Consider the following 115,343-nt stretch of genomic DNA (forward strand, 5'->3'; position numbering starts at 1 on the left):
GCGCCGGAGGCCGTTCCCTCGCCAGTGTTGCCCTCCGGTTCCGCTTCGCTCCACCTACGGCCAACACTGGCGAGGGAGGCGTCAATGCACTAACAATCCACCCGGACCACTCGGTGGGGGCCGGTCAGGTCTCGTGGCAAGCTGCGACATCATCGTCGCCTCGGAAGCCGCTGTCTTCGGCCTTCCCGAAATTGACGTCGGCCTGATGGGCGGCGGCAAGCATACCGCACGCATCATCCCGCATTCGCTTGCGCGGCGCATGATGCTGACCGGCTACCGCGCTCCCGCCGAGGAGTTGTATCGTCGCGGTATCATCGAGGCCTGTCTGCCCGCAGATGAGTTGCTGCCCTATTGCCTGGACATGGCGGCGGTCATCGCGTCGAAAAGCCCGCTCGCGACGCGCCTCTCGAAAGACAGCATGCGGACGATCGAGAATATGACGCTGCGCGACGGCTATATCTATGAGCAGGGCAACACCGCAAAGCTGTCGACTTCGCACGACGCGCAAGAGGCCGTCGCGGCTTTCGTCGAAAAGCGCGCGCCCCTCTTCCTCGGACGCTGAGGACACGGCGATGGACTGGAATTTCGGCGACCTGCTGGACGCGACCGCGGCGCATGTGCCGGGCGATCGGCCGGCAATCATCCGCGGCGATCATGTCACGACCTGGGCGGATTTCGATGCGCGGACGAACCGGCTGGCGCGCGCGATGCTGGCAGCCGGACTGCCCGCAGGCGCGCGCATCGCGATCCTCGCGCGCAACATCCCGGAATTTATCGAAATCGCTGCGGCGGCGTTCAAGGCACGGCTGACGCACGTCAATCTCAACTATCGCTACACGACGTCCGAAATCGAATATGTGCTGCGCGATTGTCAGGCGGCGGGGCTTTTCTATCAGGATGAATTCGCGTCCGTCGTCGCACCGCTGATTGGCGGCGCGATCGACCATTTGAGCTATGCGGTGCAGATCGGCAGCGATGGGGCCTATGAAGCGATCGTCGCCGAGGGGGACGCCGCGCCGCTCGATATCCTGCGCTCGCCCGACGACGGCTATCTTCTCTACACGGGCGGCACCACGGGGCGGCCGAAGGGCGTGATGTGGCGGTCGGCCGACGCGCGGTGCTCGCAGCTTGAATCTCCGGTTGCGGGAACTGCGCCCGCCAGCATGGACGATCATGTCGCGCATGTTTTGAAGGGCACGGCGGGGCGCGTCATGCCTGCCTGCCCGTTGATGCACGGCGCCGGATTGAACAGCTCGCTGGCCGAGCTGCTCATCGGCGGCACGGCGGTGCTGCTGCCTTCGGATCGCTTCAGCGCCGAAGAGTTGTGGAACGAGGCCGCGCGCCACCGTGTCACGCGCATCCTGATCGTCGGCGACGCCTTTGCCCGCCCCATGGCCGATACGCTGCTGGCGAACCCGGGGCGGTGGGATTTGTCCGCGTTGCGCCTGATCTCGTCGGCCGGGTTGATGTGGTCCGAGCAAGTGAAGGCCGCCCTGTTGGAAGCTTTGCCGCAGCTGACCCTGCTCGACATTCTCGGTGCATCCGAAGCGTCGGGTTTCGGCTTTGCGATCACCAACAAGGATCGCGCCACCCCGACGGGCTTGTTCGAACCCGGACAGCAGACGGTGATCATCGATCAGGAAAGCGGCCGCGTGCTCGCCGATGACGAGGTCGGACAAGGCTGGCTGGCGCGCCGCGCGCCCTTTGGCGCGGGTTATCATGGCGATCCCGAAAAGACTGCCAGCGTCTATCGCACGATCGACGGCACGGCCTATGCGATCCCCGGCGACATGGCCGAACGCCTGCCCGACGGGCGGTTCCGCCTGCTCGGCCGTGGCAGCATGTGCATCAACACCGGCGGCGAAAAAGTGTTCGTCGAAGAGGTTGAGGAAGCACTGAAGCGCGTCGACGGCGTCGCCGATGCGATGGTGTTCGGGCTTCCCGATCCCAAATGGGGCGCGGTCGTCACCGCTTTGATCGAGGCGGGTGACACCCCCGATGATCAGGCACTGCGCACCGCGCTGTCGCTGGATCTTGCTGCCTATAAACAGCCGCGCACGATTATCCGCGTCGCCCTCATGCCGCGCCACGCCAGCGGCAAGAGCGACTATCGCAGCGGGATGGACATCGCGCGCGCCCAAATTGCAGCCCAGACGTCCACGGGCTGATCGCGTCCGGCTCGCGAGGCCCCGGGCGGGCGCGCGGGCCGGACGCTTTCCCGCCCCATCGACCCAAATCACGCACACGCCCCAAGGACATCGCATGCAACAGGCCAATCCCTCTTCCGACAAAGCCCCCCGCCGGCTCGATGCGCTGATCATCGGCGCCGGGTTTGGTGGCATGTATGCCTTGCACCGGGTGCGCGGCATGGGGCTCGACGTCCATCTGATCGAGGCGGGCGACGATGTTGGCGGCACCTGGTACTGGAACCGTTATCCGGGCGCCCGCTGCGACGTGATGAGCATCGACTATAGCTATTCCTTCTCCGACGAGATCCAGCAGGAGTGGACGTGGAGCGAGCAGTTCGCGGCGCAGCCCGAAATCCTGTCCTACGCGCGCTTCGTCGCCGACAAGCTCGATCTGAAGCGCGACATCAGCTTCGAAACGCGCGCCACGTCGGTTCATTATGATGAAGACGCCGCGCTGTGGCGGATCGAGACCGACCGCGGCGATTTGTTCGAGGCGAATTATTGCCTGATGGCGACCGGCCCGCTTTCGGTGCCGAAGCAGGTCGATATCCCGGGGGCGGACCGTTTCAAGGGCGACCTCTATCTCTCAGGCAAATGGCCGCATCATGACGTTGATCTGAAGGGCAAGCGCGTCGCCGTGATCGGGACCGGATCGTCGGGCATCCAGATCGTCCCCGTCGTCGCCGAGCAGGCCGAACATCTGTATGTCTATCAGCGGACGCCCAGCTTCACCTTGCCGATGCGCAACCGCAAGCTCGACGAGGATTATGTCGCACATATCAAGGCGCATTATCCGGGGCTCCGCGCAGTCGCGCGCCACTCGCTGACCGGCGGCGTTCGGCCGATCACCAGCCGCCCGGTGTTCAGCGTCACCCCCGCCGAGTGCGAAAAATTGCTGGAAGATGCGTGGCAGCACAGCGGGCTCGCCTTCCTCGGCCTCTTTTCCGACCTGCTCACAAATCGTGACGCGAATGAGGTGGTGGCCGAGTTCGTGCGCGGCAAGATCGCCGAAACGGTGAACGATCCCGACACCGCGCGCCGGCTGACGCCGCGCGGCTATCCGATCTTCGCGCGGCGGCCATGCCTCGATACCGGCTATTACGAAGCCTATAACCGCGACAATGTGACGCTGAAGGATTGCCTGGAACATCCGATCCTCGAGATCACCGAAACGGGCATCCGAACGGCCGAAGGCGAGGTCGAGGTCGATATCATCATCGCGGCGATCGGCTATGACGCGCTGACCGGCGCGATGCTGTCGATCGATATCGAGGGCCGGGATGGCCGTCGCCTGAAGGACAAATGGGCCGATGGCGGGCGTTCGCATCTCGGCCTGATGATCGAGGGCTTTCCCAATCTGTTCGTCATCGCGGGGCCGAACGGACCGTCGGCGCTCGCGAACTTCATCCTGCTCAATGAACAGAATGTCGACTGGGTCTGCGACTGCATCGAACATATGCGCGCCGGTGGCCTGCGGTCGATCGAAGCGAATGCCGATGCCGAGGACCGCTGGATGGACAAGGTGACGACGCTCGGGTCGCACTCGCTCTATCCGACCGCGAACACTTGGTACACGGGCGCCAACGTCCCTGGAAAGCCGCGCACTTTTCCGGTGTATATCGGCGGGTTTGGCCGGTATCGCGAGATTTGCGCGGACGCGGCGGCTGAAGGCTATCGCGGCTTCACCTTGCGATAGTCATCCGGGCGGCTGCGTCCCGATCTGGAGAAAATCCGATGTCATCCGACAGGCTGTTTGAGCCGCTTCCGCTTGCTCGCGGCCCGGCGATGAAAAACCGTTTCATGCTGGCACCCCTGACCAACCGTCAGAGCCATGCCGACGGCACGCTGTCGGACGTCGAGCGCAACTGGCTGGAAATGCGCGCGGCGGGGGGCTTTGCGCTGACGATGACGGCTGCGGCGCATGTCCAGCCGGTCGGGCAGGGCTTTACCGGGCAATTGGGTGCTTTCGACGACGCGCATATCGACGGCCTTGCATCGCTGGCCACGCGGATCAGAGCGAAAGGTTCGCTCTCGTCGCTGCAATTGCACCATGCCGGTAGCCGTGCGGAACCGGCGTTGATCGAGGCACCGGTCGCGCCCTCGGATGTTGCGGACCGAAATATACGCGGCCTGTCGGAGCATGAGGTTGAGGCGCTGCGCGACGATTTCATTGAGGCAGCCCGGCGCGCTGAGCGGGCAGGCTTTGACGGCGTCGAGATTCACGGCGCGCATGGATATATTCTCGCCGAATTCCTGTCGGCGGCGACCAATATGCGGACGGATCGTTACGGCGGGAGCCTCGAAAACCGGGCGAGGCTCCTCTTCGAGATCATCGACGGCATTCGCGCTGCGACGCGGCCCGCGTTTCAGATCGGGCTCCGCCTTTCGCCGGAACGCTTCGGCCTCATTCTCGAAGAAATCCGCGATGTGGCAGCGGAGGCCATGCGTCAGGGAAAGATCGACTTCCTCGATATGTCTTTGTGGGACGTCAAAAAGGAACCGGAGGACGAAAAGCGCAAGGGACGTTCGCTGCTGAGCTTTTTTACCGAATTGCCAAGAGGTGATGTTCGTCTCGGCGCTGCGGGCAAGGTGATGAACGCCGATGATGCGCGCGCGGTTCTCGATGCCGGCTGCGATTTTGTCGTGATCGGGCGCGCCGCTATTTTGCGCCACGATTTTCCCGAACGCGTCCGCCACGACCCGGCATATCGTTCGCCAGCCCTTCCCATAGAGGTGCAGCATCTGCTCGATGAAGGGCTTAGCAGCGAGTTTGTGCACTATATGCGCCGTTGGCCGGGATTTGTGGCAGGGGGTCTGGCAGAATAGCCGATCCACCACACGGCAGGAGCCAATTCTGACGGAGGCACGGGCTATCCAGGCTCGCGGGCGATGCGGAGGGTCTCCCTGGCTAGACCATGCCGAGACGATTGAGGCTGGCCGCACAGCTCGCTCGGGAGATAAGAGGCAGTTCCATCGCCAGTGTAGCCGTCCCGTCCCGCTTTGCTTCACCTAATGCCAAAACCAGCCTTGTGCTCCGAGCCGGAACACCGCTTGAGCTCGTAGCGACGGTATCGCGAGTTGCGAATGCAACAAATTCGATAAACTGACGAAATTCCGAGAGTTTTGTGCGACCAAAGATGTCGCAGACTCTCGATGCGCCAATCTGGGAAAAACCCAGTAAAATCAATACTCATGGTGCGGTCGAGAAGACTCGAACTTCCACGGCCTTTCGGCCACAACGACCTCAACGTTGCGCGTCTACCAGTTCCGCCACGACCGCACATCATGATGGGCCGGACGGGTCCGGCTCCAGGTAGGAGCGGGCGCCTAGCAAAGCTTTTCGGGCGATGCAAGCGAGCTTCGACGCTTTTCTTTTTTTGATGGGCAAAGGCGCGGCCCGCCGGGGCTGTGACTGTCACCAAATCGACTCCAAAGAGTCATCCAACTGTCATGGCTCTGGCGTCAGACCGTCATCGAATCACCCTAGTGGCGTCCTCACCGGGGGCGAGGCGACGATGATCCTCTCTCGTTCGCCGGTGGTATTTCATCAGCGCCCCGGGGCGCGCACCGGGAACGGAGAATTTCATGGCGGCTTTCGCACGCATTCGTTTGGTCATGCTCAGCGGCGTGGCCTGTTCCATCCTTGCAGCCTGCGGCGCCGACGGCGTTGCTTCGCCCGGCGAAGGTGTGATCGTCGTTCCGACGCCAACGCCGACACCCACGCCGACCCCGACCCCCACGCCGACCCCCGGCGTCGTGACCCCGGCCGATGCGTGCCCGAATATTGCGGGCGCCGTTAAACTGGCCGATCGCGGCACGATCACTGGGCCGCAGGGCACATGGCGCAACTGCGAATTCCCCGCGCGCTTCACCGCTTCGACCGCGATCCCGAAGGTTCCGGGCGTCATCTATTCGCTGGGCGGCCGCGTCGATGTCGGCACCGACCAGGGTGCGGCGAGCACCAACACCGACGTCACGCTGACCATCGACCCCGGCGTAATCATTTTCGGCGCAACGGGCGTATCCTGGCTCGCGGTCAATCGCGGCAACCGCATCCATGCTGTCGGCACCGCGACCCAGCCGATCATCTTCACTGGTCGCGCCAACGTGGTCGGTGAAAATGGGAACACTCCGATCAATGACGACACATCGCAGCTCTGGGGCGGCGTGGTTTTGCTCGGCCGCGCGCCGGTCACCGATTGCGAAGCGGCGGGTGCCGTCGAAGGTACGGTCGATTGCCAGCGCGAAACCGAGGGCGCGACGGGCGCTAGATATGGCGGCGCGCAGGTCGCCGACAACTCGGGCCGCATGTCCTATGTCCAGATCCGCTATTCGGGCTTCACGCTCGCACCCGACAAAGAGCTTCAGGGTCTGACGCCGTCGGGCACCGGCACGGGCACCCAGCTCGACCATATCCAGATTCACAACAGCTCGGACGACGGTATCGAAGTGTTCGGTGGCCGGGTGAACATGAAGCATCTTGTGATCACCGGCGCCGAGGATGACAATCTCGACACCGACGTCGGTTACAAGGGCAATATCCAATATGTGATCGCGGTGCAGCGTGCCGGCGGCGCGATTGGCGATTCGATCCTCGAGGTCGATTCGAACGGCAATGAAAACGCCGCCCCACGCCAGTTCGTCCAGCTTGCGAACTTCACCTTCATCCAGCGCAACGCGGCGGCGGGCAACACTGCGGCCATGCTGATCCGCGGCGGCGCTGACTATACGATGGCCAACGGCCTGGTCGTTTCGCCGGGTGTCGGCTGTCTGCGTCTGAACAGCGCGACGACGACGCAGGCCGCGGGGACCGACGAGCAGGGGCCGCCGAAATTCTTCTCGGTCTCGATGCAGTGCGGCGGCGCTTCGCCGTTTATCGGTACCAGCGGCGTGACCAATGCCGAAGTGCAGACAATCTTCGGCGCGGGCACCAACAACAGCGCGGCTTACACGCATAGCCTGACGAACCTGTTCGTCAACGGGGCGACCGAAACCGCGCTGACGCCCTATAATGCGAAGCTGCTGAACGCCTTCTTTGACACCACCGCCTATGTCGGTGCCGTCCGCGACGCCAGCGACACCTGGTATCAGGGTTGGACCTGCAATTCGGCGACCGCCTCGTTCGGCACCAGCAGCGGCAGCTGCACCGCGCTGCCGACGACCTGACCGTTCAACAACCAATCGGGGGAGCGGGCAGGTCCATGCCGGACTGGCCCGCTCCTTTCTCACATTATCTTCGGGGACATTCGACCATGACCAAGCGGCCGATCTTCGCCAGCCTGCTTCTCCTCAGTTCCGCCCTTGTCGCGCCAGCGGCGCTCGCCCAGGACGCGGCCGTCGACGCGCCCGCCGATGCGGCGGCGCAACCGGATGAGGAAGACGGCGATGTCTCTATCCCCGGCGGCGCCGACGCCGAAATCGTCGTCACCGGCCGCTTCACCCCCAATATTGTCCGCGCGACCCCCGAAGTCGTGTCGGCGCTGTCGTCCGCCGACATTGCGCGGACGGGCGAGGGCGATATTTCGGGCGCGCTGCAGCGCGTCACCGGTCTCAGCGTCGTCGGCGGCGGCTATGTCTATGTCCGCGGGCTTGGCGATCGCTACTCGCTCGCGTTGCTCAACGGCTCGCCGTTGCCGAGCCCCGAGCCGCTGAAGCGCGTCGTCCCGCTCGACATCTTCCCGTCGAACGTCATCGATTCGACGCTGATCCAGAAAAGCTATTCGGCGAACTTCCCCGGCGAGTTCGGCGGCGGCGTGATCAACCTCACGACCAAGGCGATCCCGCGCGAACCCTTCCTGACCTTCAGCGGCGGGATCGGCTGGGACAGCGAGACGACCAATCAGCTTGGCTATACCTATTATGGCAGCGACACCGACTGGACCGGTTTCGACGACGGCACCCGCGACGTGCCGCCGCTGCTCAAGGCCGCGTTCGCCAGCGGCAAGCCGATCCTTGAAGGCGCTGATTTCAGCCAGAATGATCTGAAGGCGATGGCGATGGAGCTTTCCAACTCGCCGACCTCGCTGCTTCAGCAGAATGATCATATCCCGATCAACTGGTCGGCGGGCGTCACCGGCGGCACCACCATCGCGCTTGGCGATGGCGAACTCGGCATCATCGCGACCGCGGGGATCAGCAACAAGTGGCGCACCCGCGACACTCTGCAACAAACCTCGGTCGAGCGTGACCTGTCGGGCGATCCGCAGACCAGCTACAACCGCGTCGTCACCGACAATCGTGTCGTCGTCAACGGCCTCCTCGGCTTCGGGCTGGAGATTGGCGAGCACAAGCTGCGCTGGACCAACCTCTATATCCGCGACACGCTGAAACAGGCCCGCCTTGCGCTCGGAACCGACGCGAACCAGCAGGGCCGCGACATCATGAAGCAGGATACGGCCTGGTATGAGCGGCAGCTGATCAACACCCAGTTCGTCGGCGAATTCCACTTCGACCAGCTCAAGCTCGACCTGCGCGGCGCCTATGCCAATTCGCAGCGCGAGGCGCCCTATGAGCGCAGCTTCACCTATGTCCGCACCAATTTGCCGACCGCGCAGGACCCGCTCGGCGACAAGTTCGTCAACGACCTCGGCGGCAGCCGCGGCGACGCGAGCATCGCCTTTTCGGACCTGAACGAGGATCTGTGGTCGGGCGGCGTCGATCTGTCCTACGAACTCGCCCCGCGCATCACCGCGACGGTCGGCTATGCCTATAGCGATACCCACCGCACCTCGGCGCGCCGCTCGTTCCAGTTCCGCGCATCGAACCTGCCGCTCGCAGTGCAGCAGCTGCGCCCCGATTATCTCCTCTCCGATGCGACGATCCAGCTGTATGACATCACGCTGCTCGAAACCTCGGCGCAGGACGGCACCGCGGCCTTTGCCGCCGACCTCACGACCCACGCCGGCTATGCGCAGGTGCAGGCCGAACTGACGGCGGGCGTCAACATCAACGCGGGTGTGCGCTATGAGACGGCGAAGCAGACGGTCGCGCCGATCGACCTGTTCAACACCGGGTCGTCGGCGATCGTGGAAACCAACCTCAACAACAATTACTGGCTCCCCGCGGTCACCCTGACCTGGGAAGTCGCCCCCGACATGCAGTTGCGCGCCAGCGGGTCGAAGACCATCGCCCGCCCGCAGTTCCGCGAACTGGTGGCGCAAGTCTATCAGGATCCCGAATCGAACCGCCTCTACCGCGGCAACCCCTCGCTGACCGACAGCGAGCTGTGGAATGCCGAGGCGCGCTATGAATGGTATTTCGACAAGGACCAGCGCCTGTCGGTCGCCGGCTTCTACAAGTCGATCGACAATCCGATCGAAGCCTTCACCTCGCTGTCGGATTCGTCGGTCAGCACCGGCTTTGCCAATGCGCCGAAGGCGACGCTCTATGGCGCCGAGGTCGAGGTGCAGAAATATGTGCCGCTCGATACGCTCTCGGACGCGCCCTTCTGGCAGAGCCGCCGTCTCGTCCTGATCGGCAACTATACCTACACCCAGTCGGACATTTCGGTGCGCGAAGGCGACACCACGGTGATCAATGGGGTGACCGAGGCCGCGAGCAATTATTTCTTCGACGGTGCGCCTATGACCGGCCAGTCCGATCATCTGGTGAACCTCCAGATCGGCCTCGAGGATCAGGACAAGCTGTCGCAACAGACTTTGTTGCTGACCTACGCGAGCCCTCGCGTCACCAGCCGCGGTCCGTCGCGCCAGCCTGACCTGCTCGAAAAGCCGGGCATCCAGCTAGACTTCGTCGCGCGGCAGGGACTGAACATGCTCGGCAAAGAGGTCGAGCTGAAGTTCGAGGCACGCAACCTGACCGGCCGCAAATATCAGGAAGTCCAGACCTCGGGCGACAATAAGATCTACTTCAACCGCTACAAGCTGGGCCGCACTTTCTCGCTCAGCGCGTCGCTGAAATTCTAGGCGCGAAAATCCTCCCTGTCGTGAAGCGATGGGGAGGGGGACCGTCGGCGTAGCCGATGGTGGAGGGGTAGGGACACTGCCCCTCCGTCAGTCCCTGCGGGACTGCCACCTCCCCATGCCTTCGGCACAGGGAGGATAGAGCCAAGGCGGTGCCACCAGACTCGCCCGGCTGTAAAAAAACTGTCATCTTTGCGTCAACTGCCTGTCATTAATTCCGCCTAGGCGATTCGGGACGGCATTTTTACGTGGGGGACCGGGGAATTTCATGGCGACGCTGATGTCTGGATCAGCCGTGCGACTGCCACGCGGATTGCCCGCCTGGATCCGCAGCGGCGTGCGCACGCCGCGTCAGCTCTGGCCGCTGCTGCTCGCCGGGCTTCTGGGTGCCTTGCTCGTCTGGCAACTCGTGCGTCTGCTCTGGGTGCTGATCGTTCCGCTGTCGCCGCTCGGCGCATGGCAGCCGCAGGCGGCGGTGATCGCTTCGCCCGCCGAACGTCGCGCGCTGTTCACCAGTCTCGATCCCTTTTTCCGCGGCGCTGCGCAGGGCCCCGCCAGCGCGACCGTCACCGCGCTCGGACTGACGCTGTTTGGCATCAATCTCAACGAAGCGACCGGCGGCGGCTCGGCGATCATTGCGGGCGAGGATGGGGTGCAGAACAGCTATGCCGTTGGCGACGAAATCGCCCCGGGCGTGAAGCTCGCCGGGGTCGCTTTCGACCATGTGACGCTCGATCGCGGCGGCGCGCGCGAAAGCCTGTTCCTCGACCAGAGCGGTGAAGCTCCGGTCGCCGGCGCCGCGACCCCATTGCCCGCACCGACCCCCGAAATCGGCAGCGCGGCCGCTGGCGGCGTCAGCGCCAATGGCGAAATGTCGCCCGCCGCGCTCAAGGCCGGGGTCGCTTTTGCTCCGCGCACCGAAAATGGCCGCGTCACGGGTATGGTCGTTCAGCCGCAGGGCGACGGTGCCGCGTTCCGCGCTGCGGGCTTGCGTCCGGGCGATGTTATCCGCTCGGTCGGTGGCCGTCCGATCGGCTCGGCAGCCGACGCGGCGGCACTTGCCAATCAACTTACTCCGGGCGCTCGCCTGTCCTTTGAAGTCGAACGCGGCGCCAGCGTCGTCCCGGTTGCCATTTTTCTTGCAAAGCCCTGATCCACATGCGTTTTAAACTGTCCCTCATGCTTGCAGCGGCGCTGATCTCGGCGACCCCTGCGTCGGCGCAATATACGCTCAACGTTCGCGACGCCGATATTCGCGCCTTCATTCAGGATGCCGCCCGGATCACCGGGCGCACCTTTGTCATCGACGGCCGCGTCAACGGCAAGGTGTCGGTCGTCACCGACCGGCCGTTGTCGCGCAGCGAATATTTCGAGATTTTCCTCTCAACCCTGCGCTCGAATGGCCTCGTCGCGGTTCCCGGCCCCAACGGCGCCTACCGCGTCCAGCCGATCGACGGCGCCGCGGCGCAGCCCGGCCGGATCGGCAGCAGCGGTGCGGCGCAGAACCAGTTCGTCACGGAGATCATCCGCCTGCGCCATATCGATGCCGTCGCGGCGGTCGAAACGCTGCGCCCGCTTGTCAGCGCGCAGGGTTCGCTCACCGCGAACCGCAATGCCAACAGCCTTGTCGTCGCCGATTTCGCCGACAATATCCGCCGCATCCGCGCGCTCGCTTCGAGCATCGACCGCGACAGTTCGACCAGCCAGATCGTCACACTCAAAAACGCCGGCGCGCGCGAAATCGCCGCGGCACTCACCGCGCTGGTTCCGGCGGCGGGCGAGGGGGCTAAGTCGCCCATCGCGATCGTGCCGATCGACAGCAGCAACGCGATTGCGCTGCGCGGCGACCAGGCGATGGTCGCGCGCTTTGTCTCGATGGCGAACGAGCTTGACCAAAAGGCTGCAGGTGGCACCGAATTGCGCGTCTATTGGCTCGAGCACGCCAATGCCGAAACGCTGCTGCCGACGCTGCAGCAGCTGATCGGTGGCGGCAGCGACCCGGCGCAGAAAGCGGGTCTGTCGCCCGCCACCACGTCATCCTCGTCGGGCGGCAACAGCACGCCGGCGCCAGCGCCAGCAGCGACCACTGCGGTTTCGACCGGCGGCGGAGGCAGCGGCAGCATCTCGACCCGCGGCCCCGCGATCGTAACGCGCTACGAAGGCGCGAACGCGATCATCGTCGCGGCCAACAGCGAAGTGCAGCGCATGCTCGGCGAGCTGATCCGCCAGCTCGACAGCCGCCGCCAACAGGTGCTGGTCGAAGCGATCGTTGTCGAAATCGGCGACGATGCCGCGAAACGGCTCGGCGTCCAGTTTCTGCTCGGCGGCAAGAATATTCCCTTCGTCGCGACGAGCTACAGCAATGCGTCGCCGAACATTTTGACCCTCGGCGGCGCTTATGCGGCAAATCAGTTGGGGCAGCAGACGACGACGGTGAACGGCACCACGACGGTAACCCAAACGAACAGCTCGCTCGGCAACAGCCTGCAGGAAGCTGCGGCGGCGTCGTTGCTCGCGGCGACCGGCGGTTTTGCGGGTTTTGCGGGCGATATCGGCAAAAATACGATCTTCGGCGCGATCATCAATGCGGTGAAGTCAGACACGACGTCGAACCTGCTCGCGACGCCGCACATCGTCACCCTCGACAATCAGGCGGCAAAATTCCTCGTCGGGCAGGATGTTCCGATCACGACTGGCGAAAAGCTGGGCGACAATTTCGAAAACGCCTTCCGCACCGTCCAGCGCGAAGAGGTCGGGATCAAGCTGGAAGTGACCCCCCAGGTCAATGGTGCGGGCGAAGTGAAGATGTTCCTCCGCCAGGAAGTGTCGAGCGTCGCTGGCCCGGTCTCGTCGCGCAACAGCGACCTCATCCTCAACAAGCGCTCGTTCGAAACGGTGCTGACCGTCGACGATGGCGAAATCCTTGCGATCGGCGGGCTCCTCAACGATGACGAGCGCAAGACGATCGAGCGCATCCCGCTACTCAGCGATATTCCGCTGCTCGGCGAACTGTTCAAATCGCGCAGCCGCACCCGGTCGAAGACGAACCTAATGGTCTTCATCCGCCCGACGATTCTTCGTAACCGCGAGGACAACGCCGCGCTCACCGCGCGCCGTTACGGATATATCCGCGACTTCCAGCTCCGCCGGAATCCCGACGAAGAGCCCGCGATCGACACGCTGGTGCGCGATTATCTGGGCGCGGTGCCGCCGGTGCCGACCGCGGCGACCGCCGCCGACATCACCGTCGGTCCGGTGGATTTGCCTGCGTTGCGTGGCCCCGAGGGCAGCGTTACGACGACCGATGTTCCGCCGTCGATTTCGAAGGCGCCTGCACCTCCGGCCGGAGACTTTCCGTGACCGACATCGAACCGGCGGTGCCTGCTTCGGCGCCGGTTGATATTCCCTATGGTTTCGCGCGGGCGCATGGCGTCGTGATCGCACAGGGCGAGGGCGCCGCGTGGCTCGCGACTTTGCGCGAAGGTGCTGACCCGGCGGTGCTGATCGAGGTGAAGCGCTATCTCTCGCAGCCGATCCGCGTCGTGACGGCCAGCGTCGCCGATTTCGACCGGCTGCTCTCTGATCATTATGCCGTCGACAGTTCAGCCGCCGCGATGGCGGGGTCGCTCGACGGCAGCGACATCGACTTCAGCCTGCCGAGCGCCGAAGATCTGCTCGACAGCGCCGACGACGCCCCCGCGATCCGCCTGATCAATGCGATCATCGCCGAAGCGGTACGGCAGGGTGTCAGCGACATTCACATTGAGCCCTATGAAAGCGGCCTCGTCGTGCGGATGCGCACGGACGGGGTGCTGCGCGAGCATCTGCGCATGCCGCCGCACGTCGCGCCCGTCGTCGTCAGCCGCATCAAGGTGATGGCGCGCCTCGACATCGCCGAGCGCCGCGTCCCGCAGGACGGCCGCATCGGGCTGACCCTCGCGGGCAAGGCGGTCGACGTTCGCGTCTCGACGCTCCCCAGCCGCGCTGGCGAGCGCGTCGTGATGCGTATCCTCGACAAAGACGCCGCTGGAATCGACTTCGACGTCCTTGGCCTGTCGGGAGCCGCCGACCAGATTTTGCGCGAGGCGCTGGCCGAACCCAATGGCATCATCCTTGTCACCGGGCCGACGGGTTCGGGCAAGACTACGTCGCTCTATGCCGCGCTCAAGCAGCTGAACGATGGTCAGCGCAATATTCTGACGGTCGAGGATCCGGTCGAATATGCCGTCGATGGCGTCGGCCAGACGCAGGTGAACAGCAAGGTCGGGCTCGACTTCGCCGCGGGGCTTCGCGCGATCCTGCGTCAGGATCCCGATGTCGTGATGGTCGGCGAAATTCGCGACCGCGAAACCGCCGATATTGCGGTGCAGGCGTCGCTGACGGGGCACCTCGTTCTCTCGACCGTCCACACCAATGATGCCGTGGGAGCGATCACGCGCCTGAAAGATTTGAAGGTCGAACCCTTCTTGCTCGCCTCGACTCTTCGCGCAGTGATCGCGCAGCGGCTGGTTCGCAAACTTTGCGATCATTGCCGTGAACCGGTGCAGGCGGACAATAGTGTCGCGGCGATCCTCGGGCTCGACATCGGCACCGTGATTTGGCGCCCAAAGGGCTGCGAGCATTGCAACGGCACCGGCTACAAAGGCCGCATCGGGGTGTTCGAGGCGATCAAGGTCGACGAAACCGTGCGCCGCTACATCTATAACGGCGGCGACGAAGCGATGATCGCGCGCCACGCTTTCCTGAAATCGCCGACGCTCGCCTCGGCGGCGCGGACGATGGTCTCCAAGGGGCTGACCACCGCCGAAGAGGCGATCCGTGTCGCGCGGCGCGAGGAAATCGATGCCTGATTATCGCTATGTGGCGATCGATCCGCAGGGGCGCGAGCGCAAGGGGCGGCTGACCGCCGCGAACGACGATGCGGCGCGCGCCGACCTGATCCGCCGGAAATTCCATATCGTCGCGGTCGAAGCCGCCGGGGCGAAGCCGGCCGGCGGACGTTCGCTGCTGGTGTTCCGCCGCAACAAGCTGTCGAGCAAGGATCTCGCGCTCTTCACCCGCCAACTCGCGACGCTCGCCGAAGTCGCGCCGCTCGAAGAGGCGCTGCGCACGCTGACCCGCCAGAGCGAGGCCGAAAGCGCGCGCGCGGTGGTTGGCGATGTCCATGCTGGTCTGCTCGAAGGGCGCCGCCTCGCCGACGCGATGGCGCGCCAGCCGGCGAGCTTCCCGCCGCTCTATCGCGCGATGGTCGCGGCGGGTGAGACGACGGGCAGCCTCACGACCATTCTCGCGCGCCTCGCCGACCTGCTCGAACGCCAGGCTGAAGTGCGCGGCAAGCTGATCGCCGCGCTTGCTTACCCGATCGTCCTCGCGGTGGTCGCGGTCGGCGTCGTCGCCGCGCTGATGATCTTCGTCGTCCCGCGCGTCGTCGAACAATTCACCGACGTCGGTCAGCAACTGCCCTTCCTGACCCGCGCGGTGATTGCGATCTCCAGCTTCGCCGCGAACTGGTGGTGGCTGATCGCGCTCTTGCTCGCCGCCGCAACCTTCGGCTGGGTTCAGGCGATGCGCCGCCCGGCGTTCAAGGCGCGCGTAGATGCGCGGCTGCTCCGCCTGCCTTTGCTCGGCCGCCTGCTGCGCGATCTCTACGCCGCGCGTTTTGCCCGCACGCTGTCGACGATGGTGTCGAGCCGCCTGCCGCTCGTCGACGGTCTGCGCCTGACGCTGCCGACGATCCGCAACGCGGCGCTTGCCAGCGCCACCGCGACGATCGTCGATCAGGTCCGCGCGGGCGGCAGCCTGTCGGCGGCGCTGCGCGATGCCGGGGTCTTTCCGCCCTTGCTCGTTTACATGACCGCGAGCGGCGAAAGCGCGGGCCGCCTCGAGCAAATGCTCGAGCGCGCCGCCGATTATCTCGAGCGCGAATTCGACCGTTTCACGGCGGCGTCGATGGCGTTACTCGAGCCTGTCATAATTGTCGTTATGGGGTCGTGCGTTGCCCTTATCATCCTCGCCATCCTGCTTCCGATCCTTCAGTTGCAGAACCTTGCAGGTCTATAGCCCATGTCCCTGATGAAGCTTTTCCTTCGCCTGATGCTCGACCCCACCCGCCAGCCCGTCAAACGGCAACGCAAGAAGGACGAGCGTGGCTTTACGCTGACCGAGTTGATGGTCGTGATCTTCATCATCGGCCTGCTCGCAACCGTGGTGATGATCAACGTCCTGCCCAGCCAGGACAAGGCGATGGTGACCAAGGCGAAGGCCGATATCGCGACGCTGGAGACGGCGCTCGAACAATATCGGCTCGACAATCTGGCCTATCCGGCCTCGACCGACGGGCTGAATGCGCTCATCACCGCGCCACCGGCGCTCGCGCAGCCCGAACGCTATCGCCGCGGCGGCTATATCAAGAAATTGCCCGCTGATCCGTGGGGCCGACCCTATAATTACCAGACGCCCGGCCCGAACGGGGCCGCCTTCGACGTATGGTCATTGGGCGCCGATGGGGCACCGGGCGGGACCGACGACAATGCCGATATTCGCGGAGACAGCTGAGGGCGCAGCTCCCGACCGTCGCAAGGCAGCGACCCGCGGCTTCACGCTGGTCGAACTGATGGTCGTGCTCGCGATTCTCGGACTCGCCGCGACGGCGGTGGTGCTGACCATCCCCGGCGAAGAACGCAGCGTGCGCAGCGAGGCCGACCGGCTCGCCGCGCGGCTGGCCGGCGCGCGCGACGTCGCGGTGATCGAGGGGCGCAGCGTGTCGGTCAACTTCGCGCCCTCGGGCTATGGTTTCGAACGGCGCATCGGTGGCGAATGGCAGCCTTTGCCCGGCCGTGCCTTTGCGCAGCGCAACTGGCCCGCCGACATCCGCTTTGCCGCGGGCGACGGGCAGGGCGCGGCGCGTGTCCTGTTCGACCGCGTCGGCACCAGCCCGACCCCGCAGGTCGTTGTGCTGTCGGGCGGCGACGCGCGCGAGATCGTGCGCGTTTCGGCGACGGGGGAGGTCAGCCGTGGGCAGTGATCGCGAAAGCGGATTCACCCTGCTCGAAATGCTGGTCGCGCTCAGCATCATCAGCATCGCCGCGCTGACGCTGGTGCGGCTCGATGCCTATGCGGTGCGCACCGCGGGCGACCTCGACGAAAGCACGATGGCCGGTATCGTCGCGCAGAACCGCGCGGTCGAATTGTGGACCGACCCCGCGCCGCCGACGATCGGCAACAGCGCATCCTTGGTCGCCAATGCCGGGCGCAACTGGCGGATCGAACAGCGGGTCAAGCGGACCGCTGACGACAGCCTGTTGCAAATCGACCTGATCGTTCGGCCCGAAGCCGGGCGCGGGCAGTCGGTGCTGACGATCATCCGGCCGTCGCGATGAAAATTCAGCGCGTCATCTCTGGTTGTTCCCCGGCGAAAGCCGGGGCCCAGTGCGTGGGCATGCGACGTTCCCTATGGGCGCACGAGGCCCCGGCTTTCGCCGGACCGCGTTCATCTGGCGATGAACGCGGTTTCACCCTCGTCGAAATGCTGATCTCGCTGTCGCTGTTCGCCGCGATCGCCGCGATGGGCGTCGGCTTGCTGCGCAGCAGCGTCGATACGCAGGATGCGGTGCAGGGACGGCTGAAGGCGATGGGCGGGGTCAACCGGCTGCGCGCGGTGATGGCGAATGATCTGGCCCAGGCGGTCCAGCGCTCGACGCGCGGGAGCGCTGGAGAGAGCGTGCCGGCCTTCATCGGATCGGAAAGCGGCTTCGCCTTTGTCCATGGCGGCGCGGGGGCACTCGACGGCGGGCCGCGCCCGGCGGTCGAGCGCGTCGGCTATGCGCGCGTCGGCAACGAATGGCGCCGCGCCGTCCAGCCGATGCTCGACGGCACGGCCATGGGGGAGGGCGACCGGCTGATCGGTGAGGTGAGTGCGGTTGTCGTGCGATACCGCGACGAAAAGGGCGCGTGGGGCAGCATCTGGACGTCGGAGCCCGGCGACCGCCTGCCGCACGCGGTAGAAGTACGGCTGACCCGCGAAGGCCGTGCGCCGCTGGTCCTGCTTTTCCTGACCGCGCCGACGCCGCTCCCGGCACCTGTCCCGGTGCCTGCGCCATGATGCCGGGCGCAAAGGATGAACGCGGCGCCGCGCTGCTCAGCGTGTTGCTGCTCGTCGCGGTGATGGCGGTGATCGCCGCTACCGCGCTCGACCGGCTGACGCTCGCGACGCGCATCGCGGGCAGCGCGGCGGCGGTCGATCAGGGCCGCGCCTACAGCTTTGCCGCCGAAGAAATTGCACTGCGCCGCGTCGGCGATCTGGTCGGGCGCGATCCCGCCAAGCTGACGCTCGCGGGCGACTGGTTGGCGCGCGATTTCATCCTGCCTCTACCCGGCGGCGAGGGGAAGGCGCGGCTTGCCGATGCCAATAACTGCTTCAACCTCAACAGTCTGGTCGCCGAAACCACGCCGGGGCTGTTCAGCCAGCGGTCGGGTTCGATGCGCCAGTTCGGCGCGCTGATGACCTTGCTCGGCGTCGATCCGGGTGAGGCGCAGTCGATCGCCGGGGCGGCCGCCGACTGGATCGACAGCGACAGCAATGACGGGCCGCTGGGCGCCGAGGACGGCGTCTATCGATCGATGGCGAATTCCTATCTGCCCGCCAACCGCAAGATGGCGGACATCAGCGAGCTGCGCGCAGTGCGCGGGGTTTCGCCCAAAATCTATGCGCGGCTGAAGCCCTGGATTTGTGTGTTGCCGGTTGCAGAACCGGTTCGGCTCAACGTCAACACGCTGGCGCCCGAACAGGCGCCGCTGGTTGCGATGCTGATGCCCGATCAAATCACCATCGCCGATGCGCGGGCGGCGCTGGCGGCGCGGCCTGCGGACGGCTATGGCAGCAGCGAACGATTCTGGAAGGCGCGCTCGCTCGAACGGCTTGCGCCGGGTGATATAGGCGAACAGGCCGGAGTGACGAGCCGCTGGCTGACGCTGACGACGAATGTGACGATGGGGGACGGGTTTTTGACGGCAGTTTCGCTCATCGATGCCAATGGCGGCGCACCAAGCGCCGGGCAGGCATCGCCCGTCATCGTCCGCCGCGATTGGGGCGAGAGCGACTGATATGACGCGCACGCTGGTCCTTTGGCTGCCCCCCGTGGCGGCGCTCGCCGACAAAGATATTCCGCAGCCCGCTTGGCTCTGCGTCGACGACGGCGTGGTCGTCGATTCGGGGCAGGACGACGGCTGGGTCGAGGCGTGGGAAAAGCCGCAGGATGATGGCGCCGACGCCCGGCTGATCGCGCTCGCGCCCGTCGCCGACGTGCCCCTGCTCTGGCATCATTATCCCGACGCCGCGCCCGCGCAGGCCGCCGCCGCGGCGCGCATCGACACGCTGAAGGCCAGCCTTGGCGACGCGTCGGCGCTGCATGTCGTCGCCGGCCAGCCCGCCGAAGCGGGGCAGGCGGCGCCAGTTGCGGTCACGACCCACGCTGCGATGACCGCATGGACCGACTGGCTGCAGACGCGCGGGCTGACGCCTGCGGCGATCATTCCGGCGGGCGCTGCGGTGCCGCCGCCCGAACCCGATCATTTGTGGTTGGCCGAACTCGGCGGCGAACAGATCATTCGCACCGCGACCCGTGCCTATGCCTCCGACCCCGAACTCGACCCATTGATTGCGAGCGGTCATGACATCGCGCCGCTGGACGCCGACCGGATGCGCGACGCGCTGATCCTGACGCTTGCCGCGCCGCCGCTCGATTTGCTCAGCGGAGGATGGAAGCCCAAACGCAGCTGGTCGGTCGATCCGGCGATGCTGCGGCTGGCGAAGTTTCTGGCGATCGCGCTGCTTGTCGTCAGCCTCCTTATCCCGATCATCCATGCGGTGCGGCTCGCCGGCGACACAAGCCGCGCCGACCGCGCGGTGATCGATACAGCGACGAAGGCGGGGGTCAAGGCGTCCGACGCCGCTGCGGCAGAGAGTGAACTCGACCGGCGCCTCGCTGCGGCGGGGGGCGGCCCGCTCGCTTTCTCGGTGCCCGCATCGGCGCTTTATGATGCGATGGCCGATACGCCGGGGGTGACTCTGAAGACTCTGTCGCACCGCACCGATGGCACGCTGTCGACGACGCTCGCGGCCCCGCGCGTCGAGGATATCAACACGGTCCTGCTCGCGCTGCAGGCGCGCGGCTATCGCATCACCGCGCAGCCGATGGCGGGCACCGATGGTCAGCAAATGGCCAATGTCACGATCCGGGCGGTGCCATGACCGAGAAATTGCAAAATTGGTGGATCGCCCTGTCGCCGCGCGAGCGCTGGCTGGTCGGCATCGCGGGCGTACTGGCGCTCGGCGTTATTATCTGGGGCCTCGGGCGTCCGGCCTATGCCGCCTTCACCGACCTGGAGGCGGAGCATCGCGCGGCGATCGAACGCGAAGGGCGGGTGACGGCGAAGGCGCAATTGCTGGCGCAGCGTCCCGCGAAATCGCTCGCGGCGGCGCTCGATGCCGTCGCCATCGATCAATATCTGACGCAATCGGCGGGCGAAATTGGGCTGGCCCTCGACCGCAACGAGGCGCGGGGTTCGGGGCAGGCGACGATCGCCATCGCGACGGCGAAGGCGCCGGTGCTGACCGACTGGCTCGCTTCGCTGGAAGCGCAGGGCTTTGTCGTCGATCAGCTGACGATTACTCCCGCCGCCGACGGCACCGTCGGCATGACCGCCGAACTCAGGAAAGGCGGACAATGATGCCGCGCCGTCGTTGGATTGTCGCGGCGCTGTTGCTCGCGCTGCTGCTGATTGTCGCAACCTTCCCCATGCGGCTCGCGCTGGGGCTTTCGGGGGCTTCCGACGCTGGAATTACCGCGCGTGAAGTGCGCGGGTCGGTGTGGTCGGGTGAGCTTGTCGAGGCGCGCCTCGGGGCGCTGCCGCTCGGCACCCTGCGCGCCAGCCTGTCGCCGCTCGCGCTGCTGACAGGCAGGGTCGAAATGGCGTTTACGCGCGCCGACGACCGGCTTGGAGCGTTGGCGGGACGCCTGCACGGCAGCAATCCGCGCGGCGTGTCCGATGTGAACGGCGTCACCTCGATGTCGGGCGGGCTCGGCATGATCCCGGTCGATACGATCCGCTTTGAAGGCGCCACCGTGCAATTCGATGACGCCGGGAAATGTGCGGCGGCGAACGGACGGCTCCAACTGTCGGTCACGGCGCCGATCGCCGGGCTCGACCTGTCGCGCGGCCTGTCTGGGTCGCTGGCGTGCGCGAAGGGCCGCGCGCAGGCGGCGCTCGCAAGCCAATCGGGGATGGAGCGGCTGACGCTCTCGTTCGACGGCAGCGGCGCCTATCGCGCGCAATTCGCGATCAATGTCGATCGCGATCCCACGATGGCGGCGGCGCTTTCGCTACTTGGGTTCAAGGCGGGACCAGGCGGGTTCGTGCTGGCGACTTCGGGTCGCTTCTAGAATATGATGCCGTGAAGCCACGCCGTTCGATGCCCCAATGTCGGTCCTAAACGCCTTACCCTATGGCTGGGGCGTCGGTTTCGCCGCGCTGGTGGGCCTGATCCTCGGCAGCTTCATTGCGACCATGGTGCTGCGCTGGCCCGCCGGGCGTTCGGTGCTCGGGCGGTCGCGCTGCGATGGGTGTCAGAAGCCGCTTGCGCCATGGGATCTTGTCCCGTTGCTGTCGGCGCTCCTGTCGTGCGGGCGCTGCCGCCAATGTGGCGCGCGCATCGATCCATTTCACAGCCGGGTCGAGATCACGTCGGCGCTGATCGGAGCGCTGGCGCTTGCCATCATGCCCGGTCTGTCGGGTTGGCTCTGGGCGTTGCTCGGCTGGCTGTTGCTGCCGCTTGCGTTGCTCGACGCGCGCCACCTCTGGTTGCCCGATCGTCTCAATGCCGTGCTGGCGGCGGCTGGGTTGCTGCTCGCGGGTCCGTTGATGGGAACGCTGTTGCTCGACCGATGGATCGGCGCCGTTGCGGGCGGGATCGCGCTGGCGCTGGTCGCATGGGCCTATCGTCGCGCGCGCGGCGCCCACGGCATGGGCGGCGGCGATCCAAAGCTGGTCGCGGCGATAGGCGCCTGGCTGGGTTGGCAGGCGCTGCCGCTGGTGCTGATGCTCGCCAGCCTCGGGGGGCTGGCATGGGCACTTGTCACCCAAGGAAAAGGGGACCAGCCGCTGGTTCAGCGGCGGATCCCCTTTGGTCTGTTCGCGAGCATCGCGGCCTTTGCCGCAGTGCCGCTGTGGCTGCTGATCAGCGGCCGATAATGACAGTCACCGCGCGGCGGTTCTTCGCATAGGCTTCCTCGGTCGAACCGAGTTCCGCCGGGCGTTCCTTGCCATAGCTGATGACCTGAATGCGGTTCGGATCGATGCCGATCGACGAGAGGTAATTTTTCGCGGCATTGGCGCGGCGTTCGCCGAGTGCGATGTTGTAATCGCGCGTGCCGCGTTCGTCGGCATGGCCTTCGAGCGTGACGCGGACTGCGGGATTGCGCTGCAGCCATTGGGCCTGACTCTGCAGCGTCGCCTGATCTTCGGCATCGACATTATACTGGTCGAAACCGAAGAAGACGCGATCTGCCGCCACATTTGCGACGAAATCTTCCTGCGATCCGGGGACGACCCCCGTGCCAGTGTCAGTGCCGGTGTCGCTTCCTGTACCTTCGGGAGCCGGTGGCAGCACCTCGGGCGCCTTTTTTGCGCAGGCGCCAACAGCAAACATGGTGATCGCCGCGATCATCGCGGTGGTTTTGCGTATCGTCATGATTTCTGTCCTTTTATTGTTGCGTACGTCGTTAAGTGCCGACGGGATGAACGCATGTTGAACGCGATGTTCCAATCCCGCAGATTTCCTTTGGTTCCCGGCTTTCTCTGGCCTCAGGGCAGCACCGGGCCCCAGCTCGGATCCGACCCGTCCTGGGGGGTCGGCAGGCGGCGGAGGTTCACGCCCGTCAGGTCGACCTGCCACAGGCTGGATTTGCCCTCGCGGCCGGGCGAGGTGCGGAAGAATTGCAGGACGCGGCCATTCGGCGACCAGGTCGGCGCCTCATCCTGCCAGCTGTTGGTGAGCATGCGCGCGCCGCCGCCTGACGGGGTCATGACCCCGATACGGAATTCGCCGCCGCCCAGCCGGGTGAAGGCGATCAAGTCGCCGCGCGGCGACCATTCGGGGGTCGCATAGCGCCCACCGCCAAAGCTGATCCGCTGCTGGTTCGATCCGTCGATGTTCATCGTATAGATTTGCTGGCTGCCCGACCGGTCGCTTTCGAACACGATCTTCTTGCCATCGGGTGAGAAGCTGCCGCCGACGTCAATCCCCGGGGTGCTGGTCAGCCGCACCGGAGTGCCGCCGTTGGCCGAGATGCGATAAATGTCGGTGTTGCCGCCGACCGCCATCGAATAGAGGATCTGCGATCCATCGGGCGACCAGCGCGGGGCAAAGGTGGTGTTTCCGCTTTCGGTCACCAGCTTCTGCGATCCGGTGGCGACGTCGTAAATGAACACGCGAACGCGGTTGTTCAAATAGCTGACATAAACGATCTTCTTGTAATCGGGCGAGAAACGCGGGCTGATTGCCAGCGCCTGACCGTTGGTGACGAAGCGGTGGTTGCCGCCGTCGCTGTCCATGATCGCGAGGCGCTTGATCCGATTCCCCTTGGGCCCGCTCTCGGCGATATAGGCGACGCGGCTGTCAAAGAAGGGCGCTTCACCCGATAGGCGCGAATAAATGGCGTCGGCGCATTTATGTGCGGCGCGGCGCCAGTCGCCGGGCTGAATCTCAAAACCCTGACGGACCAGCTCGCTGCCCAACGCGGTATCATAGAGATAGCAGCCGACGACGAGCCCGCCGGTACCGCTTGCCTGAACAAAGCCATGGACGACATTCTCGGCGCCCCGCGATTGCCAGTCGGCGAATTGCGGCGCGCGGACTTCGGCCATGCTGATCGCGCGAACGCTGCCGGGGCCGAGCGGGGCGTAAAGCCCGCTGCGTTCAAGATCGGCGGCGATGACTTCGGCGATCTGGCGGCCGAGGCTGTCGGTGCGCAGCCCGGCGACGGTCATCACCGCCGGGGTCGCCAGTGCGGGAACGGCGATGACGGTGCGGTCCTGCGACAGCGTGCCAGTGATCGATTCACGAGGCCCTTCCGGTTGTAGCTGGGCAGAGCTCTGATCTTGGGCAACCGCAGGGACGGCCGTTGCCGCGAAAATGCCCGCGATTAAATATCTCGTAAGAGTCATGCTCATCTCGCTTTGTCAAAATCCAACGTATAATTCTGCCAGTAGCTGTAGTTTTCCTCTGGCAGATCGAACGGAGCGGCCACTTCTATGGCCTTTTTGGCGCATTCCTGATGTCGTGCGACTTGAAATTTGTTGCTGTCATTCTGACCAGTAGTGGTGACGCTTGAGAAACCCGCAAGCGCACCCGTTTGAGTGAGCCGGAACTTAACGATAGTTTTCAGTTGTTCTACGTCGACGCCACTTACATTGCACCGGTCCCAGCGTGGGCCAACCTTTGCCTTGATGCTGACGTCGATCGACCGCCGAACCTCGGCAGCGGTCGCTGCTGCGGGTGCGCCTTTTTTTGAGGGCGACTTAGTCAGGTCACGGCCAATTTCCTCGAGATTGCCAGTCGGGCGTCCCGTCGGCCGCGCCGGGTTCTTTTTCGCGGGCGGCGCTTGGGTGGCCGCTTTGGGAGGTGCCTTCTTGGCCGCCGGTGGCAGCTTTTTTGGTGGCGTTGGGATTGATCGCGCGACCGGCTTGGGCGTCGGGGCCGGGGTCGGCCGCACCACAGGTTCGGGCTCAGGCGGCGCGGGCATCGGTTCGGGCGCGGCGATGTCGACCGCATCCTCTTCGCCCAGCCGCGCAGCGGGCGGGGTGTCGCTGATCACCGGCGCGGTTGAAGTCGCCGCGGTTTCGGCGATCAGGTCGACTTCCATCGGCGGATTGTCGAAACGGCGTTCGCCTGCGGTCCATTGCACCGAAAGCAGGCCGATGATGGCGATATGCGCCGCCACCGCGATGGCGATGCCGCGTTTCTCATTTCCCCCCGCTGCCCGTGTTTCGGTCATCGTCCTTGCCTATTGCCCGCTGTCTGAACCCGCGGTGACCGCTGGCTCAGCGATCGCCGCTGCGGTCTCGGACCCGGTCGTAACCAGCGCGATCCGCGACAGACCCGCGTGGTTGAGTTCGCCCATCACGCGCATTACGCGGCCATAGTCGAGCCCCTTGTCGGCGCGCAGCATGATCTGGGGCGGCTTGCCGCCTTCCTTCGCCTCGCGCGCAATCGCTTCGAGCCGGGCAGGCAAATCGGCCTCGGGCACCACCTCTTCACCGATATAGAGCGTGTCATCGGCGTTGATCGACAGCTGGACCGGCTCCTGCTCTTCGGTCTCCACCGGCTTCGCGCGGCTTTCGGGCAGGTCGACCGGCACCGCGGAGGCGAGCAAGGGGGCGGTGATCATGAAGATGATCAACAGCACGAGCATCACGTCGACCAGCGGGGTGACGTTGATTTCGGACATCGGTGCGCGATGCCGCCCGCGACCGCGCCGCGCACTGGCGCCGCCGGAAGGGCCCGACATCGCCATCAGGCTTCAACCTCCAACTCGCGGCTAAAGGTCGCGTGCAGCCCGTCGGCAAAACGGCCGAGCCGCGATTCGAGCCGGTTCAGGCGCTGCGAGAAGCTGTTGTAGGCGATCACGGCAGGGATGGCGGCGAACAGGCCGATTGCGGTCGCGAACAGCGCTTCGGCGATGCCGGGGGCGACGACGGCAAGGCTGCTGTTATTTTCCGCCGCAATAGCGGTGAAGCTGCGCATGATGCCCCATACGGTGCCGAACAGTCCAACGAAGGGCGCGACCGACCCGATCGTCGCGAGCGTCCCGATCTTGTCGGCCAGCCGGTCGACTTCGCCCGCAATCGCCGAATTCATCGCAATGCCCAGCCGTTCGCGGGTGCCGTCGCGATCGACGGCCTTGCCCACCGTCGACCGGCGCCATTCCGAAATGCCGGCGCCGAGGATCTTGGCGCTCGGCAATTCTTCGCGGCCATTTTCCTCGTAAAATTTGTCGATATTGCCAGCGCGCCAGAAATCGCGCTCGAAGCGTTCGGACGAACTCATCATCTTGCCGACGCTGCGACCATGGCCGATGATCACCGCCCAGACATAGATGGAGGCGCCGAGAAGCCCGATCATCACCGCCTTCACGATGATATCGGCTTGCAGGAACAGCGCTACGGGCGACAGGGTCGCCGCATCGGCGGCCAGCGAGATATTGTCTAGCAAGGGATGGTCTCTCCATTCATGATGGCGGTAAATCGGTCGGCCCAGCCCGCGGGCTGGCGGCGCGGCCGACCTTCGGGTGACAGGAATGCGGCGGTCACGCGTCCGTCTGTAAGCGTTTCGTCGCTTAACGTGTCATGACCGCGAAGGATGCGCTGCGCGATAATGACGCTTGCGCCGCGCACCGCCTCGACCGTGCTGACGACGAGCAGATCGTCGTCGAGCTTCGCCGGACTGCGATATTTTATGGTGAGGTCGGTGACCGCCCATGCGCCTTCGCCGCCCTCCATCGCCGCACGCTGGTCGATTCCGGCGAGGCGCAGCATGTCGGACCGGGCGCGTTCCATATAGCGCAGATAATTGGCGTGATAGACGATCCCCGACAGGTCGGTGTCTTCGAAATAGACCCGCGCCCGATAGTGATGCGCGGCCCCGACGAAGGCGCCGGGGACGAAGGGGGGAGGAACGTCAACCATTGTTCTGACCGATAGCCGGTGGGGGACTCGCCGCAAAGCCCTCTTCAACGGTTCGTCGCACCTTCGTGCCGCTTGGCAGAAGAAAACGGCTCTATTCCGCCTTACTTGCTCTGATCGAACAATCCGTCCTGCGAACCGGCGGGCGGATTGAGCCCCAGATGCTTCCACGCGCTGGCGTTGAGCATGCGCCCGCGCGCGGTGCGCGCGATCAATCCGACCTGCAGCAAATAGGGTTCGATGACATCTTCGACCGTGTCGCGTGGTTCGGACAAGCCCGCCGCAAGCGTTTCGACCCCGACCGGCCCGCCGCGATAAATATCGGCGATCATGGTGAGGTAACGGCGATCCATCGCGTCGAGTCCGAGCGCGTCGACCTCCAGCCGGTTGAGCGCGGAGTCTGCGGCCTTGCGGTCGACGATCGCGTGCCCTGCAACCGTCGCAAAATCGCGCACGCGGCGCAGCAGCCGTCCGGCAATGCGCGGCGTTCCGCGCGCGCGCCTCGCAATCTCCAGCGCGCCGTCGGGTGCGATCGGCAACGACAACAGATTCGCCGCGCGGGTGATCACCTGCTGCAACTCGGCATGCGTATAGAAATTGAGCCGCACAGGAATCCCGAAGCGGTCGCGCAGCGGCGTCGTCAGCAATCCTTGCCGCGTCGTCGCGCCAACGAGGGTGAATTTGGGCAAGTCGATCCGTACCGACCGCGCCGACGGCCCTTCGCCGATCATGATGTCGAGCGCGCGATCCTCCATCGCCGGATAGAGGATTTCCTCGACAGCGGGCGACAGCCGGTGGATTTCGTCGATGAAGAGGACGTCTCCATCCTCGAGATTGGTGAGCAAGGCGGCGAGGTCGCCCGCCTTGGCGATCACCGGACCGCTGGTCGAGCGAAAGCCGACGCCCAGTTCACGCGCAACGATCTGCGCGAGCGTCGTTTTGCCGAGACCCGGTGGTCCAAAAAACAGCACATGGTCGAGCGCATCGCCGCGCGATTTTGCCGCTTCGACAAAGATGCGCAGATTTTCGCGCGCCGCCGCCTGCCCGACGAATTCGGCAAGCGTCTTCGGGCGCAGCGCGGCGTCGGCGTCCTCGGGGGTGCGGATAGGGGTGGTCAGGTCGGTCACGGTGTCGAGATACCTATAAACTGCGTCATGCTGAACTTGTTTCAGCATCCATGGTCTGCCCAATCGGCCCCGCACCAATGTCGAAGGCAAGATCACGCCATTCGGGATTGTCGGCTTCGATCAAATTGATCTTCCATTGGCGATGCCAGTTTTTAAGCTGCTTTTCGCGGGTGATTGCTAGTTCCATTGTACCGAGCAGTTCGAAGTGGACGAGGCGATAGGCGCGGTAATGCTTGGAAAACCCCTCTGCGATGCCGTTGCGATGCTGCCATATGCGCTGGATCAGATTGGAGGTGACGCCGACGTAAAGCGTGCCGTTGCGTTGGCTTGCGAGGATGTAGGTGCAGGGTTGAAAGACGTCGCGCATGGTCTCACTCTAAGGCCATGGACCCTGAAACAAGTTCAGGGTGACGAAGAGAGTAAACATGGTCTCACACTCGCCATGCTGAACTTGTTTCAGCATCCATGGTCCGACCGTGCGAAATCTAACACCGTCACCGGCGAACGCGCCGCAGCGCCTACACATGATGCTCGACCTCGCCGCCGCTGATCGAAACCCAAGGCTCCATGCGTTCTTCATAGACCGAATAGTCGGGCACGAAGCCGTGACCGGGCTCGAAATTGCCGAGCGGTACCGCATAGGCCTCGTGATAGGGCCGCGCCCGGTACCAGACGCCTGAGCCGCAGGTGCCGCAAAAGAAAAAGTCGGCGGTGTTGCCGCTCTCGCCGGTGCACTGCCACATTTTCGCTTCGCCCTCGGTGCGGACTTGCTCGGCGGGGAAACGAACCTGCGCGGCAAAGGCGCTGCCGCTGCGCGCCTTGCAGTTGCGGCAGTGGCAGACCGAGACGCGGGTCGGTTCGCCGGTGCAGGCGATGCGGAGTTGGCCGCAGCGGCACGCGGCGTTGCGGATGCGGTCGGTCACTTGGCCGCCTTCTTGAGCGCCACCCGTACCAGCGCGTCGAGGCTGGCGTCGGCGCCGAGTTCTTCGCTGGCGGCGGCAACTGCGGTGCTCGCTTCGCCGGGTTTGAAGCCGAGGCCGGTGAGGGCGGTGACGGCGTCGCCGAGCGGACCGGGGGTTACGGACGACGTATAACTCCCGCCACCCGATATTCCGCCGAGCGCGCCGGCCTTGTCTTTTAGTTCATGCGTGATCCGCTGCGCGAGCTTCGGCCCGACGCCGTTCGCGCGCGCGATCATGGCGCTGTCGCCGCTTGCGAGCGCGCGCTGGAGGTCGCCGATTTCGAGTGCCGAAAGGATCGCGAGCGCGACCTTCGTGCCGACGCCCTGGACGTGGGTGAGCAGGCGGAACCAGTCGCGCTCTTCGGCGCGGGCGAAGCCGAGCAGGCGGAGGAAATCTTCGCCGACTAGCATTTCGGTATGGATGGTCACGTCGCTGCCGGTCGCGCCGAGTGCGTCCAAAGTGCGTGCCGAGGCCTCGACCAGATAACCGACGCCGCCGACGTCGATCACTGCATGGCCCGCGCCGCTGCTGTCCAACCGTCCGGTGAGTTTTGCGATCATGGGCTTTGCCTAGCGTGACAGGAATGAAAAGGGAACAAATTTCCCTTTCCTTGTCATACCATGTCCTATCTTCGTCATGCCGGACTTGATCCGGCATCCATGACCGCATGGACCCCGGATCAAGTCCTGGGTGACGAACTGTTAGTAGCGCGGCCGGTGGTTTGCATGGCAAATCGCGACGGCCAGCGCATCTGCGGCGTCCGCCCCGACGACCTTCGCGCCGGGCAGGAGGACGCGGAGCATCGCCTGCACCTGTTCCTTCGCCGCGCCGCCAGTGCCGACGATCGCCTTTTTGACGAGGCGCGGGGCATATTCGCCGACCGTGAGCCCCGCGCGCGCGCAGCCAAGCAGCACGACGCCGCGCGCGTGCGCGAGTTTCAGCGTCGATTGCGGATTGTCGTTGACGAAGATTTCTTCGACCGCGGCGCATTGCGGGCCATGGTCGGCGATCACCGCCGCCAGCACGGTGTCGAGATAGGCGAGCCGGTCGGGCAGGGGGGCCTTGGTGTCGGTTTTCACCTGCCCGTTGGCGACATGGCTGATCCGGCTGCCCTCGACGCGGATCACGCCCCAGCCGGTGCAGGTGAGCGAGGGGTCGAGGCCGAGGATGATCATAAGAAAAGCCCCTCCCGCTTGCGGGAGGGGTTTGGGGTGGGCAAGTGGCGCTGCCCTTGAAGGGCCCACCCCCGGCCCCTCCCGCAAGCGGGAGGGGTGGTGAGCATCAGCCCAATTTTTCCATCACCGCGTCGGGGATTTCATAATTGCCCCACACGGTCTGGACATCATCGTCATCGTCGAGTGTATCGATCAGCTTGAACAAAGTCTGCGCCATCGCCTCTTCGGTGATTTCGCTCTTCAGCGTCGGGCGCCATGCGAGCTTGACGCCTTCGGCTTCGCCGATCTTGGCCTCGAGCGCTTTCGCGACTTCATGCAGGCTATCGACATTGGTCCAGATTTCATGGCCGTCCTCGGACGATTCGACGTCGTTGGCGCCAGCGTCGAGCGCGGCTTCGAAAACCGTGTCGGCGTCGCCGGCCTTTGCGGGATAGCTGATCAGGCCGAGCCGGTCGAAGCCATGGCTGACGCTGCCCGAGGTGCCGAGGTTGCCGCCATTTTTGCTGAACGCGGTGCGAACGTTGGTCGCGGTACGATTGCGGTTGTCGGTCAGCGCCTCGACGATCAGCGAAACGCCGCCGGGGCCATAGCCTTCGTAGCGGATTTCTTCGTAATTATCGCCTTCGCCGCCCGATGCCTTGTCGATCGCGCGCTGGATATTATCCTTGGGCACCGATTGCGCCTTGGCGGCGTTGATCGCTGCGCGCAGGCGCGCATTCGCGTCGGGGTCGGGCAGGCCCATCTTCGCCGCGACGGTTATTTCCCGCGAAAGCTTGGAAAACAGCGAGCTGCGCTTTTTGTCCTGCGCACCCTTGCGGTGCATGATGTTCTTGAATTTACTATGGCCGGCCAAACCACCCTCCATCGGTGTTTTTGAAATGTGTCGCCGCCCTAGCGCGGCGACGGCAATCAGACAATCACGGCGGTTCCCGACGCGCTCACCATCAGCATCGATCCATTCTGGCCCAGCACTTCATAATCGAGGTCGACGCCGACCACCGCAGTGCCACCCAGCCGCGCGGCTTCGGCTTCCATCTCGGCGATGGCTTCCTTGCGCGCGCGGGCCAGGACATCCTCATATTTGCCCGACCGCCCACCGACGATGTCGGTGATGCTGGCGAACAAGTCGCGGAAAAGATTGGCGCCGACGATCACTTCGCCGGTGACGATGCCCAGATATTCGCGGACCGGACGGCCCTCAAGCGTGTTGGTGGTGGTGCTGAACATCGTCTTTCTCCCTGATTGGACGGCGGGTGTCAGTCGATCCCGAGTGCCGATTTATACACGTCGAGAATCGCTTCCATTTCCTTGCGGTCGTGCGGCGGCAATTTGCGCAGGCGGACGATCTGACGCATGATTTTGGGGTCGTAACCCTGTGATTTCGACTCATTATAGGTGTCGCGAATATCGTCGGCGATGCCCTTTTTCTCTTCTTCCAGCCGCTCGATGCGTTCGATGAAAAGACGCAGTTGCTGGTCGGACACGGTGGCTTCGCTCATTTTTAACTCCGCTAGGTCTGGATTGGGTGGCGCGAGAATCGCCTCGGCGTCGCAGTAGCGAGGTCAGGGATTCTTGGCCATGCTTTCTTCCATCCGCGCGAGCTGTTCGGGTGTCGCGGCGGTGTGGTGGAGGTTTTTCCACGCCGCCGTCGGCATGCCGTGGACGATCGCGCGGCCCGCTTCCTTGTCCATATCGCCCGCCTCGGCGATCCAGTCGCCCAGGCAGTTGCGGCAAAATCCGGCGAGCCCCATCAGGTCGATGTTCGCGGCGTCGCTGCGATGCTGGAGCAGGCGGACGAGGCGGCGAAAGGCCGCAGCGACGACGGCATCGTCCAAAGTGTCGAGCGCGTCGTTCGGTGCGGTCTGGTCGTCGCTGCAGGACATGGGTCTTCTCCGTTCGTCGGCTGGGGTGGATGAATAGCTATACGGCGGTTGCGCTCACGCGATCAACGCGTCATGCCACCCGGACGTAACGGCAGTTCAACCAGCGGAGCAAATGTGGTCCAACAATTTACCCCCCGCCAGCGCAAGGTGCGCATCCTGGCGACGCTTGGCCCCGCGAGCGCAACCCCCGAGATGATCGCCGCGCTGCACCGCGCCGGCGCCGACGCTTTTCGCGTTAATATGAGCCACGGCGATCATGCCGGCCATGCCAAGGTGATCGCCGCGATCCGCGCCCTCGAAAAGGACACGGGCCGCCCGACGGCGATCCTCGTCGACCTGCAGGGGCCGAAGCTGCGTGTCGGCGCGTTCAAGGATGGTCCTGTCGAGCTGGTAAAGGGCGCGCTCTTCACGCTTGATACTGATATAGCGCCGGGCGATGTCACGCGCGTTCACCTGCCGCATCCCGAACTCTTTGCGGCGGCTGAAGCAGGCACGCGCCTGTTGATCGATGATGGCAAGCTGGTGCTGCGCGTCCAGAGCGTCGGTGCCGACAGGATCGAGACGATGGTCGAGGTCGGCGGCAAGATTTCGGACCGCAAGGGCGTCAACGTCCCCGACGTCGTCGTGCCGCTCGCCGCGCTCACGGAGAAGGACCGCAAGGACCTGACCTTCGCGCTCGAACAGCATGTCGACTGGGTCGCGCTGTCGTTCGTGCAGCGCCCCGAGGATGTCGCCGAGGCGCGGCGCCTGATCGGCGGCAAGGCGGCGCTGCTCGTTAAGTTCGAAAAGCCCGCGGGCGTCCAGCGGCTCGAGGAGATTTTGGAGCTCGCCGACGCGGCGATGGTCGCGCGCGGCGACCTGGGGGTCGAACTGCCCCCCGAAGCGGTGCCGCCGCTGCAAAAGCGGATCGTTGCCACTGCGCGGCGGATGGGCAAGCCTGTCGTCGTTGCCACCCAGATGCTCGAATCGATGATCGTCTCGCCTTCGCCGACGCGCGCCGAAGTGTCCGACGTCGCGACCGCCATTTATGACGGCGCCGACGCGATCATGCTGTCGGCCGAAACCGCGGCGGGCGCTTGGCCGGTCGAGGCGGTGACGATGATGGACAGCATTGCGCGCTCGGTCGAAAGCGACCCCGACTATTATCGCCGACTGCATTTCACCGAAACCCTGCCCGATGCGACGACCGCCGATGCGCTTGCTGAGGCTGCGGGCGGCATTATCATGACGATTGATGCCGACGCGATCATCTGTTTCACCGCATCGGGATCGACCGCGCGCCGCGTCGCACGCGAACGGCCGAATGCGCCGCTGTTGGTGCTGACACCAAAACGTGAGGCCGCACGGCGGCTCGGCCTGCTGTGGGGCGCACATGCCGTACCGACCAAGGATGTCGGCAGCTTCGAAGAAATGATCGCCAAGGGCAAGCGCATGGCGCTGCGCCACGGCATCGGCCGCGCGGGTGCCAAGCTGGTGATGATGGCGGGGGTTCCGTTCGGTACGCCGGGGTCGACCAACGTGCTCCACGTCGCGACGCTGACCGGAGACGAACTGCGCGACTACGCTGATTGACTCAGTCTGGCACAAGAGTTTCCGGCCGATTCAGAAAATTTCCGAGGTGATTCAGAACGGGACGTTCAAAAATGGTAAATGCTCTTTGCACCATTGACGCGGGGCGGCATAGTTGGTGGATGTAGTGCGTCGGACCCGTATGGGGGGATCGGCATTGCAAGTCCGGAGGTCCAGCCCGCGTGTCCGCACCGTTTCGTTTCCCGCGCTTCTTCGTGACCAGCCCCGCGCCTTGCCCCTATCTGGCGGGCAAGACCGAGCGGAAGGTGTTCACCGAACTCAGCGGCAACAATGCGAACGAGCTCAACGATGCGTTGGGCCGTATCGGGTTCCGGCGCAGCCAGTCGGTTGCCTATCGCCCGAGCTGCGCCGATTGCTCGGCCTGCGTGTCAGTGCGCGTCTGTGCGAGTGAATATGCGCCGAGCAATTCGCAGAAACGCAACATGCGCCGCAATGGCGATCTCGTCGCAACGGCGTGCAAGCCCTGGGCGACCGAGGAACAATATGCGCTGCTGCGCTCCTATCTCGGATCGCGCCATCCCAATGGCGGTATGGCCGATATGGATGAGCAGGATTTCGCCGACATGGTCGAGCAGACCCCGGTCGACAGTTATATGATCGAATATCGTGAACCGACGGTGGATGGCAGCAAGGGCCGACTGATCGGGTGCTGCCTGACCGACCGTCAGGGCGATGGATTGTCGATGATCTATAGCTTCTTCGATGCGCACCACCCGCTGCGCGAGGGATTGGGCACTTATATCATCGCAGACCATGTGCTGCGCGCCGCCAAAGCCGGGCTGGCCTATGTCTATCTGGGTTACTGGATCGAAGGCTCGTCGCGCATGGCCTATAAGGCGCGCTTCCGCCCGCTTGAGCGGCTTGGCCCCGACGGTTGGATGCGTTTTGAGCCGGCCGCGCCGGATCGCATCGCGGCGATGTTCGAACTCGCCTGAGTCGTTATCTCGGCGCTTGGCCGGACAGGACCTCGCCGCTGCTGGAATATCTCGACCACCATTGACCTTGCCCCGCTTTCAAGGGCATAGCTTCTGACCCAGGACATAAGTCCGGGTCGCATCCATTGTGATCTCGCCGGGGGGCTGGCGAAGGGGGGATAGGGATGCCTAAGTGCAATCTTTTCAGCAGCATGGCAGCCGTCTCGGCTGAGCGCTTCGGCATTCGGAGTCTGCGCACATGAGCGAACCCGTCAAGGTTGCGATCATCGGCTCGGGGCCTGCGGGGCTCAGCGCCGCGTCGCGCGCCGCGCAGCTTGGGCTCAGCCATGTTTTGCTCGAAAAGACTGATCATCTTTCCGACACCATCTATAAATATCAAAAGGGCAAGCATGTCATGGCGACGCCCAATCGCCTCGACCTGCGCTCCGACTGCCGTTTCGACGAAGGTGCGCGCGAGACGATCCTCGGCATCTGGGATGAGGACGCCGCGAGCAACAAGATCAGCGTCGCCTATCACGCCGAAGTCGTCGAGGTGACGGGCGAAAAGGGCGCGTTCCAGATCAAGACCGCAAAGGGCGACATCATCGTCGCCGAGCATATCGTGCTCGCGATCGGGACCCAGGGCAATCCGAACCGGATGCGCTGCCCCGGCAACGACCTGCCGCACATCATCTATACCGTCGACGACCCCGAGGATTTCAAGGACAAGCATATCACCGTCGTCGGATCGGGCGATGCGGGGATCGAAAACGCGCTCGGCGTCGCCGAAGAGGCGCTCGAAAACACGGTCACCATCTTGAACCGCTCGAAGGATTTCGCGCGCGCCAAGCCGAAAAATGTCTCGGACATGATGGAGGCCGGCGAGAATGGTTCGATGAGCATCCGCACCGAGACCCAGCCCAAGCTGGTCGAACCCGGCTGGCTGACGCTGGAAACCCCGACCGGCGACGAGAAGATCGAGTGCGATGTCATCGTCGCGCGCCTCGGCTCGGTCGCGCCGCGCGCCTTCGTCGAATCGATGGGGATCGAATTTACCGGCCCCGACCGCGAGGCTTTTCCGAAACTGTCGCCGACCTTCGAGACGACGGTGCCGGGCATCTATGTCATTGGTGCGCTCGCGGGCTATCCGCTGATCAAGCATTGCATGAATCAGGGCTATGACGTCGTCGAGTTTCTGAACGGCAATCAGGCGCTGACCCCCGCCGACGAAAAGGATCTGGCGGCAATCTTCGCGGGTCTGCCGCAGCAAAAATCGGTCAGCGAATGGCTGGAGTTTTTGCGGACGCGCATTCGCATCTTCGCCGACGTCTCGCCGCTGCAGATGCGCGAATTCATGCTCGATTCGAAGATCGCATTTTATCGCACCGGCGACGTGGTGTTCGAAAAGGATGAGCCGGGATCGTCGCTCTTCGCGATCGCCGACGGGCAGGCGCTGGTCGAAGTCGCGCCCGGCGTCACCGTCCCGATCGAGGAAGGCTCGATCTTCGGCGAAGTCGGTCTGATTTCGGGCCGCAAGCGCGGCGCGCGGATTCGCGCCGGTGCCGACAGCATCTTCGTCGAAGTCTCGCGCACCGCTGCGCTGAAGCTGATGGGATCGGTTCCGGGCGCCAAGCGCGTGATCAACCGCATCTCGCTCGAACGCCAGTTGCTTCAGATTTTCAAGGGCGGCCTGACCGTCGAGGATCTGGCACCGGTCGTCGACGATGCCGAGGTGATCCGCGTTCCTGCGGGCAAGGTCGTGCTTCAGGAGGGCGACGCGGGCGATGACGTCTATGTCATTCGTTCGGGATCGATGGTCGTCGAAAAGGATATCGGCGGCAAGCCGATCTTCCTGCGCTACCTTCCCGCCGGCAGCTATTTCGGCGAAATGGCGGTGCTCAGCGGCGCGCCGCGCAATGCCACGGTCAAGGCCGCGGTGGGCAGCGAGGTCATCAAGCTGACCGGCGCGGGTTTCAAGGCCATGCTCGCGGCGCGGCCGCAAGTGCGCGAGGCGACGGAGAAAGCCGTCGCCGAGCGCGCGCAGATGAACAGCTTTATCGAATCGCGCAAAGCCAGCTATTCGAGCGCGGTCGATCTTTATTCGGACACCGCGACCTTCATCATGAAGGAAGGGTTGGGCGAGGCGACCGACGCGCTGCTGATCGACGAAAATCTGTGCGTCGGATGCGACAATTGCGAAAAGGCGTGCGCCGACAGCCATGAGGGCCTGTCGCGGCTCGATCGCGAGGCGGGAAAGACCTTCGCGCATCTGCATGTGCCGACGAGCTGTCGCCACTGCGAACATCCGCACTGCATGGCCGACTGCCCGCCGAACGTGATCCACCGCGGCCCCGACGGCGAAGTGTTCATGGAGGAAGGCTGCATCGGCTGCGGCAACTGCATGCGCAATTGCCCCTATGGGGTGATCCGCATGGAAGCGGCGCCGCCGGAGAAGCCCAGCTTGCTGCGCTGGCTGCTCACCGGCTTTGGCCCCGGCCCCGGCGAACCCTCGCCCAAATGGACCAAGGCGAATATGCCCGAGGGCAAGAAGCCCAAGAAAATCGCGGTGAAGTGCGATATGTGCAAGGGCATCTCGGGCGGCCCCGCTTGCGTGCGCGCATGTCCGACCGGCGCCGCAATCCGCGTCTCGCCCGAGGAATTTCTGTCGATCGCGCGGCTTGAAGAGGATGCCGGCTGATGGCCTCTCTGTTTCAGCGCCGCCGCAACAAGGCGACCCAGACCGAGCGTATTCGCGAACGGCGCCACGAAGGCTTTCTGCGCCACGCCGACTTCCGCTGGGCGAAGATTTCGGGCGGGCTCTGTTTGCTCGTCATCATCAGCTATGCGCTGGTCGATGTCACCCCGCGCCACAATGGCGGCAGCTGGTACGGCTATACGCTTGGCACCATCGGCGCCGGGCTGATCCTCTGGCTCACCGCGCTTGGCTATCGCAAGCGCAAGATGACCAGCACCGCCTGGTCGCTGAAAGCCTGGACGTCGGCGCATGTCTATCTCGGGCTCAGCCTGATCGTTATCGGCACCTGGCACACCGGCTTCCAGCTCGGCTGGAACGTCCATACACTCGCTTGGGCGCTGATGATGCTGGTGATCCTCTCGGGGCTTTATGGCGTCATCGCCTATGCGACCTTGCCCAAGGCATTGTCGAACAACCGCGACGAAATGACGCAGATGCAGATGCTCGAGGCGATCCGCGCCTTCGACCGGCAATTGCACGCTGCGGCGCAGCCGTTGACGCCCGAAGATACGGCGCCGGTGCTCGCGGCGCTTGAGGAAGACCCGTTTGCGGGCAGCATCGGCGCGCGCCTGTCGGGGCGCTACCCGAAATGCGCGACTGCCGCGGCGCTCCGCACCCTGTCGGCGTCGCGCAGCAGCGACGCCGAGGCGCGCGAAAAGGTTGTTGGCCTGTTGTCGCAGAAGGAAGCGGCGCTGACGCGGCTGCGCCGACATCTGCGCATCCGCGGGCTGCTTGAAATCTGGCTCTATGTGCATGTGCCGCTGACCTTCGCGCTGATCGCGGCGCTGTCGGCGCACATCATCAGCGTCTTTTTCTACTGGTAAGGCGGGGAGGGGAAATATGAGCTTCATCCTGCGCCGCATTTCGACGACGAAGACCGGCAAGCAAATCATCCGCGATCAGGCGCTGCCCGGCGATGTGATCACGCTGGGCCGCGACGGCAGCAATATCATCCATATCGCCGATCTGGCGGTGAACCCGCAGCATGCGACGATCACCAGCAAGGACGGACGCCATGTGCGTGTGGCGGCGCAGGAAGGACTGGGCTTCGATCTCAACGGCCGCACCCATGATGTCGCCGATATCGACAGCGCGGCGGGCGGCGAGCTGCGCTTTGGCGGGCACCGGCTGACGATCGCGCGCGAGGGTGAGAATATCATCCTGCTCGTCGAGCGGATCGACGATGTGGCGCAATCATCGAAGGATGTCGATGAGGTAAAGGCCTTCTCGCTGCAGGGCGTGATGCTCGGCAAGCGGATGGGGGCATGGGCGTTCGGCCTGTTGATGCTGATGGCCTTCCTGATCGGGCCGATCTGGGCTTGGCACAGCTATAAAAATGTCGATGAGCGCCCCGACGGCTACCATGCCGACAGCGCATGGCTTTCCGGCGATCTGTCGAGCGCGCACGCCAGCCTGAAAAAGGATTGCCAGTCGTGCCATGTCGAACCGTTCGTGGCGGTGACCGACAAGGCGTGCGTCAGCTGTCACACCGGCGAGCATAAGGCGATGAGCATGGCGCATGCCAATGCGCCGACCGCGATGCTGCTCGCCGCGCGCCACCCGCCGGGGGTGGGCGAAAAGATTCTCGAAGGCTTTGCCAAGACCTTCAACAAGCCGCAGGGGCGCTGCGTCGATTGCCATACCGAGCATGAAGGCGCCGGGCCGATGCCCGCGACACCGCAGAAATTCTGCTCCGACTGCCACGACGGCATGTCGGCGCGGCTCAAGACCGCGGGGCATCCGACGACGCTCGCCGACGCCGCCGATTTTGGCACCAGCCACCCCGAATTCCGTCCGCTCGTCCGCGCGGCGCCGGGCGCCAAGCCGACCCGCGCGCTGCCGGGCAAGGCCGTGCGCGATTTCGGCGGCCTGAAATTCCCGCACGATATGCATTTGCAGGCGACCGGCGGGGTCGCGCGGATGGCGGCGAGTTTCCGCGGCCGCTATGATTTCGGGCAAAAGCTTGAATGCAGCAATTGCCACAAGCCCGAGGCCGACGGAGTGCGGATCAGGCCGGTCGAGATGCAACGCGACTGCGCGATGTGCCACAGCCTCGCCTTCGAAACCGTCGGCGGGGTGACACGGACGCTGCGCCACGGCGAGCCGGATCAGGTCGTCGCCGACCTCACGGCTTACTATCGCTCGACCCCGCCCGCGCGGCCGCTCCAGCTGGGCGGAATGCAGCGGCGGCGCCCCGGCGCCTATGCCGAGGGGCAGGTTTATAATATCTATTTCCGCGAGGTTGCGGTGCGTCCGAGCCGCGCCGCGGATGCGGTGCGCGCGGTCTTCTCAAAGGGCGGCGCTTGCTATGACTGCCACACCGTCGTCGCGCCGCAGGCGGGCAACAGCTGGCGCGTGACGCCGGTGAACCAGACCCCGCGCTTCCTGCAAAAGGGCTGGTTCGACCATGACGCGCATAAGGAAACCGACTGCGCCGATTGCCACACTGCCGCGATCGGCTCGAAGCAGTCGAGCGACCTGCTTGTACCGGGCCTCCGCCAGTGCCGCGATTGCCATGTCGGCGAAACCGGGGCGCGGCTGGTCAAGGTCGAAACCGCGACCGAATCGCCATGCGCGATGTGCCACGAATATCACTCGGATGGCGGCAAGCCGTGGATGCCGCCCCGCCAGCGCAAGAAAAATGTGACCGCGATCACAGATCGTCCGCAGCGCGGCGCCTATGATGTGAGCCTGATCACAGGCCCCGAACGGCAGGGGCTTTATGACGTGACGTGGCGCACACCGGCGCTGCACGGCGCGAGGCGAGGTGGATGATGACAATGGGGCGGCTGGGACGAGGCGGCTGGAGCAGGGGACGCACATGCTGATCGCCCAGATCACCGATCTGCATATCGGGTTCGACCCCGGCAATCCGGCGGAATATAATCGCAAGCGGCTCGACGAAGTGCTCGACGTGCTGATCGAGGGACCGAACCGTCCCGACCTGTTGATCGCGACCGGCGATATCAGCGATCGCGGCGATGCCGACAGCTATCGCCGCCTCGCGACCGCCTTTTCGCGCTGCCCCTTTCCGGTGTGGCCGAGCGTCGGCAATCATGATCTGCGCGACAATTTTCACGAACGCTTTCCGGGTTTCGACGACGGAAATGGCTTCGTTCAATACACAATCGAGCTTCCCGAGCTGCGGCTGGTGACGATCGACACGCTCGAGGAAGGCCGCCACGGCGGCGCTTTCTGCGACATACGCGCCGCCTGGCTCGAAGCCGAACTCCAGAAACTGCCCCACAAGCCGACCTACATAATCATGCACCACCCCCCGATCGAAAGCGGGATCGAGTGGATGAACACCCATGCCGACGAGCCTTGGGTTGCGACTTTCACCAATGTCGTGCGCCGCCACGATCAGGTGCGCGGGCTGATCTGCGGCCACCTTCACCGCAGCGTGACCGTCGCGTGGGAGGGGCGCACCATCGCCATTTGTTCGTCGACCGCGCCGCAGGTTGCGCTCGATCTGCGTCCGATCGACGAAGATCGTCCCGACGACCGTCCGATGATCGTCGCCGAAGACCCCGCCTATGCGCTCCACCGCTGGAACGGGCGCGAACTGGTCAGCTTTTACGACCACGCCGGCGCGCACACGATGCTCGCAAAATATGATGCGAATTTGCAGCCGCTGGTGCGCGAGTTGAAGGCCGAGCGGCCGGGATGACCATGGTGGGGAGTTAGTACCCCAGCGTCAGGTCCACCTGCGGCGCGACGGCTTCGCCCTTGTGCCAGCGGTCCAGATTATCGAGGAAGCGCGCGGCTGCCCGCACGAACATCTTGTCCTGCGCGCGGCCCGACAGGTGCATGGTGATATGGGCGTTGTCGAGCCTCCATAGCGGGTTGTCGGCGGGCAGCGGCTCCGGGGTGGTGACGTCGAGGAAGGCCGCGGCGATTCTCTGGCTGTTAAGTGCTTCGACCAGCGCATCCTGATCGACCACTGCGCCGCGTGCTATGTTGATCAGGGTCGCCGTAGGCTTCATCGCCGCGAGCTCGGCGGCGCCGATCATGCCGTCGGTTTCGGGGGTCGCGGGGACCGCGAGGATCACCCAGTCGAAATCGCCGAGCTTTTCGCGCCACTGGTCGGGGGTGAGCGCGTTCGGGCCGGGCGAACGGCGCACGACGGTAACGTCGACCGCAAAAGCCTTGAGCCGTTCCTCGACCAGCTTGCCGATCGCGCCATAGCCGAGCAGCAGGGCCTTCGACCCGAACAGTTCGACCTTGCCGGGTGAGTCGATCAGCCACTCGCGGCGCTCCTGCGCGCGCACGACTTCGCGATAGCCCTTAGCGACGGTGAGCATCCCCATCACGACATATTCGGCGATGGTAACAGCGTTAATTCCGGCGCCGTTCGTCACGACCGTGCCGCGGGTCCGGAGCAGGTCGAGCGGCATACCGTCGACTCCGGCGTAGATGGAGTTCAGCCATTTCAGGTTCGTCGCGGCGCTGATGACGGTGGCCATATCTTTCTTGTCATACATGTCGAACCAGCCGATCTCGGCGGTGGGCGAGAGGTTCAACGCCTCTTCCTTCGACATGAAGAAGCGCGGCTCGACCCAGTCGGGCAGGCGGCTTTCGACGAGCGGACGGATGAGGCCCGAAAGGACGGTGACGGTCTTGGTCATATATTTCCTACTGCTGAAATGCGTGCCAGCCTGCCCAGGCGAGCGGAACGAGGCCGATCAAATCGACTAGAGCGATGGTGCCAAGTGCTGCGGGGCGCCCGTATATGACGTAGAGAAACAGGAAACTGAGCATGCTGATCGCTGCCAGCAGGGTTGCCAGCTTGCGTCCGCCGGGATCGAAAGCCGCCCAGATACACGCAATGAACACCGCGAAAAACAGCGCCGCACGGTGATGCATGAACAGGAGCAACGGGCTGTCGGGCGCGACGCCGTAAAGCCGCGTGATCAGCGCCGGCCGGAACAGCGCGAGCGCCGGAACCAGATGGACAAGAGCGACGAGGAGCCAGCAGATCAGTTGCGACATGCAACGAAGCTAGCACCCCGCGAAGCCGGAACAAGCCTCTAAATCGCCTCCAGTCGCCAGTCCCAGCCGAGCGGGTCGCCGTCCATCACCTCGACCCCCGCTGCGATGAGTTCGTCGCGCAGCGCATCGGAGGCAGCAAAATCCTTTGCCGCGCGCGCTTCCTTGCGGCGGGCGAGGGTGGCCTCGATCGCGTCCTCGGCGGTCGTTGCGGCTTTCGGACGCAGGCGCAGATCAGCGCGCGAGATTGAAAGCAACTCCAACCCCAGCACCGCATCCATCGCGGCGAGCGCGGCGCGTTTTTGCCCGGCGTCGATCTTCTTCATCGCCGCCGCTTCTTCGATCAGCGTCAGCGCGACTGCCGTGCCGAGATCGTCCGACATGGCGGCATCGAATTTCGCCAGCAGGTCGGCGAGGCGGCGATCAGAAACCTCGGCCTCCTCGGCGTCGCGAACCGGTGCCGCCGCCATCACCAGCCGCTTCAACCGCGTCAGTGCAGCGCCCAGGCCTTCCCACGAAAATTCCAGCTCGCTGCGATAATGCGCCTGCAGGCACATCAGGCGATAGGCGAGGGGGTGGTATCCCCGGTCGGCGAGCAGTTGCAGACGCAGAAACTCGCCCGACGATTTCGACATTTTGCCGCCGCGGTCGATCAGGAAATTATTGTGCATCCACAGGCGCGCGCCCGAATGCTCGGCGTGGTCGAGCCCGCCGCAACCGCGGAACGCCTGATTTTGCGCGATCTCGTTAGGATGGTGGATTTCGCGATGGTCGATGCCGCCGGTGTGGATGTCGAACGGCATGCCGAGTTCGGCTTCGCCCATGACCGAGCATTCGAGATGCCAGCCGGGCGCGCCGCGACCCCAGGGGGAGTCCCATTCCATCTGCCGGGTTTCCCCCGCCGGGGTCTTGCGCCAGATCGCGAAATCGGCCGCGTGGCGCTTGCCATCGACCTCTTCGATCCGGCCTTCGCCTTCGTCGGTGACGGCGCGGGCCAGCCGGCCATAATCGGCCACGGTCGAAACGTCGAAATAGAGGCCGCTCTCAAGCTCATAGCAGTGCTTGTAGGCGATGCTTTTGGCGAATTCGATCATCCGGGCGACATAGTCGGTCGCAACCGTCCATTTGGCGGGGTCGCGGACGTTCAGCCATTGAAGGTCGCGCTTGAACTCGGCGGTGTAAAAGGCCGCAATATCCCAAGCCGACTTGCCTTGCAGTGCGGCGGCCTTTTCCATCTTGTCGTCACCGGCATCGGCGTCCGACGTCAGGTGCCCGACGTCGGTGATGTTGATGATGTGGCGCAGCTTATAGCCTTTGAAGGCCAGCGTGCGGCCGAGCGTGTCGGCAAAGACATAGGCGCGCATATTGCCGATGTGCTGGAAGTTATAGACCGTCGGCCCGCATGAATAGACGCGTGCCTCGCCCGGGTGGACGGGCGTAAAATCCTCGACGCTGCGCGTCAGGCTGTTGAACAGCCGCAGCGGGGCGGCGGAGGCGAGAGCATGGGCGTCGGTCATAGCCCTGCCCATGCCTTGCCGCGCCCGCCTGCGTCAACCGAAACGCGGGGGATCACTCGGCGGGCGGCGTCCACAGATCGTCGTTGCCCGCACCGGTCACCGGATCGTCGAGCAACGGCTCGCCGGTCAGCGGATCGATGTCGCGCATGGTGATCAGCGGGGTCGGCAGATTATTGCCTTCTGCTTCTTCGGTGTCGGGGTCGGCCGGGTTATCGACCACATCCTGCACCGGGAAGTTTGTTCCGGGATCGAGCGAGACGGTGGTGCAGGCCCCGGTGAAGGCGATCAGGCAGCCGTTGAGGGTCGATCGCCGATCGAAGTTGTTCGCGGAGCCCGAAGGAGCCGCGCCGGCGATAGTCAGGAAAGCCAGCGTGTCGAATCCGGTAACCTGCCCCGATGTGCCCAGTTGGACGCCGTTGATGATGATCCGCGAGGCTGGCCCCGCAGTCACGACGTCGAGCCCGCCCGCACCGAACGTCAGCCCGCGCCGTTCGGCAAAGCTGGTGCCGACGCCGCTGTTCTGGACATAGAAACCGCTTCCCACGTCGGCACTGATGCCGCGTGCGAACAAGGCGCCTTCGTCGTTCGTCACGCCGTCATTCTCGGCAAGTCGCGCGTTGATCGCATCCGTGGCCGTGGCGGCGCGGACATCGGTGATCGCGGCCAGCGTCGCGACGATGATATTGTCCGACGCCATGTTGAGCCGTCCGCCCGGAGCATTGTTGGCGCCGGTCAGCCGGACCGAACCCTGGCCCAAAATAACTTCCAGTGCCGTGTCGGCGAACAGGTTGAGAGAACTGGTGTCGGAAAGGCCGGTAAGCTGCACATTGCCGATTACGCGGGCCCTGCCCGGGGTCTCGATCGTCAGCGATCCATTGTCGCCGAGGTTCGACGACGAATTTCCACCCGTCATCGTGAAGCTGTCGATGATGACGTCGGCGTCCACCGGGACGCCCGCGGACGAGGGGACAATGGCGGGGCTGGCAATCCTGATATCCGCGCCGTAGAGGCGCGCCATTTCGCTGGCATCGATGTGATAGCCATTGCGCGTGCCGGTGCCGCCGATGAAGGTCTGGCGACCGTTGTTGCCGTTGGTTAGTTGCAGCACGGTGGTCAACCCGGGGGTGCCGGCGCGGCCATTGGCCCCGATGGTGATATCGCCGGACGTCAGCGCCATGGTGCGGCCGGTCACGACGCCCGCAAGGGTCAACATACCACCGGTCTGGGCGGTCAGTCCCTGGGTCGCGGCGATGCTGCCCAGCGTCATGCTGGTGCGCGCCGACAGGTCGACGCTGTTTGCGGTCAATTGCGAAACATCGACCGCGCCATTGGTAGAGGTTAGCGCCGCGCGACCGGTGACAGTGCCGCTCGTCAGCGTGATGTTGCCAACATTGGTGACGATAGCATCCCCGGTGGTGGCGTTGATTTGGCTGAAGACCAGATTCCCGCTGCTTCCCCCGCCGATCTGGACGCTTTGGCCGCTAGCACTGACCGCTCCGGTCGAGGTGAGGCTGTTGACCGCGATGGCGCCGCCGGCGCTGTTCAGGCTGGTCGTCCCACCACTCGTCACCGTGCCGGCGGTCACGCCATTTGCACCGTCGATATCGATGTTGCGTCCGGCGACGACCGGGGCAGTGGCCGACACCGCGCCGGTCGAAGCGACAATAATGTCGTCGAAAGCGTTCAGATTGCCCAGCGTCATTTCGCCGCCGCGCGTGATGATGCTGCTGTCGCCACCAGCAACGGTTCCGATCGCGAATCCGCTGCCCGACAAATAGCTGAGTTCGCGTGTGTCGACACCTGCACCCGTCGTGCTGACATTCTGCGCGGTGATCGCACCGGGTGCGCGAATTTCGACATCGTCGCCTGCCGTGAAATTCGACAGGTTTGCGGTGCTGCCAGCGAGGATGAGCAGGTCTTCGCCCGCCGATCCACCGGCGATTGTGACAGCCTGACCGGCGTTGACGCCCACCATGCGTGCGGCGCTGGCGCCAGTGAGCAAGGCGTTGCCTGCTGCATCGACGAACAAATTGCCCTCGGCGACCCCGCTGTTCGGATCGACCCAGCCGCCGTTGGCGGCGATCGAGGTTGCGATTGTCACATTGCCCGCCGAGCGCAGCAGGACATTGCCGCCGGACGTAATGATGCTGCCGTTGATCCCCTCGGCGCCGGGCGCCGTGCCCGATGCGGTCAGGAAGACGCTGCCCACCGCGCCGATGCTGTTGAAGGCGATCGACTGGCCATCGACTGCTACGAAGCCGCCCGCGGTCGAATTGCCGAGGTCGACTGCACCCGGCGAGCTGACGATAATGTCGCCACCGGTGATGATCGAATTGAGCCCGGTGCGGAAGCTGCCGGCCGTGGCGACGAAGTCGTTGCTTGCTTCGGCATGTTCGACGCTTGCGGCGCCAATGGTGTTGATGACGATATTGACGCCGTCCAGCCGGTCGAGGGTAATTGTCCCATTGGGGCCGGTGGCGGCGAGCGACAAGGTCGAGGCGGAGCCGATCAAACTGCCCGCCGCGCCGCTGATGCTGGTCCCGGCGATGATCGACAGCTCGTCGCCCGCCTGGATCGTCGGTGCGGTTCCGCTGCGTTGATCGTGGCGAATGTCGACCTGATCGACGGCGTTCATGGTGAGGCCGGTTCCGGCGCTGACGGCGCCTGCGCCTTGCGCATAGACACCGATCGAGCCGTCGGTCGTCAGCGACATATTGGCTGTGGTCGCGATCGTCCCGCCGGTCGCGGCGAGGAAAATGCCCGTCGTCGCGCTGCCGGTATCATTGTTGGTCGGCGGCGCGGTGCCGTTGGCGGTCGCGTTCAGGCTGGCCATGGTGAGATTGCCGCCGGCGCGTAGCTCGATGCGACCGGCATTGTCGCCATTGGCGGCGATATTCGTGTCGCCCAGGCTGATCTGTCCGGTCGCTGCTTCTATCACAACGCGTCCACCGGTCGTGGGCGTCGTGGTCCCGCTGGTGCCGGGCGCGGCCGCACCGCCGCCGCCATTGCCGCCAGCACCCGAAGCGCCGTTAGCGACGATGTCGATTGGGGTGCCGTTCGAGGTGATCGTGCCGCCGTTCGTGCGCAGCAGGATGGTCCCGCCCTGGGCAGTGCCGCCATCGCCACCGGTGCCACCAGTCCCACCTGCATTTTCGTTGCTGGCGCCATTGCCGCCAGTGCCGCCGGTGCCGGAACTGCTGAGCGATATGGGACCGCTGCTGTTGGACAAGAACACCACCGTCGCGCCATTGTCTGCGCCGATTTCCAGCGTGCCGCCGCGGCCACTGCCGCCAAGGCCGCCGACGGGTGCGACCGCCGGATTTGCAAAGAAGGACAGGCCGCCGCGGCCGCCCGCGCCGCCGATCGCGTCGGTGATGAAACTGACCTGCTCCATCGTGATATTGGCGTTGGCGCCATCGGCGCGCGCGCGCGCGGTGCCGCCGACGGCGTTGCCGCCATTGCCGCCATTGCCGTCGCGGCCGTCGCCGCCCACGCCGCCCTGCGCGCCGGCATCGAGCGTGACGGCGAGCGCCCCGGCATCGAAACCATTGACGATCGCCTGAGCGGTGCCGCCAACCGCATTGCCCCCGTCACCGCCAACATTGTGCGATCCGCCATTGCCGCCGACGCCGCGCGCCAAGCTGGCCGTGAGATCGGTAATATTGGTCGCGGCGGCGAGGCTGACGGTTGCGGTGCCGCCCTGGCCGTTGCCGCCGCGTCCGCCGGTCCCGATCCCCGTTGCCGCTGTCATGCCAAAGAAAAAGGAGCCGCCGCCATCGCCGCCGATGCCCGTGGCGTCGACGATCATATTGCCGCTGGAAACCGTTCCGCTGATCAGGTTGATGGTCGCCGTGCCCCCGGTGCCATTGCCGCCGTCGCCGGTCACTCCCGGCGTGACGCCCGTGCTGGAGAAGGAGTTAAAATCACCGCCGGCGCCGCCTTCGCCGATGGCCGATGCGCCGATCGCGCTTGCGGTGACCGCAGCCATACCGTCGACGGTGATCGTTGCGGTGCCGCCCTGGCCCGCGCCGCCCCGACCGCCTGCGACGGGATTGAGCGGATCTATGTCATTGCCCGGCGAGCCCAAGCCGCCGAAGCCGTCCGCCGTCGCCGATATATCGGCGGCGCTGATTGTCCCGCCGAGCAGGTTGATCGTTGCGGTTCCGCCGATGCCATCGCCCGACTGACCCGTCGCGACATCGCCAAAGCCGTTGGCACTGACATTCAGATCGGCGATCGTTACGTTGCCGCCGGTCTGTGTGAAGGTCGCCGTTCCGCCGCGCCCTGTGCTGGTCGCGGTCGCCGCGCCCTCACCGTTGGCGGACAATTGGATGGAACCGCCCGTCAGCGAGCCGCCCTGCATATCGATCGTTATGACACCGCCTTGGCCATTGCCCACGAGATTGGGGAATGTGCCGGGAGGGACCTCGGCCGTAATCTGCGAATTTCCGTCGGTGGATGCGTTGAGTTCGCCAAAGTTGATTGCGCTGCTGTTCGATGCCTCGGCGACGGTCTGGATGAGGATCGATCCGCCCGTGCCGGTCGCGACGCTCGCGCCGGGAACGGTCGCGCCGCCCGAAATGCCGTTCGCGGCAAGGCTGGTGTTCGCCGAAAGGTCGATGCCCCCCGCATTGGCGATCAGGCGGATTGTGCCCCCGGTGGCCGAACTTCCAATGCTGCTGACCTCGGTTACGGCGCTGACATCGAGGCTATTGCCGAAGCTGCCCGTCGACAAAATCTGTCCGGCGTTGGACGCGAGCAGGGCGACGTCGCCGCCGCGCGCATTCCCCGATTGCCCGGTCGTGCCGCTAGGGCTGACACCGTCTCCGCTTCGTGCGGCGGCTTTGAGCGTCAACTGGCTCGTTTGCAAAGTGACGCCGCCATTGGCGGTCACGGTTGCCACGCCGCCCTGCGCGTCGCCGCCCGTGGCATTTTCGCTATTGCTTGCGTCACCGCCCCGTCCGCTGGCATCGAGCGAAAGAATATCCAGCAATATCGTCGCGCTATTGTCGGCATCGACGACCAGTTCGGCGCGCCCTCCCGTTCCGTCGCCACCGTTCCGGGCGTCGACGGGCCCCCCGGACCCCCCGCCGTTGCCTAGCGCTTCAAGGGAGATGTCCGGGGATTGGAACGATGTGTTCGCTCCGCTGATTTCGATGCGCGCCGTGCCACCCGTTCCATTCCCAGACTGAACGGGGCCGAAGCCTCCACTGCCATTTGCGTCGATCGAAACGCTGTTGGTCGCGAGGAAGCTTGCGCCATTGGAGACTGTCAGCGCGGCCGTGCCGCCTTGCGCGTCACCGCCGGTCGGGACGGAAATATTCGTCGGTCCGAAGGCGGTTGCGCTGATGAAGACGGTGCCGGTGTCCAGCACGCTGCCGGAATTGCTGACAGAAATGCTGGCATTGCCGCCCGTTGCGCTTCCTGCCTGACCATTGGTTCCGACGTCGGCGCCAGCGTTTGCGGATAGCGAGAGGACCGGGGCTGTCACGGTGCCCCCGGTAATCGTCAGGCTGGCCGTCCCCCCCACGCTGTCACCAGTTGCGGTGGCGGGCTGGCTCAGGGACGTGATCTGCAACAGGTTGCCGGTCGACAGCGTCCCGCCGCTGACATTCACTGCAACATTGCCCGCGGCGCCGACGGCGCCATCTGAACGGACGATCAAATTGCCCGTTGCGCCGCCCTGCTGACCCGCGCCGATGGTCAGAGACGCACCGGCGTCGCCGCTGAAAACCGCGTCGCCTTCGACGAAAATCCGTCCTGCCGATGACAGAGGCGGCGGCGATGTCGGGATCTGTTGCAGCGCCTCGCCTGTAAATGTGCCGCTTGCGTGCGCTCCCGTGCTGCTGAGGAACAGCGTGTCGTTGACGACGATGTTTGCCGCGGTTGCATTCGCCGGGGCGAAATTTTGTTCGCCGGCGGTGATATTATAGCCTGCTGAGAGGCGCACAGCGCCGTCTGGATCGACCTGCGCCGACGACGCATCGTCATAACCGATCGTCCCCGACACGAGCATGGTGACCGCGTCATTTTTGGGAATGGCGACCATATAGATGCGGCTTTGGTCGCTATCGCCCTGTTGGTGTGAGGGACCGGTCGTGCTGCCCGTATGGGTGATGGCATTGCCGCCCTCGGCCCCGACGGTCACATTGATATCGAACAATCCACCGACGTTACCGATGCGAATGTCGACCTGTTCAGCGGCGACATAGGCGGCCGAACCGTCGACGCGCACGGTGCCGGCCTGAACGACGCGCGGTGCGACCAAGGCGACATAGGCGCTGCCGGCATTGATTGCATTATTGGCGTTGATGGCGCCGTTCACGGTGATAGCGGAGGTGCTGCCCGATGAGCCGCTGAAACGGATCGCGCGGTTGGCGCCGTAGAGGCCACCGCTGGTGCTAATATCATTGGTGGTCAGCACGAGACTGCCGACATTGATGACGCCGGTGCTGCCGACCAATATTCCGCCGGCGTTATAGAACCAGATGTTGCCACCGCGCTGGCCCGAGGTGTTGGTGTCGATGCTGTTGATCGTGCCGTTCAGCGCGATCTCGCGGCTCAGCGAACCGCCGCTGCCATCGACGAAACGGTTGAGGACGGTGTAATCGCCTTGGCCGGAGAAATTCCAGCTTTCACCGGTCGGAAGAAAGTCGATCGCGCCGCCCGTCGGCGCCGAATCGTCGGGGATCCAGTTGATGATCGTCTCGGGCGCTGAAACGCTCACCGTCGTCGTGTTGCCGCCGGGATTGGGCTCGACCGTGACGCCGGGGGTTGGAATATGGACCCCGTTGACCTGCGCCAGCGCGGATCCGCCAAAGGCAAGAGCGATCAGTCCTGCCGCAATCGCACAGCTTTCGAGCAGGCGTCCCTTGCCCGTGCGGTTCGAAATGGGGGTTGCAGTGGCACGCATGACAGTCGTCCTTGATGCAAAATTCACGGGTCAGCGCGCCCGCACGCCGAACTGGGTCGTAAAGGAAACCAGCAGCCGCGGATCGGGCCTTTGGGTCAAAAATCCTGCGCGGTTGAGCGGAACCGCCAGCGTCATATCGACCCGCCCCAGATTGCCATAGGCGGCACGCAAGCCGCCGCCCGCCGAATAAAGTTTCTGCGGATTGAGGCCGTTGAACGCCGCATCCTTGTTCCACACCCACGCCGCGTCGAAAAAGACGAAGGGCTGAAAGACGAAGCTTTTGGTGTTGGCGGGGACGAAGGAACCGTAACGCGCCTCCAGTGCTACTGCGGCGCCGCTGTCGCCGATCACCGTGCCGGCGTCGAAACCGCGCCCGACCGTGAAATTGCCGCCTGAAAATTCCTCATAAGCGAGCAGTGCGTCGCTCGCCCATTGCGCGCGCGGCGCCACCGACAGGGTGAAATCCGGGACCGGCCGCCACTCGGCCTGCGCATTGGCGCGGATCAGGAACGCGTCGGGCTTGCCCTCGATACGGGTCAGCGGGACGGCGCCGGGCTTGAAACAGGCTGCGCCGCCGGGGCCGCAATCGTTGCTGGCGCCGAGGAAGCTCACGCCCTGTCGCGCCTCGATCGAGGTTGCAAGCGACCAGCGCGGCTCGGCGGGATTATACCCGCGGCGCCCGGCGACCGACGCGGGGTCGATCCAGCTTGCATCTGCGCGCAGGTTGATGACGCGCAGCCGGTCGCGGTTGAGGTCCAGGCTGCCCAGCGCGATATCCTGATCGATGATGTCGAATCCACCGCCGACGGTAAAGCGCTGCGCCTGCGTCAGTATAACCGGGTAAGTCGCGAACAGGCTGATGATCTGGGTATCCGATTTCAGCGGCAGCCCGGCGATGTCGGGGCGCGTCCAGGCATAGGTATAGCCGGCGCCCAGTCGCAGGCCGTCGCCGCCGACGCGAAGCTCATGCGCGGCCTGCACGACCTGTTGTTCGTCGAGGTCAGCAGTCGAATAGACGCTGAGTGTCGTGAGATCGCCCATGCCCGTCAGCCCGGCGAAACGCGCGCGGGCGACCCCGCCCCAACGGCCCACGTCGCGGGTTCCGAAATTCTGGACATTGGCGTCGAGCATGACGGGCGTGCGCGCGACGGTGACTTCGCCGACGACTTCGCCCGGCGCGTCGCCGGGGCGCAGCGTCAGCCGCGCATCCAGGCCCGGAATATCGCGCGCGAGCAGCAGATAGCGTTCGGCCGCGTTGATGTTGAACACCGGCTGGTCGTCGAGCCGCGACAGATAGCGTTGGAGCAGCCCTTCGTTGCTGCCAGCGTCGCCGCGGACCTCGATTCGCGTCATTCGCGCGGCGAGGATGTCGAGGCGGACGATGCCGTCGCCGATCGTTTGCGGCGGGACGCGGACGGCGGCCAGATAGCCTTTCGAGCGCAAGATCGTCGCGGCGCGGTCGCGAATGTCGCAGACCGCTGAAATCGGCACATCCTGTCCAACGCGGTCGGACCAGCTTGGGTCGAGCATCGCCGGATCGATGCCCTCGACCGACGAGAATTGGACACCGCGCAGCGTAATGCGGACATTGGCGAATTCAGGGTTGGCGAGCGGGCAGGGCGCGCGTTCGATGCTGTCGTCGGCGGTAACGATCCGTTCGCTTGGGGGCGCGGCGGGCGCGAGCGTCGGTTGCTGGATTTGCTCGCGTGTCGGGATCTGCGGTGTCGACTGCGCTTGCGCGGCGAACGGCAGCGCCGCCGCGATCAGCCCCGCCGATCGTAATGCGATCCTGCCCAAATCCCCCATGCCCGTCATCACCACCCCTTGCGTATCGAGGGCACGCGCCGCCACCGCTGCGTGCCGTTTCAGTCTGTTCTGCCGGTCGGCCGGCAGTCGAATTCGATCCAGGGAATGGAGGTGCCGTTGGTGTGGCATCTCTTCATCCCATTTTTATCAGATAGGCCGGGCGGGTTCAATGTCCGCCCAAAGCCCATCAACCCCCAGCCGCCTCGCTGTCCGACATCGTATCGACCAGGCGGTTGAGCTGCGGCGTGCAGCCCTTGGCCATCAGCATGTCGACCGATCCCTCGACCGTGTCGGGCGCATTTGCCAGCGCGGCAAAGCGCACCGTCACCGGCGCGGCGAGGCCGGCGCCCGACAAGCGATAATCGACGCCATATTGGACTGGCATCACGTCGGTCGGCCATTTGCGGAAATTGGCGCCCTCGATGAAAGCGACCGTCGCGCTCTTGTCGGCGCGCTCGATTTTGAGCAATTCGTCGCTGTCCATATGCGGGCGCCACAGAATCAGCGAGGCCGGATCGGTAACGCAGAAAGTGCCAGCGTCGCGATAGTCGAGCAGCCACAGGTTGGGCGCACGAATATCAGCGGGCGCCTGTTCGCCGGGGCCGCGGGAAAATCCGCCGCGTGACCGCATTGTCGGTCCCTTGGCGAGCATGCGACTGACCGTCGTACCCATCGATTGGCTCGATGCGATCGCACCGGTTGCGCCAAAAGTGCCGGGCCCCGACAGGGTGCGGGTCTTGCCCGCCTGCATCAGCACGACTTTGTCGCCCGCGACCAAGGTCAGCTTGTCTGTCGGCTTCAGCTTGGCGCCGGTTGGATATTTGCTGGCCGAAGGGCCGGTCGACCGGATGACCATCGATTGGGCGGCGGCCGTGCCGACGACGGCGACCGCCATGACGGCGGCGATGGCGGTCAGGCCCAGGCGGCGCGTCCGGATATCAGGAAAGGACATAGCTTTCTCCCATTTTGGTCTGGTTCAGGCGTTCTATCAGGAACATGATGGCTGCATCCTGACTAAATTCATTGGTTAACGCTGTGGCGCAGGTCACATAGGCGTTTTTATCGCCCGCCATGTGCGCGGCGACAAGCGCCGTGATGCGCTCACGCTGTTCGGAGGACAGGTCGGGACGCGGGGTCAGGGCATCGACGGGCTGCGCGCGGCCGCGCAGCGTAACGCGGCCCATCGGCACCAGATCGTCGCGTCCAGAACGCGCCGCCGCTTCGGCCGAAATCAACACCCCGGTCTTCAGGCTCTTGTTCGCCGCCTCGAGCCGCGAGGCGGTGTTCATCGCGTCGCCGAGCGCGGTATATTGAATGCGGCCCTCGCCGCCGAAATTGCCGACGATCGCGTCGCCAACGTGCAGCCCGACGCGGGTCATGCCCAAGGGCGGCACGCCCTCGGCCATGTCGATGCGGAACTTCTCGCCCGCTTCATACATCGCCAGCGCTGCTGACGAAGAACGCTCGCCGTCGTCGGGGCGGCTGAGCGGCGCGCCCCAGAATGCGACCACGGCATCGCCGACAAATTTGTCGATCGTCCCGCCATGATCGAGGACGATGTCGGAAAGGCGGTCGAGATATTCGTTGAGCAGGCGTGCGACGGTTTCCGGCGTTGTCGCGTGGCTGAGCTTGGTGAAACCCTCAAGGTCGGTGAAAATGCAGAAAATATTGCGCCGCTCGCCGTGCAGCGACAGCTGATCGGGGTCGCGCATGATCTGTGCCGCGACATCGGCGGGCAGATATTTGCCGAGCGCCGATTGCGCAAAGGCGCGCTGGCGCGATCCGACGGTGCGTGCGGCCGTGCCAACGGCGGCATAGCCGAACAGCCAGCCGAGTGCCCAGCCGAAGGCGGGCAGGGTCGTCGTATCGACCCCGCGTCCGTGGAGCCAGAAAGGGAAGGCGGCAAAGAAAGCCATTTGCCCCAGAAAGGCGATCGCGACCCAGCGCGCACGCACGTCGATCAGGCTGGTGAGACCGCCCGCGAGTACGACCAACAGCGCGAGTGCCCACAGCGTGAGACCAGGCAGCGGCTTCGACCAGGCGTTGTCGAGTTGCTGCGCCAGCATATGCGCGTGGACTTCCAGCCCGATCATCGTTTCATGCAGCCCGGTCAGCGCATCGGGGAAACGGCTGAGCGGCGTGTTGAACTGGTCGTTGTCGATGATGTCGCCACCGATCAGGACATAGCGGCCTTTTACCAGCTCCGAGAAACCGGCGCGCATGTCGGCGTCCATCGGCATCGCGAATGTGTCGATCGGGATATTGGCGAAAACAGGCTCTTCCTGCCCCTTTGTGGCGCGGGCAGGAACGAGGAAGCGGATATTGCCCTGATAATTGGCGTGCGCCGGATCGACCGGCGCCAGCGCATTGGCCATCAACGGCGGCAGGCCCTTCGGCCGGTCGGGCCATGTGCGGATCACGCTGTCGCCGTCGGTGCGGAACAACACGCTCGTCGGCTTCGTCTTGTCGGTCGTGACGTCGGCGAGATAGGATTGCAGATATTTCTGCTGTTCATAGAAGATGGTGTTGGGATTGCTTTCCTGTTCGGCATAGGCGAGCCAGGTCGGCGTCGTCATCGCGCGCAATTGTGCCTTCAGCAGCGCATCGTCGGGGCGCGGCGAATCAAAGGCAATATCGATGCCGATCGCTTTCGCGCCCATCTGGTCGAGATTGCCGAGGGCTCTTGCGAGCAGCGTGCGGTCAAGTGGCGATCGGATGCCCGTTTTGAACAGGGTTTCGTCGTTATAGGTGACCATGACGATGCGCTTGTCCTGTCCGACATGCGGCGCCATCACCGTGGCCCGGGCATCGTAAAGCGCGCGTTCGGCATCGCCGATCAGCGGAAGATCCCAACTCGACCGGGCGATTAGCGTTGCGACGATCAGAAAGACAAAAGTTGCGGCCATGCGCGACGGACCGAGTTGCCTGGCCAGCCGACGGATGCGCTTGCCCAGCGGCACGGCGGCGGGTTGGCCGTCGGGTTGCGCGGTGCTGGGCGCGGGTTCGATCGTCTGGATGGCGGTCATGGATCAGCGGGCCGCGCGACCGGCTGTCTCTCCGGGGGCCGGGGCGTTTGCGGTGACGCCGCTGCCACCGAGCAGCGCCTGGCCGCCGTCGCCGATGATCGCAAATCCTGCCCAATAATAGGGATGCGAGGTTTGTGCGTCGTCCATCAGCGTCACTTGCGTCGCCCATAGCGCGTCGGCGACGCTTTCGCCCGGCGTGGCCGCGAACAGGCCGCCGATCAGCCGCTTGGTGGCGTTGAAGTCATCGGGCGCCGGCCAATGGCTGGCGATGACCGAGCGTCCGCCTGCGCCGATGAAGCTGCGCACCAACCCGTCGAGGGCATTGCCGCCACCGCTGGCCACGCCCGCTTCGCGGGTCGCTGCGACCGACGCCGCGCCGGCGGTATCGCAGGCCGAGAGGATGACCAGATCGGCGTCGATCTTGAGGTCGAAAATTTCCTGGAAGGTTAAAAGCCCGTCCGAATCCTTGTCACCGAACGAGGTGATCAAGGCCGGGCGTGCCGGGCAGGAGGGGCGCGGCGCGGTGACCAGGCCATGCGTGGCGAAATGGATGATGCGATAATCATCGAGATCGGTGCGGCTCTTGACCGCCGTGTCGGTAAAAGCGCCGCCGGTCAGCAAGGTTGCGGCATCGCGGCCCATGGTGTTCGATGCAGTGACGAGTTCGTCGGCGGAGATCGGCCGGCTCCACTGGGTCAGGTCCCATTGGCAGGTGCCGTCGACGCCATTGGCAACCGCGCCGCGTATGCCGAGCGAGGGCAGCGTGCCGGTGACTGGCAGATTCTGGCCGAGGCCCAGATATTGCTGCTTGCCCCGCGACGGCGCCGCCTGCCGCGCATTCCGAAAGCCGAGCGCCGACACCGCGGTGCTGGGCCGCGACGTCCGGCCGAGCCACGCGATCTGGCGCATGTCGAACGGATCGGCGTCGGGATCGAGAACCCGCTTTTCATAGTCGGCGAGACCGGTATCGGCGGTGACGAGCAGGTTGATCGGCAGCCGCAGCATCGCGCCATCGGGTTCGAAGATCAGGTGCGGGACCGCCGGCAATTGCGCCGCAGCGGGGCCGAACAACTGGCCGTAGAGCTTATAGGCGCCCGCCGCGTCGAAGGGGTAGGTGACCCGGCGGCCATTTTCGACCATCGAGATGGTCGACCGGATGCTATCGACCGCAGTCTCGAGCCCCGCAGTGCTGATGTCCGACTTCCAAAGCTGTGCCTTGTCGGGCGCGATCAGCATTGCATAGACGGCGTCGCCGACGACAAGCATTTTCAGATAGGCTTCATCGGCACGCAAAGCCGTCTGGAGCTCGGCAAGATCGAGCTTACCCGATGCGACGACGCGATATTGCGGAAAGGCCGACAGTGCGACGACGGTTTCGGCCTGTTGGAAAGACAGGTTGTCGAGCTGGGTTTTTACGTCGGCCCGCAATGCGTTGATTTCGGGCGACGCCGGGAGTTGCGCCAGCCGTGCATCCTCGATCCGCGCGCGTTCGATGTCGCGATTGAGGGTGGTCGCCTGACGGAACAGCCGCGCACCTTCGCCGCTGCCGCTCGACAGTTCGCGTGCAAGGATCGCCTGCGTGTCGGCGACACCGGGGCGAACCTGCAACTGGCTGGCGACGAAGAAATCGCTGACCGCGCTTGGATCGGACGCGGCCCGGCCCGCGAGCAGGCGGTAATAGGGGGCCATCATATTGGCCATGCCGGTCGTCGAACGCTGCGACTGCGCCAGCGCGGTCACGACTTCGCGATAAATGCCCAGCGCCTTGTCGTCCTGTCCGTGCCGGGTCAGGAAGGCGGCGTAGCGCGCGCGGGCCGAGGCGAGGGCGTTGGTTTCGGGATATTCGACCGCCAGCGCATTGACCGATTCACGGAAGCGGGCGTCGGCGGCGCCATTGTCGCCCAGCGCCTCTTCGGTGAGCGCGAGTTCGCCCAGCATTTGCGAGCGTAGACGGATGATCGACGTCACCCGGCCTTCGCGAACGGCGACGGCATCGGACAATCCCTTGAGCTGTGCCGCCTTGGCAGCGCGCGGGTTGCCGCGCAGCCGCTCGACGGTGCCGAGCAGATGGCCGGCCTGTGCGTCGATAATCTGCGCGCGTTCGGCGGGGGACAGCCGCTCGCGGCCCGATCCCTGACGGACCATGCCGCTGTCGTTGGCGCTGTTCACCGCGGCGGCAATGTCGGGGGACAGGGTGACTGCGCTGCCTTCGACCGAAACGCCGCCGCTCATCGCCCGGATCGGTGCCTGTAGCAGCGCCGCGGCGCCGTCATAATCGCGCTGGTTCAGCGCGTCGATCGCGCGGAAATTGCGGCGCAGGCGCAGCTGGACGGGGTCGTTCGTCGGTGCCGCCTCGACTTCGGCGAACAGGCGCGCGGCTTCGGCGAATTCGCCAAGGTTCGATTTCTGCAAGGCGCGGTTGAGGGTGAATTCGCTGGGGTCGAGGTCGGCGGCAGCCTGCTCGTCAAGCGTGCGGCGCGACAATGCTTCGAAAAACTCGGCCGCCTCGGCATAGTCGCCGCTGTGGTTGCGGCGATATCCTTCGGCCAGCGCCTTGTCGACGTCGATCGCGCCGGCGAGCGTGCGGGCAAAGCCGTCATTGCCGCCGATCGATGTCGTCGCGACCTTGATCACACCCGGGACGACCTTGCGCTGGCGTATCGAGTCCAGTGCGAGGTTCAGCGCGTCGTCATAGGCGGCAAAGCCTTCGACCGTATAGGCGGTGCCTGCATCGGCCTCGATCCGCGTCTTCCACGCGATCGGGCTGTCTTTTACGACGCAGGCGCCGTCGGCGGTGCAGCTGATCGCGCCGACCCGGGCCTGCTCGATCCGGGCCCGTGCTTCGGCTGGGCTGGCGCGCAGCATGCGGACATAGCCGATCGGCTGGCTCGCATCACGGCACAGGATCATCCAGGCGCGATCGAACATGCCCTTGACCACGCTGTCGCGCACCGTCGCCTGCACTTCGCACAGCGACCCGCCCTGATCGCCAATCGAAAAACTGTCTTGAAGCGTGGGGTCGGTGCCCTGTGCCAGCGCAATTTGGGGTGCTGTCAGGCACAACGCCGCCAAAATCGGCAATTGATACGGACGTCGAGCGGTCATTACGCAAATCCCCCAAACACACGCGCAGAGGCACCGTGCCATATTCATGGCAAGGCGCAGTCTTTCTAGCTGCGATGCGACCCATTCCCTGACGAAGACACTAAACCCTTCGGAATAAAAAGGGAAGTGATCTGCCTCACAGGCCGCTTGCGCCGCAGTGGCGCGCGACCTATCTGCACTGGGACATTTTTTAATCCGAATGAGGACATGATGACGCAATTCGACGATCGCGAACGGGCATTCGAAGCGAAATTCGCACGCGACCAGGAGGTTCAGTTCCGGATCACCGCACGCCGCAACCGGCTGGTCGGCGAGTGGGCTGCCGAACGCATGGGTCTGACCCCCGAAGAAACCGACGCCTATGCCAAGGCGGTGGTGCAGGCCGATTTCGAAGAAGCAGGCGACGAGGATGTGATCCGCAAGCTCGCGGGCGATCTGACTGCGGCGCAGGTCGAGATCAGCGACGCCGAAATTCGCGAAGCTTTGGGCGAAAAGGCAGTCGAGGCGCGACGCCAGTTCATGGACAGCCAGAGCTAAGGGAGCGCACCAATGGGAATGCGCGAATCGGACTTGCGGGCGATGATCGTCGCCGCCTTCCCCGATGCGGAGGTGGCGATCACCGACCTTGCGGGTGATAATGATCATTATGCCGCGCATGTCGTCAGTGCCGCATTCAGCGGGATGAGCCGCGTCGCCCAGCACAAGGCGGTCTATGCCGCACTGGGTGGGCGCATGGGCGGCGAACTTCATGCCTTGCAATTGACCACGGCCATCCCCTCATAGGGGCCATGACTTATTTGCGGCGCGCGTCTGTGCGCCCGACCGGAGATACGACGATGACCGAAGCCACCCCCAGCGCCATTGGCGACCGCATTGCGAAGCTGGTCGCCGACCATCCCGTGCTGCTGTTCATGAAGGGCACGCCGCTTTTCCCGCAGTGCGGCTTTTCGTCGCGCGCAATCGCGATGCTCGACCGCCTTGGCGTCGAATATGAAACCGTCGACGTGCTGCAGGACATGGAAATCCGGCAGGGCATCAAGGAATTTTCCGACTGGCCGACGATTCCCCAGCTTTATGTGAAGGGCGAATTTGTCGGCGGATCGGACATTATGATGGAAATGTGGGAAGCCGGCGAGCTTCACGCGGCGGTCAGCGACCTTCCGCCTCGCGCCGAATAGGCCCGCCACCGTTTCGCGGAATTGACGCCGTCCCTGCCGATGTGGGGGCGGCGTTTTTCGTTGCGCGGTGCCGTGTCGGAAAAGCATCCGGGGGGCGGGACCTTTCGGCCGCTCGCCCCCCGTTTGCATCGGGGGTAAGTGGAGATTTCCCGGTGGGGGCCGGGGGTGTCAGGGACCAGACCGACACCCCCCGCCGCTCCATTGAGCGGAACACTCGGGAACATATTCAACCATTCAATTGCCGTGCCAAATTAACGTGCTCCCTGATTTGGGCGGCATCTGATGGTTAGCATTTTCCTAACATCGTCGCGCCGTGTAAAGAAATCCGACACTGCTCCATTCATCGCGCATTCAGGCTATTGACTACATTTGTAGTCGCTGTAGATGAAGGCGCCAAAGGGAGGGGTTCCGCAATGGCCGAGAGAGCAAGCGATTCAGAGATGCAGGTGCTGTCGGCTCTGTGGGAAGACGCCCCGCAGACCGCCGCCGAGCTGACCGGCCGCATCGGCAAGCTCAACGGCTGGACGCAGGCGACGGTCAAGACGTTGCTCGCCCGGCTGGTCCAGAAGGGCGCGGTAAAGGCAGAGGCCGATGGCCGGCGCTTTCTCTATCGCCCGGCGGTCGATCGCGCCGAAGCGGTGGGCGATGAATCGCAGCGCTTCGTCGACCGGCTGTTCGGTGGCCGGGTGAGCCCGATGATCGCCCATCTCGCGCAGCGCGAGGCACTGTCCGACACCGATATTGCCGAGATTGAGGCGCTGCTGAGGAAGCTCAAGTCATGAGCGCCGCGATGCTGCTTCAGGCGTGGGCCGACACGCTCGTCACCACCGCCGCGCTCGTCCTGCTGGTGCTGCTGATCCGCAAGCCCTTTGCCCGCCATTTCGGCCCGCGGCTCGCCTATACGCTGTGGCTTGTGCCCGCGCTGCGGCTGGCGCTGCCGCCGCTGCCCTTTGGCGACCCCGTGGTCGTCGAGACTGCGGCGGCGCTGCAACCGTCGGACGCGGCCTATCTGATCCCCCTCGATGCGATGGCCGCTGCGCCTGCCGCCGCGCCGCTCTGGACGTCCGCCGACCTGCTGCCGATCCTGTTCGCCGTCTGGGTCGTCGGCGTCGCGACGGTCCTCGTCGCGGCGATGCTGTCGCACCGGCGCTTTCTGCGGACGGTGCTCGGCGAAGCGGTGAAGCTCGAGCCGATCGGCACGATCCGGCTGGTGATGACCGACGCAGTCGATGGCCCGGTCGCCTTCGGCCTGTTGCACCGTTATGTCGCGGTGCCGCATGATTTCTTTGCGCGCTACGTGGCCGACGAGCGTGCGCTGGCGATTGACCATGAACTGGCGCACCACCGTCATGGCGATTTGTGGGCCAATGCCGCGGCATTGCTGCTGCTCGCCGCGCAATGGTTCAATCCCTTCGCCTGGCGCGCGATCCGCGCTTTCCGCTTCGATCAGGAGGCGGCGTGCGATGCGCGCGTGCTGACGATGGCTGATACCGGGCCGCGCGAAATACGCACGGCGCGCTACGCGACAGCCATTGCCAAGTCCGCGGTGGGTTCGCGGCTGTCGCTCGCGGCGCCGATGGCGGTCCACGACAATCTGCAGGAGCGGCTGACAATGCTGATGCGGCAGGATGTTTCGAAGCAGCGTGGCCTCGTCGGCCGGCTGCTCGTCGGCAGCGCGACGCTCGCGGTGCTGGCGACGACCGCGACGCTGGTTCCCGCCGGCATTGCCCATGCAAACATAGAATCGGGCGACCTGATCGCGCCGCCGACACCGCCAGCGGCACCGGCGCTTGTTGTCCCGCCGGCGCCTCCCGAAGCGCCCGCTCCCCCGGAGGAGATCGATGGCGATCATCATGTGACGCTCTTTACGTCGCACGATGATGGTGAGCCTGTCGCCGCGAATGGCGGAATCCGCCGCGAAATGACCCGCACCGTGATACGGACCGATAGCGATGACGCAGCTTCAACGGCGAAACAGGTCGATGTTCGCGTGCCGGGCAATCTCTCGCGCGCCGAGATTCTCGTGACGCTGAAGGAGCAGGGCGTCACCGGCGATCGCGCGAACAGGATCGCCGACCAGCTGGACGCCAAGCATCAGGCGCGCTTTCGCGTCGCGATCCCGCGGATACCTCCCGTTCCGCCGGTTTCGGCATCGGTCTGGGCGGCGTTCGACGACAAGGCGATCGCCGTGGTCAATTGCGGCGCGAAGCAAAAATCGCGGTCGACCGTCAATATCGAAAATCGCAATGGCAATAAGCGCAGCCGCGTCGCGATCGCCGGTTGCGGCGATGTGGCCGGGATCACGGCGGCACAGATTGTGGCGCTGAAAGAGGCGCGCGACGACTTTGCCAGGGGCGAAGCAGCGCGCGTCCTGTCGGCTGAAGACCGCGCAAGGGCCATCGCCGATATGGAGCGCGCGATTGCCGATCTGGAACGCATCGGCAGCTAAGGGCCGCGCGCCCGACGATCAAGCGCCGAAAATATTGTGTCACCGGCCCGAAGTCCCTTTCGAGGTCGGCGACCGGGGTGGGGAAGGGAGCGGCACGTCCGCTCCCTTTTCGCGTTCCGGCCCTTTTCCTTTCGCATCCGCGATGCCACATGGATGATGTGAGCGAAGAAAAACCATGGCCCGACACGATCCGCGCCGGCGATTGCGAACAGCATGAGCCGCTGGTGCGCCGCGTCCTTGCGCCCAATCCGTCCCCCTATACCTTCACCGGCACCCAGACCTGGATCGTCGGCGCGGGAGCCGATGTCGCGGTGATCGACCCCGGCCCGACGGGATCGGGAATGAGCATTGGCGATCCCGGTGACGCCAATGGTGTGGGGCATGTTGAAGCGATCCTGCGCGCCACGGAAGGGCAGCGCATCGCCGCCATTTTGTGCACCCACACCCACCGCGATCACAGCCCCGCTGCGGCGCCGCTGAAGGCCGCGACCGGCGCGCCGATCATTGGCTGCGCCCCGCTCGCGCTCCGCGACGACGGCCCGCGCGCCGATTCGGCGTTCGACCCCGATTATGCGCCCGACCGGGTGCTGGGCGACGGCGAGCGGATTTCGGGTGATGGCTGGACGCTCGAAGCCGTTGCGACACCGGGGCATACGTCGAACCATCTCTGTTTCGCGCTGATCGAAAGCGGTGCGCTGTTTACCGGCGATCATGTCATGGCCTGGTCGACCAGCGTCGTCAGCCCGCCCGACGGCGATATGGCGGCCTATATGGCGAGCCTGTCGAAGCTCTATGATCGCGAGGATCGCATCTACTACCCGGCGCACGGCCCGGCGGTGACCAAACCGCGTCAGCTCGTGCGCGGGATGCTCGGCCATCGGCGCCAGCGCGAGCGGCAGATTTTGCGCGAGCTGGAAAAGGGCGCTGCTGTGATCCCGGTCATGGTGTCGCATATGTACAAGGGGTTAGACCCACGGCTGACCGGCGCCGCCGGTCGCTCGGTGCTCGCGCATCTGCTCGATCTCCAGACACGCGGGATCGTCCGGGCGCATGAGGAAGAATGGGAACTCGCCTGAATGTTCTGGGCGCTTTTGATCGCCGCTGCGCAGCCTGCCGCTGTCGCCGACCCCGTGGTCATTGCGCTCGTCGCGGGCGAAGGGGAGCGGAAATGCCTGCCCGACAAGAGCCTGTGCCTCGACGTGCCGGGCGGGAGCGATGGCGGGCTGGTCCTGACCGCGCCAAATGCCGGTGAGTCAGAAGATCTGGCGTTACCCTATAGCCGCGATGGCCAGACATTGAATCTTTGGCCCTATCTGATCGCGGTGCCATCGCCTGACGCCATGGCGTCCGATTCACGGCAATATCTGATGGGCATCGTGGTCAGCACAAGCGCGATGTATTCGGGCGGCGGCGGCAATGGCAGTCGGCTGCACCTGCTGCGCCTCGACACGACGCCGTCGAACACGCAGCTTGGCGACGAAGTGCTAGATGTCGTGTGGGACAGTTCGCTGATGATCCGCGCCTGTTTTTCGGAACAGGAGATGAAGGACCGGCGCGAGGCGTGCCACGATGACTATAATTTCACCGGCGCGCTACTCGCCGGTCCGGTGGAGGTCGGCGAACTTCCCGTGCTGACCTATCGCGCCGTTGCGACGGCCTTTCCGCGAACCGCGCGCCGCTCCTCCGATAACAGCAAGCTGCGGCTCAAGGCCGCCGACCTTGTTCATGCGAAGGACAGCGCGTGCAGCTATGAACGCACGCTGCGTTACAATCCCGCGACGTCGCGCTATGAAATGGACCGGCCGGCGCCGGACTGTTCGGACTATACGACACCATGACAACCAGCTCACCGCGCCTCGCGCCCCGCTTGATCTCGCTTGCTGCCGCAGCATTGCTGCTCGTCGCCGTCTGGTGGGCGGTTTCCGCCTGGCAGGATTGGCAAAAGGGCTATGATCCCGAAACCGTCGTCGCCGCGAGCCTGCAGGGGCTTCAGGAGCAGAATATCCTCGTGCCCTTCACCGCGCGCTATGTCGCGGTGGTGACTTCGACGCAGAGCCGGATGGGGCTCAGCGCGAAAAAGACGCTGATCATGCCGGGGACGGTGCGGTACGAAGTCGACCTCGGCAAGCTCAAGCAATCGGACCTCGATTGGGATGCGGCGACCAATGCGCTGATCGTCACCCTGCCGCCGCTGCGCCTTGCGGGGCCGGAAATCGACATCGACGCGATCAGCGAATTTCGCGACGGCGCAATCCTGTTGACGCTGACCGACGCCGAACAGACGCTCGACGCCGCCAATCGCAAGGCTGCGCAGGATGAACTGATCAAGCAGGCCAAGGGAACGACCCCGATGCGCCTCGCGCAGGGCGCGGCGCGCACTGCGGTCGAACAGAGCTTTGCCATGCCGCTTAAGGCTGCGGGCATCGATGCCAAGATAACGGTGCGCTTCGCCAAGTAAATTGGCGCTATTCGTGCTGTCGCTGTTGCGCTAGATATTCTGCCGGGCCCAGCCGGTGGGGGACATGGCATGGCGACAACAGCGGCAGGCGCGGTGCGCGCCGAGCGTTTCTGGCAAAAGATGGCGATGGGCCTCGCCCTCTTCATTGTTTTCGGTTTCCTGCAGTTCGCGCTGCGCGGCTTCGTCGATCCGGCGAAGGCGCCCTTCTGGGTGCATTTGCACGGCGTCGCGATGCTTGCATGGCTGGCGGTGCTGATAGCCCAGCCGACATTGGTGTCGCGCGGCAATCTGGCGCTCCATCGCCGGCTGGGGTGGGTCGGTGCGGGGCTTGCGCTCTTCATCGTCTGTCTCACGATTTTCAACCGCATCGCGTCGTTGGAGCTGCGTCGTTTTCCGCCGTTTTTCACGCCGCCCTATTTCCTCGTTCTCACCACCGTCGAAGCATTGGCTTTCGGCGCCGTGGTCATCTGGGCGATCCGCCGTCGCCGCGCCACGGACTGGCACCGGCGGTTGATGATCGGTGCAACGATCATCCTCCTCGAACCCGCGCTTGGGCGAATACTGCCGATGCCGCTGATGATTGGTTGGTCCGACCTGCCGATTGCGCTGTGCCAGCTGGCTGTCGTCGCCATCATCGCGCGCCACGACCGACGCACGTTCGGGCATGTGCATCCCGCGACAAAGGCGATCGCGGCCATTGTCGTCGCGGTACGCATCACCATCTATGTCCTGCCGATGACGCCGCCCGTCATCGCGCTGGCCGAAAGGCTCGCTGGCAGCTGACGCCGCGTTGCCCTGTCGGCGGACGCGGTGTAGGGGGACGTCGGGCACAAGCCATATAAGGACAAGCCATGACTGCTCCCATCCGCGAGAATCTTTCGGGCCTCGACCTGCGCGCTGAAATCGATCGGCTGCGCAAGGAACGCAACGCCGTTATCCTGGCGCATTATTACCAAAAGCCCGAGATTCAGGATCTCGCCGATTTCGTTGGCGACAGCCTCGAACTGTCGCGCAAGGCGGCTGACACCGACGCCGATGTCATCGCCTTTTGCGGCGTCAAATTCATGGCCGAGACCGCGAAGATTTTGTCGCCCGAAAAGATCGTCATCCTGCCCGACATGGACGCCGGTTGCAGCCTTGAAGACAGCTGCCCGCCCGAACAGTTTAAACGCTTTCGCGAGGCGCACCCCGACCATATTGCGCTGACCTATATCAACTGCTCGGCGGCGGTGAAGGCGCTCAGCGACATCATCGTCACCTCGTCGAGCGCCGAGACGATCATCAGCCAGATTCCGCCCGAGCAGAAAATCATCTTCGGCCCCGACCGCCACCTTGGCGGCTATATGAACCGCAAGTTCGGGCGCGATATGCTGCTGTGGCCCGGTGTGTGCATCGTCCATGAGGCGTTCAGCGAAACCGAGCTTTTGAAGCTGAAGGCGCAGCACCCGAACGCCCCCGTCGCGGCGCACCCCGAATGCCCGCCCTATATCGTCGACCATGCCGATTATGTCGGATCGACCAGCGGTATTTTGCAGTTCGCCAAGACGTTTGAGGGCGACACGCTGATCGTCGCGACCGAACCGCACATCATCCATCAGATGGAACTCGCAATCCCCGAGAAGAATTTCATCGGCGCGCCGGGGGCCGACGGCAACTGCAATTGCAACATCTGCCCCTATATGGCGCTCAACACGATGGAAAAGCTCTACATCGCGCTGCGCGACCTGTCGCCGCGGATCGAGATGGACGAGGAGCTGCGTCTCGGTGCGCGCAAGAGCCTCGACCGGATGCTCGAAATGGCGTCGGGGACGATCGGCAAGGGCGACCTGGGCCAGCGATAAATCGCACGGCGGTCGGCGGCGCGAAAACGGCCTGCCGACCGTTGGTGATTGCCTTCTGCGAAAAAGGCCATAGGTTCCGACCTCTAAGGCGCGAGTCTCGCCTTCCGTGCGAGCGCCGACTGGCGAAATTTTGCGTCCTGGGCAGGAGCATGATCGCATGGCAGAAGATTGGCTGGCGGACGTCAGGAAATATGTCGCGAACGCCGATGAAGCGGTGGTCGACAAGATCGTCAAATATCTCGGGATAGCGCTTCGAAACCGCGACTCCTCGCTCGTTTCCTTTTCGGACAAAAAGGAGACCGACCGGGTCCGCGAGAATTTCCTCAAAAAGAAGCTCGGGCTGACCCACGACGATGCGACGCTCGATGCTGCGATCGCCGATATCGGGACGCAAATGAAGGCCGACCGGACCAAGAACCGCGTCACCGTCTATTATCTTCTCGCGCAGCATTTCGGCCTGCTCAACATCTTCGGCGGGGTCGCGGGCGCGGCCGCCGCGGCTGCGGGCGCTGCCGGAGCTGCAGCGGCTTTGGGTTCCTTTGGCGGCTCCGACGGCGACGCCAAGACGGACGAAGATGCGGCTTCGGCTGTGCCTCTTGCTGCGGCGGGCCTTGGCGGCGCGGCAGCCGCTGGCGCTGCGGCGACACCAGCGGCGGCGGTCACTCCTGCACCGGCAGCGGCGGCACCTGCGCCAGCGACCCCGCCGCCGGCTGCGGCCGCTCCGCAGACCGCCTATTCGAGCGGGCAGGATGAAAAATCCGGCGGCGGCATGGGCTGGTTGCCCTGGCTGTTGCTCGGCCTGTTGTTGTTGGCGCTGATCTTCTTCGGGATGCGCTACTGCTCGAAACAGGAGGTTGCCGCGCCGGTCGCGAGCGATGCTGCGGTCGTCGGCGCTCCGGTGGATCCCGCCGCGGCCACCGGCGCGCCGGGCGACGCCGTAGCCACGGCAGCACCTGTCGTCGCGATTCCGGTGGGTGCAGGCGTCGTGGCCGCCGACCGGCAAGGCAAGCCGGCCCTGACGGTCTATTTCGACGTCGGGAAATCGGCGGTGCACAATGACCTGACGGCTGCTGCAGCCGCGGTGAAGGCCTATGTCGCCGGCAATCCCACCGCGACGCTGGCGGTTTCGGGCTTCAACGACCCGACCGGTAATGCGGCCGCGAACGCCGAACTGTCGAAGACCCGGGCGCAGGCGGTCAAGGCGGCGCTCGAGAAGCTCGGCATCGCGGCGGACAAGGTTGTGCTGGCCAAACCCGCCGACACGACGGGTGCGGGAGCGAACAACGCCGAATCGCGCCGCGTCGAGGTGGTGGTGGTCGACTGATCGTCGCCTGCCCTTACAAGCCAAAAGGGGGAAGCGGGGCCTGCGGGCCCCGCTTTTTTTCCGCGCGAGGCCCCGAGTCGTCTGGCGGAGTCGGCTTCGCGGCCTGCAAAAATGAATCCCAAAATGTTGCGCGGCTGTTACAAAAATGCTGCGCAACATAGGCATGTTGCTAATGCCCGACTTATCCACAAGCACGGGGGTTCGAAAGCTGTTTTATGCCGCTTTTCGCTTGGCGGTCGGGCCTCTTCATGTCAGCTTTCAACCATCGGACGACAGAGACGTCGGACCGCCGGGACATCAAGGGTGGTTGCAAGACCAGCCAGAAGAGAACGGTCGGATTGACGAAGAAATCGGTCGATAGCCTGATCACGGAACGCAGCGATTCCCACGAGTTGAGGCGAACCCGATCGGGTACAGGAAATGCAGTCCATCGCTTGGGCAGCGAATGTTTCGACAGACGCAAGAAGAGATGATGAAGGGCTTTCCAGGTGCGGCCGGCCCCCGAAAGGGGGCCGACCAAACCGCCGCCGGATTGTTCCGGATCGTGCCGCAGTACTTCGTTTTGCGGACCGCTGATCGCAAGAAAAGCGGGCCGGGATGAGGTGGGGTGGCAACGCCCGGAACAGAACCGGATAGTGGGGGTTGGCAGCGATGCCGACCCCCATTTCATATGTGTGCAAGGCGCGGCTGTTCTGCGGAGTGGGCATATGCAGCCCGCTGCCCCGCAACGCGCCGCCCTTCGGTCCGCCCGCATCGTGGCCTTCCTCCACCCGATATTTTTCCAGCCCTGTGATGATCATCACACCCTGGCCCAATCGGGCCGTCTAGTCGTCCGTTTGCGACCCAGACTGGTTCCTTGATCGGAGCCGATCTCACTTCCCCGGCCGTGTCCTTCGGGACCGGCCGGGAACTTTTCGCTTCCCCTGCGATTATTCCCTTATCGTTGAAACGATGTTCAGGCGCGATCAGGCGCTTGCACATATCCGGATCTGGGGCGCTCGCCCGACCGGTTCAGAAAGGGAGAGATCATGGGCCTCATTATCACCTTGATCGTCGGCGGCGTTATCGGCTGGCTGGCGAGTATCGTCATGCGCACCGATGCGCAGCAGGGGATTCTCCTGAACGTCGTCGTTGGTATCGTTGGCGCCTTTCTCGGCAATTTCCTCGGCAGCTTTTTCGGCATGGGCGCCAGCCTCGACACGTTCAGCCCGGTCGGCTTGCTGTGGGCGTTCATCGGCGCCGTGGTGCTCTTGGGGATCATCAACCTCGTGCGGCGCGGCAGCGTCCGCTGAGTGGACGGCGGCGGCGCGGGCTTTGCGCCGCCGCCATTCCGCTAGGTGAATTCAAATATTTGCGTTACCAATGGCATGCCTGTGAATACAGGCGGCACTATCGATCGTAGGGGGTCATTATATGACTTGGATTATCGCAATCGTAATGGGCGGCATCATCGGCTGGTTGGCCAGTATCGTGATGAAAACCGATGCGCAGCAAGGCATTTTCCTGAACATCGTCGTCGGCTGTATCGGGTCGATCCTCGGCCGTTTCCTGTTGCAGGGCGTGCTCGGCGGCGGCCATTTGCGTGGCAATGCCTTTGACCCGATGACCTTGCTCACCGCGTTTATCGGCGCCGTGATCCTGCTCGGCATCGTCAATCTGGTGCGTCGCGGCCGCGTCCGCTAGGCGCCCTGCGCCGATCGCCAGGGCGATCTGAACAAGCCTGGCCATGAAGGGCGGCCGCCACAGGGCGAGCCGCCCTTTTTACATGCATGTAAGCACTGGAAATCGCGGCGCGACTTTCGTATCAGGCGGTCGGCACGCGCGGGCCGGGCGGCGATGTTTCGCCTCTTGCAAGCGGTGGCTTAATTGGATAATACACCTTCAACGGGATAATCGGTCCTGTCATGCGGGCTGGGGGGATCGCTGCGTTGCGATTGTCGGGCCGGCTGCCGCGAACGGCAGATGAGGAATTCGGCGTGAACTACGAGCGGAAAGTAGATGTGATGGACAGCTTGGCGGGCTCGGCTCAGGATTATTATGACGAGGCGGACAGCCGCCGCAAGCGCACGCGGCTGATCGTCGCGCTGGTGCTGATCGCGCTCGCACTGGCGGCAACATATTATGCCTTCACGTCGATCAAGGGCGGAGCCGCCGACAGTGCGGCGGCAGGCGGCGAAGGCGCGGCCAGCATTCCCAATGTCACGGTCGTCATTCCCGGTCGCCAGTCGGTTCAGGCGGTAATTTCGGCCAATGGCGCGATCGCGGCGCGGCGCGAGATGCCGGTCGGCGTTGCCGGCGAAGGCGGGCAGGTCGTCAGCGTCCTCGTTGAGCCGGGACAATGGGTCGGCGCGGGCCAGACGCTGGCCGTCATCGACCGTTCGGTGCAGGCGCAGCAGGCAGCGAGCCTCGCGGCGTCGATCCGTGTCGCACAGGCCGACGCCAGCCTCGCACAGGCCGAACTCGCGCGTGCCGAGGCACTGGTTTCGCGCGGCTTTATCTCAAAGGCCGACATGGACCGCAAGCGCGCGACCCGCGATGCCGCCAATGCGCGCGTCCGCGTCGCCCAGGCCCAATATGCCGAGGCACAGGCACGCAACAATCGGCTCAACATCGTCGCTCCTGCGGCGGGCCTCGTGCTGACGCGCGCCGTCGAGCCCGGCCAGATTGTCGGTGCGGGCAGCGGTGTGCTGTTCCGCATGGCAAAGGGCGGCGAAATGGAAATGCTCGCACAGATGGCCGAAGCCGATCTGCCGCGCGTGCCGGTCGGCACCCGGGCCACCGTAACGCCGGTTGGCTCCAACCTGCAGATCGCGGGCCAGGTGTGGCAGCAGTCGCCGGTCATCAACCCTGAAACGCGGCAGGGTCTGGTGCGAATTGCAGTTCCCTATAGCCCGGCGATGCGTCCCGGCGGTTTCGCCGACGCGCAGCTTGTTTCGGGTTCGGCCGAAGCGCCGCTGCTTCCCGAAAGCGCCGTGCAGAGCGGGGTAGGGGGCAATTTCGTGCTGATCGTCGACGATAAGAATGTGATCCAGCGCCGCCCGGTCAAGGTCGGTACGATCACCGACGATGGCGTGGCGATCGCTTCGGGGCTGACCGGGACTGAACGGGTTGTCGTCCTCGCCGGCGCCTTCCTCAACGCCGGCGACAAGGTGAAGCCGGTGGTACAGAAGTCGTCGCGATAATCGGCTGATTTTCGGATCGCACGCGGACATAATCGCATGCGGACAAGGGCGTTTATATCATGAACTTTCGTAACATTTCCGCCTGGAGCATCCGCAACCCGGTGCCGCCGATCGTCGTGTTCGTCCTGCTGTTGCTGGCGGGCCTCGTCAGCTTCAACCGCATGGACGTGAATGATCAGCCGGATATCGAGTTCCCGGCGGTTCAGGTCGTCGTCGTGCAGCCCGGCGCTGCGCCGACCGAGCTGGAGACGCAGGTCACCCAGCGGGTCGAGGCGGCGGTACGCGGCGTCAGCGGCGTCGACGAAATGTCGTCCTATGTCAGCGAAGGCAACAGCCGCACTTTCGTTCAGTTCGCGATCGGAACGCCGATCGACCGTGCCTATAACGACGTCAATCAGGCGATCTCGCAGATCCGCAGCGACCTGCCCGAGGGGATTCTCGAACCGCAGGTCGTGCGCGTCGATATTGCGGGTGGACCGATCACCTTTTTCGCTGTCGAAACCTCCGACATGACGCTGGAACAGCTGTCGTGGTTCGTCGACAATACGGTTGCCAAGGAATTGCTGTCGGTTCCGGGCATGGCGAAGGTCAGTCGTTCGGGCGGTGTCAGCCGCGAAATTCGTGTCATCCTCGATCCTGCGCGCATGCAAAGCTATGGCCTGACGGCCAGCCAGGTGAACCAGCAACTGCGTCAGACGAACGTCAATGCCGCGGGCGGACGTACCGAAATCGCCGGGTCCGAACAGGCGGTGCGCGTGCTTGGCAATGCCGAAAACGCCTTCCAGCTCGGCGAAACACGCATATCCGTAGGCAATGGCCGCACCATCCGTCTGGCCGATGTTGCCAAGGTTTCGGACGGCTATGCCGAACAGCGCAACCTTGCGATGATCAAGGGGCGGCAGGTGCTGTCCTTCTCGATCGAAAAGGCCAAGGGCGCGTCGGACGTCACCGTCCATGACGAGGCGATGAAAAAGCTGGAGGAGATCAAGAAGAATAATCCGAAGATCGAATTCAAGGTCCTTTTCACGCGCACCGATTATACCAAGGAACAATATCGCAGCTCGATGCTCGCGATGGTCGAGGGCGCGGTGCTCGCGGTCGTCGTCGTTTTCCTGTTCCTGCGCGATTGGCGCGCGACGTTGATCAGCGCGATGGCGATTCCGCTGTCAGCGATCCCGACCTTCTGGTTCATGGACATGATGGGCTTTTCGCTGAACAGCCTGTCGCTGCTCGCGCTCAGTCTGGTTGCGGGGGTGCTCGTCGACGATGCGATCGTGGAGATCGAGAATATCGTCAGACATATGCGAATGGGCAAGACCGCCTATCAGGCGTCGATCGACGCCGCCGACGAAATCGGCCTTGCCGTCGTCGCAACGACGATGTCGATCGTCGCGGTCTTCCTGCCCGTCGCCTTGATGCCCGGCATCTCGGGGCAATTCTTCATCCAGTTCGGCATGACCGTCGTCTTTGCGGTGCTGATGAGTCTGGCCGTCGCGCGTATGATCACGCCGATGATCGCCGCCTATTTCCTGTCTGCGCAGGGCGAACAGGATCATGCCGGCGGGCCGTGGATCGACCGCTATGAGCGCGTGCTAAGCTGGACGCTCGACAGTTCGAAGCACAAGGCCGTGCGTGCGCGCTATGAAAACGAGCCGACCCGGCTTGCCTATTTCGCGGTGCCGTTTGGACTGGCGGTCCTTTATATCCTCTATGCCATCTATGCCTATTTTCAGCCTCTCCCGCCGGGGCAGGATGCCCCCAATACGGCGCTGTACTTCATGCTGCAGGTGCCTTTTACCGCTATTTTCGCTTTCCTGGCGGGAAGCCTTCTATCGATACTGCTCGGTGCGCTGGCGTGGCTGATCGGCATGCGGCAATGGGCGTTTACCGGCTGGGCGAAGTTCATGGTCCAGCGTGCGTGGGCGCGATTGTTCGACCATCGCGTATGGATCGTCGGTATTGGCGGCGTCGCCTTCGCGACCAGCCTCCTGCTTTTCTACGTCCTGCCGCAGCAATTCCAGCCGACGATGAACAGCGACTATAGCCAGGTGAAATATGAACTGCCGCCGGGGACGACGCTGGCGCAAAGCGAGGAAATCGTCCGGCAGATCGAGGCGATTCTCGACGCCGATCCGGTGGTGGAAACTGCATTTTACGACGTCAATGTCGGCAACGGAAATGCCTTTCTGACGCTCAAGAAAGAGCGTCCGATGAGCAGCGTCGAATGGGAGCGCAGCCTGCAGCCAAAGCTTGCCGCGATTCCCGATGCGCGCGTGTCGTTCCAGAGCCAGTCGGGCGGCTTTTCGGGCCGCGACATTACGATGGTCATTGGCGGCGACGATCCCGTCGCGCTCGAAGAACATGCGACGAAGGTCGTCGGTGAAATGAGCAAGCTGAAGGAGATTCGCGGGCCCCGGATCGAGGGCGATATTCCGCGTCCCGAGATCATCGTCAATCCGCGCATGGACCTCGCCGCCGAACTCGGCGTGACCACCGCGGCGCTCAGCCAGACGATCCGCATCGCGACGCTGGGCGATATCGACCAGAATGCCGCCAAATTCTCGCTGTCCGATCGCCAGATTCCAATCCGCGTCCTCCTGTCCGAAGATTCGCGCCGCAGTCTTGCGACGATCGAAAATCTGCCGGTGCCGACCTCACGCGGGACCACTGTGCCGCTGAAATCGGTCGCCGAGATTGGCTTTGGTGCCGGTCCCACGGAACTGCGCCGCTATAATCAGACGCGGCGTATCGTGATCGGCGCCGACCTCGCGCCTGGGCTGGTGACGGGCGATGCGCAGAAAAAGATCGATGCGCTGCCTGCGGTCAAGAATATGCCGCAGGGGATCCGCAAGGTGATCCAGGGCGACCAGAAATGGCAGGCCGAACTGGCGGTGAATTTCGCCATCGCGGTGGTTTCGGGCCTGTTGCTCGTCTTCTCGACGCTGGTGCTGCTCTATCGCCGCTTCCTGTCGCCGCTGGTCAATATGTCGTCGCTGTTGCTGGCGCCGCTCGGCGGGCTGCTGGGGCTGTGGGTCACCGGCATGGAGGTCTCCATGCCGGTCTATATCGGGCTGCTCATGCTGCTCGGTATCGTCGCCAAAAACTCGATCCTGCTCGTCGATTTCGCGATCGAGGAAATGGATCATGGCGTAGCCAAGCGCGAGGCGCTGCTCGACGCCGGACGCAAGCGCGCGCAGCCGATCGTCATGACCACGGTGGCGATGGTTGCGGGCATGGTGCCGACGGCGCTCTCGCTGTCGGGTGATGGCGCCTGGCGCGCGCCGATGGGGGTCGTCGTGATCGGCGGCCTGATTCTGTCGACCTTGCTCACCCTGCTGATCGTTCCGGCGGGCTTCAGCCTGGCCGACAGCATCGAAAAGCGCCTTGGCCGTTTCTTCTCGAGCAATCTGCTCACCTACAAGAAGGGCGACGATACGAAGCCGCACGGCGAACCCGCGCCGCAGCCCGCAGAGTGAGGACCGGCCGCGACCCTTTGCCGGGTCGCGCGCCGCGCCGGTTGCAACCTTTGCCGCGCTTCGCCATTGGTTGCCTATGACCGATAGCGCATCGTCCGCCGTAGAATTGTCGCAACCGCCGGGGTTTGGCGTCGCCGTTCCAACGGGCGGGCTCAATATCCGCGTCGTCGCGACGGGCCTGCTCGTCGTCATGGCGCTGGTCTTCCTCGGCGCGAGATATTTTCAGAACGTCCATCCTGCGGTCGGCTTCGTCCGCGCCTTTGCCGAAGCGGCGATGGTCGGCGGGCTTGCCGACTGGTTCGCGGTGACCGCGCTGTTCCGCCATCCGATGGGGATTCCGATCCCGCACACCGCGATCGTCCCACGCAATAAGAACCGCATCGGCGACACGCTCGCGCGCTTCCTGCTTACCAATTTCCTGCTGCCGCGCCTGATCGCGCGCAAGATGCAGACGGTCGATGTCGCGGGCGCGGTTGGCAAATTCCTGTCCGAACCGGGCGAGGGCGGCGGGCGGTTGCGGCTCGGCGCGTCGCGGATTATCGCCGACGGGCTCGGGGCGCTCGACCAGCAGCGGCTTGGCGGTATCGTCAAATCGGCGATCGCCGACCGGCTGCGCGAACTCGATATTGCGCCGCTACTCGGTCAGGCATTGCAGGCGGCGCTCGCCGAGGGGCGGCACCAGCCTTTGCTCGATGCGATGGTCAAATGGGGCTCGAAGACCCTAGAACTCAACGAAAATCTGATCCACCAGATGGTGCACGACAACAGCAATGCGATCGTGCGCTTCACCGGGCTCGACGAAAGCATCTCGAACCGCATTGTTGCGGGTCTGTCGAAGCTGCTCAGCGAAATGGCGGTCGACGAAACCCATCCCTTGCGTATCCGCGTCGAGGAGGGGCTCGCCAAAATGGCACTCGACCTTCAGCACGACCCCGAAGTGAAGGCGAAGGTCGCCAAGGTCCGCGACGAACTGCTCGAGAATAAGGCGGTCAAACGCTGGCTCGACGGATTGTGGGAGCAGGGACGCAGCGCTTTGCTCAAGGCAGCGCGCGATCCCGAAACCATGCTTGCGGGTCGGATCGGCGAACTCGTCACCCAGTTCGGGGGGATGCTGGGTGAAGATGCCGCGATCAAGCGCACGCTCAACCGCTATGCGCGCCGCGCAGTGGTGGGGGTCGTCGACAGCTATGGGGAAACCGCGCTCAAGCTGGTGTCGGACACGATCCGCGGCTGGGATGCCAAGACGATTACCGACCGGCTGGAAAATGCCGTTGGCGACGATCTGCAATATATCCGTATCAACGGCACGTTGGTCGGCGGGTTGGTCGGGGTGCTGATCCACACGGTCGACGTGCTGATCTAGCGGCAGGCGGCAAGCCCCTCGCGGTAGGTCGGAAAGCGCGGTGTCCAGCCGAGCAGCCGCTTCGCCCGTCCATTCGCAATACGGCGATTTTCGGCGTAGAAGGCAAGCGCCGCTGGCGATAGGTCGGCCTCTTCGAGCGACTGGAGCGGCGGCAACGGTGCGCCGAGCATTGCGCATCCCCATTCGATCAACCGGTTCTGGTGGCAGGGTTCGTCGTCGGCGAGATTATAGACCCCGGCTGGACCCGCGAAGGAGGCGATGACGCCGCTCGCGAGATCGTCGACATGGACGCGGCTGAAGACCTGATCGGGCAGGGCGATGCGATGTGCGCGGCCTTCTTCGATGCGATTAAGCATCGAGCGGCCGGGACCATAGATGCCGGGCAGGCGAAAGACCGACACATCGCCGCGCAATTTCTGCCAAGCCGCATCGGCCGCGTTCCGGTCGGGTCGCCGCCCGGTGATCGGTGCGCTTTCGTCGACCCATGCGCCGCCGGCATCGCCATAGACCCCGGTCGAGGAGAGGTAGCCGACCCACCGGGCACTCGCCAGGGCGATCGCTTCGCCATAGCGGGCGAGCACCGGATCGACGCCGTCGGACGGGGGCACCGACGACAGGATATGCGTTGCCGAACGCAGCGCGGCGAGCACCGCCGCCTCATCGGCAAAGCCAATGCTGTCGCCGCCGCCGTCGCGGGTCGTCCCGACCACATTCCATCCGCGCGCGATGAGGCGGTTCGCCAGATGGCCTGCGGCATAACCGAGCCCGAAAATCAGTATCTGTCCCATGGCGCGCCTTATTGCTTGCCCGACGCCGCGCGCCTAGACCCCATCGTATGACCGACGCCTCCTCCACGCCCGCCATTCCCGTTACCATCCACCGCGGCGACTATCGCCCGCCCGAATGGCAGGTGCCCGACATTGCGCTCGATTTCGCGCTGGGGATCGACGAGACGCGGGTGTCCGCGCGCCTGTCGGTCGTGCGCCATGCCGACGCACCTGCGCCGCTGTTGCTGCGCGGCGACGGCATCACGCCTGCCGAGGTGCGTGTCGACGGTTCGGTGTGGAATGACTGGCGGATGGAGGGGGGCGACCTGATCGTCGACCTTGGCGAGCGGACCGCCGCGATGGTCGAGGTCGATACCGTCATCAACCCGGCGACCAATACGCAGCTCATGGGCCTCTATGCCTCGAACGCCATGCTGTGCACCCAGTGCGAAGCCGAGGGGTTCCGCCGCATCACTTTCCACCCCGACCGGCCCGATGTACTCAGCCGTTACCGCGTCCGCATGGAAGGCGATAAGGCGGCGTTCCCGATCCTGCTGTCGAACGGAAATTGTGTCGAGCAGGGCGCAGGCGAGGGCGGTCGCCATTGGGCTTTGTGGGAAGACCCCTGGCCGAAACCATCCTATCTCTTCGCGCTCGTTGCCGGCGATCTTGTCGTCAATCGCGACAGTTTCACCACCATGTCGGGGCGCAAGGTCGAACTCGGCATCTGGGTCCGCGCGGGCGATGAGGACCGCACCGGTCATGCAATGCAGGCATTGAAGGACAGCATGGCGTGGGACGAGCGCGTCTATGGCCGCGAATATGATCTCGACCTGTTCAACATCGTCGCGGTCAGCGATTTCAACATGGGGGCGATGGAGAATAAGGGGCTCAACGTCTTCAACACCCGCTACATTCTCGCCGACCCGGACACCGCGACCGACATGGATTATGATGGTGTTGAAGGCGTCGTCGCGCATGAATATTTCCACAATTGGTCGGGGAACCGCGTCACCTGCCGCGACTGGTTCCAGCTCAGCCTGAAAGAAGGTTTCACCGTCTATCGCGACCAGAGTTTTTCGGCAGACATGGGATCGCCGCCGGTCAAACGGATCGAGGATGTCCGCCTGCTCCGCGCAGCGCAATTCCCCGAGGATGCCGGGCCGCTTGCGCACCCGATCCGTCCCGACAGCTTTCAGGAAATCTCGAACTTCTACACCGCCACTATCTATAACAAGGGTGCCGAGATCATCCGCATGATGGCGACGATGGTTGGGCCCGAACGGTTCCGCAAAGGCACCGACCTGTATTTCGATCGCCACGACGGCGAGGCTGCGACGTGCGAGGATTTCGTCAAGGCGATCGAAGACGGCGCGGGTATCGACCTGACGCAATTTCGCCTCTGGTACAGTCAGGCGGGCACCCCGCGCATCACCGCGCGGATCGCGACCGACGAACGCAATGGCGAGCGCACGCTGCATCTGACGCAGGTGGTTCCCGCGACCCCGGGGCAGCCCGAAAAGGCGCCGATGCTCATTCCGCTGCGGATCAAGGCTTATGACCTCGATGGCGGTCACGGCGTCGAGGAGGAGCAGCTGGTCCTGCTCGACCGGACCGAGATGGCGGTGCCGCTCGGACATTATCGCAGCCCTCCGATGCTTTCGCTTAACCGCGGCTTTTCGGCGCCGGTGATCGTCGATTTCGCGCGCGAGGAAGGCGAACTCGAATGGCTCGCCGCAAATGACGATGACCCCTTCGCGCGTTACGAGGCGTTGCAGCAGCTGATGCTCGACACGCTCGTAACTGCGGTTTCGGGCAAGGCGAGCGACGCCGGGGCAGTGGTCGATGCTATTCGGCAGACACTCACCGGTTCCGCCGCCGACCCTGCCTTCGTTGCCGAGGCGGTGCTGCTGCCGAGTGAAGCGTTTATCGGCGACCAGATGGTGATCGTCGATCCTGATGCGATCCGGCGCGAACGATTGGCGCTGCAGGCGGCCATCGGAACTGCGCTCGAAAGCGAGTGGCGTGCGATCCTTGGCCAGCTCGCGCCAGCGGCGACGCTATTGACTCCGCTCGCCAAGGGCCGCCGTCGCCTCCGCGGCGTCGCGCTCGCCTATCTGGCCGCAACCGGCATGGGTGATGCTTCGGAGTTGGCGTTCGGCATCTTCTCCGGCGCCGACGGGATGACGGAGCGGCAGGCCGCGCTCGCGACACTCGCGCATGGCGACAGCAAAGAGCGGGCGCAGGCGCTCGACATCTTCTATCGACGCTATCGTGACAATCCGCTGGTACTCGACAAATGGTTCCAGGTGCAGGCCTGGTCGCTGCGGTCCGATACGGTCGCGGCGGTGGCGGCATTGGCAGAGCATCCCGACTTCACGCTCACCAACCCCAACCGCGTCCGCGCGCTCTATGGCGCGCTGTCGGCCAACCAGGCGGCGTTCCATCAGGCCGATGGTGCGGGCTATCGCCTGATCGCCGATCTTGTGCTCGCGCTCGATCCGAAAAATCCGCAGACTGCGGCGCGAATGATCCCGCCGCTCGGTCGCTGGAAACGCTTCGGCGACGCCCGCGCCGCGATGATGAAGGCCGAACTGGAACGGATATTGGCGCAGCCGGGTCTATCGCGCGATGTGACCGAGCAGGCGAGCAAGAGTTTGCTGGGGTGACTTGGCAGAGCGGTGGCTCTCCCGAAGCCTAAGCTATTCGGGCGGCGAACCGCGCTCTCCTTTTTGTCATCCCGGCGAACCCGGGGACACTTTTGTTATAACTCGGCGCTCGCGGGATTGCGGGTGGTCGTTGACGAAGTCAAGAATCCCCATGAGCGAGCCGTGTAGAGTGGCATGAACTTCGCCGCGCTTGGCACCGGGATGCAGAATGATCTTGCCGACGAGCGAGCGGATGTCGCTTGAAGCATCGAGCCGTGTCTCAGGTTCACCAAGCGTTTCGGTAAGCGCGGCGACCTTGCGCTTGTAGATTTCGGCAATGCCGGGATGAACGTCGGGAACGTCGGCGTGTGCCTCGGCAAGCCGGGCGGCGATCTCGGCTTTCTCGCATTCGAGTTCGGCCATGCGCGCCTTCATGACGGGCTGGTAAAGCCCGTCCTCAATCGCTGCCATCATCCCCGCGACCGCCTTGTCGATCCTTGCAAGCCCACGTCGGTCGGCGTCGGCCTCAATGCGCCGCTCGCGGTTCTCACGGTTGATATGCGAGGCATAAGCAGCGACGGCGGCCTCGATCTTGTCGCCCGATACCAGCCGGTCGGCGATGCCCGCGAGCGCGCGGCGTTCAATTTCCTCGCGCCGGATCGTGCGATTGTTGGTGCAGGAGCCCCGGCGATGGCGGCCGACACAGCCATAACGATCGTCCACGACGATCGCGTAGGTTCCGCCACATATGCCGCATTCGAGAAGGCCCGAAAGCAGATAGGCCGGACGCCGCAGCCCCTGTGCGCTGCGCGACTGCGCCGCTTCCTTAACTGCCGCGTAGCGCTCCACCAGCATCTGCTGCTGGCGCTTGGCCGCTTCCCACAGGTCATCGCTGACGATCCGAAGGTCCGGCACCGCGTTCCTGATCCATTCGGATTCGGGATTGAGCCGCATGACCTCCTTGCCGGTGCTCGGGTCTTTCACGCTATGCTTGTGGTTCCATGCGCGCACGCCGACGTAAAGCTCGTTGTTGAGGATGCCGGTTCCCCGCCGGGCATCACCCCTGATGCTGGTGTCGCGCCATGCAAGCCCCTTGGGGCCGGGAACGCCATCGGCGTTTAGATCGCGGGCAATCGCGCCCGGACTCTTTCCAGCTGCGAACTCGCGAAAGATGCGCTCGACGATCAGCGCCTCAGCGGGATCGATCTCGCGCTCGCCGCGCACCAGTTCGCCCTCACCCGTGAGACGACGAACCTTGCGATAGCCATAGCCGACCGCGCCCGCCGAGAAGCCCTTCTCGACTCGCCCGCGCAAGCCGCGATGCGTCTTCTTCGCGAGGTCCTTGAGAAACAGCGCGTTCATCGTGCCCTTGAGCCCGACATGGAGCTCGTTGATCTCGCCTTCGGCAAGCGTGATGAGCGGTACGCGCGCGAACTGCAAATGCTTGTAGAAGGTCGCCACATCGGCCTGATCGCGCGACACACGGTCGAGCGCTTCGGTGAGCACGATATCGAACTTGCCCGTCTGCGCGTCGGCAAGCAGCTTCTGGACACCGGTCCTTAGGATCATGCTCGACCCCGAGATCGCGGCGTCCTCGAAGCTGCCGACGATCTGCCACCCCTCCCGTGTCGCGTGCTCGCGGCAGATGCGCTGCTGGTCAGCGATCGACGCCGAGCTCTGCTGGTCGGACGAATAGCGGGCATAGAGCGCGGCGCGGATCATGACATCTTCCTCTGGAGCGGGTTCAGGCGGACCAATGCCCGCTTGCCTGACAATGACAGTCTTGCGCGCCATGCCCTTAGGGTCAACGCTTCCGGTCCGAGCAATATTTACGGAGGATCATTGTCGTTGGCGGCTTTCCGGGCGCGAATATGTTCGCGCGCAATGTGCCGCCCGATCGCCTCGGCGACGCGCGTCAAGGCAGCCTCAACGGCGGCAGGATCGAGCGGATTGTCGTTCGCGGCCGTGAGAGCCCGCGAACGTGGCGCTTCGTCCTTCTTCATACCGGACCATCATCGATTGATCCGTTATCGTTGCTGGCGCGGTAGGCGGCGGGATTGGCGATCCATCGGTTGATCTGGGATTCATGCCAGCCAGTGCCGTGGACGCTGATCTTCAGCTGCGCCGGAAATGTGCCTTCGGCGATCTTGCGGTAGAGCGTCGATTTGGAAAGACCGGTCCGGGCGAGAACGGTCCGGAGACGGATGACCTTTTCGGAAGTCTGCATGGCGTATTCCCATCATTGGCAGTGGCTGGGTTCCCCTGGTGCAGAATTGGTGATCTGGAAATTTGGCGCAAGAGTGCCAAAATTGGTGCCATCTGTCCTTATCGTGCTCTGACGTGTCCTGATGTTTCCTGGTGTTGCCTGACGTGCTCGAAACGTAGCGCAATTATTTTCCCATACCGTCCCGGCCGAAGGCTTGGTGCCAAGGTTGGCACTCCCGGAGCGGGTGTTCACGGCGAAAAGCGCGTTTCGAATCGCGTCCCGCCTGCGGCAACCGCGCTCTATTCCGCTTCGCTCCACCGAGCCACCGCTTGCGCGCCGTCTCGTCGGCTTCGCCGTGACGATCGACTGACGCGGCCGGAGCCTGGCTCCGGCCCGAAGGTCATCGCGCTTCCGCGCGCTGGCGATTGCCTCCGGCCGTGCGGGGTGGTCGTCGCTCTCCTCTGAGGCCCGCCCGGCAGGGCGCAACCCCTGCGGGGTCCTCCATTGCATTTCGGCCTGCGGTGCACCCTGCCTTGGTGGCGGACATCTCCGGTCGCTCTCGCCGCCCACCCCGCTCAGCCGGGGCTGCGGTGGTTTGGAAGAGCAAAGGAGAGACTGTCATGGAACTCAAGCATATCGACATCGCCAATCTTTCGGTTTCGCCCGCCAACATGCGCGGGATCGCCAAGAAGCCGGACCTCACCAATATTCTGCCGTCCGTCCGGGCTCGCGGCATATTGGTGCCGCTGATCGTCAGGGCCGGTGCGGAAGGCTGCTACGAGATCGTTGCGGGCAAGCGGCGCTATCATGCTGCGCTGACCGTTGCGGAAGAACAGGACGGCATCGATCCGCTACCCTGTGCGGTGATGGAAGCGGGAGACGACGCGGCGGCGCTCGAAGCCTCGCTGATCGAGAACATCGCCCGCCTTGATCCCGATGAAGTCAATCGCTGCGAGGCCTTTACCCGCCTCGTGCGCGAAGGGCGCGACATCGAAGCCATCGGATTGACCTTCGGCCTGACCAGCTTGCAGGTGAAGCGGACCCTCGCCATCGGCAATTTACTTCCCCGCATCCGGGGCCTTTATCGAACGGACAAGATTGATGTCGTTACGATGCGGCATCTGACCCTCGCCACCAAAGCGCAGCAGCGCGAGTGGCTGGCGCTGATCGATTGTCCCGAGAAACACGCCCCGACCGGCTCGCAGCTTCGCGCTTGGCTATTCGGCGGCAGCGCGATTGCGACCAAGGTCGCGCTGTTCGATGTTGGCGATTACACGGGCGCGATTGTGTCCGACCTGTTCGGCGAGGACAGCTATTTTGCCGACGCCGATGATTTCTGGGCCACGCAGATGGCCGAGGTCGAGAAGCAGGCCACCTTCTATCGCGATACCGGCTGGACCGAGGTCGTCGTCTTGGAGCGCGGCGCCTATTTCAATGGCTGGGAGCATGAACGCTGCCCCAAGAAGAAGGGCGGCAAGGTGTTCGCGGTGATCAGCCATCGCGGCGAGATCGCCTTCCACGAGGGCTATATCACTGTGAAGGAGGCGCGGCAGCGCGCCAAGGGTGCGATGGGTGCCGATGCTCCGAAGCTGATGCGCCCCGAGGTCAGCGCCGCGCTCGGCGACTATATCGACCTGCACCGCCATGCCGCCGCGCGCGTATCGCTGCTGTCCGAGCCGGGCGTAGCGCTCCGCATGATGGTTGCTCATGCCATCGTCGGATCGCCGCTATGGCGGATCGACATCGAGAAGCAGCGCACGGCGAGCGATGCCATCGCCGAGAGCGTCGAGGTGTCGGCGAGCGAGGCTGCGTTCGATGCGAAGCGCCGTGCGGTGCTCACCCTGCTGGGGTTCGATCCCGAGACGCATACGGTGGTTGGCGGATATGACGGCGAGCATGGTGTCGCCGGACTGTTCACCCGCTTGGCCGCACTGCCCGATGACGACGTGATGAGCATCCTTCCCGTTGTGATGGGCGAGACGCTGGCAGTCGGCAGCGCCGAGATGGATATGCTCGGTCAGTTGCTCGGCACCGACATGCGGGCCTGTTGGCAGGATGATGCGGTTCTGCCCGAACTGATCCGCGACAAGCCGCTTCTGACCGCGATCATTGCCGAGGTTGCGGGTGCAGAAGTTGCCGAGGCCAATGCCGAAGCAACAGCCAAGGTTCAGCGCGGCATCCTCGTCGATTGTCTCACCGGCAGCAATGGTCGCGCCAAGGTTGAGGGCTGGCTGCCACGCTGGTTCGCATTCCCGCCGACCGGCTATACCGAGCGCGGCGGTATCGGCTGTGTCGAACGCAGCACGGCCATCTCGGCCCTTGTGGCCGAGCCCGTAGAAGCCGAGCCGGAGATGCGCGAAGCAGCTTGATCTTCGGCGATCATCATCCCATCGAAACCGGGGGAGCAGTGGACGGCTCCTCCGGTTCCCGATTGTCCGACGCATCGCGTCGGACAATCGGGCCTTGCCAAAGCGTCTGAACTTCCCGAAGATTCTCGGGCCATGCGAACAGACGTCGATCATCTTCCTGCCGCGAAGCAGCGCGAGCTTGAGCGCATCGTCGAGATCATCTTCGACGAGTTCGGTCATGCGACCGAAAATGCGACCGGGCGCCGCAAGGGCGCCCGCATCCTGAAAGTCATCCTGTTCGGCAGCTACGCGCGCGGCGATTGGGTCGATGCACCGGCGTCGGCGAACCAGTATAAATCCGACTATGATATTCTCGTCATCGTCAGCCAGAAGGAGCTGACCGACCGCGCCGTTTATTGGGCGAAGGCCGAGGAACGGCTGATCCGTGCCTATACGATCGAAAAGACGCTTCAAACGCCGGTCAATTTTATCGTCCATTCGCTCCACGAGGTGAATGACGGACTCGCGCATGGCCGGGTTTTCTTCATGGAGGTCGCGAAGGACGGCATCGCGATTTACGATGCAGATGGCAGCGAGCTGGCGACGCCGAAGCCCAAGACGCCAGACGAGGCATTGAAGGCAGCGCGGGAGTATTTTGAGGAATGGATGCCTCAAGCAGCGAGCGCGCAAAAAGGCTTTCTGTTCTTTCTTTCGCAGCATGAACACAGAGATGCGGCCTTCATGCTGCATCAGGCGACGGAGCGCCTTTATCAGGGGCTAATGCTGACGCTGACGAATTATACGCCTTACAACCATAATATTGCCTTCCTGCGTTCGCTCGCCGAAGGGCTTGACCGGCGCCTTCACGGCATTTGGCCCGAGACCAGTCGCAGCGAACGGGCGATGTTTCAGAAACTGAAAGAAGCCTACACCAAGGCAAGGTATTCAAAACATTACCGGATCAGCGAGGAGGAATTGGCCTGGCTCGGGGATCGCGTCGAGGAATTAGGCCGGGTCGCCTTTCAGGTTTGCACAGACAAAATTGCCGAGCTCGAAAGCGCGACGCGCAAATAGGTCGGAACGGCAAACTTGGGGTGGTGAGCTGCCAGGCAGCTTACCGATGGCATGATCCGAAACGCCATTTAACGGAGAAGGAAAACGCCTCCGGACGCTTTGTCGGACAAATTCAGCAGGAAACACCGCCGTGCAATCCGGTGAGTGATTGGATTTACGCCAAACTGGGAGTTGGCGTCACGGGACCCATTTGGTGGCCGACAGGCGGTATCGACCGCTGGTCCTCTCAGGCTGTGTCATCTGGTTTCGGCATGATTCCCGCCGCGATAGCCGCGCCGTAAGCTTGGCCGACGAAGTCCATCATTTCATTCGGTGAACCCGATGCAGCCGCAAAGACGGGCTGCTCGTGAGTTTCACGCGCGACGGCCCGCATCTTTCTGGTCAGGACGGGATCGCCACCCGTTGCCTCGAACACCTTGCCCATCCAACGCCGAGCAAGGTCCATCGCTTCGGGAGAGCGAGGATCGCCCGTTTTCATCAGCCGGGTTGCCTCTTCATGCAGCACGCCCCAGCCGACGTCCGGTTTATCCATCCCGCGATAGCCATTGGCGGCGAGGGTTGCCTGATCGGTCGGAGAGAAATGCTTGGCGGCGATCGCCTCATAGGCAGCGCTCAGGTCTTCATTGTGCTTGTCGGTCATCGCGATTTCCTTGGTGAGGTTCATCAAATCGTCCGAGGAAAGGCCTCCGTGTTCGGCGAGTTTGGCCCGTGCCACCGACAGTAGCCGGAGCGCCCGATCGACCCGCTTTGCCTCCCGGCGCAGCACTTGCTCGTGCAGTTCCAGGAAGATCGCCAAGTCGGGAAGACCGCCAGACAGGAGTTCTGCGATCCGGCTGAGCGGAAAGCCGAAGCTCTTTAGGGCAATCACTTGGTGCAGGCGCCCGATCTGCTCCGGCCCGTAGACTCGCCAACCCGCCGGTGTCCGATCGGCCCGGAGCAAGCCCTGCGCCTCGTACAACCGCAATGCCTTCCCGCTCACCCCTAAACGGCGGGTGACTTCAGCAGATCGAAGATATGGCCCAGCGTTCACCAACACATCGTCCTTTCTCGAACAAATCACCCTATCAGGCCTGCCCCAAGGGCCGGTGCAAGAGAAAAATTGGCACCGAAGTTCGCGGGCGTCCTCATATCCGGATTCTTCGCCGAAAGCGGCCCATCTCTTCCACGTTCGCCGTTCCCCGCCATATGCACGGCGACAAGCATTTTCCGTCAACGTCGGCTTTAGGGCGTGGGGGCGAGGTTCGGGAAATGACCAACTCGGGTCGTTAGCTGTCGTCCCACATCAACGATAAGGCTCGCACGCAATTCCGTCGTTGTCACCGTCCATTCCTTCACGGTAGCCCGGCTCACCGCGATAGATCGGCGCCGTCCCTGCCGCGCGCGCATCATCGCAGCCGCGCCAGTAATCACCCACCTCAGGCGCGCGCTCGCGCATGACGCCCGTTGAGACGGCAACATCCCTAGCGTTCGCCACGAACGCTTGCTGCCCCTCTGGCGTGGTGACCGACCATGCTGTCCCAGCGGTGACGCCGATGAGGAGCGCAGCAACAACATAGCCACCGACCGACGATGAGCGCCGGCGGCGGGGCCTAGCTGCGGCATAGCGACGCGGCTCATGATATCGATTGTACCGACGCTGCTTCATGACACCGATATAGCTCGGCGTTGGTAAACGATCGGTGACGCGGACCTGCGCAACAATCCCGGGCGCAGCGGCTGACTTACTAGCCGCTACCAGACTTGTCGAGACTCTCGGATTCTGGCATGATCCGACCTATGGGATGGATTGACTGGCGGCCATCCCGAGGATCGTCCTGCCAGCATCATGCAGGTCCGGCCTTGAGGTCGGGCAGTTGCTGTAGACCGCATTAGCGGCACACAGCGGACACCGCTTGCACATTCGCGCTTCGATGCGCGGACCGCCGCTGTGCGAGCTTTCCATGTCTGTTTCAACGAACGACGTCTACGCGCGCGAAGTCGTGATGGCGCGCGTCGGCCATCTCATCCGCCGCAAGCAGCACGAGATAGAACGGGCCACGCGCATATTGCGCGCCTTCTTCGATCCAACCCAAATGCAAGCGCCCGAGCCGGGGGTGATCCGGCGGGTCATCCTGATCGGACCCTATGCGCGGCGGAGCTGGTATGAAGACCGGCGTACGATCGACTTCTCCGATTATGAACTTTGGATCGTCGTCAATCATCCGCTGTTCAAAGAGGAATGCTGCTGGCGCCGCGCCCGCGACGTCATCCGCCGCGAACTCGGCGACCGCTGCGCGGCCGATCTCGAAATCTATTCGAAGTCCGACATCCGCATCGCCAAGGCCGAGCGCGACACCTTCATCCTTGACCGGATCGAAGCGGGCATCACCCTCTATCGTGCGTCGCGCGATGCATCGATGGGCGACCGCAACAGCCGGGGTATGCGGCCATGACCGCGCCCGGATTGAGCGCCGTCTCCTTCGACGCCCTCTATCGGGCCGAGCACGCGCGGGTCCTCGGCTATTTCCGGCGCAGGGCCGGACGCGACGCCGCCCCTGATCTTGCGCAGGAAGCCTTCGCCCGGCTGCTGCGCAGCGGAGCGCTTGAGCGCGCCGAATGTCCCGAAGCCTATCTCACCCGGATCGCGTGCAATCTGCTGATCGATAGAAGTCGGCGCAAACGATCAAGCCCGACCGCGTTCTACCATTTTGACGAAACGCGCGATGCCGTGTCGTGCGCCGACCAGACATGGCGCATTGAAGCGGCGGACCTGTTTCATCTCTACCGGCGAACGGTCCGCGCTATGCCGCGCAAGACCCGGCGCGTGTTCCTGATGCGCCGCGTGAAGCATATGAGCTTCAAAGACATCGCGGCGGCGCTCGGCGTCAGTGTCGCGACCGTCGATTATCACATGGTGCAAGCGCTCGCGCTGTGCCGTGCTGCGGTTGCAGTACAATGGTGATCGCGGCGCCCGTCGAGCGCGACCTCGACACCGACCCCGGCGACCTCGCGAGAGGTCGGGCCTCGCCCGCTTCGACCGCCGCCTTTGCAGCATTCTATCGCGCCGAGCAGTCGCGGCTGTTTCATTATTTCCGGCGGAAAGTCGGCCGCGAGGCTGCGCCCGATCTTGTGCAGGAAGCCTTCACGCGAATGTTCCGTAGCGGAGCTTATGGGAGGGTTGAGTATCCCCAGGCATATCTGACGCGGACCGCCCATAATCTGCTCATCGAACGGTCGCGGACATGGCACCGTAAACAATGCATGCTTTGTCCGCTCGACGAAGCGCGCGACGCCGCCGTGCCCCCAGACCAGGAACGGCAGTACGAAGCGATGGAACTGCGGCGGGCCTTTCGCAAAACGCTGCTCGCGATGCCGCGACGCACCCGGCGTGTCTTCCTGATGCACCGGCTGCGTGGTCTCACCTATGCGCAGATCGCGGAGCAACTTGGGCTGAGTACCAAGACTGTCGAAAAGCATATCGGGCGCGCACTAGCGCGATGCCGCAAGGTCGCTGTCGGAAGGTTCCGATGACTGCTGCGTTGATGCTGCTTCAAAGGCCCGCTTGCCGCGTCGTTGCCAAAGCGCGGCGGCATGGGCACCGTCGTCGCTTCTGAGCTTGTCGGCCATCCACAGGAAGGCGCCATAGAGCATCGCGCGATCGTCATTGGCGAGGTCAACGAGTTCGGCCTTCACGACGAGCCCGCCGAGTTCGATGAGCTGGCGCGTGCGTTCGCGCCGCTTCACCTGCCAGTCGCGCGTGCCGGTTCGCGCCTGCACCAGCTCAAGCCGATGCTGCATTGCGATCAGGCGCCGGGTCATTCGCTGCGCCGCGATCAGTTCCCGCAGTAGTTTTCCGTGCGCCGCGCTGAAAAAAGCTTGCGCCCGCCTTGCGCCAACCCTCCTTCGCGTTGGCGTCTTTCGTTGCCACAGCGCCGAGCAACGCACCGGCCAGAATCTCGGCATCGATCTGGTCGGCGCCGGTGGCAATGACGAGTTCACCGAGCTGGCGAACGCGGCGTTCCTGGAGGGTCTTCGCCTTGGCTTCGAGCGCCCTGAGTTCCGAGTCGATATCGCGTGGTTTGCGCATGTCGCATCTCCATCTTGGGGTGACGCCCCCAACATAGAGATGCGCCTTTCGATGCGCAGCAAGGTCGCCGGGACAAGCTGGGAGCACCTGGTCCCTCCACGGATTTATTCGTGTGAGGGCGCGCTTATACGTCGTGCCGACGTGGCTTGTGAGGTGTAGATGGATGGCCGTCATGGCAATCTTCCATCTCTCCGTCAAAGTCATCAGCCGCGCTGCGGGCCGCAGCGCTGTCGCGGCTGCCGCCTATCGTTCGGCCGAGCGGCTGCACGATGAGCGGCTCGACCGCGCGCATGACTTCACGAACAAGTCAGGCGTAGTGCATTCCGAGGTGATGCTGCCCGCGGACTCGCGGACGGAGTGGGGTAACCGCGAGCAACTCTGGAATGATATCGAAGCGGCCGAGAGGCGCAAGGACGCGCAGCTCGCGCGCGAGGTCGAGTTCGCTATCCCCCGCGAGCTGAACCAGGCGCAAGGTATCGAGCTCGCGCGTGACTTCGTGCAGCGCGAGTTTGTCGATCAGGGCATGATCGCCGACCTCAACGTCCATTGGGACATCGGCGCCGACGGGCTTGCCAAACCGCACGCGCATGTCATGCTGACAATGCGCGAGATCGTCGTGGACGAAGACGGCGAAGCCGGGTTCGGCACCAAGGTCCGCGATTGGAACCGTACCGAGCTTGTCGAGCAATGGCGCGAGCGCTGGGCCGATCATGTCAACGAGCGGCTCGCAGACCTCGACGTCGATGCGCGCGTCGATCAGCGGTCGCTCGAAGCACAGGGTATCAACCTCGAACCGCAGGACAAGATCGGCGCCGCTGCGTCGCGCATGGAAGGGCGCGGCCTGGAGGCCGAACGGATTGAGGACCATCGCGAGATCGCGGGGCGCAACGGCGCGCGGATCATCGCCGACCCGCGCGTCGCGCTAGACGCGATCACTCATGTCCAAGCGACCTTTACCGACCGCGACCTGGCGATGTTTGCGCATCGCCACAGCGACGGGCGCGACCAGTTCGACGAAGTGATGTCGGCGGTAAAGGGATCGCCCCATCTGATCGCGCTTGGCAAGGACGGGCGCGGCGCAGACCGGTTCACATCGCGAGACATGATCGACACCGAACATCGGTTGCAACAGGCGTCCGACAGGCTGGCCGGTCGGCATCATCAGAGCGTCCCGGCGACATCTATGCAGGGAGCAATCGACATCGCCGGGACTACCGGCCTGACTCTGGGTCGCGAGCAACAGGCGGCGCTGGCGCATATAACCGGAACGCAAGGACTTGCGATCGTCGTCGGCTATGCCGGAACCGGCAAAAGCGCGATGCTCGGCGTCGCGCGCGAGGCTTGGGAGAATGCCGGACTGGAGGTACGCGGCGCCGCGCTTTCGGGCATCGCCGCCGAAGGTTTGGAGAATGGTTCGGGCATCGCCTCGCGCACGATCGCCAGCCTCGAACATGGCTGGTCGCAGGGTCGCGATCTTCTCACCTCGCGCGATGTGCTTGTCATCGACGAGGCCGGGATGGTCGGTACGCGCCAGATGGAGCGCGTGCTGTCGCACGCCGCCGACGCCGGCGCCAAGGTCGTGCTCGTCGGCGATCCGCAACAGCTGCAATCGATCGAGGCGGGCGCGGCGTTCCGCTCGTTGCACGAGCGGCATGGCGGCGCCGAGATCGGTGAGGTCCGGCGCCAGCATGCGGGCTGGCAGCGCGAAGCGACACGCGAACTTGCCACCGGGCGCACCGGCGATGCTATCCGCGCCTATGACGAGGCGGGCATGGTGCATGCCGCTGCGACCCGAGAGGAAGCGCGTGCGGAGCTTGTCGAGCGCTGGGATCGCGACCGGCAGGCGAGCCCCCGCGCCAGCCGGATCATTCTTACCCACACCAATGACGAGGTTCGGTCGCTGAACGACGTGGCTCGCGAGCGGATGCGCGCGAGCGGCGATCTTGGTGGCGATGTTGCGTTCAAGGTCGAGCGTGGTGATCGGAGCTTTGCCCCAGGCGACCGCGTCATGTTCCTGCGCAATGAGCGCAGCTTGGAGGTGAAGAACGGCACGCTCGGCACGATCGAGCGCGTCACCGAACACCATATCGCCGTGCGCACCGATGATGCCCGCCGCGTCGCGTTCGACGTCAAAGATTACCGTGACCTCGATCACGGCTATGCCGCTACGATCCACAAGGCGCAGGGCATGACGGTCGATCGCACCCACGTGCTCGCGACACCCGGCATGGACAGTCACGGGACCTATGTTGCGATGTCGCGCCACCGCGACGGCGTCGCTATCCATTATGGCCGGGATGACTTTGCCAATCAGGGCAAGCTTGTGCGCACCCTGTCGCGCGAGCGCGCCAAGGATATGGTGAGCGACTATACCCGCGCCGATACTGCACGCGCGTTCGCCGAGCGGCGCGGCATAACCATCCGCGAGCGCGTCGCCGAGACGCTGACTCGAGCCCGCCGTGAAATCGCGAAGCAGGTGCCTGAGAAGGCGCGAAGCATCTTCGCCGGGTTCAAACCGACGGTGCAGCGCGCCAGCATCGAGCCGCGTGATACGCCGCGAACGAACGATAGGCAGCGCGCGATCGAACGCTATGCGCGTGCTCAGGCCGACATCGACCGCATGACGGTAAAGGGTCTGCCGATGCTCGCCCATCAGCGCGAGGCACTGGACAAGGCCGGAGCCGAACTCGAAGCTCTCCGTCCGCACGGGAGAACCGACTTGGCGTCGGCGTTCGAACGCCAGCCCGAGCTGGTCGGATCCGCATCGCGCGGCAACAGCCAGGCTGCAATCCGCGCGATGCAGCTTGAATCCGAAATCCGGATCGACCCCGCTAAACGCGCCGACCGGTTCACCGAAAGCTGGCAGCGGCTGCATCAGCAGCGCGCTGCGCTGTCCAAGGGCGGCGACCACAGCGCCGCGCGCAAGATCGGCGGTCAGATGGGGGCGATGGCGAAGAGCCTTGAACGCGACGCGCAGGTCGAATCGATCCTACGCGGCCGCAAAATGTCGCTTGGCATCGATCCGCGCTCGGTGCGGTCGGTCGGACAGGATCTGGCTGAGATCGCAGTGCTCGGCCGCAGCCGTTCGCGCGGCATCGGGATAGGCATGTAGGAGAAGAATGATGGCGAATAAACGTGAACCGGCAGAAGCTGTCGATCCTGCGACAGCGGCGTTCGCGCGGCTCGAAGGTGAAATCGCGCTGTTGCGCCGCGGGGTAGAAAATCTCGCCGCCGAAAAAGCCAGCATCGAAATCCCGGATTACAGCACGACACTTGGCGAGATGGCGCAAAGTCTTGATGAAGTTAACGAGACCCTGGCTTCGATCGCAGAGAATCCCGCGATGATCATGACACCGGAGGACATGGCGCAGCGGATCGATCGGGCGGCGCGATCTGGGCGTCAGTCGGATCGCGAGCAGATTACCGCCGCCGAGAACCGCTACGATCATGCGATGCGCGCGCTGACGAAGGTGGCGGCGTCGGCCGTGTCCGCCAGCGCTCAACGTGAGCAAATGAAATGGGCTGCGGGCGGCGGCGTGGTCGCAGGCTGCCTGCTATGGGCAATCCTGCCAGGACCGCTCGCACGCTCGCTGCCTGAAAACTGGCATTTACCAGAGAAAATAGCGACACGCGCGTTGGGCGAGCCGTCGGCACGGGAAGCTGGAGCGAGGTTGCTCCGTGTCGGGAGCCCCGAGGCATGGGGCGCGCTTTCCGACGCCGCTGAAATGCGGCATCTGAACCGCGACACGATCGCGCACTGCGAAAAGGCCGCTGCAAAGTCGAAGCGAACGGTCCATTGTAGATTGAAGATTGCCCCGTGAAGTCACGTGATTGAGATTTTCTCGCACCCCGGCACCAGGTTGTAGGTAAGAACTGCAACGTAGTTTGCCAACCGAAACCTAACACTTAGCCGTTGCGCCAGAGAACCAAGGTTCACTGCCAAGTATACTGGGTCAAAAAGTCGGAAATAGCGCCCGCACGTTGGCGTTGGCTTGAACAAGCTGCTCTCGATTCGCGAGGTTAGCTACAATTCGTCAATTGCCGAACAGCGCGGCCGCCGCGCATCCCTGCTTCCGACAATCCGGGACGACACCATGGTTATTCGGCAGGAGACATGCATTGCACGCTTTGATCTATCGTGATGGCAGAATGCGCGTCGGGGAGATCGACGATCCGCGCCCCGCGGCAGGGCAGGCCCTTGTCAAAACGCTGGCCTGCGGTATCTGCGGGTCTGACCTGCATTTCGTCCATCACGCCCACCATGTCGTGGAAACAAGCTCCCGGATCGGCGGCGGCTTTCCGATCGATCTGGGCCGTGACATCGTGCTGGGTCATGAATTCTGCGGCGAGATCGTGGAACGAGGGCGAGGCCCTAACGCCCTCGCAGCCGGGACCCGGGTCTGCTCCATTCCCTTCACCCATGCAGACGGATCCGGTCAGTCGCTAGGTTTTTCCGCGGATCGGCCCGGCGGATATGGTCAGTATATGGTTTTGAACGAGAGAAATCTGGTTCCCGTTCCCAACGGCCTGTCCGCAGAACATGCGGCGCTCACCGAACCGATGGCGGTCGGATTGCACGCGGTGAACCGCGCAAGGCTTCTGCCCGAGGACGTCGCGCTGGTGATCGGTTGTGGTCCGATAGGGCTGGCGATCATCGCAGCACTGAAAATTCAAGGGATCAGCGACATCGTTGCCGCTGATTTCAGTGCAAGCCGTAGAAGGGTCGCCGAAGCGATGGGCGCGACGCTGGTCGTCGATCCCGCAACCGTCTCACCTTATGCATCGTGGGCTGCGGTCGCCTACCCGCAAGGATATCAACCCGGCAGTCTAGACGCCTTTTTGAAAGTCGGACCGCAACCCCGTCCTTCGGTCATTTTCGAATGTGTTGGAGTGCCTGGCATGCTCCAGAAAGTGTTCGAAGGCGCCTTGGCCGGCACACGGATCGTCGTCGTTGGCGTGTGCATGGAGCCCGACCGGTTCGAGCCCCTGTTCCCACTGAACAAGGAAAATGACGTAATTTTCTGCTTTTATTACAGCGGCGAGGAATATGCCCGCTCGCTGCACAACATCGCAGAGGGGTTGATTGACGTCGCCCCAATGACGAGCCGCACCGTAGGCCTGAACGAGGCAACGGACGCTTTCGCCGCGCTGGAATCTGGCGCCGAAGATATCAAGATCATTGTGGACCCATGGAAATGACATTTCAGGATAATATGCTGCGCGGCCAAGTGGCGATCGTTACCGGGGGAACGTCGGGCATCGGCTTAGCAACGGTACGGTGTCTGGCCGCACTCGGCGTGACAGTCACGGCGGTCGGGATCGGCATCGACCGTCAACTTGCCATTCACGGCGTGGCTTTTCGGGAGTTGGACGTGACCGATGCGGCGGCGATGGCTGACTTGATCGCCGATTTCGACCGGCTGGACATATTGGTCAATGCGGCGGGGATAGGCGTTCGCTTCGACGAACATGACGCGGCGGTGTTCGAACGGGTGATCGCGGTGAACCTGACCGCGCCGCTGCGCCTATCGACGCTCGCAAGGCCGGTTATGGCGCGATCGGGCGGCGGATCGATCATCAACCTCTCATCGATGTATGCGACTTTCGGAAATCAGGATGCCCCGGGCTACGCCAGCAGTAAGGGCGGCATCGATCAGCTCACACGATCGTTGGCGCTCGCCTATGCCGAGGACGGCATCCGGGTGAATGCGGTAGCCCCCGGCTGGATCGACACCGCAATGCTGGCGCCGCTGAAGGCCGAGGAAGATATCGCTACTGCCGTCCTGACCCGCACGCCAATGGGGCGCTTTGGCGAACCAGACGAAGTGGCCGACGTGATCGCCTTTCTCTGTTCGCCCGCCGCCCGGTTCGTCAACGGCGTCACCTTGCCCGTCGACGGCGGATATCTGTGCGCATGACCTTTGCGCATCCGTGTTTCCACGCGCAGGCTTTGCCGGACAAGCCCGCGCTGATCATGGCCGAGACCGGTGAAATCACAACCTATAGCCAACTGGACAAGCGCTCCAATCAAGGGGCGCACCTGCTGCGCAAGATGGGGTTGCAACACGGCGACATGCTGGCGATCTGCATGGACAATGACCCCCGCAGCATCGAAGTCATCTGGGCCGCTCAGCGCTCAGGATTATACTATGTCGGCATATCGACACGGCTAGCCACAGCGGAGATCGCGCATATCCTGGAGGATAGCGGCGCAAAGGCGGTCATCTACTCCCCGCGCCTTTGCGAACAGATCGACGCCGCCTGTGCTATGATCCCCGCCCGTCCGATCGCCATGGCGTGCGGCGGCGACCAGCCCGCTTTTGAAGCGTCGCGCCGGATGCTACCTGAAACCCCGATCGCCGACGAAGCGCCTGGGCGCGACATGCTCTACTCGTCAGGCACCACCGGGCGCCCGAAAGGGATCAAGCCGCCCCTCGGTGAAGGCCATATCGGCGACGAGCTGGTGGTCACGACGCTCGCGCGAACCTTGTTCGGATTGAACGAGGACAGCGTTTTTCTGTCCCCGGCTCCCCTGTATCACGCGGCGCCTCTTCGCTTTGTACTTGCGGCGCAGCAGTTGGGTGGAACAGCCGTTGTGATGGAGAAGTTCGATCCGCTGGCGTCCCTCGACGCGATCGAACGCTATCGCGTCACCCACGCGCAGTGGGTCCCCACCCACTTCGTGCGGATGCTGAAACTGTCCGATGCAGAGCGCGATCGCCACGACCTGTCATCGTTGCGCTGCGCTTTCCACGCCGCCGCGCCGTGCCCGGTCGAAATCAAGCAGCACATGCTGCAGTGGTGGGGACCGATCGTTCACGAATATTATGCCTCGACCGAAACCATCGGCATGACATCGGTGACGCCCCAGGAATGGTTGGAACGCCCGGGAACCGTTGGCCGCGCCAGCCTCGGCGAATTGCATATCTGCGACGATGCGGGCCATGAACTGCCCCCGCCTCAGGAAGGCACTGTCTATTTCTCCGGCGGGCCGCCGCTGTCCTATCACAACGACCCTGACAAGACCCGCGAGGCGCACAACTCCCAGGGTTGGGCCACCGTCGGTGATGTGGGCTGGGTCGATGAGGATGGCTATCTCTACCTGACCGACCGCAAGAGTTTCCTGATCATATCGGGCGGGGTCAACATTTTCCCCCAAGAGGTCGAGAACGCCTTGATCGAACACCCTGCGGTTGCCGATGCCGCCGTCGTCGGCGCACCCGATGCCGACATGGGGGAACGGGTCGTCGCCGTCGTCCAACCTGCCGACTGGTCACGCGCAGGACCAGCCCTGCAAGTCGAGTTGCTCGCGCATCTCGCGGAGCGCATCGCAAAGATCAAATTGCCCAAGGACATCCTGTTTCGGGAAACGCTGCCTCGCGAACCGACCGGAAAACTTCTGAAGCGCAAGATACGCGACGAACTCGCTGCCGCAGCCCACAGCTAAGACTGGCCGACGGACATACCCCGGCGGATCAGTTGATCAGCCGGGTCAGTTCGGTCCGATTGTGGATGCCAAGCTTGCTGTAGATGCGCCGCAGATGGTTATCGACGGTGAACTTGGACAGGCACATCCTGTAAGCGACTTCCTTGGTTTGGCAGCCAAGCACGACGTGGCGCGCGACCTCCAGCTCCCGAGCCGACAGCACGTCGAGCGCCGAGGCGGGCGCCGGCTCTTCGGGTTCCAGAACGCTACGCAAACCGAGCAGCCCGGCATTGCTTTTGATCGCGCCAGTGAGCAGGTGCGTACACATCATATTATGCATGTTGTACGACGTTTCCTGAAGCAGCTGACGCGGCGGCGGCGCAGCATAGGTGCGATCGGAATCGCGTAGGAACGCTGCGACCAAATAGATGCCCTTGCGCAGTCGGCGGACCGATACGCCCTCCACCTGCAGACAGAAACGTTCGATATGATACCGCCATGCCGGCGCGTTGACGGCCTTGGCCCAGATGCGCGGATCGTCAAGACTGAGCAGGGCTTCGTCTTCGAGCAGTTCCGGCATCTCCTTGACCTCGATGGAGGTGAACGGATCTTCCAGATGCACCCCACCTTCGCGGTAGGACCAATTTGCCTCCGCCGGGATGCTGAACTCGGCGATCTGCATCATCTTCTGGTCGGCACGGCTGCGGTCCACGACCTGTAGGGTCACGGCCTTGAGATCGTGCTGCTGCGCCACGGTCTCGCTATAGTTTTTCAGGTCAGCGATCAGATCAGCCATTATGCGGCTCCAATCCCTTATCTATCCTCACCCATCATTTGTACCGCGAAGCTAGCGTTTCTGCGGGCGCGTGTCCATCCGGGAACACATAGGACCCGTCACACTGCAAACGCAAATCACGCCGGATGGCAAAGCGACCGGCGTGACTCGACGCGGGTGTTTGGCCTTACATCTTGTAGCCCACCGTAATGCCCCAGGTGAGCGGCCGCCCCGCGTAGCGCGACGACGTGTTCGATCCCGGAATGACGGTGGTGACGTAATATTTGTCGAAGGCGTTCTTCACGAACCCCATGATACGAAAGCCATTATCGGCATCGAACCCGGCGCGGAAATCGACGGTGGCATAGCCCGGCACATAGAAGGGATTCTGGATATTATCGACCACACGGTTCGCCGGATCACCCGACAACGTGATGTTCCCGCCGTCAAACACCGCCGATTGACCCGACCGGCCGGACACTGTCGCACCGATGTAGGGCGTCCCGCCCGAAACAGCGTCGGCAAAGCGATATTCAACGCTGGCGCTGTAGGTCCACTTCGGCGTGAAAGGCAGCACCGTACCCTGGAAATTCTGGATTTGACCCAGAACATTATAGCCCGTGTAAGTGTCGACCTGTGAGTCGAGATAGGTCACGGCACCGTTGAAGGTGAGATTGCTGCTCGGCCGCAGCGTCAGTTCCATCTCGGCGCCCTTGACCGTCGATTCCGGCACGTTGACGAGCACATCGAGCAGGTTGAAGATCGGATCGAGCAGCTTGCCGCGCACCTGCTTGTCCCGATAATCATAGTAGAAAGCTGCACCGTTAAGCTGGATCGCGCGATCGGCCAACGTCGCCTTGAAGCCCGCTTCATAAGCGGTCAGCTTTTCTTGCACCGCAGGGGCCAGCTGGCCGAAAGTCGCCGCTGCGACGGTCGGATAGCTGCCGCCCTTATACCCGCGCGAAACGTTGGCGTAGAGCAGGACATCGTCGCTGATCTTATAGTCGGCACCGACACGCCACGAGACGTTGTTTTCTTTCAGCGTGTCGATGAACGGCGCGCCCGGAATGAACGCCGGGTCGAGCGAGTAGCAATCGCCATCGACCAACGGCGCAAGTGTCTGTCCGCTCAGCAAATTGCCAAGCAGCGTAAACAGTTCGTTGATCCGGCCATCACCGGCGTCATAACCGCAAATCTCTGCATCGCGGCGCGAGTCCGTGTAACGCACACCCGCCTTCAACGTCAGAGCGTCGCTCAATGCGAACTCGATATTACCGAACGCCGCGACATCGCGCATATCCTGTTTCGTGTAGATGCCCGACTGGAAAATATTGTTGTTGCCCGGACTGTTAACGGCGCTGACAGGGTAGAAAAGAACCTGATTTTCGGAGACGCTGCTCTTGCCGTAGTTGCCGCCGAGAACCCAGGTGAAACGCGAATTTCCGGAATTCCCGATGCGCAACTCCTGGTTGAACGCCCAGATATCCCCATCGTTCGGGCTCAGGTCGTAACTGGACAGCTCCAGCCCGTCGCCGTCGGTCACCTGCTTCTGGTTGAATTCCGTGTAGGAACTGAGCGAGGTGATGGTGATGTCCTGCGCCACCTCGATATCCGCGCGGAAAGCGGTCTGCCAGAAATCGCGGTTCGAGCGAGGACGGTATTTGCCGGTGCTCCAGTCCGCAAGGCGGGCATCGCCCGTTGGAACGAACGGATAGTCGATCAAGATTTGCTGCGTCGCCGGAGGCTGCGGCTGGAAGATCGCATATTGCTGTGCCTGCGGATCGGATCGATCGATCCAGCCATTGACGTTCAACGACAGCGTGATCCCCGGTGCGGCGTCCCAATCAAGCAACAGGCGGCCCGCGCTATATTTCTGTTCGCCAATCGTATCGTCACGAACATGGCTCTTCTGCCAGTCGTCAGCGTACAGATTGGTCACTGCGACGCGCGCACGAAGCGTGTCGGTCAGCGGACCGCTGACAAACGCATTGGCCTCGACCATGTTGAAGCGGCCGTACGTCAGGTCCACCCCGGCGGAAAACTGCCGCGTCGGCTTGGCCACGACATAGTTGACCGCTCCGCCGGTCGAATTCTGTCCAAACAGCGTACCTTGCGGCCCCTTCAGCACCTCGATCCGTTCCAGGTCATACGCGGCATGCGTGGCGAGCACCGGAAACGGCAGCGGAACCTGATCGGCATAAACGCTCACAGCAGGATAAACGGCCAGTGCCGCTTCGTTGAAACCGATACCGCGCAGCGTAAAGATCGGCGTATTCGCGGTGCTCGGCGAATAAACGAGCCCGGGCACAGCAGCCGCCACATCCTCAAGCGAGGTGATCCGGGACTTTGCGATTTCATCGGCGCCGATCGCGGTGATCGTCAGGCCGACATCGTTGAGGTTTTCCTCGCGCTTGTTGGCGGTGACAACGATTTCATCGAAACCGCCACCAGAGCTCGACTGGGCTTCTTCGTCCGGCGCCGTTTGGGCGAATGCAATCTGCGGGTATTGAAGCGCAGCGATCTGCGCTACGCCAGCCAGTAGGATGAAGTGCTTCTTCACGGTTATCCTCCTCCATCGCGAGCACCGGGGCACATGCGCGGCGCCCTGCGATTGCTCGCATCTTATGTTATGATTGGGTGGTTAGTGTCGGAACTACAGGCGGCGCCTTCCCCGAGGCACAGCCTGCCCGGTCAGTAGAACAGCTTTTCGTTGATCTTCAGATTGTGCTTGCGACAATGTTTCACATATTCATCGATGTTCCAGAACATCGACTGTGACCCGGCATATCCGCCGTCGTCGCCGAAAAACTCCATGACGCCTTCCGTTACGAACAGGCTCTTCATTCCGGTGGGGTGGTCGGTGACGAGCGTATGAATACCGCCTGGCGCCTCGCTAATCATGCTACCCGGCGTCGCAACCCAGTCATATTCTTTATAGTACCAACTGCCCTCGACGACGAACCCGACGACCGATCCATGGTGCTGATGCCGACCGATGATTCCCGGGCCCTGCACCCACAGCATCGCCCAGACGCGGCCGCTGGCGAGGTCGAAACGTAGCGGCTTCCAAAAGGCGCCTTCTGCAACATAAGGAATCCAGGGGGTTTCATCGTCGCCGACGTGGCGGTCCTTCGTGCCGAATTCACGGATCACATCATAATGCTCAGGGATAAACTGGTTCGCGGGTGTTATCTCGTTCATGCAACCTCTCCATTAAAGTCTAGCAGAGTGGGCCATGCCTGTTCAGCGGCATCTGATTGCCCACCCCTCAGGATGCAGGATTTCGCCTGGTACTTTTCCAAGCGTTTCTGCACCCTCAGTTCTTCTCGACTGCGGGAACCTTGCTGGCAATTGACAGATAATGACTATGCTTCACGTCATGTCTCAAGATCGTTCGAGACAGGAGCGACCGGCAGCAAACGGATCGTAGCGCGCGCCGCTAAAAGGGTAAGTATTGCCAGCCCGAAGAGAGCCACCGACACTTTGATAGCGCCCACTGCGCTGACGTCTTGCAACGCAAACGATGCGAGCAAAGGGCCGCCAGCGATTCCAAGTAGCTGCGCACTGGTGAGCAGCATCAGTGAACCTCGACTTTCGTCGAGTTCGATTAGCGCCGGGACGTGATAGGGCAGCACAAAAACCCATGCGAAGCTAAAGAATGCCAGCGCCGCCGTGAAAACCGCGGCCTGCCCCGCGTTAAGGATAACAAACGCCGCCATGATGCTGACCGCCGCGCAGGCCAGTACAGTCGGTATTGCTTTCAGCCGCGCCAGTATGATCGCTGCCACCCCGGCCAATATCTGCACCCCGATGGCTACCGATACAGCCATGTTGATCGTGCTAATATCCAGCCCAAGCGTCCGTCCGACCGGCACCGCATATACCCACAGCGCCATGATCCCGGCCAAATGAAGCCCGGCGGATATTAGACCGATCGCTCCGGCCGCATTGGGCAAGGTCGCGCCCGAAGCGTTCGGCAGTGGGGCGTATGCCGACGGCATAAAGGGCACCGCTAGGAACATGAGCAGCGCAATCCCGCCGAGTGTCATATATCCGCCGGCAGCGCCCGCAGCAGGCAGGATCACAGACGCGAAGGCCGCCGCAAGCCCCAGCGCACCGGCGCCTTGAGAAATTACGTAATAGCCGGTTACCCTCGTTGGCAGCGCAACTCGGGCGAGTAGGCCGATCAGCAGCCACAGCATAAGTCCTGAACCGATACCGCTGCCGACGCGCAAAATCAGCAGCGGTGCGCCGACCAGTTGCCCCGTCAGGGCATTACAGACCGCCATGATTAGGAGCGCGCCGCCCGCAATCCATCTTAGCCTCGTGCCGGTGAGAAAAATGCCTGCTAGCCCGACTGCCACGGCCATCCCCAGTGCTTCCACCATAGCGAGCCGGCCGATACCTTCGCTCTGAATCACCCCTTCGACGGCGAGGCGCCCCAAGAGCAGCGGCTGTAGGGACGGCATGATACCTCCCAGCGCGCCGATCAAAACCACCGAAAGCGTCGTGACCAAGCCAATTGTCGGCGATGGGCTTGCCTCAGCACTCACGCCGGTATCCACTCTCAAAATAAACTGCGACTATCATAGCTGCTCTCCCTCAGGATGCAGCTTCGAGTGCAATGTCTATCCGGTCCATAGGCAGATTATTGTCAATCCGCTATGCCGTCGCGCTTCATTGGTCCGCAGTCTGACCCTACATGCCGTTCGGAGGGCGCGGTTCTCCTAAATCTACGCCAAGAGATGTTTCATCGTGGCGCCGCTAAGGAAAAAGTGCTTTTTCTAAAAGAGTTGTCCGCCAGCCACCAGAAATCAGGGCCCGATGACCTGCTGCCTCCAAACCGGCTGATAATTTATGTCGCGAAATCCGAAGGCTCGTCGACCGAGCGCAGACCATCAAAATCGTTCAGATCGTTACTTCCAACGAGTTATAATGTCGGTGTGCCAGTGAAGGCCGGGATGACAATTGCATAGAGGCTTGGGCTGGCCTTAGTCGGCGTCGAGGCCGTACGCCGTGTGCAGTACGCGCACCGCGAGTTCGGTTTCATCCTCGTCGATCAGCACGCTAACCTTGATTTCGCTGGTCGAGATTGCCTGAATGTTGATGCCACGGTCGGCCAGCGCGCGAAACATCGTGCTTGCAACCCCGGCGTGGCTTTTCATGCCGACGCCGACGACGCTGATTTTCGCAACCTTGTCGTCGCTGATGATGCGGTTGAAGCCGATCTTGTCCTTCGCGGCCTCGAGCAGATCGATCGAGCGGAGAAGATCGACGGCGGGAACGGTGAAGGTCACATCGGTCTCGCCCTTGTCGCGGCCGACATTCTGGATGATCATGTCGACATTAATCCCCGCCGCGGCGAGCGGGGCGAAGATGTTGGCGACGCCGCCGGGCCGGTCGGGCACGCGGGTGACGATGATCTTCGCTTCATTCTTGTCGTGGGCGATCCCGGTGATCAGCTGCCGTTCCATCTGATGTTCCTCTATTTCTTCGTCGCTGACGATCATCGTGCCTGGGGCGGGGGCTTCGTCTCCCTCGACGAAGCTGGACAGGACCTGCACACGCACGCCCTCCTTCATCGCGAGGCCGACCGAGCGCGTTTGCAGCACCTTGGCGCCGACGCTCGCAAGCTCCAGCATTTCTTCATAGGTGACGAAATCAAGCTTGCGCGCCCGCGCGACGATGCGCGGGTCGGTGGTGTAGACGCCGTCGACGTCGGTGTAGATGTCGCAGCGATCGGCCTTGAGGGCTGCCGCGACCGCGACCGCACTGGTGTCCGACCCGCCGCGACCGAGCGTTGCGACCCGGCCATCGTCCATCAGGCCCTGAAAGCCGGGGATAACGGCGACTTCGCCCTTGGCCATCGCGGCGGCAAGTGCGCCGGTGTCGATGTTCGAGATGCGCGCGCGGGCATGCGCTTCCTCGGTGCGGATCGGCAATTGCCAGCCGAGCCAGCTGCGCGCGGGGGTGCCCATTGCCTGCAGGGTCAGCGCGAGCAGCCCCGAGGTGATTTGTTCGCCCGCCGCGACGACGACGTCATATTCGGCGGGGTCGTAGCGCGGATTGGCTTCGCGGCAGAAATTGACGAGGCGATCGGTCTCGCCCGCCATCGCCGAAACGACGACGGCGACCTCATTACCATTGGCGACTTCGCGCGACACGAGTTTCGCGACGGTGCGAATCCGCTCGGTGCCCGCCATCGACGTACCCCCGAATTTCATCACGATCCGCGCCATGTCACCCTGCTTTCTTGAACTGGTTTCCGCCGCAACTTTTCCAAGCATTTCCGCGGCGCGCCGCTGTTACGGAAGGGGAAGGGGAATGGCAAGGGCGGCAACGCATGCGCAGCAAAATTCTTGCGTCGGACGGGGGCGGGTGCCACAGATTATTCCATGAATGCCGCGACAATCAATCCGCAAGAAGCCGCCCATTTCGGTGCATTGGCCGCCGACTGGTGGGATCCGCACGGCTCGTCGGCGATGCTGCACAAGCTTAATCCGGTGCGGCTGGCCTATATCCGCGATCAGATCGACCTGCATTGGCACGTCGATGCGCGCGAACGCTATGCTCTTGCCGGGCGCTCCGCGATCGACGTCGGATGCGGCGCCGGACTGCTCGCCGAACCGCTCGCGCGGATGGGTGCGGCGGTGACCGGGGTCGATGCGGCACCCGAGAATATCGCCGCAGCGAAGGCGCATGCGGCGGGGCAGGGGCTGGCGATTACCTATCATGCGGGCGAACTCGCGGCGCTGCCGGCCGCCACTTTCGACCTCGTCACGTCGATGGAGGTGGTCGAGCATGTGACCGATCCCGCGGCCTTCATTGGCGAACTCGCGGCGCGGCTGGCACCCGGCGGATTGATGATCCTGTCGACCCCGAATAGGACGATGTGGTCGAAGCTGTTGCTCGTCGAGGCGGCCGAGCGCGTCGGCGCGGTGCCGCGCGGGACCCATGACTGGGATCAGTTTCTGAAGCCCGAGGAACTGACCGAAATGCTCGAAGGCGCGGGGCTGGAGGTCATCGACCGCAGCGGCTTGTCGCCGTCGGCCGCCAAGGGCTTCAAGCTCGGCGGCAGCGAGGCGCTCAACTATCTGCTCGCGGCGCGCTGGCCGGGGTAATCCGCGACCCGCGCGTCGACGCCTATATCGCGAAGTCACGGCCCTTCGCGCAGCCGATCTTCGTGCCGCGTTCGCGTGTCATCACGAAGCGCAGGCGTATTGGGATGCCTTCTCGCCCGGCAAGCGCCGGGATTATATGGAATGGTGCTGGAAGCGAAGCGCGAGGAGACGCGCGTGAAACGGATCGAAACGATCGCGGCGCAGGTGGCCGAGGGCAAGGATCGCAACTGGAAATATAAGAGCTGCTAGCCTTCTTCGTCATTGCGAGCGAAGCGAAGCAATCTCCAGCCATCCGCCCTAAGCAAGGTCGATGGCTGGAGATTGCTTCGTCGCTACGCTCCTCGCAATGACGAGGTTGGAGCCGTCAGAAGTCGACGTCCTCGTAATATTTCGGCGGGCTGACGATTTCCATCCGCTCGGCTAGCAACGGCCGAAAGCTCGGGCGCGACTTCAGGCCCGAGTACCAGCCCTTGGTCTGCTCATGCCCCGTCCAGTCGATCCCGCCCAGATAGTCGGCGACCGAGATATGCGCGGCGGCGGCCAGATCGGCGAGGCTCATGGTGGCGCCGGCGAGCCAGGTGCGGTGGTCGATCAGATAGTCGACATAGTCGAGATGATTGTTCGCGGCTTTCATCGCCTCGCGCAGCGCGCCGGCGTCGGGGGGCTGGCGGTGGACGATGCGTTTCTGCATGCGTTCGAAGAGCAAGGGCCCGGTGACTTCATAATAGAAATCATGGTCGAACCACGCGGTCAGGCGGCGGATCTCGGCGCGGTTGGCCGCGGTGCCGTTTATCATCGCCTTGCCTTCGACAGTTTCCTCGAAATATTCGGCGATCGCATTGCTGTCCATCAGCACCTGGCCGCGCGCCTGATCGACCATCACCGGGGTACGCCCGGCGGGGTTCAGATCGATGAATTCGTCGCGCCGTTCCCAGGGGGATTCGCGCACCAGATCATAACCGACGCCCTTTTCGCCCAGCAACAGGCGAACCTTGCGCGAAAAGGGGCAGAGCGGGAATTGATAGAGTTGCCACATGGTTCCGGCATAGCGTCAGCGGGGCCGGGGTGGCAACGCCTATGGGACAGCTTTCCCACGCAATGCGCCAAATTTAAGCCGTTTGTGCTGAGCTTGTCGAAGCACTGCTCTTCCTTTGACCCTAGCCCAACAGAAAGGGCGGCCCTTCGACAGGCTCAGGGCGAACGGAATGAAGAGAGCAGATTTTTAGCGGCGCTCGGCGTCTCGCTGTTTTTCCCATTGCGCCGCAAGGTCGCGCGCCATGTCCTTGAGGACGGGGGCGTAGGAGGCGAGCGTGCTGGCCGCCTGACCCGCCATGCGCGAACCGGCGCGGACATCGTCGCCAACGCGTTCGGCATAATAGGGATCATCCTTGCCCGCGATTTCGCCGAGCGTGGCGTCGGGCGGGATATAGGCGGCATCGGATTCGGGATCGACGCGCGCGACCGCTTCGGCGAGCGGGCCGACGTTCAGTTGCATCAGCGCGCGGACCATCGCGGCGACGGTGTCGGCCATGCGGTCCTGCTGGGCGGGATCGTTCAGCCTTTCGACGGTGCTCTGCATAGGCGTGTCGGCGGCGTGCGCGGGCAGCGGCGCGACGAGCGCGAGCAGGGGGAGGGCAGCAAGGGTCGTCCAACGGAGCATCGGCTTCATCCTTTCAAAGGACGCGAGTCTAGGAATGGCGCGTTCTTTAAAGGAGCAACGCTTTCGCTGCGCTGAACGGGGCAGGGCGTGCGGTAGGGCGAGGCGGGAGCGGGATGAACGAGCAATCCTCCCTGTGCCGCAGGCATGGGGAGGTGGCAGCGCGAAGCGCTGGCGGAGGGGCTTTGGCGCTGGCGCCGCGGCCCCTCCGCCACGACCTGCGGGCGCGGTTCCCCTCCCCATCGCTTCGCGACAGGGAGGATTGGGGACTATTCCGCCGCGACCACCTCGGCCGGTGCATCGCTCAGCGGATGCGCGAGGCGGGTGAGCATTTCTTTGGGGCAGACCTGCCAGAAACGACCCTGCCAGCGGTCCCAGTCGGCGAGGATTTCGCTCGACCATTTGCTGCCGGTGGCCTGGGCATGATCCTCGACCAGTGCCTTCAGCACGCCTTCCCAATGCGCGCTGTCGATCCGCTGCCAGACGATCGACTCGCTGTTGGCGCGGCGTATGAAGCTGTCGTCGGTGTCGAGGATGAAGGCCATGCCGCCGGTCATCCCGGCGCCGAAGTTCGACCCCACGGGGCCGAGGATCACTGCGGTGCCGCCGGTCATATATTCGCAGCCATTGGCGCCGCAGCCCTCGACGACGACCTTCGCGCCCGAGTTGCGGACCGCGAAGCGCTCGCCCGCCTGACCCGCGGCGAGCAAAGTGCCCGCAGTCGCGCCATAAAGGACGGTGTTGCCGATGATGCTGTTATGCTGGCTGACCAGCGGGCTCGACACCGTCGGGCGCACGACGATGCGTCCGCCGGACAGGCCCTTGCCGACATAATCATTGGCGTCGCCGAACACTTCGAGGGTGATGCCGCTGCACAGGAAAGCGCCGAGCGATTGGCCCGCGGTGCCGCGCAGGCGAACCTGCACATGGTTGTCTGCGAGCCCCTTCATCCCGAAACGCGCGGTGACCTCGGCCGACAGGCGGGTGCCGACGGCGCGGTGGATGTTGCGGACATTATAGGTGAGCTGCATGCGCTCGCCGCGATCGAACAAGGGCTTTGCGTCGTTCAGTATCTGCGCGTCAAGGCTGTCGGGCACCGGGTTGCGGAAGCTCGGGCTGGCCGAACGGCGCTGATCGTCGGGTGCGTCGACCTTGGCGAGGATCGGGTTGAGGTCGAGATCGTCGAGATGTTCGGCGCCGCGGCTGACCTGACGCAGCAATTCGGTGCGGCCGATGACTTCATCGAGGCTGCGGCAGCCGAGCTTGGCGAGGATTTCGCGCACTTCCTCAGCGATGAAGGTCATCAGGTTGATGACCTTCTCGGGGCTGCCGGTGAACTTCGCGCGCAGCTTCTCATCCTGCGTGCAGACGCCGACGGGGCAGGTGTTGCTATGGCACTGGCGCACCATGATGCAGCCCATCGCGACGAGGCTCAAAGTCCCGATGCCATATTCCTCGGCGCCGAGGATTGCGGCGATGACGATGTCACGCCCGGTCTTCAGCCCGCCGTCGGTGCGCAGGCGGATACGGTGGCGCAGGCCGTTGAGAGTGAGGACCTGATTGACTTCGGACAGGCCCATTTCCCATGGCGTGCCGGCATATTTGACGCTCGTTTGCGGCGAGGCGCCGGTGCCGCCGGTGTTGCCGGCGACGAGGATGACATCGGCATGCGCCTTCGCAACGCCTGCCGCGACGGTGCCGATGCCGGCGCTCGACACGAGCTTGACGCAGACGCGCGCCTTCGGGTTGATCTGTTTCAGGTCGTAGATGAGCTGCGCGAGATCCTCGATCGAGTAGATGTCGTGGTGCGGCGGCGGCGAAATCAGCGTCACGCCGGGCGTCGCGTGACGCAGGCGGGCGATGAATTCGGTGACCTTGAAGCCCGGAAGCTGACCGCCTTCGCCGGGCTTGGCGCCCTGTGCAACCTTGATCTCGATCTCGTCGCATGCGCCGAGATATTCGGCGGTGACGCCGAAACGGCCGCTCGCGATCTGCTTGATATTGCTGTTGGCATTGTCGCCATTGGCATAGGGCTGATAGCGTTCGCTCGCTTCGCCGCCTTCGCCTGACACGGCTTTCGCGCCGATGCGGTTCATCGCGATTGCCAGCGTTTCATGTGCCTCGGGCGACAGCGCGCCGAGCGACATGCCGGGGGTGACGAAGCGCTTGCGGATTTCGGTGATCGCCTCGACGCTGTCGAGCAGGACGCCCTGCGCCGGATAGTTGAACTCCATCAGATCGCGCAGATAGACCGGCGGCAGGTCGGCGACGCCGCGCGCGAACTGGAGATAGGTCGAATAGCTGTCGGTCGCGACCGCGGTTTGCAGCAGGTGCATCAGCTGCGCTGAATAAGCGTGCGTCTCGCCGCCCGCGCGCTGGCGATAGAAGCCGCCGATGGGCAGGGTGGTCGCGCGCTGGTCGTAGGCGGCTTCATGCTTCTCGGTCGCGTTGATGAACAGCGACTGATAGCCTTCACCCGAGATTTTCGCCGGCATGCCGGGGAAGAGATCGTTGACGAGCGCGCGGCTGAGGCCGACCGCTTCGAAATTATAGCCGCCGCGATAGCTGGAGATCACCGCGATCCCCATTTTGGCGAGGATCTTGAGCAGCCCGTCGTCGATCGCCTTGCGGAAGCGCTGGCGGCAATCGTCGAGCGACAATTCCTTGCCGAACAGGCCGCGCGCATGGCGGTCGGCGATCGCGGCTTCGGCCAGATAGGCGTGGACGGTCGTCGCGCCGACACCGATGAGCACCGCAAAGGCGTGGGTGTCGAGCACTTCGGCCGAACGGACGTTGATCGAGGCGTAGCTGCGCAGGCCCTTGCGGACGAGATGTGTGTGGACGGCGGCGGCGGCGAGAACCATCGCCATGCCGACGCGGTCTTCGCCGATGCTCTGATCGGTAAGGAACAACTCGCTCCGCCCGGCGCGCACCGCATCCTCGGCCTCGCGGCGGACGCGGGCGATGGCTTCGCGCAGGGTCGAGGCGTCGCCGCCGACCTTGAAGGTGCAATCGATGTCGGCGACCGCGTCGCCGAAATAGGCGCGCAGCCGGTCCCAATCGTCGCCGACGAGCACGGGGGAGTCGATCACCAATACGTGCGCGCTCTGGCCCTTGGCATCGAGGATGTTGCCGAGGTTGGCGAAGCGCGTTTTCAGGCTCATCACATGGCGTTCGCGCAGACTGTCGATCGGCGGGTTGGTGACCTGGCTGAAATTCTGGCGGAAGAATTGCGCGACGTGGCGCGGCTTGTCCGAGATGACGGCAAGCGGCGTGTCGTCGCCCATCGATCCGATGGCTTCCTTGGCATCCTCGACCATCGGGCTGAGGATCAGTTCCATATCTTCCATGGTCAGCCCGGCGGCGACCTGACGCTGGAGCAAGTCCTTGCGATCCCAGACCGGCAGGCTGGCCTTGCCGCCCTTGGGCAGGTCGGTCATGGTGCGGAAGCCCTTGACGCGCGCGCCATAATCCTGCGCGTTCGCGATCAGATCCTTGATCGCGCGGTCTTCATAGAGCGTACCTTCCTCCAGATCAACGGCGATCATCTGGCCGGGGCCAAGGCGGCCTTTCTTGCGGATGCTGGCTTCGGGGACCAGCACCATCCCGCTTTCGGACCCGACGATCAGCAGATTGTCGGCGGTCAGCGTGTAGCGCAGCGGACGCAGCGCGTTGCGGTCCATGCCCGCGACCGCCCAGCGGCCGTCGGTCATCGCGAGCGCGGCGGGACCGTCCCACGGCTCCATCACGCTGGCGAGATAGTTGTACATCGCGCGGTGGCTGTCGGGCGTGTCAACCTCGTGCGCCCAGGCTTCGGGGACGAGGATCAGCTTCGCCGTCGGCGCATCGCGACCGGCGCGGCACAGCGTTTCGAACACTGCGTCGAGCGCGGCGGTGTCGCTGGCACCCGCAGGGATCACCGGCTTGATGTCTTCCGAATGTTCACCGAAGGCGAGGCTCGCCATCTTGATCTCGTGGCTGCGCATCCAATTCTTGTTGCCGCGGATCGTATTGATTTCGCCATTGTGGGCGAGGCAGCGGAAGGGCTGCGCCAGCCACCATTGCGGGAAGGTGTTGGTCGAATAGCGCTGGTGGAAGATCGCGACCCGGCTTTCGAACAATTTGTTCGTCAGGTCAGGGAAGAAGTCGGCGAGGCTCTCTGCAAGGAACAGGCCCTTGTAGATGATCGACCGGCACGACAGGCTGCAGACATAAAAGTCCGCGATCTGCGCCGCGATGACCTTTTTCTCGATCCGGCGGCGGACGAGATAGAGCTGCTTTTCGAATTCAGCGAGCGACTGTTCGTCGGGCAGCGGGCCGGCGATCATGATCTGTTCGATCTCGGGGCGCGTGCGCTGCGCCTTGTCGCCGATCACCGATACATCGACCGGAACCTGGCGCCAGCCATAGATGGTAAAACCCGCGTCGATGATTTCGGCCTCGACGATCGTGCGGCATTCTTCCTGCGCGCCCAGATCGGTGCGCGGCAGGAAGACCATGCCGACCGCGAGGCGGTTCGGGCGCACCTTATGCCCCGAAGCCGCGATCGCATCGTCGAAGAAGCGCACCGGCAGATCGACATGGATGCCCGCGCCGTCACCCGTCTTGCCATCGGCATCGACCGCGCCGCGGTGCCACACCGCGCGGAGCGCCTCGATCGCTGCCTCGACGACGCGGCGCGATGCCTTGCCGTCGGTCGCCGCGATAAGCCCGACGCCGCAGGCATCGGATTCCATGTCGGGGCGATACATGCCTTCATTGGCGAGGCGTGCGTGCTCGGGGGTGGGGTAGTGGGTCATCATCTTTGTCCTGACGGGTTCTAATTCCCTATCGTCATCCCGGCCTTCACCAAGAGGACGGAAACTCTATTCTGGAAGTTTCTTGCGGGCGTTCTCGATGGCTTCTTCGGCGGCTTCCTGGGCTGCGAGTGAAGCATTGTCGGACGCCACTTCGAGTTCCTCGACACGCTTCAAGTCCGCGGCTGACCAGTTGCTGCGATCATAAGCCGGATTATCGGCGCCAGCCGCATCCGCCGCAGCCTTTGCCGCTGCGATCGCGTCGGCCTCATAGTCAGTGGTCACATCCGTAGCCGCGACGGCCGCATCCGCCGCGGCATCGACCGCAGTCGTGGCGTAATCGACATCGGTCGCGGCTTCGACCGCCACGGCGTCTTCGGCGGCGGTGTCGCTCCACAGATCGCGGTGATCCTTCAGAACCTTGACCTTGACCTTCATCAGCTTGGCCAGCTTTTTGAGCTCGGCTTCGCTGAGGTCGGCGAGGGCGCGGTCCTGGGGCAGGTCCTTCATATCGGCCTCGATCGTCGGGGCGCGGTCGATGAATTTGTTGACCAGCGGCGGTATCGCCTTGACCACCGCGAGCATGACTTCGGGGTCGGCCTGAAGCGCCATCCATTCCTGAGCATAGGCCTTGCCGGTCGGGGTCGCGAGGAAGCCGTTGAGATCGGTCAGCTGGCCGGCCGAAAATTTGCGGGCATAGGCCTTGGCGAGTCCGCCCTGCATCGGGCGTTCGACGTCGGCGAGTGCTTCGCTGATCAGCGGCTTGATGATCTTGGTGATCTGGTCTTCGCGGTCCTTGCGGTGCGGGTCGAACATGTCGGCAATCGCCGCTTTGCTCTTTTCATCGAGCTTCGCGATCTCGTCGCTTTCGACCCCGGTCTTGATCGAGATCATCAGGTCGGAGGTGCCGTCGAACTCTTTCATGAAGCGCGAGAACATCTTGCCGTAGAGATTGTCGATCATCCGTTCGAGGCTGCCCGGCGCGACGAGCGCGCGGGTCGTCTGCTCGGCGAGCGTCAGGCGCGCGGGTTCGATCGCGGGAAGGTCGCTGGTGTCGAAGATTTTTTCGACCATCGCGACGGCTTCGTCCATCTCCCGCTGCATCTTCGCCTTGGATTCGGCGGCGGTCGCTTCGCTGTCGGCATCGGTTGTGATGTCGACCGAGCCTTCGGGGCTGGCGATGATGGTGGGCTCGACGATCTCGGCCGACGGGGCTTCCTTGGCCGATTCCTTCGGGCTGGCCATCGCCTGCGCGCCGAGCGGGGCGAGGGCGATCGTGCCGGCGAGCAGCAGCGATTTGAATGTCGACATATGCATGGTCCTTCTCAAGATGGTCATGCGGCCCTCTTTTCGATTTTCACCTTGGCTTTCAACCATTTCGACATTTGTTCGCTGACGTCGCGGCCATCACGGATGCCCCATACGACCAGGCTGGCGCCGCGCACGATGTCGCCCGCGGCGAAAACGCCGGGCAGGCTGGTCATCATCGTCTGATGATCGACACGGAGCGTGCCCCAGCGGGTCACGCTGAGATCGGGCGAGCCGAACAGGTGCGGCAGTTCTTCGGGGTCGAAGCCCAATGCCTTGATCACCATGTCGGCGGGCAGGTCGAACTTGCGCTCCGGGTCGAGTTCGGGGCTGCGGCGGCCGCTGGCGTCGGGCGCGCCGAGGCGCATGCCGGCGACGGCGACCTCTTTGACAGTCTTGTCGGCGGTGAAGGCTTCGGGGGCCGAGAGCCAGACGAATTCGACGCCTTCTTCCTCGGCGTTGGAAACCTCGCGCTGCGAGCCCGGCATATTCTCGCGGTCGCGGCGATAGAGGCATTTCACCGACTTGGCGCCCTGTCGCACCGCGGTGCGAACGCAATCCATCGCGGTGTCGCCGCCGCCGATGACGACGACATGCTTGCCTTCGGCATTGAGCTGGCCGCTGTCGAACGCCGCGACTTCGTCGCCGAAGCTCTTGCGGTTCGATGCGATCAGATAGTCGAGCGCCGCGATGACACCTTCGGCCTGATTGCCGGGGACGTTGATTTCGCGCGCTTTGTAGACGCCGGTCGCGATCAGGATCGCGTCATGCTTCTGGCGCAGCTGGTCGAGCGTCGCGTCGCCGCCGACTTCGAAGCCCAGATGAAAATGGATGCCGCCCGCAGCGAGCCGGTCGATGCGGCGCATCACCACATCCTTCTCGAGCTTGAAGCCCGGGATGCCGTAGGTCAGCAGGCCGCCGGCGCGGTCGTGGCGGTCATAGACATGAACCTCATGTCCCTGGACGCGCATATATTCGGCGGCGGTGAGGCCCGCGGGGCCAGCGCCGATGATGCCGACCGACTGGCCGGTGTCGCGGCCCGGCTGGAGCGGTTCGACCCAGCCCTCGGCCCATGCGGTGTCGGTGATATATTTTTCGACGCTGCCGATCGTCACCGCGCCATGGCCCGAAAATTCGATGACGCAATTGCCCTCGCACAGACGGTCCTGCGGGCAGATGCGGCCGCAGATCTCGGGCATCGTCGAGGTCGCGTTGCTCAGTTCATAGGCCTCACGCAGCCGCCCTTCGGCGGTCAGGCGCAGCCAGTCGGGAATATGATTGTGGAGCGGGCAGTGCACCGAGCAATAGGGCACGCCGCACTGCGAACAGCGCGACGCCTGTTCATCGGCGTCGGGCGCGGCATAGCGTTCGGCGATTTCGTTGAAATCGCGCGCGCGTTCAGCGGCGGAGCGCTTGTCGGGATAGGATTGTTCGCGCCCGACAAACTGGAGCATGCGATCGGCAGCCATTCAAATTCCCCTTCGTTGCGGGGCAAATGCATGGGCGCAGGATCGCTGTCACGGAGGAAATGCGAGTTAGGGCAGCAATGCTGACCTTAAAGTGGTGCGCGGGAGAGGTTTAAAGTCTCCCGCGCAACTATCTTTCATTGTTGGTACCGGTTCGGACCTATCTCATTCCCAACCAGACGAGCGCTGCGACGCCGACGATGATTCGGTACCAGGCGAAGGGGGTGAAGCCGTAGCGCGTGACGACCGCCAGAAATGCCTTGATCACCGCCCATGCGACGATGAACGACACAAAGGCGCCGACGGCGATCAGGCTGAGGTCATTGGTGGTGATGGCGTCGCGATGCTTGAACAATTGCAGCACCGTCGCGCCGGTCAGCGTCGGCAGCGCGAGGAAGAAGCTGAACTCGGCCGCGGTCTTGCGATCGACGCCGAGCGACATCGCGCCGAGGATCGTCGCACCTGAGCGGCTCACGCCGGGGATCATCGCGATGCACTGGACAAGCCCGATCAGCATCGACTGGCGCGCCGACAGATTGGCGACCCCGCCGCTTTCCTTGGGCTTGGCGAAACGTTCGACGAGCAATATGGCAAAGCCGCCGATGATCAGCGCCCAGGCGACGATCACGGCATTTTCCAGCATCACCTCGATATAATCGCCCAAGGCGAGGCCGAGGATGACCGCGGGGAAAAAGGCGAGCAGCAGGTTGCGGACAAAGGCGATCGCGACGGGGTCCTTGCGGAAGAAGCCGGTGAACATGTCCCAGAACAGCTTCCGGTAAAGCACGACGATCGCAAGGATCGCGCCCGGCTGGATCGCGATGTTGAAGATCGCCCAGCGCGAGGCGTCATAGCCCAGAAGCTCGGTCGCGAGGATCAAATGCCCGGTCGATGAGACGGGCAGGAATTCGGTCAGCCCCTCGACGATGCCGAGGATGATCGCGGTCAGCCAGATACCCATCAGTGCGCGGTAATCTGCGCGAAGCGGCCGTGGCGGCGATATTGGACGAGCCAGGCGTCGGCAACGACGGCGAGCGCGGTCGGCGTGATGCCGAGCTGGACCAGCCCCGCCGCACCGTCGGCGACGACATTATCATTCTGCAGCATCAGCCACTGATCCTTGGTGATCGGTGCGCCGGGCATCCAGCCAAATCCGCGCGCGAGCGGCGAGGCGACGGCATCGGGGATGGGGACGAACAGGCGCTTGCGCCCCGTCGCATCGCCGATCCATTCGAGCAGTTCGGCCATGCTGAATTGCTGCGGCCCGCCAAGCTCGAACGTCTGGCCGGCTGCCGATGCATCGAGCGCCGCGACCACGGCATCGGCGACGTCGCCGACATAGACGGGCTGGAATTTCGTGTTCGGCGCGATCACCGGGACGACCGGTAACATGCGGATCAGGGCGGCGAAGCGATTGATGAACTGATCTTCGCGGCCAAAGATGATCGACGGCCGCAGGATCGCCGCGTCGGGGAAGGCCAAACGGACGGCGGTTTCGCCGACGCTCTTGCTTTGACCATAGTTTGACGGACTGTCGGCATCGGCACCGATCGCCGAGACATGGACGAGGGTGGGGATGCCGGCGGCGTTCACCGCCGCCGCGACATGGCCCGCACCATCGGCCTGGACCGCGAACATGTCGTCGAAGCTGCCGGCGAGGTTGATCACCGCATCAACGCCCGCGACGGCCCGCGCGACGCTGGCGGCGTCGCGGACATCGGCGGCGACGAACTGCGTCTGGCCCAGCCCGCCGAGCGGTTTGAGGAAAAGTGCCTTGCGCGGCTCGCGTTCGGCGAGGCGT

98 protein-coding genes, 1 tRNA gene and 1 pseudogene (1 of these 100 running past the window's edge) are annotated in these 115,343 nt (G+C 64.0%); 56 read left to right on the plus strand and 44 right to left on the minus strand.

Translation table 11 applies throughout. The annotated features are described in order from the left end of the window. The 5 genes and pseudogenes from CDQ91_RS21410 to CDQ91_RS18055 form a co-directional block, all read left to right on the plus strand. The coding region (locus tag CDQ91_RS21410) for an integrase catalytic subunit (protein ID WP_144036679.1) at nucleotides 1-93 on the plus strand (93 nt) is incomplete at its 5' end. A gap of 31 nt (nucleotides 94-124) precedes the next feature. After that, nucleotides 125-562 (plus strand): annotated as a pseudogene (locus CDQ91_RS18040) (enoyl-CoA hydratase-related protein); the annotation flags it as partial. Between the two features lie 10 nt (nucleotides 563-572). After that, nucleotides 573-2,168 carry an AMP-binding protein gene (locus tag CDQ91_RS18045; protein ID WP_088474098.1) on the plus strand — a complete coding sequence of 532 codons (1,596 nt, stop codon included), beginning with the start codon at nucleotides 573-575 and terminating at the stop codon, nucleotides 2,166-2,168. Between the two features lie 94 nt (nucleotides 2,169-2,262). Next, nucleotides 2,263-3,885, plus strand: a complete 1,623-nt coding sequence (locus CDQ91_RS18050; RefSeq protein WP_088474099.1) for a flavin-containing monooxygenase — start codon at nucleotides 2,263-2,265, stop codon at nucleotides 3,883-3,885. Nucleotides 3,886-3,923: 38 nt separating this feature from the next. Continuing rightward, nucleotides 3,924-5,015, plus strand: a complete 1,092-nt coding sequence (locus CDQ91_RS18055; RefSeq protein ID WP_088474100.1) for an NADH:flavin oxidoreductase — start codon at nucleotides 3,924-3,926, stop codon at nucleotides 5,013-5,015. A gap of 367 nt (nucleotides 5,016-5,382) precedes the next feature. Here the strand turns inward: CDQ91_RS18055 and CDQ91_RS18060 are convergent. After that, nucleotides 5,383-5,469, minus strand: a tRNA-Leu gene (locus CDQ91_RS18060). Nucleotides 5,470-5,774: 305 nt separating this feature from the next. Between CDQ91_RS18060 and CDQ91_RS18065 the strand changes: the two genes are divergently transcribed. The 15 genes from CDQ91_RS18065 (at nucleotide 5,775) to CDQ91_RS18135 (ending at nucleotide 22,360) form a co-directional block, all read left to right on the plus strand. Continuing rightward, nucleotides 5,775-7,355 (plus strand): hypothetical protein, encoded by a 1,581-nt coding sequence (locus tag CDQ91_RS18065; protein WP_088474101.1) that lies wholly within the window; start codon nucleotides 5,775-5,777, stop codon nucleotides 7,353-7,355. Nucleotides 7,356-7,441: 86 nt separating this feature from the next. Beyond that, nucleotides 7,442-10,114, plus strand: coding sequence for a TonB-dependent receptor domain-containing protein (locus tag CDQ91_RS18070; protein ID WP_088474102.1), 2,673 nt, complete (start codon nucleotides 7,442-7,444; stop codon nucleotides 10,112-10,114). Between the two features lie 265 nt (nucleotides 10,115-10,379). Further along, the gene (locus CDQ91_RS18075; RefSeq protein ID WP_088474103.1) at nucleotides 10,380-11,264 is read left to right on the plus strand and encodes a type II secretion system protein N; all 885 of its coding nucleotides are present in this window, start codon (nucleotides 10,380-10,382) and stop codon (nucleotides 11,262-11,264) included. Nucleotides 11,265-11,269: 5 nt separating this feature from the next. Next, nucleotides 11,270-13,471: a type II secretion system secretin GspD gene (gspD, locus tag CDQ91_RS18080; RefSeq protein ID WP_088474104.1), complete on the plus strand. Its 2,202-nt coding sequence runs from the start codon at nucleotides 11,270-11,272 to the stop codon at nucleotides 13,469-13,471. After that, nucleotides 13,468-14,961: a GspE/PulE family protein gene (locus tag CDQ91_RS18085; protein WP_088474105.1), complete on the plus strand. Its 1,494-nt coding sequence runs from the start codon at nucleotides 13,468-13,470 to the stop codon at nucleotides 14,959-14,961. Before gspD ends, CDQ91_RS18085 begins: the two co-directional genes overlap by 4 nt. Next, the gene (gene gspF / locus CDQ91_RS18090) at nucleotides 14,954-16,171 is read left to right on the plus strand and encodes a type II secretion system inner membrane protein GspF (RefSeq protein ID WP_088474106.1); all 1,218 of its coding nucleotides are present in this window, start codon (nucleotides 14,954-14,956) and stop codon (nucleotides 16,169-16,171) included. The genes CDQ91_RS18085 and gspF overlap by 8 nt, the downstream gene beginning before the upstream one ends. Nucleotides 16,172-16,183: 12 nt before the next feature. Further along, entirely contained in the window at nucleotides 16,184-16,666 is a 483-nt protein-coding gene (gene gspG / locus CDQ91_RS18095; protein WP_237246050.1) for a type II secretion system major pseudopilin GspG, read from the plus strand. Further along, nucleotides 16,641-17,135, plus strand: a complete 495-nt coding sequence (locus CDQ91_RS18100) for a GspH/FimT family pseudopilin (RefSeq protein WP_088474108.1) — start codon at nucleotides 16,641-16,643, stop codon at nucleotides 17,133-17,135. The genes gspG and CDQ91_RS18100 overlap by 26 nt, the downstream gene beginning before the upstream one ends. After that, nucleotides 17,125-17,490 (plus strand): type II secretion system minor pseudopilin GspI, encoded by a 366-nt coding sequence (gene gspI, locus CDQ91_RS18105; RefSeq protein WP_272897622.1) that lies wholly within the window; start codon nucleotides 17,125-17,127, stop codon nucleotides 17,488-17,490. Before CDQ91_RS18100 ends, gspI begins: the two co-directional genes overlap by 11 nt. Nucleotides 17,491-17,549: 59 nt before the next feature. Next, nucleotides 17,550-18,212 carry a type II secretion system minor pseudopilin GspJ gene (gene gspJ, locus CDQ91_RS18110; RefSeq protein WP_088474109.1) on the plus strand — a complete coding sequence of 221 codons (663 nt, stop codon included), beginning with the start codon at nucleotides 17,550-17,552 and terminating at the stop codon, nucleotides 18,210-18,212. Beyond that, the gene (gspK, locus tag CDQ91_RS18115; protein WP_237246041.1) at nucleotides 18,209-19,213 is read left to right on the plus strand and encodes a type II secretion system minor pseudopilin GspK; all 1,005 of its coding nucleotides are present in this window, start codon (nucleotides 18,209-18,211) and stop codon (nucleotides 19,211-19,213) included. Before gspJ ends, gspK begins: the two co-directional genes overlap by 4 nt. 1 nt (nucleotide 19,214) lies before the next feature. Then, on the plus strand, nucleotides 19,215-20,360 hold the full coding sequence (gspL, locus tag CDQ91_RS18120) for a type II secretion system protein GspL (RefSeq protein ID WP_164499275.1): 1,146 nt from the start codon (nucleotides 19,215-19,217) through the stop codon (nucleotides 20,358-20,360). Continuing rightward, nucleotides 20,357-20,839, plus strand: coding sequence for a type II secretion system protein GspM (gene gspM / locus CDQ91_RS18125; protein ID WP_088474111.1), 483 nt, complete (start codon nucleotides 20,357-20,359; stop codon nucleotides 20,837-20,839). The genes gspL and gspM overlap by 4 nt, the downstream gene beginning before the upstream one ends. Then, entirely contained in the window at nucleotides 20,836-21,552 is a 717-nt protein-coding gene (locus CDQ91_RS18130; RefSeq protein WP_088474112.1) for a type II secretion system protein N, read from the plus strand. The genes gspM and CDQ91_RS18130 overlap by 4 nt, the downstream gene beginning before the upstream one ends. Nucleotides 21,553-21,589: 37 nt before the next feature. Then, nucleotides 21,590-22,360, plus strand: a complete 771-nt coding sequence (locus tag CDQ91_RS18135; RefSeq protein ID WP_088474113.1) for a prepilin peptidase — start codon at nucleotides 21,590-21,592, stop codon at nucleotides 22,358-22,360. Here CDQ91_RS18135 and pal read toward each other — a convergent pair. From pal to CDQ91_RS18210, 15 genes are all read right to left on the minus strand, one after another. Next, a complete protein-coding gene (gene pal, locus CDQ91_RS18140; RefSeq protein WP_174688526.1) occupies nucleotides 22,347-22,859 on the minus strand; it encodes a peptidoglycan-associated lipoprotein Pal in 513 nt (170 codons plus the stop codon). The genes CDQ91_RS18135 and pal overlap by 14 nt on opposite strands. Before the next feature lie 113 nt (nucleotides 22,860-22,972). Further along, the gene (gene tolB / locus CDQ91_RS18145) at nucleotides 22,973-24,340 is read right to left on the minus strand and encodes a Tol-Pal system beta propeller repeat protein TolB (RefSeq protein ID WP_088474114.1); all 1,368 of its coding nucleotides are present in this window, start codon (nucleotides 24,338-24,340) and stop codon (nucleotides 22,973-22,975) included. Further along, nucleotides 24,337-25,164, minus strand: coding sequence for a hypothetical protein (locus tag CDQ91_RS18150; protein WP_088474115.1), 828 nt, complete (start codon nucleotides 25,162-25,164; stop codon nucleotides 24,337-24,339). Before CDQ91_RS18150 ends, tolB begins: the two co-directional genes overlap by 4 nt. A 9-nt stretch (nucleotides 25,165-25,173) precedes the next feature. Beyond that, nucleotides 25,174-25,683, minus strand: coding sequence for a protein TolR (gene tolR, locus CDQ91_RS18155; RefSeq protein WP_088474116.1), 510 nt, complete (start codon nucleotides 25,681-25,683; stop codon nucleotides 25,174-25,176). Next, nucleotides 25,683-26,381, minus strand: coding sequence for a protein TolQ (tolQ, locus tag CDQ91_RS18160; protein WP_088474117.1), 699 nt, complete (start codon nucleotides 26,379-26,381; stop codon nucleotides 25,683-25,685). The genes tolR and tolQ overlap by 1 nt, the downstream gene beginning before the upstream one ends. After that, nucleotides 26,375-26,854 carry a YbgC/FadM family acyl-CoA thioesterase gene (locus CDQ91_RS18165; protein ID WP_088474118.1) on the minus strand — a complete coding sequence of 160 codons (480 nt, stop codon included), beginning with the start codon at nucleotides 26,852-26,854 and terminating at the stop codon, nucleotides 26,375-26,377. Before CDQ91_RS18165 ends, tolQ begins: the two co-directional genes overlap by 7 nt. Nucleotides 26,855-26,955: 101 nt before the next feature. After that, complete coding sequence (gene ruvB, locus CDQ91_RS18170; protein WP_237246042.1) at nucleotides 26,956-28,026, minus strand: Holliday junction branch migration DNA helicase RuvB; 1,071 nt, start codon at nucleotides 28,024-28,026, stop codon at nucleotides 26,956-26,958. Next, the gene (locus CDQ91_RS18175; RefSeq protein WP_088474119.1) at nucleotides 28,004-28,345 is read right to left on the minus strand and encodes a GIY-YIG nuclease family protein; all 342 of its coding nucleotides are present in this window, start codon (nucleotides 28,343-28,345) and stop codon (nucleotides 28,004-28,006) included. Before CDQ91_RS18175 ends, ruvB begins: the two co-directional genes overlap by 23 nt. A gap of 151 nt (nucleotides 28,346-28,496) precedes the next feature. Further along, nucleotides 28,497-28,901, minus strand: a complete 405-nt coding sequence (locus CDQ91_RS18180; protein ID WP_088474120.1) for a GFA family protein — start codon at nucleotides 28,899-28,901, stop codon at nucleotides 28,497-28,499. Further along, nucleotides 28,898-29,500 carry a Holliday junction branch migration protein RuvA gene (gene ruvA, locus CDQ91_RS18185; RefSeq protein WP_088474121.1) on the minus strand — a complete coding sequence of 201 codons (603 nt, stop codon included), beginning with the start codon at nucleotides 29,498-29,500 and terminating at the stop codon, nucleotides 28,898-28,900. The genes CDQ91_RS18180 and ruvA overlap by 4 nt, the downstream gene beginning before the upstream one ends. A 141-nt stretch (nucleotides 29,501-29,641) precedes the next feature. Continuing rightward, on the minus strand, nucleotides 29,642-30,115 hold the full coding sequence (gene ruvC / locus CDQ91_RS18190; RefSeq protein WP_088474122.1) for a crossover junction endodeoxyribonuclease RuvC: 474 nt from the start codon (nucleotides 30,113-30,115) through the stop codon (nucleotides 29,642-29,644). A 106-nt stretch (nucleotides 30,116-30,221) separates the two neighbouring features. Further along, nucleotides 30,222-30,968 (minus strand): YebC/PmpR family DNA-binding transcriptional regulator, encoded by a 747-nt coding sequence (locus CDQ91_RS18195; protein WP_088474182.1) that lies wholly within the window; start codon nucleotides 30,966-30,968, stop codon nucleotides 30,222-30,224. Between the two features lie 56 nt (nucleotides 30,969-31,024). Further along, a complete protein-coding gene (locus CDQ91_RS18200) occupies nucleotides 31,025-31,342 on the minus strand; it encodes a heavy metal-binding domain-containing protein (protein ID WP_088474123.1) in 318 nt (105 codons plus the stop codon). 29 nt (nucleotides 31,343-31,371) lie between these two features. After that, nucleotides 31,372-31,614 (minus strand): DUF2312 domain-containing protein, encoded by a 243-nt coding sequence (locus CDQ91_RS18205; RefSeq protein ID WP_088474124.1) that lies wholly within the window; start codon nucleotides 31,612-31,614, stop codon nucleotides 31,372-31,374. Between the two features lie 63 nt (nucleotides 31,615-31,677). Next, nucleotides 31,678-31,998, minus strand: coding sequence for a DUF1244 domain-containing protein (locus CDQ91_RS18210; protein WP_088474125.1), 321 nt, complete (start codon nucleotides 31,996-31,998; stop codon nucleotides 31,678-31,680). Between the two features lie 114 nt (nucleotides 31,999-32,112). On the opposite strand from CDQ91_RS18210, the gene pyk reads away from it, so the two are divergent. The 6 genes from pyk (at nucleotide 32,113) to CDQ91_RS18240 (ending at nucleotide 40,927) form a co-directional block, all read left to right on the plus strand. Then, nucleotides 32,113-33,570 carry a pyruvate kinase gene (pyk, locus tag CDQ91_RS18215; protein ID WP_088474126.1) on the plus strand — a complete coding sequence of 486 codons (1,458 nt, stop codon included), beginning with the start codon at nucleotides 32,113-32,115 and terminating at the stop codon, nucleotides 33,568-33,570. 179 nt (nucleotides 33,571-33,749) lie between these two features. Next, a complete protein-coding gene (locus tag CDQ91_RS18220) occupies nucleotides 33,750-34,523 on the plus strand; it encodes an arginyltransferase (RefSeq protein WP_088474127.1) in 774 nt (257 codons plus the stop codon). 238 nt (nucleotides 34,524-34,761) lie between these two features. Then, entirely contained in the window at nucleotides 34,762-37,200 is a 2,439-nt protein-coding gene (locus CDQ91_RS18225; RefSeq protein ID WP_088474128.1) for an NAD(P)-binding domain-containing protein, read from the plus strand. Next, on the plus strand, nucleotides 37,200-38,081 hold the full coding sequence (locus CDQ91_RS18230; RefSeq protein WP_237246043.1) for a hypothetical protein: 882 nt from the start codon (nucleotides 37,200-37,202) through the stop codon (nucleotides 38,079-38,081). The genes CDQ91_RS18225 and CDQ91_RS18230 overlap by 1 nt, the downstream gene beginning before the upstream one ends. Nucleotides 38,082-38,097: 16 nt before the next feature. Beyond that, nucleotides 38,098-40,032: a cytochrome c3 family protein gene (locus CDQ91_RS18235; protein ID WP_088474129.1), complete on the plus strand. Its 1,935-nt coding sequence runs from the start codon at nucleotides 38,098-38,100 to the stop codon at nucleotides 40,030-40,032. Between the two features lie 46 nt (nucleotides 40,033-40,078). Beyond that, the gene (locus CDQ91_RS18240; RefSeq protein ID WP_088474130.1) at nucleotides 40,079-40,927 is read left to right on the plus strand and encodes a metallophosphoesterase; all 849 of its coding nucleotides are present in this window, start codon (nucleotides 40,079-40,081) and stop codon (nucleotides 40,925-40,927) included. Between the two features lie 13 nt (nucleotides 40,928-40,940). Here the strand turns inward: CDQ91_RS18240 and CDQ91_RS18245 are convergent, their stop codons facing one another. The 8 genes from CDQ91_RS18245 to CDQ91_RS18280 form a co-directional block, all read right to left on the minus strand. Next, nucleotides 40,941-41,885: a D-2-hydroxyacid dehydrogenase gene (locus tag CDQ91_RS18245; protein ID WP_088474131.1), complete on the minus strand. Its 945-nt coding sequence runs from the start codon at nucleotides 41,883-41,885 to the stop codon at nucleotides 40,941-40,943. A gap of 7 nt (nucleotides 41,886-41,892) precedes the next feature. Beyond that, nucleotides 41,893-42,249 (minus strand): phosphopantetheine adenylyltransferase, encoded by a 357-nt coding sequence (locus CDQ91_RS18250; protein WP_088474132.1) that lies wholly within the window; start codon nucleotides 42,247-42,249, stop codon nucleotides 41,893-41,895. A 38-nt stretch (nucleotides 42,250-42,287) separates the two neighbouring features. Continuing rightward, entirely contained in the window at nucleotides 42,288-43,763 is a 1,476-nt protein-coding gene (gene cysS / locus CDQ91_RS18255) for a cysteine--tRNA ligase (protein ID WP_088474133.1), read from the minus strand. Nucleotides 43,764-43,815: 52 nt separating this feature from the next. Next, nucleotides 43,816-50,676 carry a hypothetical protein gene (locus CDQ91_RS18260; protein ID WP_088474134.1) on the minus strand — a complete coding sequence of 2,287 codons (6,861 nt, stop codon included), beginning with the start codon at nucleotides 50,674-50,676 and terminating at the stop codon, nucleotides 43,816-43,818. A gap of 30 nt (nucleotides 50,677-50,706) precedes the next feature. Next, nucleotides 50,707-52,527 (minus strand): ShlB/FhaC/HecB family hemolysin secretion/activation protein, encoded by a 1,821-nt coding sequence (locus tag CDQ91_RS18265; protein ID WP_237246044.1) that lies wholly within the window; start codon nucleotides 52,525-52,527, stop codon nucleotides 50,707-50,709. Between the two features lie 142 nt (nucleotides 52,528-52,669). Next, nucleotides 52,670-53,434: a hypothetical protein gene (locus tag CDQ91_RS18270; RefSeq protein ID WP_088474136.1), complete on the minus strand. Its 765-nt coding sequence runs from the start codon at nucleotides 53,432-53,434 to the stop codon at nucleotides 52,670-52,672. Continuing rightward, nucleotides 53,421-55,508, minus strand: coding sequence for an adenylate/guanylate cyclase domain-containing protein (locus CDQ91_RS18275; RefSeq protein WP_088474137.1), 2,088 nt, complete (start codon nucleotides 55,506-55,508; stop codon nucleotides 53,421-53,423). The genes CDQ91_RS18270 and CDQ91_RS18275 overlap by 14 nt, the downstream gene beginning before the upstream one ends. 3 nt (nucleotides 55,509-55,511) lie before the next feature. Continuing rightward, nucleotides 55,512-58,613 (minus strand): CHAT domain-containing protein, encoded by a 3,102-nt coding sequence (locus CDQ91_RS18280; protein ID WP_088474138.1) that lies wholly within the window; start codon nucleotides 58,611-58,613, stop codon nucleotides 55,512-55,514. A gap of 210 nt (nucleotides 58,614-58,823) precedes the next feature. Between CDQ91_RS18280 and CDQ91_RS18285 the strand changes: the two genes are divergently transcribed. From CDQ91_RS18285 to CDQ91_RS18360, 16 genes are all read left to right on the plus strand, one after another. Further along, nucleotides 58,824-59,150: a DUF1476 domain-containing protein gene (locus tag CDQ91_RS18285; protein WP_088474184.1), complete on the plus strand. Its 327-nt coding sequence runs from the start codon at nucleotides 58,824-58,826 to the stop codon at nucleotides 59,148-59,150. 12 nt (nucleotides 59,151-59,162) lie between these two features. Then, nucleotides 59,163-59,396 (plus strand): BolA/IbaG family iron-sulfur metabolism protein, encoded by a 234-nt coding sequence (locus CDQ91_RS18290; RefSeq protein ID WP_088474139.1) that lies wholly within the window; start codon nucleotides 59,163-59,165, stop codon nucleotides 59,394-59,396. Nucleotides 59,397-59,449: 53 nt separating this feature from the next. After that, nucleotides 59,450-59,791, plus strand: a complete 342-nt coding sequence (gene grxD / locus CDQ91_RS18295) for a Grx4 family monothiol glutaredoxin (protein WP_088474185.1) — start codon at nucleotides 59,450-59,452, stop codon at nucleotides 59,789-59,791. A 413-nt stretch (nucleotides 59,792-60,204) separates the two neighbouring features. Continuing rightward, nucleotides 60,205-60,573 (plus strand): BlaI/MecI/CopY family transcriptional regulator, encoded by a 369-nt coding sequence (locus CDQ91_RS18300; protein ID WP_088474140.1) that lies wholly within the window; start codon nucleotides 60,205-60,207, stop codon nucleotides 60,571-60,573. Further along, a complete protein-coding gene (locus CDQ91_RS18305; RefSeq protein WP_088474141.1) occupies nucleotides 60,570-62,240 on the plus strand; it encodes a M56 family metallopeptidase in 1,671 nt (556 codons plus the stop codon). The genes CDQ91_RS18300 and CDQ91_RS18305 overlap by 4 nt, the downstream gene beginning before the upstream one ends. Nucleotides 62,241-62,389: 149 nt before the next feature. After that, on the plus strand, nucleotides 62,390-63,316 hold the full coding sequence (locus tag CDQ91_RS18310) for an MBL fold metallo-hydrolase (RefSeq protein WP_237246045.1): 927 nt from the start codon (nucleotides 62,390-62,392) through the stop codon (nucleotides 63,314-63,316). Continuing rightward, entirely contained in the window at nucleotides 63,317-64,078 is a 762-nt protein-coding gene (locus CDQ91_RS18315) for a hypothetical protein (RefSeq protein ID WP_088474142.1), read from the plus strand. It begins immediately after the preceding gene. Then, nucleotides 64,075-64,698: a DUF4230 domain-containing protein gene (locus tag CDQ91_RS18320; protein WP_088474143.1), complete on the plus strand. Its 624-nt coding sequence runs from the start codon at nucleotides 64,075-64,077 to the stop codon at nucleotides 64,696-64,698. Before CDQ91_RS18315 ends, CDQ91_RS18320 begins: the two co-directional genes overlap by 4 nt. A gap of 69 nt (nucleotides 64,699-64,767) precedes the next feature. Continuing rightward, nucleotides 64,768-65,481 carry an adenylate cyclase gene (locus tag CDQ91_RS18325; protein ID WP_088474144.1) on the plus strand — a complete coding sequence of 238 codons (714 nt, stop codon included), beginning with the start codon at nucleotides 64,768-64,770 and terminating at the stop codon, nucleotides 65,479-65,481. A gap of 68 nt (nucleotides 65,482-65,549) precedes the next feature. Beyond that, nucleotides 65,550-66,539, plus strand: coding sequence for a quinolinate synthase NadA (gene nadA / locus CDQ91_RS18330; RefSeq protein ID WP_088474145.1), 990 nt, complete (start codon nucleotides 65,550-65,552; stop codon nucleotides 66,537-66,539). A 157-nt stretch (nucleotides 66,540-66,696) separates the two neighbouring features. Then, on the plus strand, nucleotides 66,697-67,863 hold the full coding sequence (locus CDQ91_RS21590; RefSeq protein ID WP_088474146.1) for a DUF2853 family protein: 1,167 nt from the start codon (nucleotides 66,697-66,699) through the stop codon (nucleotides 67,861-67,863). Nucleotides 67,864-68,891: 1,028 nt separating this feature from the next. After that, nucleotides 68,892-69,155: a GlsB/YeaQ/YmgE family stress response membrane protein gene (locus CDQ91_RS18340; protein WP_088474147.1), complete on the plus strand. Its 264-nt coding sequence runs from the start codon at nucleotides 68,892-68,894 to the stop codon at nucleotides 69,153-69,155. Nucleotides 69,156-69,276: 121 nt separating this feature from the next. Then, nucleotides 69,277-69,546 (plus strand): GlsB/YeaQ/YmgE family stress response membrane protein, encoded by a 270-nt coding sequence (locus CDQ91_RS18345; protein WP_088474148.1) that lies wholly within the window; start codon nucleotides 69,277-69,279, stop codon nucleotides 69,544-69,546. Nucleotides 69,547-69,839: 293 nt separating this feature from the next. After that, nucleotides 69,840-71,045, plus strand: coding sequence for an efflux RND transporter periplasmic adaptor subunit (locus tag CDQ91_RS18350; protein WP_088474187.1), 1,206 nt, complete (start codon nucleotides 69,840-69,842; stop codon nucleotides 71,043-71,045). A 59-nt stretch (nucleotides 71,046-71,104) separates the two neighbouring features. After that, entirely contained in the window at nucleotides 71,105-74,521 is a 3,417-nt protein-coding gene (locus CDQ91_RS18355) for an efflux RND transporter permease subunit (protein WP_088474149.1), read from the plus strand. Between the two features lie 190 nt (nucleotides 74,522-74,711). Beyond that, a complete protein-coding gene (locus CDQ91_RS18360; RefSeq protein WP_237246051.1) occupies nucleotides 74,712-75,884 on the plus strand; it encodes a DUF445 domain-containing protein in 1,173 nt (390 codons plus the stop codon). Here CDQ91_RS18360 and CDQ91_RS18365 read toward each other — a convergent pair. After that, the gene (locus CDQ91_RS18365; protein WP_088474150.1) at nucleotides 75,881-76,672 is read right to left on the minus strand and encodes a Rossmann-fold NAD(P)-binding domain-containing protein; all 792 of its coding nucleotides are present in this window, start codon (nucleotides 76,670-76,672) and stop codon (nucleotides 75,881-75,883) included. The two genes, CDQ91_RS18360 and CDQ91_RS18365, sit on opposite strands and share 4 nt — an antisense overlap. A 47-nt stretch (nucleotides 76,673-76,719) precedes the next feature. On the opposite strand from CDQ91_RS18365, the gene pepN reads away from it, so the two are divergent. Then, nucleotides 76,720-79,320, plus strand: a complete 2,601-nt coding sequence (pepN, locus tag CDQ91_RS18370; RefSeq protein ID WP_088474151.1) for an aminopeptidase N — start codon at nucleotides 76,720-76,722, stop codon at nucleotides 79,318-79,320. Nucleotides 79,321-79,386: 66 nt separating this feature from the next. On the opposite strand, the gene CDQ91_RS18375 is transcribed toward pepN, so the two are convergent. The 3 genes from CDQ91_RS18375 to CDQ91_RS18380 form a co-directional block, all read right to left on the minus strand. Next, nucleotides 79,387-81,021 carry a recombinase family protein gene (locus tag CDQ91_RS18375; protein ID WP_088474152.1) on the minus strand — a complete coding sequence of 545 codons (1,635 nt, stop codon included), beginning with the start codon at nucleotides 81,019-81,021 and terminating at the stop codon, nucleotides 79,387-79,389. A gap of 107 nt (nucleotides 81,022-81,128) precedes the next feature. Beyond that, nucleotides 81,129-81,302, minus strand: a complete 174-nt coding sequence (locus CDQ91_RS21480) for a hypothetical protein (protein ID WP_164499276.1) — start codon at nucleotides 81,300-81,302, stop codon at nucleotides 81,129-81,131. Continuing rightward, on the minus strand, nucleotides 81,299-81,526 hold the full coding sequence (locus CDQ91_RS18380) for a helix-turn-helix transcriptional regulator (protein WP_088474153.1): 228 nt from the start codon (nucleotides 81,524-81,526) through the stop codon (nucleotides 81,299-81,301). Before CDQ91_RS18380 ends, CDQ91_RS21480 begins: the two co-directional genes overlap by 4 nt. A 599-nt stretch (nucleotides 81,527-82,125) precedes the next feature. Between CDQ91_RS18380 and CDQ91_RS18385 the strand changes: the two genes are divergently transcribed. Next, on the plus strand, nucleotides 82,126-83,874 hold the full coding sequence (locus tag CDQ91_RS18385; protein WP_088474154.1) for a ParB/RepB/Spo0J family partition protein: 1,749 nt from the start codon (nucleotides 82,126-82,128) through the stop codon (nucleotides 83,872-83,874). 132 nt (nucleotides 83,875-84,006) lie between these two features. Beyond that, nucleotides 84,007-84,927, plus strand: coding sequence for a nucleotidyltransferase and HEPN domain-containing protein (locus tag CDQ91_RS18390; protein ID WP_088474155.1), 921 nt, complete (start codon nucleotides 84,007-84,009; stop codon nucleotides 84,925-84,927). 226 nt (nucleotides 84,928-85,153) lie between these two features. On the opposite strand, the gene CDQ91_RS18395 is transcribed toward CDQ91_RS18390, so the two are convergent. Further along, on the minus strand, nucleotides 85,154-85,987 hold the full coding sequence (locus tag CDQ91_RS18395; protein ID WP_336580074.1) for a MerR family transcriptional regulator: 834 nt from the start codon (nucleotides 85,985-85,987) through the stop codon (nucleotides 85,154-85,156). 222 nt (nucleotides 85,988-86,209) lie between these two features. Continuing rightward, nucleotides 86,210-86,572, minus strand: coding sequence for an excalibur calcium-binding domain-containing protein (locus CDQ91_RS21985; protein ID WP_088474156.1), 363 nt, complete (start codon nucleotides 86,570-86,572; stop codon nucleotides 86,210-86,212). A 295-nt stretch (nucleotides 86,573-86,867) separates the two neighbouring features. Between CDQ91_RS21985 and CDQ91_RS18405 the strand changes: the two genes are divergently transcribed. From CDQ91_RS18405 to CDQ91_RS18415, 3 genes are read left to right on the plus strand one after another with little or no spacing between them, the layout of a single operon-like run. After that, the gene (locus tag CDQ91_RS18405; RefSeq protein ID WP_237246047.1) at nucleotides 86,868-87,359 is read left to right on the plus strand and encodes a hypothetical protein; all 492 of its coding nucleotides are present in this window, start codon (nucleotides 86,868-86,870) and stop codon (nucleotides 87,357-87,359) included. Next, a complete protein-coding gene (locus CDQ91_RS18410) occupies nucleotides 87,356-87,868 on the plus strand; it encodes a sigma-70 family RNA polymerase sigma factor (protein ID WP_088474157.1) in 513 nt (170 codons plus the stop codon). Before CDQ91_RS18405 ends, CDQ91_RS18410 begins: the two co-directional genes overlap by 4 nt. Further along, nucleotides 87,862-88,437 carry an RNA polymerase sigma factor gene (locus CDQ91_RS18415; RefSeq protein ID WP_088474158.1) on the plus strand — a complete coding sequence of 192 codons (576 nt, stop codon included), beginning with the start codon at nucleotides 87,862-87,864 and terminating at the stop codon, nucleotides 88,435-88,437. The genes CDQ91_RS18410 and CDQ91_RS18415 overlap by 7 nt, the downstream gene beginning before the upstream one ends. On the opposite strand, the gene CDQ91_RS18420 is transcribed toward CDQ91_RS18415, so the two are convergent. Further along, nucleotides 88,396-88,725, minus strand: a complete 330-nt coding sequence (locus CDQ91_RS18420; RefSeq protein ID WP_088474159.1) for a conjugal transfer protein TraD — start codon at nucleotides 88,723-88,725, stop codon at nucleotides 88,396-88,398. The genes CDQ91_RS18415 and CDQ91_RS18420 overlap by 42 nt on opposite strands. Further along, nucleotides 88,688-88,993 carry a conjugal transfer protein TraD gene (locus CDQ91_RS18425; RefSeq protein ID WP_088474160.1) on the minus strand — a complete coding sequence of 102 codons (306 nt, stop codon included), beginning with the start codon at nucleotides 88,991-88,993 and terminating at the stop codon, nucleotides 88,688-88,690. The genes CDQ91_RS18420 and CDQ91_RS18425 overlap by 38 nt, the downstream gene beginning before the upstream one ends. A gap of 172 nt (nucleotides 88,994-89,165) precedes the next feature. Between CDQ91_RS18425 and traA the strand changes: the two genes are divergently transcribed. The 5 genes from traA to CDQ91_RS18450 all read left to right on the plus strand — a co-directional run bounded on the left by traA (nucleotide 89,166) and on the right by CDQ91_RS18450 (nucleotide 96,440). Further along, nucleotides 89,166-92,105, plus strand: coding sequence for a Ti-type conjugative transfer relaxase TraA (gene traA, locus CDQ91_RS18430; RefSeq protein WP_088474191.1), 2,940 nt, complete (start codon nucleotides 89,166-89,168; stop codon nucleotides 92,103-92,105). A 7-nt stretch (nucleotides 92,106-92,112) separates the two neighbouring features. Then, a complete protein-coding gene (locus CDQ91_RS18435; RefSeq protein ID WP_144036819.1) occupies nucleotides 92,113-92,814 on the plus strand; it encodes a DUF6118 family protein in 702 nt (233 codons plus the stop codon). Between the two features lie 298 nt (nucleotides 92,815-93,112). Continuing rightward, the gene (locus CDQ91_RS18440; RefSeq protein ID WP_088474162.1) at nucleotides 93,113-94,192 is read left to right on the plus strand and encodes a zinc-binding dehydrogenase; all 1,080 of its coding nucleotides are present in this window, start codon (nucleotides 93,113-93,115) and stop codon (nucleotides 94,190-94,192) included. Then, on the plus strand, nucleotides 94,183-94,911 hold the full coding sequence (locus CDQ91_RS18445; protein ID WP_201791919.1) for an SDR family NAD(P)-dependent oxidoreductase: 729 nt from the start codon (nucleotides 94,183-94,185) through the stop codon (nucleotides 94,909-94,911). The genes CDQ91_RS18440 and CDQ91_RS18445 overlap by 10 nt, the downstream gene beginning before the upstream one ends. Then, nucleotides 94,908-96,440, plus strand: coding sequence for an acyl-CoA synthetase (locus CDQ91_RS18450; protein ID WP_088474163.1), 1,533 nt, complete (start codon nucleotides 94,908-94,910; stop codon nucleotides 96,438-96,440). Before CDQ91_RS18445 ends, CDQ91_RS18450 begins: the two co-directional genes overlap by 4 nt. 28 nt (nucleotides 96,441-96,468) lie before the next feature. Here CDQ91_RS18450 and CDQ91_RS18455 read toward each other — a convergent pair whose 3' ends face one another. From CDQ91_RS18455 to CDQ91_RS18475, 5 genes are all read right to left on the minus strand, one after another. Next, a complete protein-coding gene (locus tag CDQ91_RS18455) occupies nucleotides 96,469-97,215 on the minus strand; it encodes a helix-turn-helix transcriptional regulator (RefSeq protein ID WP_088474164.1) in 747 nt (248 codons plus the stop codon). Nucleotides 97,216-97,381: 166 nt separating this feature from the next. Beyond that, nucleotides 97,382-99,754 carry a TonB-dependent receptor gene (locus CDQ91_RS18460; RefSeq protein WP_158213720.1) on the minus strand — a complete coding sequence of 791 codons (2,373 nt, stop codon included), beginning with the start codon at nucleotides 99,752-99,754 and terminating at the stop codon, nucleotides 97,382-97,384. 131 nt (nucleotides 99,755-99,885) lie between these two features. Beyond that, complete coding sequence (locus tag CDQ91_RS18465) at nucleotides 99,886-100,395, minus strand: 2,4'-dihydroxyacetophenone dioxygenase family protein (protein WP_088474166.1); 510 nt, start codon at nucleotides 100,393-100,395, stop codon at nucleotides 99,886-99,888. A 176-nt stretch (nucleotides 100,396-100,571) separates the two neighbouring features. Continuing rightward, complete coding sequence (locus tag CDQ91_RS18470) at nucleotides 100,572-101,747, minus strand: hypothetical protein (protein WP_144036820.1); 1,176 nt, start codon at nucleotides 101,745-101,747, stop codon at nucleotides 100,572-100,574. A gap of 438 nt (nucleotides 101,748-102,185) precedes the next feature. Further along, nucleotides 102,186-103,433 (minus strand): aspartate kinase, encoded by a 1,248-nt coding sequence (locus tag CDQ91_RS18475; RefSeq protein WP_088474168.1) that lies wholly within the window; start codon nucleotides 103,431-103,433, stop codon nucleotides 102,186-102,188. Between the two features lie 156 nt (nucleotides 103,434-103,589). On the opposite strand from CDQ91_RS18475, the gene ubiG reads away from it, so the two are divergent. From ubiG to CDQ91_RS21770, 3 genes are read left to right on the plus strand one after another with little or no spacing between them, the layout of a single operon-like run. Further along, a complete protein-coding gene (gene ubiG, locus CDQ91_RS18480; RefSeq protein ID WP_088474169.1) occupies nucleotides 103,590-104,315 on the plus strand; it encodes a bifunctional 2-polyprenyl-6-hydroxyphenol methylase/3-demethylubiquinol 3-O-methyltransferase UbiG in 726 nt (241 codons plus the stop codon). Next, nucleotides 104,287-104,493 (plus strand): YdeI/OmpD-associated family protein, encoded by a 207-nt coding sequence (locus CDQ91_RS22090; RefSeq protein ID WP_088474193.1) that lies wholly within the window; start codon nucleotides 104,287-104,289, stop codon nucleotides 104,491-104,493. Before ubiG ends, CDQ91_RS22090 begins: the two co-directional genes overlap by 29 nt. After that, nucleotides 104,457-104,564, plus strand: a complete 108-nt coding sequence (locus CDQ91_RS21770) for a YdeI/OmpD-associated family protein (protein ID WP_144036821.1) — start codon at nucleotides 104,457-104,459, stop codon at nucleotides 104,562-104,564. Before CDQ91_RS22090 ends, CDQ91_RS21770 begins: the two co-directional genes overlap by 37 nt. Nucleotides 104,565-104,679: 115 nt before the next feature. Here the strand turns inward: CDQ91_RS21770 and CDQ91_RS18490 are convergent, their stop codons facing one another. The 7 genes from CDQ91_RS18490 to CDQ91_RS18520 form a co-directional block, all read right to left on the minus strand. Continuing rightward, nucleotides 104,680-105,351: a glutathione S-transferase family protein gene (locus tag CDQ91_RS18490; protein ID WP_088474170.1), complete on the minus strand. Its 672-nt coding sequence runs from the start codon at nucleotides 105,349-105,351 to the stop codon at nucleotides 104,680-104,682. 186 nt (nucleotides 105,352-105,537) lie between these two features. Beyond that, nucleotides 105,538-105,975, minus strand: a complete 438-nt coding sequence (locus CDQ91_RS18495; protein ID WP_088474194.1) for a hypothetical protein — start codon at nucleotides 105,973-105,975, stop codon at nucleotides 105,538-105,540. A 266-nt stretch (nucleotides 105,976-106,241) separates the two neighbouring features. Next, on the minus strand, nucleotides 106,242-110,774 hold the full coding sequence (gene gltB, locus CDQ91_RS18500; RefSeq protein WP_088474171.1) for a glutamate synthase large subunit: 4,533 nt from the start codon (nucleotides 110,772-110,774) through the stop codon (nucleotides 106,242-106,244). Between the two features lie 63 nt (nucleotides 110,775-110,837). After that, on the minus strand, nucleotides 110,838-112,079 hold the full coding sequence (locus CDQ91_RS18505) for a DUF2059 domain-containing protein (protein WP_237246048.1): 1,242 nt from the start codon (nucleotides 112,077-112,079) through the stop codon (nucleotides 110,838-110,840). Nucleotides 112,080-112,102: 23 nt separating this feature from the next. Next, on the minus strand, nucleotides 112,103-113,545 hold the full coding sequence (locus CDQ91_RS18510) for an NAD(P)-dependent oxidoreductase (protein ID WP_088474173.1): 1,443 nt from the start codon (nucleotides 113,543-113,545) through the stop codon (nucleotides 112,103-112,105). A gap of 157 nt (nucleotides 113,546-113,702) precedes the next feature. Further along, complete coding sequence (locus CDQ91_RS18515) at nucleotides 113,703-114,503, minus strand: undecaprenyl-diphosphate phosphatase (protein WP_088474174.1); 801 nt, start codon at nucleotides 114,501-114,503, stop codon at nucleotides 113,703-113,705. Then, nucleotides 114,503-115,343, minus strand: partial view of a complex I NDUFA9 subunit family protein gene (locus tag CDQ91_RS18520; protein ID WP_088474175.1) — the 3' portion only. Its footprint extends 98 nt past the window's final position; 841 of the gene's 939 nt are visible here — the last part of the coding sequence; the start codon falls outside the window, past its right edge; its stop codon occupies nucleotides 114,503-114,505. Before CDQ91_RS18520 ends, CDQ91_RS18515 begins: the two co-directional genes overlap by 1 nt.

Source organism: Sphingopyxis witflariensis (assembly GCF_002205635.1).
In the GTDB taxonomy this organism is placed as follows: Bacteria; Pseudomonadota; Alphaproteobacteria; order Sphingomonadales; family Sphingomonadaceae; genus Sphingopyxis; species Sphingopyxis witflariensis.

Coding starts and splice junctions, on each gene's coding strand:
- CDQ91_RS18045 (WP_088474098.1), top strand. CDS start 573: ATGGACTGGAATTTCGGCGACCTGCTGGACGCGACCGCGGCGCATGTG.
- CDQ91_RS18050 (WP_088474099.1), top strand. CDS start 2,263: ATGCAACAGGCCAATCCCTCTTCCGACAAAGCCCCCCGCCGGCTCGAT.
- CDQ91_RS18055 (WP_088474100.1), top strand. CDS start 3,924: ATGTCATCCGACAGGCTGTTTGAGCCGCTTCCGCTTGCTCGCGGCCCG.
- CDQ91_RS18065 (WP_088474101.1), top strand. CDS start 5,775: ATGGCGGCTTTCGCACGCATTCGTTTGGTCATGCTCAGCGGCGTGGCC.
- CDQ91_RS18070 (WP_088474102.1), top strand. CDS start 7,442: ATGACCAAGCGGCCGATCTTCGCCAGCCTGCTTCTCCTCAGTTCCGCC.
- CDQ91_RS18075 (WP_088474103.1), top strand. CDS start 10,380: ATGGCGACGCTGATGTCTGGATCAGCCGTGCGACTGCCACGCGGATTG.
- gspD (WP_088474104.1), top strand. CDS start 11,270: ATGCGTTTTAAACTGTCCCTCATGCTTGCAGCGGCGCTGATCTCGGCG.
- gspF (WP_088474106.1), top strand. CDS start 14,954: ATGCCTGATTATCGCTATGTGGCGATCGATCCGCAGGGGCGCGAGCGC.
- gspG (WP_237246050.1), top strand. CDS start 16,184: ATGAAGCTTTTCCTTCGCCTGATGCTCGACCCCACCCGCCAGCCCGTC.
- CDQ91_RS18100 (WP_088474108.1), top strand. CDS start 16,641: ATGCCGATATTCGCGGAGACAGCTGAGGGCGCAGCTCCCGACCGTCGC.
- gspJ (WP_088474109.1), top strand. CDS start 17,550: ATGCGACGTTCCCTATGGGCGCACGAGGCCCCGGCTTTCGCCGGACCG.
- gspK (WP_237246041.1), top strand. CDS start 18,209: ATGATGCCGGGCGCAAAGGATGAACGCGGCGCCGCGCTGCTCAGCGTG.
- gspL (WP_164499275.1), top strand. CDS start 19,215: ATGACGCGCACGCTGGTCCTTTGGCTGCCCCCCGTGGCGGCGCTCGCC.
- gspM (WP_088474111.1), top strand. CDS start 20,357: ATGACCGAGAAATTGCAAAATTGGTGGATCGCCCTGTCGCCGCGCGAG.
- CDQ91_RS18130 (WP_088474112.1), top strand. CDS start 20,836: ATGATGCCGCGCCGTCGTTGGATTGTCGCGGCGCTGTTGCTCGCGCTG.
- CDQ91_RS18135 (WP_088474113.1), top strand. CDS start 21,590: ATGTCGGTCCTAAACGCCTTACCCTATGGCTGGGGCGTCGGTTTCGCC.
- pal (WP_174688526.1), bottom strand. CDS start 22,859: ATGACGATACGCAAAACCACCGCGATGATCGCGGCGATCACCATGTTT.
- tolB (WP_088474114.1), bottom strand. CDS start 24,340: ATGAGCATGACTCTTACGAGATATTTAATCGCGGGCATTTTCGCGGCA.
- CDQ91_RS18150 (WP_088474115.1), bottom strand. CDS start 25,164: ATGACCGAAACACGGGCAGCGGGGGGAAATGAGAAACGCGGCATCGCC.
- tolR (WP_088474116.1), bottom strand. CDS start 25,683: ATGGCGATGTCGGGCCCTTCCGGCGGCGCCAGTGCGCGGCGCGGTCGC.
- CDQ91_RS18165 (WP_088474118.1), bottom strand. CDS start 26,854: ATGGTTGACGTTCCTCCCCCCTTCGTCCCCGGCGCCTTCGTCGGGGCC.
- ruvB (WP_237246042.1), bottom strand. CDS start 28,026: ATGCTGAAACAAGTTCAGCATGACGCAGTTTATAGGTATCTCGACACC.
- CDQ91_RS18175 (WP_088474119.1), bottom strand. CDS start 28,345: ATGCGCGACGTCTTTCAACCCTGCACCTACATCCTCGCAAGCCAACGC.
- ruvA (WP_088474121.1), bottom strand. CDS start 29,500: ATGATCGCAAAACTCACCGGACGGTTGGACAGCAGCGGCGCGGGCCAT.
- ruvC (WP_088474122.1), bottom strand. CDS start 30,115: ATGATCATCCTCGGCCTCGACCCCTCGCTCACCTGCACCGGCTGGGGC.
- CDQ91_RS18200 (WP_088474123.1), bottom strand. CDS start 31,342: ATGTTCAGCACCACCACCAACACGCTTGAGGGCCGTCCGGTCCGCGAA.
- CDQ91_RS18205 (WP_088474124.1), bottom strand. CDS start 31,614: ATGAGCGAAGCCACCGTGTCCGACCAGCAACTGCGTCTTTTCATCGAA.
- CDQ91_RS18210 (WP_088474125.1), bottom strand. CDS start 31,998: ATGTCCTGCAGCGACGACCAGACCGCACCGAACGACGCGCTCGACACT.
- CDQ91_RS18225 (WP_088474128.1), top strand. CDS start 34,762: ATGAGCGAACCCGTCAAGGTTGCGATCATCGGCTCGGGGCCTGCGGGG.
- CDQ91_RS18230 (WP_237246043.1), top strand. CDS start 37,200: ATGGCCTCTCTGTTTCAGCGCCGCCGCAACAAGGCGACCCAGACCGAG.
- CDQ91_RS18235 (WP_088474129.1), top strand. CDS start 38,098: ATGAGCTTCATCCTGCGCCGCATTTCGACGACGAAGACCGGCAAGCAA.
- CDQ91_RS18240 (WP_088474130.1), top strand. CDS start 40,079: ATGCTGATCGCCCAGATCACCGATCTGCATATCGGGTTCGACCCCGGC.
- CDQ91_RS18245 (WP_088474131.1), bottom strand. CDS start 41,885: ATGACCAAGACCGTCACCGTCCTTTCGGGCCTCATCCGTCCGCTCGTC.
- CDQ91_RS18250 (WP_088474132.1), bottom strand. CDS start 42,249: ATGTCGCAACTGATCTGCTGGCTCCTCGTCGCTCTTGTCCATCTGGTT.
- cysS (WP_088474133.1), bottom strand. CDS start 43,763: ATGACCGACGCCCATGCTCTCGCCTCCGCCGCCCCGCTGCGGCTGTTC.
- CDQ91_RS18260 (WP_088474134.1), bottom strand. CDS start 50,676: ATGCGTGCCACTGCAACCCCCATTTCGAACCGCACGGGCAAGGGACGC.
- CDQ91_RS18270 (WP_088474136.1), bottom strand. CDS start 53,434: ATGTCCTTTCCTGATATCCGGACGCGCCGCCTGGGCCTGACCGCCATC.
- CDQ91_RS18275 (WP_088474137.1), bottom strand. CDS start 55,508: ATGACCGCCATCCAGACGATCGAACCCGCGCCCAGCACCGCGCAACCC.
- CDQ91_RS18280 (WP_088474138.1), bottom strand. CDS start 58,613: ATGACCGCTCGACGTCCGTATCAATTGCCGATTTTGGCGGCGTTGTGC.
- CDQ91_RS18285 (WP_088474184.1), top strand. CDS start 58,824: ATGACGCAATTCGACGATCGCGAACGGGCATTCGAAGCGAAATTCGCA.
- CDQ91_RS18290 (WP_088474139.1), top strand. CDS start 59,163: ATGGGAATGCGCGAATCGGACTTGCGGGCGATGATCGTCGCCGCCTTC.
- grxD (WP_088474185.1), top strand. CDS start 59,450: ATGACCGAAGCCACCCCCAGCGCCATTGGCGACCGCATTGCGAAGCTG.
- CDQ91_RS18300 (WP_088474140.1), top strand. CDS start 60,205: ATGGCCGAGAGAGCAAGCGATTCAGAGATGCAGGTGCTGTCGGCTCTG.
- CDQ91_RS18305 (WP_088474141.1), top strand. CDS start 60,570: ATGAGCGCCGCGATGCTGCTTCAGGCGTGGGCCGACACGCTCGTCACC.
- CDQ91_RS18310 (WP_237246045.1), top strand. CDS start 62,390: ATGGATGATGTGAGCGAAGAAAAACCATGGCCCGACACGATCCGCGCC.
- CDQ91_RS18315 (WP_088474142.1), top strand. CDS start 63,317: ATGTTCTGGGCGCTTTTGATCGCCGCTGCGCAGCCTGCCGCTGTCGCC.
- CDQ91_RS18320 (WP_088474143.1), top strand. CDS start 64,075: ATGACAACCAGCTCACCGCGCCTCGCGCCCCGCTTGATCTCGCTTGCT.
- CDQ91_RS18325 (WP_088474144.1), top strand. CDS start 64,768: ATGGCGACAACAGCGGCAGGCGCGGTGCGCGCCGAGCGTTTCTGGCAA.
- nadA (WP_088474145.1), top strand. CDS start 65,550: ATGACTGCTCCCATCCGCGAGAATCTTTCGGGCCTCGACCTGCGCGCT.
- CDQ91_RS21590 (WP_088474146.1), top strand. CDS start 66,697: ATGGCAGAAGATTGGCTGGCGGACGTCAGGAAATATGTCGCGAACGCC.
- CDQ91_RS18340 (WP_088474147.1), top strand. CDS start 68,892: ATGGGCCTCATTATCACCTTGATCGTCGGCGGCGTTATCGGCTGGCTG.
- CDQ91_RS18345 (WP_088474148.1), top strand. CDS start 69,277: ATGACTTGGATTATCGCAATCGTAATGGGCGGCATCATCGGCTGGTTG.
- CDQ91_RS18355 (WP_088474149.1), top strand. CDS start 71,105: ATGAACTTTCGTAACATTTCCGCCTGGAGCATCCGCAACCCGGTGCCG.
- CDQ91_RS18360 (WP_237246051.1), top strand. CDS start 74,712: ATGGCGCTGGTCTTCCTCGGCGCGAGATATTTTCAGAACGTCCATCCT.
- CDQ91_RS18365 (WP_088474150.1), bottom strand. CDS start 76,672: ATGGGACAGATACTGATTTTCGGGCTCGGTTATGCCGCAGGCCATCTG.
- pepN (WP_088474151.1), top strand. CDS start 76,720: ATGACCGACGCCTCCTCCACGCCCGCCATTCCCGTTACCATCCACCGC.
- CDQ91_RS18375 (WP_088474152.1), bottom strand. CDS start 81,021: ATGATCCGCGCCGCGCTCTATGCCCGCTATTCGTCCGACCAGCAGAGC.
- CDQ91_RS21480 (WP_164499276.1), bottom strand. CDS start 81,302: ATGAAGAAGGACGAAGCGCCACGTTCGCGGGCTCTCACGGCCGCGAAC.
- CDQ91_RS18380 (WP_088474153.1), bottom strand. CDS start 81,526: ATGCAGACTTCCGAAAAGGTCATCCGTCTCCGGACCGTTCTCGCCCGG.
- CDQ91_RS18385 (WP_088474154.1), top strand. CDS start 82,126: ATGGAACTCAAGCATATCGACATCGCCAATCTTTCGGTTTCGCCCGCC.
- CDQ91_RS18390 (WP_088474155.1), top strand. CDS start 84,007: ATGCGAACAGACGTCGATCATCTTCCTGCCGCGAAGCAGCGCGAGCTT.
- CDQ91_RS21985 (WP_088474156.1), bottom strand. CDS start 86,572: ATGAAGCAGCGTCGGTACAATCGATATCATGAGCCGCGTCGCTATGCC.
- CDQ91_RS18405 (WP_237246047.1), top strand. CDS start 86,868: ATGTCTGTTTCAACGAACGACGTCTACGCGCGCGAAGTCGTGATGGCG.
- CDQ91_RS18410 (WP_088474157.1), top strand. CDS start 87,356: ATGACCGCGCCCGGATTGAGCGCCGTCTCCTTCGACGCCCTCTATCGG.
- CDQ91_RS18415 (WP_088474158.1), top strand. CDS start 87,862: ATGGTGATCGCGGCGCCCGTCGAGCGCGACCTCGACACCGACCCCGGC.
- CDQ91_RS18420 (WP_088474159.1), bottom strand. CDS start 88,725: ATGACCCGGCGCCTGATCGCAATGCAGCATCGGCTTGAGCTGGTGCAG.
- CDQ91_RS18425 (WP_088474160.1), bottom strand. CDS start 88,993: ATGCGCAAACCACGCGATATCGACTCGGAACTCAGGGCGCTCGAAGCC.
- traA (WP_088474191.1), top strand. CDS start 89,166: ATGGCAATCTTCCATCTCTCCGTCAAAGTCATCAGCCGCGCTGCGGGC.
- CDQ91_RS18435 (WP_144036819.1), top strand. CDS start 92,113: ATGATGGCGAATAAACGTGAACCGGCAGAAGCTGTCGATCCTGCGACA.
- CDQ91_RS18445 (WP_201791919.1), top strand. CDS start 94,183: ATGGAAATGACATTTCAGGATAATATGCTGCGCGGCCAAGTGGCGATC.
- CDQ91_RS18450 (WP_088474163.1), top strand. CDS start 94,908: ATGACCTTTGCGCATCCGTGTTTCCACGCGCAGGCTTTGCCGGACAAG.
- CDQ91_RS18455 (WP_088474164.1), bottom strand. CDS start 97,215: ATGGCTGATCTGATCGCTGACCTGAAAAACTATAGCGAGACCGTGGCG.
- CDQ91_RS18465 (WP_088474166.1), bottom strand. CDS start 100,395: ATGAACGAGATAACACCCGCGAACCAGTTTATCCCTGAGCATTATGAT.
- CDQ91_RS18475 (WP_088474168.1), bottom strand. CDS start 103,433: ATGGCGCGGATCGTGATGAAATTCGGGGGTACGTCGATGGCGGGCACC.
- ubiG (WP_088474169.1), top strand. CDS start 103,590: ATGAATGCCGCGACAATCAATCCGCAAGAAGCCGCCCATTTCGGTGCA.
- CDQ91_RS21770 (WP_144036821.1), top strand. CDS start 104,457: ATGGTGCTGGAAGCGAAGCGCGAGGAGACGCGCGTGAAACGGATCGAA.
- CDQ91_RS18490 (WP_088474170.1), bottom strand. CDS start 105,351: ATGTGGCAACTCTATCAATTCCCGCTCTGCCCCTTTTCGCGCAAGGTT.
- CDQ91_RS18495 (WP_088474194.1), bottom strand. CDS start 105,975: ATGCTCCGTTGGACGACCCTTGCTGCCCTCCCCCTGCTCGCGCTCGTC.
- gltB (WP_088474171.1), bottom strand. CDS start 110,774: ATGATGACCCACTACCCCACCCCCGAGCACGCACGCCTCGCCAATGAA.
- CDQ91_RS18505 (WP_237246048.1), bottom strand. CDS start 112,079: ATGTCGACATTCAAATCGCTGCTGCTCGCCGGCACGATCGCCCTCGCC.
- CDQ91_RS18510 (WP_088474173.1), bottom strand. CDS start 113,545: ATGGCTGCCGATCGCATGCTCCAGTTTGTCGGGCGCGAACAATCCTAT.
- CDQ91_RS18515 (WP_088474174.1), bottom strand. CDS start 114,503: ATGGGTATCTGGCTGACCGCGATCATCCTCGGCATCGTCGAGGGGCTG.